Origin of the sequence: Vibrio sp. SS-MA-C1-2 (assembly GCF_021513135.1) — a bacterium.
GTDB lineage: Bacteria > Pseudomonadota > Gammaproteobacteria > Enterobacterales > Vibrionaceae.
The window spans coordinates 403,701-519,043 of the sequence record NZ_CP090980.1 but is presented as its reverse complement, the minus strand read 5'-3'; the positions used below and the strand labels follow the sequence as shown (position 1 = coordinate 519,043).

The following is a 115,343-nucleotide window of genomic DNA, read 5'->3' as shown; positions in this document are numbered from 1 at the left end:
TATCAGCGTTCCAGGTTCACGAAGAGAGTCGCAGTTGTAACTTAAAACTTGCCCAGCAATGGGTGCATAGTAACGGGCAGTTTCAGAACCAAAGCTATCATGTTGAATAGAAAGTAGGTCTCCTTGTTCAACGTGCTGTAATAATTCAACCTGTGAAATAGCAAACCCACCAACTTCTGCTCGAATCGTTTCTGTTTTTTGACCGATAAAGCAAGCTTCTGTCGCTGGCGTTAATTCTCCTTCTAATACTTGATGCTGAATCAGTATATTGACTATTCCGCTGTGAGCACGTTCTATCAGTGATTTTTCTGTATTTCGTCCCATACCGACTTCAACGGTAATTGCATCAATCCCATTTTCATTCCATGTTGTCTCTAATACACCGGCATCACCGGGGTCATTATAGATACAGTCTGGGTTCATTAGTTTTGCCATTTCAAGCGCAACAGGGCGACGGAAATCAGCAAAGATATAGAGTGGATAAACGGCACCTGTCGTTTGAGTATGCAGGTCAATTGCAATATCTGCGTTGGGTAACAGTAAGTTTTTCCAAATCTGAGCAACAAAGCGGTTCGCTGAGTTGCCTTTTTCATCTCCCGGAAACAGGCGATTTAAGTTAACTGGAGAGGCATCAGGATCGGTTGGAATAAAATCGCGATGATGAGCTAAAACGCCAGAAATATTAATTGTTGGAACAACAATAATCGTCCCTTGAATATCCTCAATAGGTGTTGATTTTAAAGTTCTTATGAGCTGTTGAGCGGTTAAAATACCATTTAATTCATCACCATGAAGACCTGCGGTTACAACAACACGTTTACCATTCTCTGAGCCCTTAAATACAATGACGGGGATCTGCTGAGGTTGACCAAGACCATTGGTGGATGTTTGAAACCAGAATTGATGAGTACCAATAGCGAGCTCTATAGTATCGAGTTGGGATAGGGTAGGATGATCGTACATATTTTTGACCTTTAATCAGCATGGTATGGAATATACAACTGTATTTATACCATGATTTGTGCATGTTTTATTACGTTTGTATTTCTACGAAGTGTGACTTTCGAACTGTTGATAAATATAAAAAAGGCAGAGATTTAATCCCTGCCTTTTTCAATTACCTATCTCTTGTTAATTAAGAGAAGCCAAGCAGATGAGCTGAAACGACCACCGCACTTGATAATACAACAAGTAGCAGCAAGAAGCGCCAGCAGAAACGTGCCCAGTCACCCCAATCAATACGACAAACACCCAGTGTTGCCATTAATGATGCAGAAGTTGGAACAATGATATTGGTGAAACCATCACCTAACTGGAATGCTAAAACTGCAACCTGACGAGTCACACCAGACATATCAGCCAGTGGTGCAATAAGCGGCATGGTTAATGCAGCTTGACCAGATCCTGAGGTCACAAAGAAGTTGAATACCGATTGGAAGATATACATTAACCAAGCGGCCATCACATCTGGAAGACCACCAATCACACCACCGGCACTGTTTAGAATGGTGTTTAACACACTAGGATCAGAAGAACCACCACCATCACTCAGGATGATTAACACCCCTTTCGCACAACCAACTAAGATTGCAGGAGGGAGCATGATAGCCGCACCTTCTTTAAATGCTGCAGCCATGTCATTAAGTGTCATGCCATTAAGACGGAAAGCGACACCAATCAGACCAGCAACAAAACCCATAGTAAAGAATTGAGAGGCAATTTCAGGGATATACCAAGCATGTACGACAACGCCCCAAACAACCCAAGCTGTTGCAGCAATAACTGTACCGATAACTAAGGTATCACCTAAGTTCCAGCGAGATTCATGAGAAGATAGTGCTTGTTCTCTAAAGAATTTATCAGAACGCTTAGTAAAAGAAAGCTCAGGATTTGCTTTGATTTTTTTCGCGTAAAGCATCGTAAATGCAACACCAATTAAGGTAAATGCAATCCACATGACGATACGAACATTCATCCCAGAAAGAACAGGAATGCCTGCAATACCCTGTGCAATTGCAACAGAGAAGGGGTTCATCCACGATGTTGCAAAACCAATTTGTGTTGCGACATAAGTCACCATCACCGTTGTTATGCTATCGTAGCCAAGTCTAACCATTAGAGGGGCAATAATGATCGCAAAGGCAACCGCTTCTTCCCCCATGCCAAATACTGCACCGCCAAGAGAGAAAAGTAAAAAGAGTACCGGTATAAAGAGGGATTCATTACCTTTAGTCTTGTCGATTAAGCGCAATATACCGTTATCGATGGTGCCAGTACGCATAACGATACCGAATGCACCGCCAATCACCAGCATGAACATAATAACGCCGATTGCAGAGCCCCATTTAGATCCAGAAACTAACCCTTCAAAAGGAAAGTTCATTAGACCAATACCACCACCACTTGCAAAAAGGGCAACAGATTTATAAATAGGATCGCCATTCTCATCGGTGGCATAAGCAAAAGATTCAGGGTCAATGACGCTGCGAGTCTTTTCAACACCATTACTCATATAGCTGATATCTTGACTCTCAAATTGACCTGCAGGGACAATATAAGTGACAACCGCAGCTAAGATAGCGACAAAAAAGATAAGGATTAGTGTGTCTGGCATCTGCCAAGTTTTGTTTTTAGGTGTAACTTCCGTATTAGTATGTGACATATTCAGATTATAATTATTAATTGTGAGTGGATATTTAATTAAAATGACTAAAAAGTCAATATAAGGCAGTTGTAAAGATTAGTTATTGTGAAATGGATATGTAAATAAGTATGTATAATCACGATCCTGTGAAGTTTTATGCTGTATTGTTAATGATTTGTTTGTAGTGAATGAGATGAAAAGGAAAGTAAGAAAGTATTTATAAAGTATGGATGAGAGAAACCAAGTAAGCAGATTTTAATCGCTTACTTAGCTTATCGCTTATATCAAGGAGAACTTAACCCACCCTTGTTTACCCCAGCGTCGCATCATAATTAAACCACGAACCCATTCGTCTAATCCCATCGCGATCCAAACACCGATCACGCCAAGAGCAAAATAAATACCAAGTAGGTAACTAAAACCAAAAGCTATTCCCCACATACTGAGAATACCGATTTGAACAGGGAACTTGATATCGCCTGCGCCTTTTAAAGCAGAAATAAAAATAAGATTAAAAACTCGACCACTTTCTACAAAAATAGACGCGGTGATTAAACCTGCGGTAAACAGAATAACTTCCGGATCTTCAGTAAATAAACCTGAAATTTCAAAGCGCCAAATAAAGAGAATAAGGGTCACTGTGGTTGAAATGATAAATCCAGCAACAAAATAACGTTTTACTTTATTTAATATTTCATCAGCAAGTCCTTTGCCGATAAAGTAACTGGTTTGGATTTGGCTTGCTTGCCCTAATGCAAGAGCAAAAGCAAAGGAGAGACGACTAATATTTTGTGCGTAAGTAAAAGCGGTCAGTGAAGCTGTACCCATTTTTACAACCAGATAAACAATCGCCATTTGAGACAAATTGTAAGAGAGAATTTCACTGGCATTCATCACACCAATTTTTAATATCTTTTTATAAATAATAGTGGGCACGGACATTATTTTGGAAAGGGGTGGTGCAATACGATATTTTATCATGCCCCCCCATAATATCAGAGCACCGATAGCTTGGCTGGTTACTGTAGCTATAGCCACTCCTTGAACCCCATAAACAGGTAAACCAAAAGGTTGATAGAGGGCACAATAGTTACCCATTACATTCAATACACCACAAAATAGATTGATATACATTGGTGGTTTTGAATGACCATAACTTCGCATAATGGTCGAAAAGACAATCCCCAATGTGATAAAGATAGTTAAAGAGCCACTAATGATTAAATAGTCATAAGCGTATTGGGCAACGTCAGCGTCTAGATCATATAACCTAATAATATCAGCAGCGAAAAAGTAGCTAATCAGGCCTAACAATAAACCAACCACTAAAGCTAAAAGTACGCTTGCAATGCCAACTTGCACGGCCTCTTTTGAACGAGAAGCACCATTATATTGACCAATTAAGATTCCGGTTCCCGTTGTTACCATCATGGAGATGATAATAAAAAAGAAAGTGATTGGGTTGATAACCCCAACAGCAGATACTGCTTTATCTGAATAACCACTTAGCATAAAGACATCACTGGTATTTAAAGCCGTACGTAAAAGTACCTCAATAAAGATCGGCCACGTCAATGCGACGATATTCATCCTACTGTCCATGCTTTTTTTGTTTTTGTTAGTTCTCGTCATTATTTATCATTTTCCATCGTTATTTATCTTTTTAATTTGTTTATAAACAGTGGTTTGAATTATTTTTCTTGTTATTTTTCAATGTTTATTGTTTCTTTTTATCACTTTGTTTAATTGATTGTTATTCGCTAAAAGCTATTGTTGCGTGGTACATTTGTGGTCTATATTGTGTTGTATACGAAAAGTATTACATCAAATGATAATTTTAAACGAAGGCATTTCTTGTTAATTGTTTTATCTCATTTATTTTTGGTTTCATGTATCACAGAGCCGAGAATTACATGGCAAAATCTGAAATGAAGATTACAGACTTAAAATTGAAGTCATTATTGGGTAAACCACAAGAGAAAACTGAGTCTTTTAGGTATAAACAAGGTTTATTTGTTCGAATATCAAAAGTTGGTGGTATTTCATGGTACTACCGATCTCGTTTTAAAGGTAAGATTATAAAGGTTGGTTTAGGTAAATATCCAGCAATAAAAATCACCGGGGTTGTGGATCTAGCTGATGAATATTCTAAGTTAATCAGCGAAGGTAAAAACCCAAGGAAAAAAGATGATGGCTCAGATATTATAACTTTTAATGATCTTTTTGAGTATAAAATTAGCACATCTAAAAAGCAAAATGCAGATACCAAAGATGCTCAACAAAAAGCTTATGCGAAACATTTTAAGCATATTATTGGGCATCTGAATATTCATAGTATCTAAAGTCGAGATTGGTTTACCGCGATATTAACTGCTTTGAACACTCTAATTTGGTAACATCTACGATCTCAACTCAATTCTCAATTTTAAAATCAGTTTTTAGCTATGGCTATAAAAACAGGATTATCAATATCAATCCATTAGATCGACATTCAGCTGAAGATTTTGGTGGATCTGTGAAAGTAAGACGAAATTTTTTTGCTTTTGAGGATATTGGAATTTTATGGCTAGCCATCACAAGAATAAAGCATTTAAAACGAAGTAAATTTATGCAATTACTCACGATTTTTGGAGCTAGGACGACTGAGTTAAGAATCGCTAAAATTTCTGACTTTGATTTTGAAAAAAATGTTTGGACTATTCCTCCTGAGAATCATAAAACAGGAGGGAATGGTGAAGTAAAACAAAGAGCAATACCTGAATTAGCCAAAGATATTATTGAAGATTTAGATTATGGGCAAACTTATTTATTTGAATCCCTAGTCAAAGTTGGTCAACCTCTTAATCGGAGATTCTGTGAAGATGCTTTATCAGATCTAAAGAAAAATCTTGGTGATCTTAATCATCGTTTAGCTAATGATTTCATTAATCATGACTTAAGACGAACGTGTAGAACTGCATGGGAGTTTGACTTGGAGTTTGATCATATAGTTTGTGAAGAGATGTTAGGTCATGAGGTAAATCAATAGCGTAGCAAAAAGTCATACTTTATTGGTAATTATCTAAAAAATAAGCTGGAAATTATGCAATTTGATGTAATTGCATAATATCCAAATATGATAAAGCTAGAGAAAAGTATCAGTAGATTAAATCAAATCTTTCTTTTTTAGCCAGTCTAAAACAGACTTTTTGGAGTAATACCTAGGGGATATTTTTGGGGGAAAGTCTGGCTCTTGTTTTCATGTATTATCAAAAAAGTGCCACTCGTATCCAGCGAAGATTAAAGCATCAAATTACCAAACACCACCAGAAAATCGCCCGTCAAAGGCCCGATTTTACTCATAAATAAACGGTAAAATTAATTAAAGTGGCGGCATTGATCGCCACCGAAAAACTCACCGTTAAGAACATGACTCGCAGTGCCAAAGGTATTGTTGAGAAAAACGGGAAAATGGTCAAACAAAAGGCCGGTCTGAATCGGGAAATCCTGAATACTGAGCCAGCCATGACTCTTAATTTGCTGCGATACAAAGTGGAAGAAGTTAGTCGCGAATTTGTTGAAGTACCAACAAAGTAAGTTAAGCCAAGTCAAACCTGTCCCGACTACGGAGCTAAAAAGGTGATTAGATATTCTTTTTGAAACTCCTTCAAAACGCGCAGCGTTTAGTGGAAGTTATTCATCGTGGTAAAAAATGATGATTTTGTTTCTCATTTTTAATGCGCTGATTAACTGGCGTTTACTAATTACTGATAAGTAGATAGTCTTTCGATAAAATTAACTGCAGTATAAGAGCGGACCATTGGCTCTTGTGGATCATTACTTAAACGTGCTAACTTGTAAATTGCTGATTTTGCTAGATTTGAGTACTCAGGCCTAACTGTAGATAGAGCTGGTGTGATGAGAGATGATATATCTAAGTCATCAAACCCAACGATGGCGATATCTTTTGGAACCGCTATATTTTTTGATTTTAAAGACTGAATAAGAGCTATAGCCATTAAATCACAGATACAAAAAACTGCATCGCAATCATGTAGTATTCCTGAGTCTACGATTTTATCCATAACAAAACTACTTCCTAAGTCTTGGCCTGCAGTGTCATTATTCATTAGTGTGAGAATTTGGGGATCAGCATAGTCACGAATATCAATAATATCTTTAGCTTGATCAAAATCTTGTTCATGTATTTTCATTGCTCGAGAGAAACCATCGACTCGTTGCTGTATGGTTAAACGAGGGATTGTTGTAAGTATTTTTGTTTTTTTATAACCATTTTGTATTAAGTTTTGACCAATAAGAAAACCACCTAACTCGTAATCAGGACTAATACTGCTTAATCTCATTAAATCATCGAAGCAATTAATGAGAACTGATGGCGTTTTTAAGCTGTGAAGAACGTCATTTAACTCATTACTATTTATACCGGCAATAATAATTGCTTCGGAATGCTTTATTTTACTTGCAATTGAAGTGATTTCACTATCGGAGTTAACAATGATTGTATCCACAGAAAGACCAAGCTTATCAGCCTCTTTTTTTAAAAACTCATAGATAGTGAAATAGAAGCTATGAGGTTGTAGTACTGAAGAGTGAATGATAATAGTTAACTTATTAAAATAAATGTTGATTGATAATGTTTTTTTTATTCTAGGTTTGTAAGCAATTTCTTCAATAGCCTGATTCACTCTTTCGACAGTTTCTGGTTTTACGATAGATGGGGTATTTATAGCTCTAGAAACTGTCGCTTTGGATACACCTGCGATTTTAGCAATTCTCTCAATACTCATTGTTTAGTCCTTATTCCCTCGATTAAGATCACAAAATTTATCTTACACCCAATGAAACAACTCATCAAAATGTTTCGTTTCATTGGGTGTGATCTACATCACGTATTTGCAGGTAATAATAAATTAAAGTCAACTCATTAGAAGAGCACCTTGTTGAATACTAGGAAAGTTAAGGTTTATGTTGAAAGAAAAAATAGAACTAAAAAAAGATATTTTAAGCAGTATCGAGCGTAATTCCTCTATTATTGGAAATAGAAATCCTATGGTTGGCGCGGGGCCTGAAGATTTTACTTGGCTTTATCCTGAAGATGATTATTTTTGGACTGACTCTTTTTGGACTGGCGAGCTATGGTTAGCTTACATGCTGACAGGGAAACAAGAATATAAAAATATGGCTCGTATGCGTTATGCTCATTTTGATAAAATTCTTAATAACCCTATGTGGCTAAATCATGATTTGGGCTTTGAATTCTCTTTAACTGCCGTTGCAGACTATAAATTAACGGGTAATGAAAAAGCGAGAACGATGGCATTAAAAGCCGCTGATGCATTACGTAGCCGTTTTAACTGGAATGGTAATTACCTTGTAGCTTGGACTGCAGGAACAGAAGGGCAAGAGCATGCTGAACTCGTTCAAGGTAAAATTATTATTGATTGTATGCAAAATTTATCATTATTAATGTGGGCATACTCAGAAACAAATATTGAATCATATAAAGAAGTTGCGATAAGACAAGCTGAAACATCATTGAAGTATTTAGTTCGAGATGATTTTAGTACATACCATACTTATGATTTTGATACAAAAACTAATCAACCTATACAAGGTCGTACATTTCAAGGCTATGCTGATGAGTCATGTTGGTCGAGAGGGCAATCATGGGCTATCCATGGCTTTGCACAGATGGCATTAATGACAGGGGATAGTCGTTATTCTGAGTTAAGTATGAAGTTGTCAGATTTTGTTATGGAACATATTACAGATGACAACGTACCTGTTTGGGATTATCGCTTACCTGAAAGCGAGGTGCAGTATAAAGATACCTCTGCAGGCTCTATTACTGCTGCTGGCCTATACCTTTTATCTGAGGTATTGGAAAAACAAGGGAAGTCCGAATTAGCTAAAAAGTACCAAGCATTTGGGGAAAAAATGTTAATGGCTTTAAGACATAATTATGACTTAACAAGCAATGAAGATGCACAAGGATTACTAAGTGATGCCGCGTCGTATGTTCATCAAGCCCACCAGTTAGATAAACAATTTTTAGCTAATGCGATGCTCCCATATGGTGATTACTACTATTTTGAAGCAGTATTAAGATCTCTTGGGCACAATAAATTATTTTGGTAATCAGGACTATCTATAAGGAAATTTCAATTATGAATTTAAAAAAAGCATTACTTCTTACTTCGGTCTGTTTGGCATTTTCAACTACGGCCTCTGCAAAGCTTTATAAGTTTGCGACAAATATTCCAAGTGATGGAGCGCCAGGTGTATTATTGCAAGAATTTGCAGATAACGTAAAAGCAGAAACCGATGGGCGTGTAAAGTTTAAAATTTTTTGGAACGGTACATTAGGTAATCAAAGTGATTATCTTCAAAAAGTGCAGAGTGGTGTTATTTCTCTAGGTATGACTAATACAGCGACACTTGAAAATATTGCACCTGAGATTGGCGTTTTAAATTTACCATATGTTTTCAGATCATTAGATGAATATAACACTACTATGTTCGATGAAAATGTAAAAACTCAAATTGATGATGCGCTATCGGCTAAAGGACTTAATCCTCTAGGCTTTTTGAGTAATGGCTTTCGAGGCATTATGACATCGAAAGAAATTAAAACGATGGCTGATTTAAAAGGGTTAAAAATTCGTACAATGGGAAGTGAAAACTACATCAAAATGCTAGAGTTTTTTGGTGCAGTTCCATCACCAATGGCCTTCAGTGAAGTTTACCCTGCACTTCAACAAGGTGTGATTGATGGTGCAGAAGGTGGCGTTGCTGCTCTTTGGGAAATCAAATATGGCGAAGTGACAAAGTACGGTACCCATACTAACCATACTAGGTTAAGTGATTACGTTGTATTCAGTGATAAATTTAAAACAAAAGTTTCTCCAGAAGACTTCAAAATAGTCTCAGATGAATTCAATAAAGTAAGTCATAAGTCCTTAACTTTTGTTGATGATAGCATGGCTAACTCTGAACAAATCGCTATTGATAAATTAGGTGTTAAAATTAATGACATTGATATTGACCCATTTGTGAAAGCTGTGCAACCAATGTATCAAGATGCAATGAACGATCCTGCTAAGAAAGACCTCTTGAATACCATTTTTGCACTTCAAGGAAGAAATTAATTATTGAAGTTTGAGGGGGTATAACTTATACCCCTTTATACAAATAAGAGCCTATTATGATTAATAATATTATAAATGAATGTGATAATTCTTCATGGTTTAAAAATTTAGATAAGTTGATTATTCAATTATTAAAACCTATTCTTGTAATGACGTTAGGTTTGATGAGTGTTTTAATTGTTTATCAAGTATTCTGTCGATATATACTAAACTCACCAAGTAATGTATCATCTGAGTTATTAACTTATATGTTGATTTGGTTAGGATTGCTGGGTGCATCAATCTGTTTTTTAGAGTCTAAACACTTAAATTTACCGATTATCGTTGATAACGTATCTGAAAGTAAAAAAGATACCCTTGCTATTATTACAGTTATTACTTCAATTTTTTTTGGCGGAATTGTTGCCTATAGTGGATTTTTAGGACTGGATAACCAATCATTTACACCTATTTTAAAAATGAATCACGGATTATTACAATCTGTTATTATTATTCTTGGTTTGGTTATTTGTCTTTCATATATAATTCAATTGAATAAGCTATTTACAAAGAATAAAAAAAATAAAATCAAAACAATAAAATATTCTATTGTATTATGTTTATTGCTAGTTGGTTATACGTTTATCAAAGATAATTCAGCATCAATGGACTATATTGAAAATAATATTGAAATAATTTCATTTTTTGTCCTATTTTTATCTTTTTTCTTTTTCTTATTAATTGGTACACCTATTGCTGTAGGTTTAGGTATTGCAGGATTAATGACTTTAAGCTTGCAAATGAATTTTTCTGAATTGGTTACAACTACTGGTGAAACACTGTTTTCATCACTTAATAATTTTGGATTTCTTGCGCTACCATTTTTTATTCTTGCTGGTAACATAATGAATCAAGGTGGTATTGCAAGACGATTAATTAATTTTGCGATGTTAATAGGGCGAAGAATTCCGGGTAGTTTATGGCAAACTAATATTGTTGCAAATATGCTATTTGGCTCTTTATCCGGCTCTGCAATAGCCGCTGCAACAGCTATTGGTGGCATTATTACGCCAATGGCAAAAGAAAAAAAGTATGATATGCCTTTTACTACAGCTGTTAATGCAGCATCATCAATATCAGGAATGCTAATTCCACCAACTGGCGTATTTATTGTTTACTCATTGATTACTGGTGGTGGTGCATCTATCGCAGCATTATTTTTAGCTGGCTATATACCAGGCTTAATTATCGGCTTGAGTGTTATGATTGTTGCTGCGATTTATGCTAAAAAGAATAATTATCCTGTATCAAAAAGTTCGATTGATTTAAATTCATTTTTAAATGTATTATGGGGAGCGTTACCTAGTTTAATGCTGATCATTATTGTGATTGGCGGAATTATTGGCGGTGTTTTCACAGCAATTGAAGCTTCTGGTATTGCTGTTATTTATAGTTTACTTCTTTCTATAATGTATAAAACAATTACTTGGAAAAGCTTAAGTAAAATATTATATGACTCAGCATTGAGTTCTGCAGTGATTTTATTTTTGATTGCTTGTTCCAGTGTCATGAGTTGGAGTATGACCTTTGCATTTATCCCTGATACTGTTGCGGAAATGCTAATAAGCTTCAGTGATAATAAATATGTCATATTAGCTTTAATCAATATTACATTATTAATTGTGGGTGTTTTTATGGATATGTCACCTGCATTATTAATATTTACACCGATTTTATATCCTATTGTTACAGGGCTAGGTGTTGATCCAGTACACTTTGGTGTCATTATGGTTTACAACCTATCTATGGGTGTCGTAACCCCACCAGTTGGAACTGTTTTGTTTGTATCTTGTGGAATATCGGGTGAGAAAATAACTAAGGTTATCAAACCATTATTACCTATATTTTTGGTGCAAATTATTGGTTTATTACTAATAACTTATTTCCCTGTATTGTCTTTGGCGTTACCTCAATTCTTTGGACTAAATTAAAATGATAACAACTCCATTTAGCAATAACGAATTAAAAACTAAAAAAGACTATCAAAAGTTAGTAAATGATTTATTTGAGCCAATTCTTCCTTATTACAATGCACAAAGTGCCCTGATTGATTTTGGAACAGGTGGTGCATGGTTTGATATGAAAGCTAGCTCTTTAGAAGGTGCTGTAAGACCTTTATGGGGAATTATTCCTTTGGTTTTAGGTGGCGGTGAATTCCACCATTGGCCGGTGATTCAAAAAGCAATTATAGAAGGTACTGATCCACAGCACCCTAATTTTTGGGGACATGTAGGAGACATAGATCAACGTTCAGTTGAAATGGCTGTTATTGGTTTTTTATTGCTTACGCTTCCTGAGTTTAGTTATACGCTATTAACTGATCAGCAAAAAGAAAATCTAGTTAATTGGTTAGCACCGATTCAATTTAAAAAGATGCCACCAAATAATTGGTTGTTCTTTACAATTCTTGTTCAAGAGGGTTTAAAAAATATTGGAAGATATGATCTTGTTGATGATGAAATCCAGAATACGTATTTTGAAAGAATAGAGAGCTGGTATTTAGGTGATGGTTGGTATGGTGATGGCGATGTTAATACTGTCGACCATTATGGTGCTTATGCAATACATTACTACAGTATTCTATATTCAACCTTTGTAAAACAACCAAACCCAAGGTTAACTGCACTATTTAAAGCAAGAGCGAAAGAATTTTTTGAACCTTTTAAATACTGGTTTTCTGATAAAGGAGAGGTTCTTCCATTAGGTCGTTCGATGGTTTATCGTTTTGCAACATCAGCATTTTGGGGAGCTTTGTCACTTGTAGAATTCAATACATCAAAGGTAAAAGAGATAAGAGGACTGTGGGAAAGACAAATCAAAGTGTGGGCAGATCAACCTATCTTTGATGCTCAAGGTCTTTTAACTCGAGGGTATTCATATCCAAACTTAATGATGTGTGAATCATATAATTCACCTACATCGCCATATTGGTGTATGAAAGCATTTTTGCCACTATGTTTACCAGATGATGCTGAATTTTGGCAGTTAGAACCACTTCCTCTTTCGGTACAGGAAGATATTTATTCTATGCCTTCTAGCCAAAGTATTGCTCAAAGAGTTAACGGTGAATCAATTGTTCATTTTTCTGGGCCCATAAATATTTTATTTCAGAAAGACAAATATAATAAATTTGCTTATACAACTTGGACTGGGGTTGATACTCACTCTTTATTATATGCAGATACATTAAGTTTTGGAGATAATATTCTGGCATTTAGTTTCGATTCCGGAGTGAATTGGCAAATGCGACATACAAACATCAAAACGACTGTTGATAATAATATTATGACAACAGTATGGAGCACTGGGGTAGTCGAAGTCGAAACTGAAATTACCGTTTGTGATAATGGCAAATCTATAAGAAAACATACATTTGAGTTGTTAAATGATGCTTGGGTTGTTGAGACTGGTTATGCAGTAGGTCATTGGTATCAAGAGCCAACGATTGTAAAAGAAAGTAGAACATCTCCGACAATTGAAGTTCAAGCAGAAGAACAGCAATCTGTTATTAAAAGTTTGGATAAGTATGAGAAGGAAGCATTATCTTCTATACGCATACATACCAATATTGTGCATCCTAGAGCGACGGTGCCATTTTTGTTAACTAAATTAAAACGTGGAAAACATATTTTAATTAGTGAATTTACAGCAAGTAATTAATAAACCATAAAAAAAAGTGATTTTAATGATAAATAATAAGTTTGATTTAAATGGAAAAGTAGCCATCGTTACAGGATGTAATACAGGGCTAGGGCAAGCAATGGCTGTATCATTAGCATCTGCTGGATGTGATATTGTAGGTGTTAATGTTTCTGAACCAACAGAGACACAAGGCTTAGTTCATGATTTAGGCAGAAAGTTCTTAGATGTTCGTGCAGATCTATTTAATCAATCTTCTGTTGGCGAGATCGTGGATCAAGCTGTTAATACATTTGGAAAAATTGATATCCTTGTCAATAATGCCGGTATTATCCGTCGAGCTGATTCTGTTGATTTTACAGAAAAAGATTGGGATGACGTCATGGATATTAATGCAAAAACGGTATTCTTCTTTTCACAAGCTGTGGCTAAACAGTTTATTAAACAAAATAGTGGCGGCAAAATTATAAATATTGCATCTATGCTTTCATTCCAAGGTGGGATCCGCGTACCATCATATACTGCATCCAAAAGTGCAGTAATGGGCTTGACTCGTTTAATGGCAAATGAATGGGCGAAACACAACATTAATGTAAATGCAATTGCTCCTGGATATATGGCAACAGATAATACAGCAGCTTTACGAGCTGATGAGAAAAGAAATGCAGAAATTGTTTCACGTATTCCAGCAGAGCGTTGGGGTCTGCCAGAAGATCTAAGTGGGCCGGTAATCTTTTTAGCTTCTGATGCTGCAGCGTATGTAAATGGTTATACGCTAGCAGTTGATGGTGGTTGGTTAGCACGTTAAATTTTAAAAGAGGAAAAGAAAAAATGAAAATCGCATTAATGATGGAAAATAGCCAAGCACCTAAGAATGCTATGGTAGCAAAAGAACTCAATGAAGTTGCAGTAAATACACTTGGACATGATGTCTACAATGCAGGTATGTTAGATGAAAACGATCATCACCTGACATACATTCATCTTGGTATTATGGCAAGCTTATTGCTGAATTCAAAAGCTGTTGATTTTGTTGTTACTGGTTGTGGAACAGGTCAAGGGGCGATGATGTCATGTAATATCCATCCAGGAGTGAATTGTGGTTACTGTTTAGAGCCATCAGATGCTTTCTTATTTAATCAAATCAATAATGGTAATGCACTATCATTGGCTTTTGCAAAAGGCTTCGGTTGGGCTGGCGAGCTTAATGTTCGTTATATATTTGAAAAAGCATTTACAGGTGAAAGAGGGCAAGGCTACCCTATTGAACGTGCTGCGCCTCAGAAACAAAATGCGTCAATTCTAAATGATGTAAAAGCAGCTGTAACTCAGGATATTCTTACAGGTTTAAAAGCCATGGATCAAGAACTTGTAAAAACTGCGGTAGGCAGCTCTCAGTTCCAAGCTTGTTTCTTTGAAAATTGCCAAGAGCCAACTCTGGCTGAGTATGTGAGAAGTTTAATTGATTAAGATAAATTAATATTTAATACGATCTGTCGCCTTATATAATATATAAGGCGGCTTTCTATTTTTATTTTGCAAATTTCTATTTAAATATACTTTTTATTCTTTAGACTGCTCTATTATTTTCTTCAATTTAGAGTGTGATATAGTCTGTATTTATTAGGTCTTGTAAATTATTAACGAGTAATGACTAATATTTAATGAATAGATATTATTAATCTATTTTTTTATACCTAATACAACGTTGTGAATGACTTTTAGATAAGATGACAAATGCCATGAAAAACATCGCAATTATTGGTGAATGTATGATAGAACTAAATGGTAAACCGTTTGGTAATATGCATCAAACTTTTGGGGGAGATACACTCAATGCGGCTATTTACCTTTCGCGTAGCTTGCCAGACAAATCTGAAAATATAGAAACTCCTGTTCGTATTTCCTACGTTTCAGCACTTGGTAGTGATCCATTAAGTCAAGGTATGCTAGCTCATTGGCAACAAGAAGGGATAGATACTCGTTTTGTATTAGAAGACAAAGTAAGAACACCGGGACTTTACCTGATCCAACTTGATGATGAGGGTGAACGTACCTTTTTGTACTGGCGTAATCAATCTCCTGCGCGTTATCTACTTCAACATCCTGAGTTTGAAAGTCATGCTGAACAGCTAAAGACAATGGATATGGTCTTTTTAAGCGGTATTAGCTTAGCTATTTTGCCTGATGAAGATCGTCAAAAACTACTCACTTTACTTGTTCAACTGCGCGAAAATGGGGTAGAAATTGGATTTGATAGTAACTTTAGAGCCTCACTATGGCCACAAAATGATAACGATCAAACAGTCAAAGATTGTTACCAATTGATGTATCAAACCACAGATCTGGCATTGGTAACTTTTGATGATGAACAACAACTTTGGGGAGATAATACGCCTCAAGAGACATTAGTTCGTCTCCAAAAAGCAGGGGTTAAAAAAGCTGTGATTAAACTGGGTGCTGAAGGTTGTCTCACTCAAGATTTTTCTACACAGGATGCACCGATTTCTGTAGCGACAACGCCCGTTCAAAATGTGGTAGATACAACCTCTGCAGGTGACTCCTTTAATGGTGGTTTTTTAGCTCACTATTTACAAGGCGCAGTAATCAGTGACGCGAGCCAACGTGGTAATGCACTTGCAGGTATCGTGATTCAACATAAAGGGGCGATTATCAGTAAAAGCGCCACCGATACCGTAACCAAATTATAGAGAGATATCATGTCTACCATTAATCAACAATTACAATTGCTTAAAGTGATCCCAGTTATCGCCATTGATAAGGCAGAAGATATTCTTCCATTAGGTAAAGTACTGGTAGAGAATGGTCTACCTGCGGCTGAAATCACCTTCCGTTCAGACGCAGCAGTTGAAGCGATCCGCCTACTTCGTGAAGCTTACCCTGAGATGCTAATTGGAGCTGGAACGGTACTTAACCGTGAACAAGCTCAAGCTGCTAAAGATGCTGGGGCAACCTTTGTTGTTTCTCCTGGCTTTAATCCAAATACCGTAAAAGCATGTCAAGAGATCGGCATTGATATTATTCCAGGTGTAAACAACCCAAGTGCCGTTGAAGCCGCTCTGGAAATGGGACTTACAACATTAAAGTTCTTCCCTGCTGAAGCTTCTGGTGGTGTAAATATGGTGAAATCACTGCTTGCTCCTTACACAGCTGTTAGCATCATGCCGACAGGTGGTATTAACCCTAAAAATATTCACGATTATTTAGCGATCCCTCGTGTTCTAGCTTGTGGTGGCACATGGATGGTTGATAAGAAGCTGATTGAAGCGGGTGAGTGGGATGAGCTAGCTCGTTTAACCAGAGAAGCTGTAGCACAAGTTAATTCTAATTAAATCAAAAATAAATATAATCGGTAACTTGTAACGTTGATAATCTATATATTTACTTTTTTAAAAGTAATATATAGATTGTCTTTTATTTACTTATTTCATAGAAAATAATTAAATATAATAATTTTATTTATAAAGATATTTTTATACTAACTTTTAAAATGGAGTGTTTCATGCTTTATGGCTTTGATATTGGTGGTACTAAAATTGAATTTGGTGCGTTTGATAGTTCATTAAGGCGTATAGCAACAGAACGAGTAGCAACACCAATTAATGATTACAACCTATTAATTGAGACAATTCATTTATTGATAAAAAAACATGATCAAATCTTTGATGAAGAAGGCACTGTTGGTATTGGTTTACCAGGTATAGAGCACCCTGAAACAGGTTTGATTCTAACCGTTAATGTTCCAGCTGCAAATAATAAGGCATTAAAAACAGATTTAGAAAAAACTATTGGCCGTAAAGTGTTAATAGAAAATGATGCTAACTGCTTTGCTCTATCTGAAGCTTGGGATACCTCTTTACAACACCATAAATGTATAGCTGGTTTAATATTAGGTACTGGTTTTGGAGGGGGATTAGTTCTTGATGGTGAAATTTTTACAGGATCAAATCATGTATCTGGTGAGGTAGGGCATGTAAGACTCCCAATTGATGCTTGGTTTCATTTAGGTAGCAATCCACCGTTGTTTACTTGTGGATGTGGTAATAAAGGCTGCATGGATAATTACTTATCTGGAAGAGGCTTTGAACAACTATACCTCCATTATTACGGGGAGCAATTGTCTGCTGTAAAAATTATTAAAAATTACAATAATGGTGATAGCCAAGCAATCGAATTTGTTGACCGATTTATGGAGTTACTCGCTATTTGCTTTGCTAACTTATGTACAGCAATAGATCCTGATGTAATAGTATTAGGGGGAGGGCTATCTAATTTTGATTTAATTTATCAGGAAATCCCAATACGTATGCAAAAGCACCTCTTATCAGTTTCAAAACCACCTCAAATTTTAAAAGCGAAACATGGAGATTCTGGTGGAGTTCGTGGTGCAGCATTCCTTCATTTAGAGTCAAATACAGCTGATGATTGATGTATTGCATCGTTGGAAGTCGGCAAGTATTTAGCTTGAAAAAATAACATATACCCAAAGTAATTGGAGTGGCTAGTAGGCGGCAAGTGAATGAGGCCTCATGAGTATAGGTGTACTATATGATTGGGGCGAATGAGCGTAGCCAGCAACCTAGCAACTTCAAGTAAGAAGGGTATAGAAGTAATCCGAAAAGTGTAATGGTAGGATGATCTTGGAGACTTATTAAGCCTTATAACCATTATTATGAGGTTTAAAGTGAAGCGAAAAATATATGCAATTAAAGAAAGTGGCTTAATGAGTCTCCAATATTAGTAGACCATTACAAAAGTAAAAAGAAATTGAGCAATAATAGTAATGAATTACTTAATTTCAGTAGGATTAATTTAAGGTTGTTAAGGTATTTGAACTACTTATCATTGCAACAATAAGAGCAGAAATAAAGCCAGCCAAATACGGGTTATTTGTGGCAAGATATAACTTCCTTGATAGGATGGCTGCAAGAGGAAGAATAATCACCATCGGTATCGCCCAAATACCTAAGATTGAGACACCGCCAATCAAACTTTGCTCTCCAGTACTAAAAAATATCATATAATTCAAAATGACTAATACCAACATGCTCAACCCATTAAAAAGGGATAGTACAGCAATATTGACAGCTTTAAATCTGGTCATCTTAAAATGGTTAAATACATTGATTGCAATACTATTGGGTATGTAAAACAATAAGAATAACGGTAAGAAGCTTAAGGCATAACTAATTTTATCTGCTTCAAATGCTTTAAAGGCAATTAACCATAAGCGAAAGTCGGTTTGGAAGAGGTAATCGGCGAGAAAAACCAACATAAAGACAGCGATAACGACATACAATGAGAAAAGCAGGGTCGGTATCCAGAGTGCTCTCTTTAGTACTAAACCTCGCGCTTTGATAATATCAAATTTTGGAAAAAAGAGACTACTTATTCCGAGCATAATGATGGTCATTAGCCCCATAAAGGCACTCCAAATCCCAATAAAAAAGACAGGGGATTGTAGTAACCAGCTTGGCTGAATGCTGGATGACCACCCATACATGGTGACATAACCCCAGTAAGATAGCCCAACTAAAGTGAATGACGATAGCCAGAACCAAGCGTATTCACGTTTGCTGGGTTTGGGTAACATAGTGACGGTCTCTTTGGTTTTTAGAGGAGAGAAATACGTGAAGCTAAGCAAGTATTTCGAAAAAGAGACAATGAAGATGGCTAATCCGATAAGCCCTAGTGCATTAAATAGTGTTTTAAGTGGCCATATTTGACTGTCGTTGTCTTTAGAGGTAGATGGGGTTCCTAATGTTCTGTCAAAGAAATCAATCAAGTAAGAAACGGTGGTTGTTGAAAAATGGTTCCAAGGGTGTGTTTCATAAGGAGTGAAAATAACACGTTTAGCCAGCGTTTCATCAATCATCTCTTCGTAATAAGTCTCCCCATCTTTTTGAGACGTTGGTGTTTGGCCAAAGTGTAAGAAAGATTATGCTGCATGGGTATGAATGTAATTTTTTGGTGGACTAACCGTGCCATCTGCCATTTTACTTCTAAAGAAAAACTCATCAAATTGTGCTGCAACAATACCGACATCGCGGTCGCCATATCGGTTAACATAATCTCTGTCTTCAATTTTTGGTTGTGATGCCCAAAACATCGGCTCATCTGGTGAGGAGGTATACATGGCATCATTAGCGATTAATAGGACAGACGAGATCAGGCCTTCCTTATCATCTAAAATAGCCCAATTAGATGCACGTGCACCATTGCTGTGTCCAGTGATACCAATACGACTTTTATCTATATAAGGCAGCTCGGATATTAATAAAACAGCATCATATAATCCTGTACCATGTTTCCGCCACTCAGAAGACGTCACTGGATCTGAATTACCATGACCATACATATCGATTGAGATAACAACATACCCCCTGCGACTGAGCTCAATATTATTGAGGTCTTGAAACTCTCTATTGTTATACCATCCATGACTGGTGACAACCCCTGGAGCGTTGCCACTTTTAACGGCCGAGTCAGGTAGATAGAGTAGGGCGCTAATGAGTTGCCCACTTGCGGTCTCCCATCGCATATCTTTAATGGTGACATGACCATTATCACTCTGAATAATTGATGCTCCCCATGCACTAATTAGGCAAAGTAGGAGAGAAATTATTAGGTAGACCTTATTTTTTATTTTATGAACCACAAGAAACTCCTTTTCTTTTTGTAAGCCTGCGAGTGTAGTTAAGTTGTTCACTTTATTCTGTTATATCGTTAGCAAATATAGATATCATTTTTTATTTTGATTGAGTGCACTAGGTATCGACCATCTTATTGATGGTCTCTACTATAAGGTGTAGAAGGAGAATAATTGAAATATTCAATGTATCGGATCGTGAGTGATTGACTGCGCCATCCAATACAGATGGTACTTGAGTTGTATCTTCATTCAGTGCTTTGTTTTTTAGTGTTGTTAATTCGGCATTTTTCCCCATAATTTCGCTTAGCTGTTTCTCAAATAGAGGGGGTTAAGGTCTTCTTTTTTTAATGTGAGCTTACTCATTTCTTCTAATTGCGCAGCAAGGTGACTATTTTCCTTCTCTAAACTGGCAACCTGTTGTTTTGATAGCGTACTTACTTGGTGTTGAGTATTCTGTTGCTCTTGAATTTGATGGTTAAAAAGCGCTAATTCTTCATCCCTTTTTTTGATAGTTGCTTCGAGTTTGAGTCTCTTTTGTTTGTATGCTTGCTCTTTTTCCTGAATAGATTGGATTTGCGCATGAAGTTCATTTTCTAGCTCTTCAACCTGTAGTTCAAGAGTGCTTGTTTTCTTAGTACAGGTGTCTACGACCATTGTGGCGATAGATTCTGATAATTTTTGAATGGTTTCACTTTTTGCTGATACCGTTATTTCGTGGAGCCGTTCTTCTCTCATTTCCCTTCGGATACGAGTAACTTCATTTCTATCACCCCCCGTTTTATTCATCACGTCATTAATCGTTGGGTATTCACCATTTTTGGTTAAGCTGATGCTGACTTGTTTTATTTTTTCTCGCTTTTGTTTTTTATTCATTTTAACGCTCTCCATTCATTCGTTGAGTAAACAGTGGTATTAGTAATCTTGTGTGTTGCGACGTCTACCATTAATCTTTTGGTTAAAAATTCAAACCCCATTTAAAGTAGATAAAACGCTAAGGGTGTTAAAAGTGAATAAATAATCGTTGACAGATAGGTGGTTGACTTGATGGTTGGATGGGCTTATTTAGGTCATGCTGTTTGATTGATACTGAGGTGTGAGATGTAAAGCGTATTGACTCAAGTGACTTCATTTACGTTGAGATTAGAATGATTTTGCGTAAAGGTAGCGCCGTCAAATTTATAATTTGACGGCGCTATTGTGTTCATCTTATTCCTTACCAGTCCTTGCCTTTCAACATTTTCCTTCAGAAGTTTTTCGCAGTTTTCTTGATAATTTATTAAGTTAGTGCCGTTTTGATTCGATAATCTAGGTTAAGCTTTTATCCAACTGGTCGATGACGAGTTTCTCAATTATGAGAGATAAAAGACAGACTTTTCAATGAGAGAAAGAGAACGAAAAAATAAGCTACGGCATTCAATTCATGACGATGACTCAAGTGAAATCTTGTCAGGCAAGACGTAAATGCCCCCTTGGGATGTGATGAATTTAAGCGCATAACAACTATCATCAAGCGAAGATATAAATGCACACTGGCGAGTGTTATACGCAAAAAAAATCAGGAGGTTTCAATCTACCGTTTGCTTCTGCGAGAGAGCACCTGACCCTATGTCATAAGGGACGATAATCTTGCTTACCATTCACCAATTACTACGTATATAAGTAGAACAATAATAATGACACAGACTCAACCACAGAGAGGATTAAAACGATAACAAAGGAGTGACTAGATGAGGAAATTACATGTAAGAAATTTTGGCTGCGGCTCAAGAAAAATTAGCTACGCCCTGCTCAATGCCATGAAGGAAAAGCACGTCTCTTTTTCGACGCTGGCTAACTACAAAAGCCATCTCAAACGATTTGAAGCTTACTTACTGAATGAAGGGATACGTGATTTAAGGCATAATTGCGTCATCTTGTTCTGCGTTATAAAGAGAGTTCACTGCTTGATGCAAAGAAGGTACTCATTGAGTTTCATCGAACAGGAACAAGTTTCTGCATTAGAAAAAGCAGCACAACTTCAAGGACATGATTATTCTTTAACCCCCAATGGCACTAGGTTCCAATCTCAGAAATCCAGTGACTATCATCAGATTTCCCAACTCGATTTTCATTTTCATCAAGAACGCCACGCTTTTGCAAACCACCAATATGAGCGGATAACACAGTGTTTATCACCGGTTCAATCAATCTCTATTCGGGATGATGGTCGTATTTCTCATCTTGAATACCTCTCTCAGACGTTAGGCATCAATCTAGACGATGCAAAAAAGGTTGATAAAGATGCCCGGTTAACGATTTCAAATATGTTGGGGCATGGAAGAGAAGCGGTAACGAGTCAGTACATTGGAGGTAAGTCATGACGAAAGAGTCTTATCAGCATTTTTTACTGGCGACATCTGGTTATCGACGAACCGGTGCAAAAGTGTATCGGAAAAAGCAAATTCAACGAGCACAAATGATTATCGAAGACATGATGCAGCATCGAAGCGATATTTATGGTGATATTTTAAGGATTGGGCGCAAGGACTTTGGTCTGTACTGGGAAAGAACAAAGACAGAATCTCAACGAGTGAGGGTTGAGAAGTATCGTATTCTTCAATTTATCTTTCAGCAAATCAACCCAAAAGTTAGCGTCCCAAAACCGAAAGAATTCACTCAGAAATAAATTGTATTTTTCTTAGCGTTGGTGCCGTAAAGTCATGACTCATAACTTTATTCTATCCATATAGATACCGCCGGTATTTATCTAGTCAAATAGGATAGGGGAAAGACAATGAAATTTACGATACATGAACGAGATATGATGGCGATTAAACATGGCTGTACGATTTATATCATGTCAGGAAAGGTTGTTGAGATAATGTACTCAGCATCAGAATGGACACCGAAAGAAGCCATTGCACACTATAAATATGTCGTGATTGGTTAATTGGGTGAAACGAAGTAAAGAAAAAGGAGATCCTTTTTCTTTACTTTAATCACTTTAAGGTGAGGTTTCGTCACTTTTTATTATTTGTTGTGATTTTTTATGTGTGGTATATTTTGTGGTATAAAGAAGGGTGGGGTTGGTTATTTTCTCTTTTATATCAGTGTGTTATTTTATTTGGTGGTAATGTTCATCCTACTGTCCATGCTTTTTTTGTTTTTATTGGTTCTCGTCACTCTTTATCATTTTCCATCGTTATTTATCTTTTTAATTTGTTTATAAACAGTGGTTTGCATTATTTTTCTTGTTATTTTTCAATGTTTATTGTCTCTTTTTATCACTTTGTTTAATTGATTGTTATTCGCTAAAAGCTATTGTTGCGTGTACTACAGAGTCGAGAATTATATGACAATACAGATCCCCTTTATACTTGAAGTTGCTAGGTTGTTGGCTGTACTCGCTCACCCCAATCATATAGTACACCTATACTCATGGGTCTCACTCACTTGTCGTCTATTTGAAACTCCAATTACTTTGGGTATAAGTATGTAGGTAGATCATATTTTAATATTATTGGAAATGATAAAGTAAAAGAAAAAATAAGGTATTTCTCTTTGTCTTTTATTGAATCATTTACATTAATGTTAGCGCTTATTTATAGCGCAATGCTTTTATATACAAGCGGTAAAAAGTTCGGGGCAATATTTGTCTTTTTGATGGTATTAGTCGCAATAACGACGGCGTTTTATTGGCCTCTATTATTAGCTTTAATAGGCGCTGTTATTGTTATGACCGCGATTTATTATTGTAAGAAAGAGTTGATTGAAGCACAACAAAGACCTAACTTTTTACGCAATCTATGCCAACATTCGATGGCACTCTCTTTTTTCTTTGTTGCATTACAATATAGTATTCATACTGCGATGTTAGCGATGAATATTAGCCCTGATTTTTTACGTCCAGATGTCGTTGATGCGTTTTTACCAATAGCTGCAGCGATAGAGCTTAAAGCCATTGTGACGCTAGGGTATTGGGATCCTGTCCATCCCGCAGGGGCAGTGATGTTACTCACTGTGATGGTGACGGGTGTACTTTGTAAGCGAGCCTTTTGTGGTTGGATCTGTCCAATTGGATTGTTTGGAGAGTATATTTATAACCTTAGAACAAAATACTTTAAAAGCGTCATCAAGATACCTCGCTGGTTGGATTGGCCACTGCGCTCATTAAAATATCTGTTATTAGCTTTTTTTACTTTTATTTCAGTGGGCATGCCAATAAATAATATTCCTTACTATTTAAAAGGCAATTATCACAAAATTGCCGATATTAAAACCGCATGGGTGTTTGTTGATCCCGGGTTAATAACGCTATCTGTATTAGCGATAATTTTAGGGTTAGCGTTATTACAAAAGCGGGCATTTTGCCGTTATTTTTGTCCTTATGGTGCTTTGTTAGGTCTGATTAGCTTGATTAGCCCATTAAAAATTAGACGAAATAAAACTCATTGCTTAAATGAACATGGTGATTTGAGTTGCAATAAATGTACAAGAGCTTGTCCATCTCATATTATTATTCATACTAAAGATCAAATCCGTACCGATGAATGTCAAGCGTGTATGAGTTGTATTACTGCTTGCCCTAAAAAAGAAGCTCTTGGATTTAAAACCAGAAATGGTTGGCAGGTATCAAGTAAATCGTTAATGGTTATCGTTTTGATTATTATGTTTGGTATTCCACTTATTGCTTATACAGCAGGATTTTGGCATAGCCAGACCAGCAATGAGGTTCGAATGCAGTTACTTCAAGTGATGAACTACATTAGCTATTAATTTATTCCCCCTTCCTACTTGACGTTGCTAAGTGGTTGGTGACGGAAAATAAGAAGAAAATAGATTGCCCCACTTTAACCTGTCATGAAAACTGTCTCTCTTAGTCTATGCTTAATGATTATATCCAACGTTATTTCTTTGATAAGTATTAAGCTTTAAATAGATAGAGAATGTTTGAATGAAAAAATTATTGGTATTAATGAGTGTTTTTCTAATTGGCTGCTCCTCTCATCAACTTAAACACCCACAAGTTAATGAAGAGAATTATCAAATTGTCTCTATTGATAAAAGAGAACAACATTATGATCTCTATAACGAACCTTATCGCTTTTGGGGTGATATGAGACCTGTTCATTTGAATGATGAGAACCTTGCGCTATTTAGACAGAGTAATAAAGCAGGTACCTTTAAAGTTTTTGGTGAGAATTTGAATATACTGGTTCTTTCTGGAGGGGGAGAACGAGGTGCATACGGTATAGGTATTTTAAACGGCCTTTATGATACGGGTGAGTTGCCTGAGTTTTCAATTATTACAGGTGTAAGTGCAGGGGCGTTAATTGCACCTTTTGCTTACATTGGTGATAAAGAGTCTTTGTTAAGAGTGAAAACGGTGATTTTATCTCTTAATGATAAAGAAGATTTTAACAAACGATCAATTTTCTGGCCGATTAGAAATAATGCGATGACAGTAGGAGATAAATTTTTTTCCAGAATAGAGTCTATTTATGACAAAGTGTTAATAGAGAAATTGGCAGTTGAATATAATAAAGGGCGTCGACTTCTTATCGGTACTACGCACTTTGAATCTGGTCGACAAATGGTGTGGAATTTAGGACGAATTGCAGCCAGTGACCTTCCCAATAAAGAACATTTAATTCATCAAGTGCTCGCGGCAAGTGCATCCATTCCTGGAGTCTTTCCTCCTCAATTAATTACGGTTTATGATAAACAAGGAAACCCATTTCAAGAGATGCATTTTGATGGTGGATTAGCCGCACAACTTTTCTTTAATCCCTTTGGTTTAAATCAAGAGAAAATATCAAAAATGTTTGGGCTTGATACGACACCAAATATGTACATCGTTCGTAATGGTTATTTACAAGCTGAATTTAAACAAGTGAAACCCGATATTTTACCCATTGCAGCCAGAAGCTTAGATAGTCTGATTTATGCGCAAACTAAAGGGGATTTGTATCATGAACTTTATATTAGTGCCTGTAATCATATTTATTCACATTTAACTTATATTGGTAATGATTTTACTGTCGAAGCTGACCAAAATATGTTTTTTGATCCTGTTTATATGGAGAAACTTTATGATTATGGTTACCAGCGTGTGTTAGATAATAACGTTTGGACACGTCAATTTGATGGAACAAAAGCGGGAAGTTGTGAGTCATTACATCAACCTACTGAGTTTATTGATCGTGTTAATACTCAAGCGAATTAAATATCGTGATCCAATGAGTTTAAATTCTTGGATAAATATATGCGGTTAAGTAGACATATTGAGACGAGTGATAAATATGTTTACTTAACAGCATAGTATTATCGATAGGAAAGTCGTTCTAACTTTTAGATTTTTTCAACGTTTCAAAATCCCACCCATGAGAGGTTGGTTTACCGTCATTGTTCACATTAACCATGACGATTTTATCAACATTTAATACCGTTTTCTTGGTTGCTTTATTGCGAACATTGGCAGAAAAAGTGATAGAACTGTTACCTACCGCAGTGGTTTCCATTCCAAATTCAATGATATCACCGAGTACGCTTGCCGTTTCAAAACTAATTTCAGAAATTAGTTTAGTAACAATATTATCTTGTTGAAGTTGACAACGAGCATAAATATAAGCCTCTTCATCTAACCAGCGCATCAATGTGCCACCAAACAGACAACCTGCGGAGTTTAAATCTTCAGACTTGATTAATCTTCTTCCTAAATATTGCATTTTAATTTCTCTGTTAAATTGTCAATGTCAAAAATATAATCCTAACCTGTGATGTTGGTCAACTTCTAGTTGGGGGATTACCCCTTAATTTATTCTTCTATTAACCATTAAGTTAGAGTGGTTATTGCTTTGGTAAGGGAAGTACAGGTGTAATTTAATAACTAAGATGATCGAAAGTGGAAAACAGAGATAAATCAACTATATTTCTAAATAATCAAGAGCACTAATTATGGAAATATGCGATGAAAAAAACAAACAGTATTAAGCTAATAATGACAGCAGTTTTAGGAATGTTTATCGTTGGTTGTGCAAGCTCTATTGCGACAAAAAAAGATTTAGCCAGTGATGATTTGCCAAAAGATGTGAAGTTAAAGCAGGTTGATTACACTAAAGACAGTAAAGGTCTTCAATGGGTTTCTAGTAATTTAACACCGGAATATTATCATCACCTAATTTTACCAGAAGTCGAGTTAAATCCAGACCCTAATTATGATAAGCAAATTCCAGCTGACGTTTTAAACCAACTATCAAAAGAAATCTCAGATGCCTTAAGAGCGGATTTATCTGAACATATTAAAGTCACAGATAAAGAAGGATCTCATGTTGCTAAATTAGTGATTCATGTTACGAGAGCAACAACCAGCCCAGAAAATCTACGAGTGACAGAAGTACTTCCGATTGGCGCGGTTGTCGGTGCGATAAAAGAGGCGGCGGGTACTCGTGATCGAAGTGTGCGTATTGTTATCACCTCTCAGATTTTTGATAGTGTCACTGGGGCACCTTTAGCTGAAAGGGTTTCTGTTTTAAATGCTAATGGGGTGTTAGAGAATAATGCATCGAAGCTGACCTATAAAGATATCAAAAAGGATGTCGATAATTTTATTAAAGAGGTGAGAACATTTGTTGAATCTGCTGCTTATTATGCGCAGCAAAGACCGACAAAAAACTGATTACTTTTATAGATGATTGGCGATATACCCAAAGTCATTGGAATCGTTAGTAGATGGCAAGTGATTGAGGCCCCATGAGTATAGATTTTCTATATGATTGAGGCGAATGAATGTAGCCCACAACCTAGCAACTTCAAGTAAGAAGGGGATACATGGTAAAAATACCCAACGATGAGTGATTACGCTTATCTTGGGTATTTTTTTGTCAGATAAAAGGAGGTCTCTTAATTTAAATCGTTATTAATTAAGTTATATAAACAGAGTGAGATGGTGTACAATGCCGCCTAACTTTCGCCGATAGCGGCATATTCAGTACAATATAACACTGAATAATATTTATTTATTACCTTGATGGAGCAATTATTTTGCGATTTGAAGACCTAGCCATTGATAAGCGTCTAATGAAACCGTTACACCACTTAGGGCTTAGCAAACCAACTGAAATTCAGGAGCTTGCGATTCCAGTCGCAGTGGCAGGAAAGGATATCATCGCCTCCTCAAAAACCGGTTCAGGTAAAACACTGGCTTTCTTACTGCCAGCATTGCACCGCATTATTCGAATGAAAGCTGTCAGTCGTCGTGACCCTCGAGTATTAATTTTGACACCAACACGTGAACTTGCAAAACAGGTTTTCGGTCAATTAAAACTGATGTCTGCACATATTAATTGTGAGATCGCTTTAATTGTTGGTGGCGAAAACTTTAATGACCAAGCCAATGCATTCCGTAAGAATCCAACGATTGTTGTTGGTACTCCGGGGCGTGTGGCGGATCATATGTCTCATCGTCATGTTTATTTTGGGCATCTAGAGCTGCTTATTTTTGATGAAGCCGATCGTATGCTTGATCTTGGCTTTGCTGGTCAATTACGTGAAATTAATGGCGTAGCAAATCATCGTCGTCGTCAAACATTAATGTTTTCTGCGACATTAGATAATACTGAAGTGAATGAGCTGGCAGGTGAGTTATTAAAAGACCCTAAACGTATCGCGGTTGGCAGTGCGGGGACAGAACATAAAGATATCGAACAGAATTTTTACCTTTGTGATCACCTTGATCATAAACAAGCGATTCTACAAAAGCTGATTGATAACGCAGAATATAACCAGATGATGGTATTTACTGCAACACGAGCTGATACAGATCGATTAACGGCACTTTTTAATGAGCAAGGTTTAAAGGCGGTTGCACTTAGTGGTGACCTAAATCAGGCTGCACGTAATCGTATTATGAGTCAGTTTGAACGTCGTGTTTACCGTATATTGGTAACAACAGATATCGCTTCTCGTGGTTTAGATATCCGAAATGTTTCGCATGTCATCAATTTTGATATGCCAAAACATGCAGAAGAGTATGTTCACCGTGTTGGTCGTACTGGGCGCGCTGGTGAAAAAGGTGAAGCTCATTCATTAGTGGGTCCTAAAGATTGGTTAAGCTTTAAGAATGTTGAAGCGTTTTTACAGCAGTCTGTGGATTTCTCAACAATTGAAGGACTCGAAGGCAAGTTTAAAGGTTTAAAACCTAAGCCTAAAAAAGTTTGGCAGAAGAAGAAACCTCAAGCTAAACATAAAAAATCGACAGCAAAAAGCGCCGATGGTAAGAAGCAATACAACAAACGTTTTTATGATAATCAGGATGTTGGTGATGTTGTTTTCCAACCAAAAAAGAAAAAGCCCGCAGAAGATAAGTAAGCGAATGACGATTTAAAATGAAAAAAAGTCCTATTTATTAATAGATAAATAGGACTTTTTTTATTGTTATCCCCTATTCTTGAAGATGTTAGATCGGTGGTTGCATTCGTTTGTCGACTAATAACACCAATAATCTTGATTAAAATATATATTCCAAATAAGGAAAATTAAATGACCCAATATAAATTAGAGATTTATCAAAAGCCGCTACAAGCAATTATTGCGGGTAGCAAAAAAGTTGAGATTAGAACTAACAATAGTTATGAAGCAATCCGTTACGATCAACTTAAGCCTGGTGATGTGATTAACTTTCAAGTCATTTCGGGTCCTCCATTTATCGGTTTAGATGTGATTATTCCTGATGCTTATGCTGTTAAAGTTAAAGAAGTTCGTCAATATCCAGATGCGCAAGCCCTATTAGAGCATGAAGGCTTGGGTGTACTCTCGACCTTAGCATCAACCATGGAAGAGGGTGTGACACTCTTAAATAGTTTCCATGAATATAAAGAGATGATCCCTGTTCATGGCATCTTTGCTATAGCGATTGAACCCGCTGAATAAATCTTTAGGGTTAATACTCTTTCAACTTCCTTTGACAATATCTTATAGATTCTGATGTAAAAAAAGGAAGTTGAAGTATCATGATGCGTAATAAATATGAAACTAAATTACAGTAAAGTGGTTAAATTAAGCCGATAAGTCGCAAAAGATTCAGTTTTCGTAGTTTTTTTTCTAAATAAATTAGATCTCTGTCATATTCTAAGCAAATCTATTGATTACTTTGAGGGTAATCCTGATACTGTAGGTAGAGTGATTTGAAATAGAATAAATATCTAATCTCAACAGATATTGGTGACAGATGAATATAATCGATAAAGTTCAACAACATTTAGAACATTTTAGTAAATCAGAAAGAAAAGTTGCAGAAGTTATTTTGGCCGAGCCCGAAGTCACGATTCATTCTAGTATTGCCACTTTAGCAAGAATGGCAGACGTCAGTGAACCGACAGTTAACCGCTTTTGTCGACGTCTAGATACTAAAGGTTTTCCTGATTTTAAACTCCATTTAGCACAGAGCTTAGCCAATGGTACGCTTTATGTGAATCGAAATATCGAAGAATTGGATGGTCCAGAAGCCTATACCAGTAAGATATTTGAATCGACCATCGCGTGTTTAGATTTAGCAAAAAATACGATCAGTCATGATGAAGTTAATCGTGCTGTTGATCTATTAACGCAAGCAAAAAAAATATCATTCTTTGGTTTAGGGGCTTCGGCTTCTGTTTGTCATGATGCATTAAATAAGTTTTTCCGTTTTAATATTCCGGTTGTCTCATTTGATGATGTTGTGATGCAGCGTATGAGTTGTATTAACTGTCATGAAGGCGATGTGTTTGTATTTATCTCTTATACAGGGAGAACACAAGCCCTTGTCGATATTGCAAAGCTTGCAAGAGAGAATGGAGGGGTAGTGATTGGTATTACGGCCACAGGCTCGCCATTAGATATTGAATGTGATGCGACAGTTCATTTAGACATCCCAGAAGATACCGATGCCTACATGCCTATGGCAAGCCGTGTTGTGCAGATGACTGTGATTGATGTGTTAGCAACCGGCTTTACTCTTCGTCGAGGTAATGGCTTTAGAGACAATCTTAATAAAGTAAAAGCGGCATTGCGTGATGCACGATTTGGTAATAAATTAGAACAAATTGATTAAAGTATCGATCTTAATCGATTCATCATCAATTCAACCCTTAACGTTAATAATCGCTTAAACTCGATAAAGTAAAAATGTATTTAATGTTAAGGTTGTGTGGCTATCTCAAGTCGAGTAATCAGTTCTAAAGCTTGTTCTCTGTTTTGGCCACACACATCAATTCCGGCTTTAAAGTCCCCACACAGAGCGGGTCTCTCTTCTTTACCAAACAGTTCACATAAGTTATCACTTTTTAAATGAGCACATCTGACACCAGCAGGTTTACCCTTTGGCATTTTTGGTAAAGGGTAGTTAATTGAGGGCGCAATACAACATGCCCCACAGTTCATTCTACATTCCACGTTAACAACCTCGATTTTAATTTGTATTTATATCTGGATCTAGCCAGGCTAGGTTATCACGACACCCTCTACACATTTATGAGCGTGTGATAAAAATAGAGACGTAAACTACCACAATTTATATCCTCTAGATATACCTATACTCATGACGCCTTAATTACCGCTTTTGAGCAACTTCAATGACTTTAGGTATAGTATTGGATGATGTTTTAGCCATTAAGTTAAACGACCGTAATTAAAATTTAAGATGCGATTTTGGTTATAAAGCGAGAGGAGTGATTCGAGTTAGTAATACTTGTCAGGGAGATAGATAAAAAAAGACGGGAATCCGATCCCGCCTGAAAGAAGTAACAATGAATATAAATGAAAGTTAATACATTAATTATTAGCAGACTTTTTTTTAAAATATAGATTATTTCTAAATTTTTAATTAAATTTTAAGCACTGTTGATCAATGTGTTACAAAAACAATCCAATTTGTTGTTGTTTGCAACATGTAATATTAAGATTTAGCGATATACTTAACTTTGTTATCAAAAAAGGATTTATGATGGAATGGTTAAATAAGGGCATAACTAATTGAATTTTATGTTGTTATTTTTGAAATATGTAAACAATAAGTGATTGATAGATCTTTTTAGGATTTTTATGCGAAACCCCAATGTTATAATGCAAAACAAAATTACCGAACTTTTTAAATATGCTAAATTCCTCAGGAAAATTGCCTGGATAGTTGAATTTATTGTTGTATTTATTGGTCTTAGTATCTCAGTTTTCTTAGTGACCAGTACTGATGCATCGACCAGTGCTTTTATCCTAGCCGCCCCTTTTGTTATGATCTCAATTGTTGAGTTCGCAAAAATACCTTTTGTCGTAGGATTATGGCACGCAAAGAAATCATTTCTTCTTTATTTATTGATGATTGTTTTGCTTTGTACATTAACGTTTGAAACATTATTAAATGGTTTTGAACGTGCATTCTCAACAATTAATGAACAGATTAATTTAAAAGAGATTGAAATTAGTAAGATTGAAAATGATATTAAAATCAATCAAGACAATGCAAGTATTCTATCTGATGAATATAATGAGAAACTCACGAAGTATGAACAGCAAGAACAAGAAATAGAAAGTGAGTTTACAAGCAGTTATCAGCAAGCTGTTCGTCGAAATAGCATTAATGCTCGTAATACACCTGCACTTAAAAAAGCATTGGATGCCGCTAAGAAAGATTTGACTCAACTTAAAATCGAAAAAGCAGATCTTCTTAAAGAGCTATCAGAAAAGAAAGAGCAGAAATTTAAAGACAGTATTAATCGTCTAGATGACTCCGAAAATGTGGCAGATTCTGAGCGTAACCGTTTATTAGCAAAACTGAGTCAATTAGAGAGTGATCGTGAAACGGCATTAAATGATGCAAACTTCTTTACTCGTGATGGCGTGAAAAGAGAGTACGATGAAAAGATCCGTTATACCAATGAGCAGCTAAATAACATCAATGATAAGACGATCACAGGTGATAAGCCGGATGAAAACTTTGATTCAGTGAAGTTCCTTGATAATTATTATTCTGACCTTCTTTCGCTGAAAGATGATGTGATTAAACAGAAACAACAAGATGTGAAAGAGTTAACTCGTCGTTATCAAGTGGCTCGTCAAGCAAGCAGCAACCAACTTGCAAGACAGAAAAAATAATTTAGAGCAAGATAAAGATAGCGATCTTCTAACTCTTGATCAAAAACGTGAACAGCTTGAGCAAGAATTTAAGCAGCAAAAGCAAGTTATTGCAGGTTTACGTCAAGAAAATAACCAATTTGAGTATGAAATCAGAAAGGTTGAGATTGAAACGAACACGATTGCGCTTTCTAACCAAATCTATCGTATGGCTTCATACGTTGATAATGTTGAAAACTATAAAGAAGTTAGCCGAGATTCGTTAACACTTGTTGGTCTTATTTGGTTTGGTTCATTAGCATTTATTGGTTCTATTACCGGCGTGGCATTAACGCTTTCAGGTCTTCATCTTAAAGGGTTAGCAGAAAGGATGGAAACGAAACAGTATGAGCAAAATGAGCGAGATATCGCAGAAAAAGCCAAAGCAGCTGCGATTGAGCAAGCTGAAAGAGAGCAAGTACTGAGAGATCAAGCGAAATCTGAAGCTATAAAACAATCAGAAAAAGAGCGACTAGAAACGAATAAAACACAAGATCGAGATGAATAAACGATATACCTAAAGTCATTGCCGCTGCTAGTCGGCGGCAAGCGAGTGAGTCCCTATGAGTATCGATAGACTATATGATTGGGGCGAATGAAGGTAGCCTTTACTTTTTATTCATATACAGCCCTAGCAACTTCAAGTAGGTAGGGGATAAGCACCTAATTTGTCATATCGATGAGTTAGGTGCTTTTTTTTGGCTTATTTTCTTGTAAAGTGTGTTCTATCTTATCGTCTAGAACTCTTACCTTCTGACCTATTTATCACTTTAATTTGTTCTGAGATTTAAAAAATAAATATCAAAATAAAAATATTAACTATGATATATATCATTTAACTTATTGATTTTTTGTCTTTGATTGGTTTATTTTGTTGTTATTTTAATCATTTTGTTTGTTTTTTATTCTCAGCTGTTAGTTTTAACCAATTTATTACTATTGACATACAAATTATTGGCAACTAGAATGCGCGCAAATCGAGAGATTACGTTTTACTCGAACATTAATAATCATACTATGGATTTGTTAGTGATAAACGAGAAAACGCACTTACTTTTGAGGCATTTTATATAAGCTTCTAATATGGAGAAGCGTTTCTACAGAACACCGTAAAAGTTCTACTATAAGATGACGAAAAAACCTTTAACACCCCATCTTATATGATGTGTCTGAAAGGTAAGTGTAGCTAAGGCTACGCTATAGACACATTACCAACAGTACTCTTTTCTATTGATCTTTATCTGTTAGAAGAGAGCATTAGCGATCAGTAATGCCAGTTTTGACTAAAATTCTAGTTTTTAACTAAAAGGTTAGTTAGCGCGTAGCCCTTTTTATTATGTTTAGACAGACGTAAAAATATGCGAGAAATTTGCATAATTTAAGGGAAAGTAATGCTTAATAATTCCGTTACACTTGAATCTAAAAAAAGCGAAGAAAACACAATAAATACCGGGACACATCCGTTACTCAATAAGTTATTTCAATTGGATAAACTTAAAACAACGGTTAGGACAGAGTTTACAGCAGGTATCACTACCTTCTTAACGATGATGTATATTAGTGTGGTTAATCCTTCACTATTAAGTACAACTGGAATGGACTTTGGTGCGGTTTTTGTGGCGACTTGTTTAGCCGCAGCCTTAGGGACACTATTAACGGGACTATTAGCTAATTATCCGATAGCGCTTGCGCCAGGCATGAGTACCAATGCTTTCTTTGCATTTGGTATTGTTGGAGGTATGGGATATGACTGGCAAACAGGTCTTGGTGTCATCTTTATTTCTGGTCTGTTATTTTTAATTACATCACTATTACCGATCCGTTCTTGGGTTATTAATGGCATCCCTACAAATCTTCGTTTAGCGGTATCTGGGGGTATTGGTCTATTTCTTGCCCTAGTTGCATTAAAAACATCCGGTATTGTTGTTGCAAGTAGTGCAACGATGGTGACATTTGGTGATGTTACCTCTCCAAGTATTCTTTTAGCTATTTTTGGTTTCTTCTTAATTGCAGGTCTTTATGCAAAAGGCTATAAAACGGCGATTGTCATTGGAATTATCACTGTTACTGTTATTTCTCATCTTTTAGGGCTGAGTGAGATTAAAGGAATTGTCTCAATGCCGCCATCTCTTGCTCCGACCTTTATGCAGTTAGATATCTCTGCCGCTTTAAATGCTTCAGTATTAATTATTAGCCTATTTCTTATCGACTTTTTTGATACAGCTGGGACAACGGTTGCGGTCACTCAAAGTGCAAAGTTGTATGATGAGAATGGTAAGGTTCCTCGCCTAAAGCGCTTATTTAGTTGTGACTCATTAGCGACGGCTATTGGCGCAATATTAGGCACCTCAACGACGACCTCTTATTTAGAGAGCACCTCTGGAACAGCTGTCGGTGGGCGATCAGGTTTGACGGCTGTGGTCGTGGCGTTACTATTTTTAATACTGCTATTTTTTGCCCCATTAGCGGAAAGTATCCCCGCTTCTGCAACGGCACCCGCGATTTTGTTTGTTTCATGTTTGATGATCAGTAACTTATTTAAGATTGAAGTTGATGATGTGACTGAATATCTGCCAGCAGTGTTGGCTGCGATTACTATGCCATTTACTTTCTCAATTATTGAAGGTTTTAGTTTCGGTTTTATTAGTTTTGTTTTTATTAAATGGTTTAGTGGTAAACAGAAAGATATCACTCTGCCAGTCTATTTTTTAAGTGCAATTTTTGCTCTTCGTTGGTTCTTTTTGTAAGGAAATAAGATATGAATGCTATTGCGATTATTAATGCTATTGATTGGAATTCGGCGACTTTTGAAGAGAAACAAGTCTTTGGTCACCAATTAAGAAAGGCTGGTGAAGAGATGGGCTTTTTAGCGGTTGCCAATGCGCCGTTGACGAAAGAGTTGCAAGAACGTGCACTTAAACAGTGTGATCTCTTTTTTACCGCAGTGAAAGAACACCAACTGGCTTCTTCTTTGCCTTATATTGCTGAAAAGAACCGTGGATTCGAATCTGTCGGTAGCGAAAGCTTAGACGTTTCGAGCTTTGATTATAAAGAGACCTTTATGATGGGGTTCGATGAGATGGCATGGCCAGAAACAACGTTACTTCCTGAGTTTAAGTCAACCATGGATGAGTATATGGACGCATGTCAACAGACACTTCATCTGTTACTCAAAGGATTTGCTGTGGCATTTGGCTTAGAGGAAAACTTCTTCAGTAGTAAACACCAAGAAGCGGCACAATCATTACGCGCGCTTCATTATCCACCATCAGATCCAAATGCGAATCAATTTGCTGTCTCTCCACATACCGATTACGGCACCCTAACACTATTAACGCAAGATGAGTTGGGTGGATTATCCGTAATGAACCCTCACACTGAAGAGTGGTATGACAGCCCAGCAGGCACGGGAATGATTGGTGTTAATGTGGGTGATCTCTTTGGCCGTTGGAGTGGTGATGTACTCGCCCGTGATTTTCATCGTGTTAACTCAGTCGTCACTGATCATTCTCGTTATTCACTGGCGTTTTTTGGCCATCCAGATTTTGATACACCTATAGAGACATTCACAGGGTCTGAAGCGAAAGAGCATTATGCTGCTATTAGTAGTGGTGATTACCTCTTTGAGCGTTTGGCTGAGACTCGTGAAGTCGCGGAAGTGTGAGTAAATATATGCGCGTTATTTATTATTATCAGTAGTTAAATGATGCTTTTTCTTCTATATTGTTAGGGTTAAATTCTATTAATTAAAGGGGTTACCATGTTTAGTCATTTGGCTGTGGGTAGTGATAATATTGAGACATCAAAAAAATTCTATGATGCAACATTAGCATGTTTGGGTCATGATGAAGGCGTCATTCTTTCTGAAAGTCGCTGTATTTATAAAACGCCAACGGGATTACTGATTTTAACAAACCCGATTAATGGTGAATCAACGACTCATGGAAATGGGATGACGATTGGTTTACGAGCAACAAGCCGTGAAATGGTTGATGCTTGGCATAAAGCAGGGTTAGAAAATGGAGGTACACTTTGTGAAGAGCCTCCAGGTATTCGTCAAGGCCCTGGGATTGAATTGTATCTTGCTTATTTAAGAGATCCAGATGGTAATAAGCTTTGTGCAACCTATATGATGCCTTAATATTTTGCTGATTAATCTAGCAAAAGTATATATATAAAGTTATTGAATTCAACGAATAACTTAGCAACGTTAAGTAAGACAAGCATAAAAAGGCTATCTATATTTTTCAATAAGATAGCCTTTCTTTTGTTATTTACATTGTAAACTTGAGGTGAGCTTTATGATTGAATTCACCGAATTCTTGGGTTAAGGCACACCGTGTCCTTTTGATTCAACCCAAATACGATAAAACTGTTCACGACTCAAGGTTAAAGAGAGTGAATCTACCGCAGATTTAACGCGAGTAATATTACCTGAGCCAATAATCGGAACCGGCTGACTAGGTAGCATTCTTACCCATGCATAAATCACTTGGTCGATGCTTTTCGCCCCAATCTCGTGCTGAATTTCTGTAAGAACTTTTCTGACTCGTTGAGCTTGATCGCTCTCTCCACTAAATATTTCGCCGCCTGCCAGACAAGACCATGCCATTGGACGCGTGCGTTTCATTTGTAGTTGATCGAGTGTGCCATCATCAGCAACAAGGAAGTTTAATGGGTTGATTTCAACTTGATTGGTTGAAAGAGGTTTATCTAAACGTGATTGCAGTAGGTCAAATTGACTTGGCGTAAAGTTAGAAACACCAAAGTGCTTCACTTTACCTTGTTGTTGTAGTTGATTAAACTTATCTGCAACTTCATCAGCATTTAATAGAATATCTAATCGATGGATAAGTAATAGATCAATTTGTTCGATTTGTAGGCGAGTTAATGAGTTTTCAACAGACGTTTGAATATGTTGAGCACTGGTATCGTAGTGATTTATCTTGCGATCGGGGAAGTCTGGTGTACATAGTTTAATATTGCACTTTGTGACAATTTCAAGTTCTTTTCGAATTGATGGTTCTAAGGCTAATGCTTCGCCAAAGAGTTTTTCGCATTGATAGTCACCATAAAGATCTGCATGATCGGTCGTCGTGATACCTAATTCTAAATGTTGCTTAATAAAAGTTAAGCGTTCTTGAGGCGTCATGTTCCAATCAGCTAAACGCCAATATCCTTGAATGAGTTCAGAAAAATGAGGCCCTTCTGGTGCCATAGTAACTTTAGATAACATGATTTAAAAATCCTTTATTACTCTTAATTTGAGTTGTTAACTTTAATTATTAATAATCATTTAATACAGGTATACCTTGCCATAAAATGATCAAAAAATCTGCATAATACGTCCTGTTTTTACTTTTAAGAATCAAACATTACAATCGCGCAATGTTAACACTTTTTCTTTATTTTATTTACATTTATGATATTCTTCCGCATGTAGTGGAGGAGATATCTTCTTCAATAAAAATCAAAAATTTACCCGATAAATTTCGCCATTAATGTAAATCGCATGGAAGGATATTAATTATGAAATTAAAAACAACCCTGATTTCACTCTCATTTTTATTTGCTGGAACGGCAGTAGCAAATACATTTAACGAACCTGATAAAGCGATTGAGTATCGTCAAGCGACCTTTACGATGATTGCTGGAAACCTTGGTCAAATGGCTGACATGGTTAAAGGAAAACAAGAGTGGAATAGCGAACTTTTTGCGAAACGTGCTGAACAGTTATCTCAACTCTCTTTAATGCCACAAGATGCCTTTGCCGTAAAAGGATCCGATAAAGGGGATACCAAAGCTAAACCTGAAATCTGGAGTGATTGGGATGGATTCACAACAAAGTTAAATAAATTCCAAGCGGATACGGCTAATTTAGCAAAAGTTGCAGCTGGTGGCGATCAAAAAGCGATTAAGCAAGCGTTTGGTCAAGCCGCTAAAAACTGTAAAGCGTGTCACAGCGACTATAAATATAAATAATTGTATTTAGAATAGTAAAAAACCGCACTTTTAGTTATTGTACCATTTAACTGAAAGTGCGGTTTTTTTGATCTATATTCTTCAATAAATCTTAGTCAATAAGAGAGGGACGTGAAGGTTAAAAAAGATAAGAAATAACCTCTTCTCCCCAAGCAAAATAGACGATTGATCCAATCATTAAAAAGATTACCCAACCCATGATTCCATTTTTAATTTTAGGTTTAGCCATGGTCATTGATTCTGTAAACTCTTTTTTCCCGGTAATCATTGGCGTGGTTAAGTTCTCTTTTTTTACTGCACGATAAATGAAAATAGCTAAAATATGAATCACAACCGCCGCTTGTAATACGTTGAAAATTTGATGATGAATTCCCGTTAACTGACCACTTAAGTCATAGCTAATATATTGTGCTAATGGCCCTTCGGAGAGAATATCATCATTGGCAAATAACCCCGTTGTTATCTGCAATGTCAGTAAAATAAAGAATAGCGCCACCATATAACTGCCAATTGGATTGTGACCGATAGTTTTCACCTGTTCAGGATTTTTAAGATATCGGATTACCGTTGCTGGTGATTTGATGAAGTAGCTAAATTTTGCGGTATCGCTGCCGATAAAGCCCCAAATTAGTCGACTAAGCAATAGCGTCATTAACAGGTAGGCGAGAGAGAAGTGCCACTCCATGAGTCCTTGTTCTCCGGTATACCATAAGCCTCCTAAAATAGCGACTTGCAACCAGTGATAGCCACGAACAAAACTGTCCCAAATTTGAATTTTTAATGAAGTAGAGTGTGTTGTCATTATTTACTATCCTTATAAAATCACATCGACTTTTTCAATTTATATTTTCCGTAAACTTAACATATCACCCCATAAAACGTAACTTATTAAAACAAAAAAAGCTGATTTTATAACCCCTTAATAGAATTGAGAGAAGGGGAATAAAATCAGCCTAGTATTGTGTTTTATGTTGCAGTTGAGTTTAGTAGCGATAACTCAACATTGCGATGACGGCTTTACGCTCATCAGCTAAAGTACCTTCAACGACTACACCGTAGTTTTTGGTGATGGTCCAGTTCATCCCAATTAAGCCTGCGTATTTTTGATTATTGGTCTGCTTAATTTCATACGAAAGTTCAGTGTCATTATCAAACTTAATTGTATCTTTGGATGTTAATTTAGTGTGCATGTAAGAGACACCAACATACGGGCTAAAGACGCCCCAGAAATCGACTTTAATTGACTTGCCGACCCTTGGTGCGATTAACCATGTATTGCCTGAACTGCGGCCATCATCGGTTTTTACCCATGTGTAACTGATTGGCAATAGACCAAAGAAGCCATAAGCACCACCGACTAAGTTCATATTAAGACCGAAATTTGTGCCATCAATATCGGGAGAGAAATTATTAATATCAATAGATTGATCACAAGAAGGATTTATCTCTAAAGGCGGTAAATTCGGGCGATCAGGAATTGGAACACTGACACCATCACAAACATTTTCAAAGATTGCTGTAGGAATTTGAATTAACATATCAGATTTTGCATTATAACGGCCGGCGTAAGCACTCATCTCCAAGAAAGGAAAAATCCATGCACCAAGACGTAACTGAAGGCTGGTACTGTTGATTTCTGGATCATTAAAATTAACCGTATCTAAATCTAAATGATCACCAATTTCAATCCCATCGTAGTTTACCTTTAAATCTTTCAAATGCACATTTTGTGAGGTGTAGTTAGGGATCAATGAAATGGAGAACGGCAGAGGTAGTTCAAACCCTAAATCGATAACATTTTGTGCGTAAAAAGGCAGAACATGCTCCCATTTTTGACGAGGCTTCTCTTGTTTCTGGCCTTTTAAATTAGGATCAACGGTAAAAGAGGGGGCAGCTGAACCGATTTCTGTTTCATTTCGGGCTTCTCGGTTTTCAGCGCGACGTTCGGCTCTGCGTTCTTTGAAGCTCTGATCCTCATGCTGCTGCTTTTGTTGATTAAACTCATCTTGAGTAATCACCACCGCCGTTGATTGTTGTTTATTTTCAACCGTTTCTTCAGCGTAGGCTGTCCCCATAAAGAGCGATGAGATCACCAAGCTCAACAGTTTGATTCTAGTTTTATTTTGAGAGTGACTCATATTAAAAAATCCTTTGATTAAAATGCTTCTGTAAATGTTAAATAGAACCCACTTTCACTAGGTCCAAAGCCTAAATCAACGCGAACGTTCATTCTAGGTTGTAATTCATAACGATAACCCACACCGTAACTATAGAGGAAGTTATCGTAAAAATTGCTCAAAGTTGGTGCAACATAACCCACACCACCCCAAACAACCATGCCATGAACCGATGGTTGACCATTAGCACGTAAGAAGGTGTGGCGTAACTCTACGGTATTTTCAACTGCGGTTTTATCACGATAATGACCGGTGTAAATTCCGCGCATTGAAGAGGCACCACCTAGAGTTGGCATATCGTAATAAGGGACATCGCCTTGACTCCATTGCACTGCGTTATAAAAAGCTAATGTGTCATTTTTACGCAGTGGGTAGTAATAACGGTAATCAACTAATAACTTTTGATAATCACTGTCACCCCCAATCGCGGTACCATATTTGAGGTATTCTAAATTGAAGAACTCGCCTTTCTTAGCATTCACCGTCACATCTCGGCTATCATATTGAACCGTAAAACCGAGGCCTAAGGTAAATGTTTGATCTTCAAATTCTTGAAAGTTTGGATCATTAAGTGCGGTATCCGGTAAACTGTCTTTATCTGGATCAAAGTAAAGTAAGTGAAGAGCAGGGCCAATATTCAACCCATAAGCGCTTTGAAAAGTAAGATCGCCCTTATAATCAGCAAACATATAATCCATGCTGATATCATCGGAAGCATCTTGTGCTTTACCTGCATCGTAACCAATACCCCAGTAATACTGGCTTTGTTGGCCGAAAACTAAACTTCCTTTATAGCGAATCGTATCTTGATAAAAGAACATGTTCTGTTTTGAGCGAATACCAAAACCGACGCCATCTTCCATTTGGTTAGCAATCGCCACCATGGTAATACTTGAGCGTTGTAGTTCTCTATCGGTACGATTAGTACTAAATGAATACAATGCACCAGCAGCTAGCATTACCCCTGTTTCTGGTACGTATCCTGGACCTCCGAGAATCGAAAAAATGGGAAGTCCGTTAGCTTCGATATGCTTTCTTTCTGCATATTCATAATCTGATTTTTGTTCTTTTAACTGTTGACAGACGTCTTCTTTTTTACAGTTTTTTATCTGTTCTTTTAGGTCAGTAATAGCGTTCTTATAATCTTTTGTTCGCTGTCGGGCTTCTGTATTACTTTCAAAAAAAGGCATAGTGTCAGACGACTTTGGAAGGTCATCTGCGATGGTTGTCCCTGAAAAAGAGACCAGAGCCAATAATGTAACACGGTAAAAGTTATTCAAATGTATATCCTATAGCCAATGAATTCTTAAATAACCAAGTAAATATAAAACGCGTCAATATATAACAATAGTTTATAAAAGTGAAAACTATATAGTATATCTCACTAATAATTGACACCATTTGCTCGGTTTATAGCCGTATCTAGCTATTCAGGTTGTTTATGGGGTCGGATTTTAAGGTTTCTTGCTGAGTAAAGGTTAACTTTTAAGTTGATTCGCTAGGTTTTTAATTATTTGTGCCGTTGCTCCCCAAATAAAGTAATTATTATGTTTAACGATAATTAAAGTCTGCTTCTGTTTGCGAAAGCTCACGTTATAATGAATAAAGTTTCTTGGGTTAAATAGATGTTTGACGGGAAGATAAAATACCGACTCAACTTCATCATGATTGATTTTAAGTTGATAACTTGGTTCAACATAGGCAATAAAAGGATGAATAGTAAAACCAGAAAAGGTTTTTAAATTTGGCAACTCACCCCAAATATTAATTTGATTGGGTTGGATGCCAATTTCTTCTTCGGTTTCTCTTAATGCGGTGTGTTGAAGATTGCTGTCTTGTGGATCAAATTTGCCGCCAGGAAAACTGCATTGTCCAGGATGGTGGCGAAGGTGCAGTGCTCGTTGAGTTAAGATCAACGCTAATTCACCTTGATAGTGAGTGACGGGGATTAATACGGCAGCATCTCTTAACTTATTGACTGGAATGGAAATATCTGGATGTTGAGTCGAGGGTGAGAAAATAAACTGTTGAAGTAATGTGTTTTTATTATTCATTATCTCGCCCTTTATTATATTGGAATTACAGTCTGCGAATTGTAATTATTATGATTTTACTCTATTCAGAATAGGCAATATTTTGGCTAATTTATCAAATGTCTCTTTATATTCAGCACCTTGCTGGCTATCAGCAACAATACCGCCACCTGCCCACGCATAAATGCTGTTTTCATGGCATAGCAGAGTACGAATAGCAATATTGGTATCAAGTGTACCGTCACGACTGATATACCCAATACTGCCACAATAGCTATTTCGACGATGGGGTTCTAACTCTTCAATAATTTCCATGGCTCGAATCTTTGGTGCGCCAGTAATTGAACCACCCGGAAAACACGCTCGTAACAGATCATATCCACTGTACTTTTGATCCAAGGTTGCGGTAATCGTGCTGACCAGATGGTGAACTGCGGGATAGCTTTCAATCGCAAAAAGAGATGGTACGGCTACGGTTCCCGGTTTAGCGACTCGTCCAATATCATTTCTTAATAGATCAACAATCATTAAGTTTTCAGCTTGATCTTTTTCAGCGTGTTGGAGTTGATTCGCGCTCTCTAAGTCTTGTTGTGGATCAGCAAAACGAGGGCGAGTCCCTTTAATCGGTTTCGTTTCGATTTGTTGATTAGCAAGCTGAATAAATCGTTCAGGAGAGAGTGATAATAATGTGAATTCATCTAATCGAATAAAGCTTGAAAACGGCGCACCATTTTGAGCCGATAACTGTTGATAGGCGAGCCACTCATCACCTTGGTAGTGCGCTTGAAAGCGTTGTGCTAAATTTATTTGATAACAGTCGCCGCTTTTAAGGTAGTTTTGGATAGCGTCAAATTTTTTACCATACTCTTGTTCACTCATGTTTGATTGCCATGAAGAGGTTAATGAAAAAAGCGCTGGGATGTGACGATTGTGTATTATTTTTTGTTGCTCTAACCAAGTTATACGCTGAGTCTGCTCGGGCTCAACAACGGTAATTTTCTCTTGTTGATGGTCAATAATAATTGCCCAATCGTAGAGACCGATAGCCATATCAGGAGCTGGGATATCATGTTGAGATGTCGAGGTCAAAGGCTCAATGGTACGACCTAAATCATAAGCAAAATAACCGAGAGCTCCCCCGATAAAAGGAAGATCTGAGGTTTCAGATAACCCTTGAATCTCTGCTGGTAAATAGTGCTGCTGTAATTGAGCTAAAAGCGTAAATGGATCCGTCTCACTATTGAACTGTTTTTTTGTAACTTTTTCCTTGATTATTGAATGAGTTGCATAACTTTCAATGGTGACAATAGGATCTGCGACAATGATATCAAAACGGCTATCTTGTCGGTTATCTGCCGAGTGAAGAAGCATCGCCCAAGGTTGGGATGCTAAGGCGTCGAACAGGGAAAGCGCAGCAGATGAGCAATATTTTAAGGATGTTGTTTTTAAAATTGATACTTTTTGTCGTTTCATGTCAAATTTTGTGACCAATATTTTATTGTTCAATAGCACATTAGAGCCAGCAAGAGTATCATAAATATAAATTTTTTAGTCGATTAATTACATATAGTAAAGGATTATCATGACGGTTATTCGTAAAGAAGATGTGATCAGTAGTGTTGCTGATGGATTACAATATATCTCTTATTATCACCCTCTCGATTTTGTTCAAGCCTTAGAAAAAGCCTATAACAAAGAGCAAAATAAAGCGGCAAAAGATGCCATGGCGCAAATTCTTATCAACTCCCGTATGTCAGCGGAAGGACGTCGACCTATCTGTCAAGATACCGGTATTGTGACCTGTTTTGCCAAAGTTGGTATGGATGTTAAGTGGGATAGTGATTTAACGCTGCAAGAAATGATCGATGAAGGTGTTCGTCAAGCGTATACGTTTGAAGGGAATCCATTGCGTGCTTCTGTTGTTGCTGATCCGGCAGGTAAACGTATTAATACTCGCGATAATGCCCCTGCGGTTGTCCATACTGAGCTTGTTGCTGGCGATAAGTTAGAATTGATGTTAGCAGCAAAGGGCGGTGGTTCAGAAAATAAAACCAAAATGGTGATGTTAAACCCTTCCGATGATGTCGCTGAATGGGTAGAAAAGACCATTCCTTTATTAGGTGCAGGTTGGTGTCCACCAGGTATGTTGGGTATAGGTATTGGTGGTACGGCAGAAAAAGCCGCAGTACTAGCGAAAGAGTCACTGATGGAGTCGATAGATATCCATGAACTACAGAGTCGTGGTGCTCAAAACTCTGAAGAAGAGATGCGTTTAGATATCTATGATCGCGTTAACAAATTAGGCATTGGTGCACAAGGTTTAGGCGGTGTTACAACCGTATTGGATGTTAAAATCAAAACTGCTCCGACGCATGCCGCATCAAAGCCTGTTTGCCTGATACCAAATTGTGCAGCAACTCGTCATATTCACTTTACGCTTGATGGTTCTGGTGCGGCAGATCTTCAGCCGCCAAAGTTAGAAGACTGGCCAGAAGTAACATGGGAAGTGGGTGATGATGTACGTCGTGTTAATTTAGATACTGTCACCAAAGAAGATGTGCAAGATTGGAAGATGGGAGAGACTGTTCTGCTTTCAGGTAAAATCTTAACTGGCCGTGATGCCGCTCATAAACGGATTAGTGAAATGTTAGCCAATGGTGAAGGGCTTCCTGAGGGCGTTGATTTTAATAACCGTTTTATCTATTACGTTGGCCCTGTTGATGCAGTCGGTGATGAAGCTGTGGGGCCTGCGGGTCCAACAACGTCGACTCGTATGGATAAATTTACCGATATGATGTTAGGTGAAATGGGCTTAACAGGAATGATTGGTAAAGCAGAACGTGGTGCGGAAACTATCGAATCAATTAAAGATCACCGCGCTGTTTATTTGATGGCGGTCGGTGGTGCAGCATACTTAGTGGCGAAAGCGATTAAGAAAGCACGTGTTGTGGCATTTGAAGATCTAGGTATGGAAGCTATCTATGAATTTGACGTAGAAGATATGCCAGTGACTGTTGCAGTTGATTCTTTAGGTAATAATGCGCACCAAAAAGGGCCAGATACTTGGAAAGTGAAGATTGCTGAAATGGAGTAACATTCACTTCAAGGCATCATGTAGTTGATGAATTGTTGCTAACAAATTGATAATTAGCAACTTCAATGACTTTAAGTATAAATATATTTTTAAATAAACCCACGATTCGCTAGCGTCTTTCTAGTTAAAATCGTGGGTTTTTTGTTTTTTGTTTTTCTTCGATTTTGAATATATGCAGATTGTTTTAAATATCATTTTTTGACCTAGACTGAAAATGACCAATTGTATTGAAAATAAAGAATAAAAATATTTATATGGAGATTCAACAATGATGACTTTACGGCGTATTACCGTAGCGATGTCGTTTTTAGCCCTTGTCGGCTGTAATGACCCAGAACCCCAAATAGGACAAAAGGAGATTGTTCGTCCTGCTAAATTAATGATGATTCAACTTGGCGACCAAACCTTATCAAGAACATTTCCAGGCGTTGTTGAATCAGATAATCAAGCATTGTTAGCATTTCGAGTGCCAGGACAACTTTTTAAATTTAATGTTAAATCGGGACAGCCGGTTACAAAGGGAGAGGTATTAGCAGAACTTAATCAAGATGAGTACAGTCTGGAATATGATTATCGAAAAGCAGAATATGATCTGAAAAATGTGCAATTTTTACGGACAGAGAAACTTCGTAAAACTCGGGTAGTGTCGGAGCAAGACTATGATGATGCGTTAGCTCAACTAAAAACTGCTAAGGCAAATTTAGATCAAGCAAAAGCCAACCTACAGTACACACAACTTATCGCTCCTTATGATGGGGTCATTTCCTTAGTGACAACTGAAAATTATCAATATGTTCCAGCAAAAGAGTCGGTACTTCATATTCAATCGAATGAACTGTTAAATATCATTTTTCAATTACCAGAGCAACTTATCAGTCAATTTAACCGCGAGCGTCAAGTTGAGTTCAACGTTAAGTTTGATACTTATCCGGATTACTCCTTTCCTGCGACTTTAAAGGAAGTTGATACTGATTCTAATGATAAAACATCCAGTTATTCCGTCACTTTAATTATGCCAAACCCTGACAATATCAATGTTCAGCCCGGTATGTCTTCAAAAGTTACCATCAGTACTTCTCAGAGTGGGAATACTCAAATTCCGACTGAAGCCATTTTGATAGAGGATGGTACCAGTTATGTTTGGCGAGTTTCAGAGAGTGGGAAAGTCGAGAAGGTGAAAATAGAAGTAGATGATAGGGGTTATCTTTTGTCGGGCTTAAAGAGTCGCGATCAAATTGTTGCTCTCGGTGCCAAATCGATTACACCAGAGATGAAAGTGAAAGCTTGGGTTAAGGAGGGGGGATTATGATCCGTCAATGTTTACTTATATCAGTAATATTTATTATAGGTTGTAATACTGAAGAAGTTCAACAGCCGAAACAACCCACCTTAGTCGATACATTTACCATTACGTCAGTGGAGCATAGTGAGAATGAAATTGAATTCCCAGCTGTGATTTCAGCCGCAGATAGAACCGATCTCTCATTTAGAAAAGCGGGAGAGGTGAGCGTGATTAATGTGAAGCCGGGAGATATCGTAAAAAAAGGGGATCTCCTCGCACAATTGGAGCCGACAGACTTTAATTTAGCCGTCCAACAAGCTCAAGCGAAATTTAATGTTGCTGACAGCCAGTTTAGGCGATCTGCGCCTTTAGTCAAAAAAGGCTTATTGGCCCAATCGCAATTTGATGAGTTATCTGCCCAGCGAGAGATGGCTAAAGTGATATTAGAAAACGCTAAGTTACAGTTAAGTTTTACTCAACTTAAAGCGCCTTTTGATGGCATGATTTCACGAGTGCCTGTTGAGCAATTTGAGAGTATTCAAGTCGGTCAAGAAATTTTAGATATGCATCGTATCGATCGGGTTGAGATTGATATACAACTTTCTGATTTGGTTTTTGCTCGGAACCGAATCGAAAATCGTCCTGACAATTTCAAAATTGGCCTAAGAACCGCAGCAGGAAGACAGTATCAAGCTACCTATTTAGAACATACAACAGAGCCAGATCCTGATTCAGGCGCCTATGTGTTGTCTTTTTCTATGCCAATGCCAACCCCTCCTTTATTAGATGGCATGGCCGTCGATCTGTTAGTTAACGGAGAGATGATCAAGGTGTTTCAATCTCAAGGTGTCAATATTCCAATTGAAGCTGTATTCAATTTAGATGGTGACTCAAGTGATGCTGCTCAGAAGTACGTTTGGTTATTAAAAGAGAGTCACGTTTATAAACAGCGGGTGAGTATCGGCAAGGTCACGCCTAGTGGTGTACGTATTCTAACAGGACTTGCCGTGGGCGATACTATCGTAACAACAGGGGTTAATCGTCTTGATGACCAAATGGAAGTGAAAATTAAACAAGAGGCGAGCCAATAATGAAGCAGACAATAGCCGGCTATTTTATAAAAAATCGAGTGATTAGCTGGATGATCTCTCTGATTTTTCTTATTGGCGGCACGATGGCATTTTTAGGTTTAGGCCGACTTGAAGATCCTGCCTTTACGATTAAAGATGCGATGGTGGTGACCCAATACCCGGGTGCGACACCGATTCAAGTTGAAGAAGAGGTGACTTATCCATTAGAGAAAGCGATCCAACAACTGCCTTACGTGGATGAGGTTAATTCATTGTCGAGTCGTGGGTTATCGCAAATTACCGTGACGATGAAAAACCAATATGGCCCTGATGATTTACCTCAAATTTGGGATGAGATGCGTCGAAAGGTGAATGATCTGCAAGGGACGTTTTCTCCGGGAGTCAAAGCCCCTCAAGTCATTGATGATTTTGGGGATGTGTACGGGATGTTACTTTCTGTTACTGGTGATGGTTACAGTTACCAAGAGCTAAAAGACTATGTTGACTTTTTACGCCGAGATCTCGAATTGGTTGATGGTGTCGGTAAAGTGAATGTCTCTGGTATTCAACAAGAGCAAGTCTTTATTGAGATATCAATGAAGCGTTTAGTGAGCTTAGGTATTGCTCCGACGACGATCTACAATTTACTTTCGACTCAAAATACCGTTACAAGCGCAGGTGCGGTACGAATTGGTGATGAGTATATTCGTATTCACCCTACTGGTGAGTTTAAAGATGTCTCTGAGTTGGGTGATTTAATTATTACCGATAGCGCTGCTCAAGGTTTGATCTATCTCCGCGATGTTGCCGAGGTTAAGCGTGGTTACCAAGAAGTCCCATCGAATATTTTAACCTTTAATGGTCAGCAAGCACTTAATTTAGGTATCTCTTTTGCTGCTGGCGTTAATGTGGTTGAGATTGGTAAAAGTGTTGAACAACGCCTAGCGGAATTGAAAAGAGAGCAACCGATCGGAATTGATATTGCTGCAATCTATAATCAGCCTGCAGAAGTCGATTCATCAGTACAAGGCTTTGTCGTCAGTCTTGCCCAAGCAGTGGCGATTGTTATCGTGGTACTGCTGTTCTTTATGGGGCTGCGATCAGGGCTATTAATTGGCTTAATTCTGCTATTAACGGTACTTGGAACCTTTGTATTCATGAAATGGCTCCAGATTGACTTGCAACGGATCTCACTGGGTGCGCTTGTGATAGCGCTCGGGATGTTGGTGGATAATGCGATTGTCGTGGTAGAAGGGATATTAATTGGTATGCAAAAAGGACGAACGCGTCTGCAAGCGGCCAATGATATAGTCACCCAAACTAAATGGCCGCTATTGGGAGCGACGGTGATCGCTGTTACCGCATTTGCGCCTATTGGACTTTCAGCCGATGCAACCGGAGAGTATTGTCGAACCCTGTTTACCGTGCTATTAATTTCATTAATGTTGAGTTGGTTTACTGCGATTTCCCTTACGCCATTTTTCGCTAATTTATTCTTCGCTAATGTAAAACAGAACCCTGATGATGAAGGGAAAGACCCCTATAATGGGATGTTTTTTGTCATTTATAAAAAATCGCTTCAGTTCTGCATGAAACATGCATGGGGTTCTGTGATGGTGATGGTGTTGGCTTTCGCTATCAGTTTGTATGGCTTTACTTTCTTAAAGCAGTCGTTCTTTCCATCATCGACCACACCACTTTACATGGTTGATGTTTGGATGCCTGAAGGGACGGATATTCGTGCAACCAATAGCAAATTGCAAGATCTTGAGTCGTGGTTAAGTCAACGTGATGAAATCGATCACATCACGACCTCTGCGGGGACAGGTTTACAACGCTATACCTTGACTTACAGTCCAGAAAAGAATCACTCTTCTTATGGTGAAGTGACCGTTCGTGTAAAAGATAATGATCGTGTCACTGAGTCGATGAAGGCGTTTAGAGACTATCTAAATATGACCCAGCCAGAGCTTGAATACAAGTTTAAGCGTATTGAGCTAGGGCCGGGAGGTGGTGCAAAAATTGAGGCTCGAATTATTGGCTCTGATCCCACCACGTTACGTGCAATTAGTCAGCAAGTCGTCTCAGTTCTAGAGGCCGATCCCGGTGCAACCAATATTCGTCATGATTGGCGTGAAAGAACCAAGGTATTAGAACCGAACTTTAACGAAAGTCAGGCGCGTCGCTACGGTATCACCAAAGAAGATGTTGATTCACTATTACAGATGGCGTTTTCTGGCATGAATGTGGGGCTTTATCGTGATGGTACAAACTTAATGCCGATTGTTGCGCGGTTACCAGAAAAAGAACGCGTTAATATCACAACGATTGAGAACATGAAGATCTGGAGCCCTGTGGTGGATAAATATATTCCACTGCAACAGATTGTTCAGGATTATCAAGTGCGTTGGGAAGAGCCATTAGTCGTAAGAAAAGATCGTAAACGTATGCTGACGGTTTTTGCTGATAACGACTTATTAAGTGAAGAGACGGCGGCAACCATTCAGAAGCGAGTTCAATCTAAAATCGAAGCCATTAAACTACCTCAAGGATACAGCTTAGAGTGGGGTGGCGAGTATGAGAGCTCTGGTGATGCACAAAAATCACTGTTTAGCTCTATGCCAATGGGCTATCTGTTTATGTTTATTATTACGGTGTTCTTATTTAATACCGTGAAAGAGTCATTGATTGTCTGGTTAACAGTTCCGATGGCGGTAGTGGGGGTGACATTTGGGTTACTGGTGTTTAATACCCCATTTGGTTTTATGGCGTTACTTGGTTTCTTAAGTCTATCGGGGATGTTATTGAAAAATGGCATTGTGTTGATTGATCAAATAGAACTGGAATTAAAAGAGGGCAAAGAGCCATACACTGCGGTGGTGGATGCTGCGGTGAGTCGTGTTCGTCCTGTTTGTATGGCGGCGATTACAACGGTATTAGGCATGCTACCACTGTTACCTGATATCTTCTTTAAACCGATGGCCGTGACGGTGATGTTTGGTTTAAGTTTTGCGACAGTATTAACGTTAATTGCGGTACCTGTTTTCTACCGACTGTTCCATAAAGTTGCGTTACCCGAAGTGAAATCGTAGGGGAGAAACGGCAAAGTAGAAACGGGTATCATTAAGTAAAACGTAAACGCCCCATTTAGATGTTTATCTAAATGGGGCGTTTTTTATAAACTGAGACTGCTTTGAGAATTGAAGCTTAAGCACAGAGTTGTGACGTGCTTTTCAAATCGCGATTACTTCTCTTCAGTTTGCTCTTCTATGGACTCTTTAATTGGTTGAACTTGTTCAGCTTTTTGAGCTTCTTCTAGCTCTAGCTTTGCTCTATCAGCTTTTGATATATATTTGGGCTTATTGCTTTTATGTAAGCGAGAATTTTGCTTCTTTAAGCGTTTTTTTAATGTCTCGTTGACCTTTTTTTACGGTTCATTGCGATTCCATTATAGGTAGCTTAATCGAGACCAATATTTATTTGAGTCAAGAATAAGTGATTAAATTGAGATTGATCACAGTATAATCAAATATTATCGGAATGACATTAAATGATTATGATTAAGCAACCGCTTTAATTAAACTCAAATTTATACCTAAAGCCAATATCACCAAAGGTATCGTCATCTGAATCAATTCCAAACAATGTCCCTGACTGTTGTTTTGTCACTCGATAGCTTAAACCAGCACCAGACCAATAACCGTGATAATTATCTGATCCAAATGATCTATCATCAAAAGTAACGAGATAAATTTATGAGGTAAAAGAGAAGTTTATTTTTATTTGGTAACAAAAAATATAAATAAAATCGATAAACTGTTAACTAACCGACAGAAAGGGGTATAAATAAAGTAATATGATACCTAGCCTGATTATACCTATTACAAATAAAATGAGATGTAACTTAACTTTATGAATTATGATATTTTTAATGGAGACGCAGATGGTATTATTGCATTACTCCAGCTTAGACTTGCAAACCCTCTTGAATCAACATTAATCACCGGTGTAAAACGAGACATTGAATTAGTTAACCAGCATGAATTTGAAGCGGGTGATCAGTTAACTGTTTTAGATATCTCCTTTGCTAAAAATAGAGATGGGATTGAAAAAGCATTAAAGGCCGGCGCGTCTATTCATTATATTGATCATCATCGTAGTGGTGAATTGTTCAAACATAAACAGCTTAAAACAAACATTAATCAAGATATTAATACATGTACTTCATTGATTGTTGATAATCTTTTAAACCAAAAATTCCACTTATGGGCAATTACTGCGGCATTTAGTGATAATTTATCGGAGAAGGCAGCTATGTTAGCAAAGGAAGCTGGTCTAACTGAACAACAGACGGAACAACTTGCTGAATTAGGATTATTAATTAATTACAATAGTTATGGTTCTTCTCTTGATGATCTGAATATTCAACCAGAAATACTTTATAAAACCCTCCTTAAATACCCTTCTCCTTTTGATTTGTTGAATGATCCTGAGTCGCCTTACTTGCAGTTAAGAGATGCATACCAAGCAGATTTATTAAAGCTGGAAGAGGTTGAAGTTAAGCCTTATACCGAAACATTACAGGTCTACTTTTTACCGAATGAACGTTGGGCAAGACGAATCAGTGGGGTTTTCATTAATCAGAAAGCCAATGAAGAACCAAACAGTGCTCACGTTGTGTTAACTGAAAAGCAGGATTATACCTATTTAGTCTCTTTGCGTGCGCCTTTAAATAACAAACATAGCGCAGGAGAAATTTGTAGTCAGTTTCCAACAGGGGGAGGGCGCGGAGCTGCTGGCGGTATTAATCAATTACAACGTCAAGATCTCTCAGAACTTCTAAATGTTATTGCGTTTTACTACCACTAATTACTTCGCTTACATCAAGAGTGTGAGATGCAAGAGCCATCATTGTTTTCCTTTTTGGGTTAGATAATGATGGCTTTTTTATGATAACTCATTGGGGATATAAGCATCATTGAATGAAAAATGATCATATTTAAGGTGGTTTTAGCTTAAAACACCAATATGAAACGTGAATATTTCATGGTTATCAATTCTTTATCACCTGTTATTATCGCTTATAATAATTGGCTATTTATGCATTTATCTAGTTTAATTAATCAACAAGATAGTGATTTTTACTATATCTAACTATTAATTACTTGAATAATTATTAATTTTCATTTATTACTATACCCACAAACTTAGATTGTCATTTTGTTACTAATAATAAATAGAGAAGAAATATGAAACTTAAATTGCCTAACGCTTTGGGCACCATCACTATTTTGATGTTCATTGTTGCATTTGCGACCCATTTTATTTCCCCTGGTGCTTATGAAATGCAAACCGTGGAAGGGATAAGTAAACCTGTTGCAGTTGCGGGCACGTTCCATGCTGTGGAAGCGAATCCACAAGGCATTACCGATATTCCTCGCGCTTTAATTCAAGGTTTCAATGATGGTATTGATATCATCTTATATGTATTGATCGCGACAGGTTTGATTACGCTGGTCGAGCATACCGGTGCGATGAGTTCTGGTGTTTATGCGTTATCGAAGAAGATGCATGGCCGTGAAAAGCTAATTATTCCTATCCTAATGGCACTTTTTGCTATTGCGGGGACTTCTTTTGGCTTTGCCGAAGAGTTATTAGCCTTGATCGTCGTTATTGCCCCGATGCTAGCAATGTTAGGTTTTGACCGATTTACTCAAATTGCAACACCAGTTATTGGTGCAGGTCTAGGTGTACTAAGCTCAACAATTAACCCATTTTCGACGGTTATCGCCTCTGATACTTTAGGTATCAACCCAATGGAAGGATTGGCTTTCCGTCTGACATTATTAGTCTCTCTTTATATTGTTTCTGTTTGGTATATTTTACGTAATGCGAAAATGAGTGAGCCAACCATTGAGCATGATGGAGATAAGTTAAGTTTACGTCATTCATTGATCCTTTTAGTCTTTGCTGCAACGCTAGGTTACATGGGCTACGGTTTATCTGTATTAGGCTGGTGGACGGATGATATGATCACTCTGTTTTTAGCCAGTGCAACTGTTATCGCGATTATTGGCCGAGTGGGCTTTTCTAAAACGTTTGATGTCTTTACTGATGGGATGGGGACGGCGATTGGTGTCGCGATGGTTATTGCTCTTTGTCGTGGTTTAACCATTTTGATGAATGACGGTCAAATGACAGGCGCTATCTTAAACTCAGCAGAGCAAGCGTTGAATGGCGCCAGCAGCATCTTCTTTATTAATGGTGTGTTTTTTGTCGAGTCGTTGCTGGCTTTCTTAATTCCATCAACCAGTGGTTTAGCAGTATTAACGATGAGTATTTTAGGCCCATTGGCTGATTTTATTCATGTTGATCGCTCTGCGGTTGTGACGGCTTATCAGGCAGGTGTTGGTATTGTTAACCTTGTAACCCCAACATCAGCGGTTGTGATGGGCTGTTTAGCATTCTGTCACACTTCACTATCAGAGTGGATTAAGTACATCTGGCGTTTAATGGCTATCTACATTGTGATTATTTGTGCGGTACTGACTTACTCTGTTATGTAGTCTATCTCTGATTGTCATCCTAAGTTAATGAAAAAAATAGCGGGCTAACCTTTAACTAGAAATAGTTGAATCGTTAGCTCGCTATTTTTTTGAATCTTATTCTTTTATTTTAACTTTTTCTATCTGCACTTATTTTATTTGAATTTTTTATATTTAAACGCGATTATTACGAACTAACCCTCGATGAACATTTTTACATAATTTAGTAAATCGGTAAATATCATCAAAGTTTGGAATAACGCCGCGCTCTAAAGCTGACTCCCAATAACAAACCTCGGTATCAACTAACTCTAAAAGTTTTTTAGGACATCCAATGCAATTATTATCTGGTCCACAGACAAAAGTATCTTCTTCATAGAGGGGGAATGCTGCTTTAACTTGAATAATAATGTCTGCCATTGCAGTTTGTGTATCGGGTTTTAAGCTCATATTCGGAAAACCTAAAAGAAGAATTCTGTCACGTTATCATGATGACAATAATAAGTGTTATTTATAATTGCAATATAACATTCTATTTTTAAAGGGTTTAATGTTTTTTATCCTTATAGTTTAAATAAATTATAATTAGAGTTATTACTCTAATAACACAATTTAAAATAAATCGGAATGAAAAATAGGTCTGACCAGTAGAGGTCGTACCAGTTTGGTTTTATTTATTTTGTTGATAAAAATAACAAAATATAATATTAAAAACTATATATTCAACAATATGTGTAATTGAAGAATTACAGCAGGTTATATGAAAATAATTTATATTTGTTAATGTGATTTGTTTTTTATTTAAAATAACAGCAACAATTCCATATTAATGCCGACTAGTAAATTTGCTATGTATAAAATTTGATAATAGTTGGAATGTTATATATAAATCACACCTCTTAAAAAAACACAGATTTAAATTAAGGTTATTATTAACATGCCACGAACGAGAAATTATAAATATGCAGCATTTGCGGGACTTCTTTTATCTTCCCCTTCTTTCGCAAATGTTCTGTTAGTTAATGAATTAGGCATGTTGGGCACATCTACTGCTGGAGCTGGTATGGCAGCAACAGCAGATACGGCAGTGACGGCCTATTCAAATCCAGCCGGTATGGGGTATTTTAATAAAGCGGCAATCACGGGTAACTTAGGGTATTTAAACCTTAAGATTAAATATGATGATGATAATGATCCGGCAAATGATGTTTCAGATGCCGGTGAAAATATGCCTTACGGTTCTTTTTATTATACTCAACCCATTAATGACCGTTTTGTTTTTGGTGTTTCTCTCGCTTCTCAAGGTGGTAGTGCATTAGATTATGGTAACAATTGGGTTGGCTCTCGAATCGGAACGACTGTGGATTTAAAAACAGTCCAACTAAACCCTGCATTTAGTTATAAAATTAATGATCACTTGTTCTTTGGTGCTGGTTTCTCGATAGAGTATATGTCGGTAGAAGAGAAATTAGGGACACAAAGTAATGATAAAATGGCAAAACTGAGCGGTGATGATGTCGGCTATGGTGGTAATGTTGGCCTGCTGTATGTGATCAATGATAAAAACCGCATTGGTTTTACTTATCGTTCTAAAATAAAGCACAGTGTTGATTCTGACATTGATGTTGGTGATCAATCGCTTCCTGCGAATGTTGATCTAGATTTAGTCGACCAAGTGAAATTGTCTGGTGTGCATGGGTTAACTCATCGATTTGATCTACTATGGACAGTCGGTGTTGAATTTTGGAGTGGAGAACCCAACACCAATATTACCGTTGATGGTTTAGGTCAGCCTTATGAGATCAAGCGTGAATTAAATGATGTTTATCAGTTCTCTTTGGGTGGTCGTTATCAAATTACTGATAAATTACGTTTTGAAATGGGGGGCGCTATGAAACAAGCCCTCAAGACAGTGCAGAACATACTTATGCGGATATTCCTGTTTCAGATGTGACTGCGATTGGTACCGGTCTGAACTATCAATTTACCTCTCGTTTATCGATGAACTTCTCGTATGAGTTTGCTTATTATGGTAATCCAGATATGAAGCATGATGGTGTTAGTGTTGGCAACCCATTACACCCATTTCAAGATGATACACAAGTGACAAGTGATATTTCAGGCCAATACACCAACACTAACCAGTTCTTTGCTATCCAACTTAACTATGATCTTTAATTACAATCTTTAATCTTTGGTAAGTTGATAAAATTGTGACCTATAATCAATATTGATGAGTTGAGAATATTTAGATTATAGGTTGCAATGGATATGACAAACAACAGAGCAATAAAAATAGGCCGACAACTGGCTTGTTACTCCCTCAGTTTGACCTTTTATTTTTTCTCTTTCTCTTTCTCTTCATTAGCAAGCATTGATAAAAAGAATTATCTACTTGCTCCTCAATTGACCAATGGCCCTAAAATGGGCTTCTCTGGTGGTGCGGTCGCCGCCTATTTAAAAAAGTTTGATCCTGAATCGCCACCTTCAATGTTTGGTGTGACTGGGACTTACTCGAATACTGACTCTTATATGGGCGCGCTTTTTGCAAAAACCTATTGGGACAGTAATCGTCGATGGTTAACGGCTGCGTACCTTAATGCTGAAATCAAAAATGATTATAATAACTTTTCTTTTGATGGATCACCAAACACCAGTCTCTCTTCGACTCAAGATGTTCAAGTTGGCTTTCTTCGTTATCAGCAAGAATTTAAACGCTCGGGCTGGTATATGGGAGGACACATCATGTATGTCGAAAATTATCCGAGCTACATTGATATCCATGATATATCTAATAGTGACCAGTTATTGAGTCAATATGGTTTTACCGATAAACAGGATAATGTGGGTATTGGACTCGATTTGACTTATGACACTCGTGACAATATTTATGATCCTAAAAAAGGGTCATTTTTTAACTTTGTTTATACCCATTATGATGAGAACTTTGGTGGAGATTACACCTTTAACTCATATAAATTTAACTACACCAATATCCATTCATTTAATACTAATGCATTGATCGCAACCAATACCTCATGGCTCTATAATCCAGACTCTCCACCCACTTCTCAAGCAACACTTCAACGTTATCGTGGTTATACATCGGGTGAGGCGCGAGGGGAGTCAGCATGGATAGGCCAGACAGAGTTCCGTTATAAAGTGTGGCAAAAGATTAGCGTGGCGACGTTTGCTGGCTTAGCGACGGTGACAAATGAGTTTGATGATTTAGGCCACAGTGATAATTGGTATCCGATGGTAGGGGCAGGAATGCGTTATCTTATTAAACCAAAGCAGAAAATTGTATTACGCCTTGATTATGCTCAAGGAAAATCAGGGGATCATGGGCTTTACCTTAAAATTGGTCAGCCTTTTTAAAGGTTTACTTTTGACTTGAAGTTGTCACAGCATTTACTAAGACAGAGCTTCAAGTCATGCCCTTATTCTCAATCAGTAGAGAATAAGGGTTAATTTATCGCTCACTTTTATGGTTATATTTTTCTAAACCGCGAAATAGCATGGAAAGTGAAAAACAGAGTACAAAGTAAACCAATCCTACTAAAATCCAAGTCTCAAAAATTAAACCTGAAGAGTTAGCGATCTCCGATCCCACAAAGGTTAATTCTTGAATTGAGATTAAAGAGATAATCGAAGAGTCTTTCACTAATGAGATAAATTGACCAGCAAGCGGAGGTAATGTCGCTTTAAACGCTTGAGGCAGGATAATAAAACGCTGTTTATCAATTGTAGACAAGCCAAGAGAATCTGCCGCTTCCCATTGTCCTTTATCAATACTTTCTATTCCTGAGCGAATAATTTCAGCAATGTAAGCGGCGGAAATTAAGCCAACGCAAAGTACGCCAGAGATCAGATTCTCCCATAGTCGGCGTTCACCAAATAAAAACTGTTGAAGTCCATTAATGGATTGGTTATTACGCAATAGATCGCTTAAACCAATGGCAGGAATTAACTGACTGGAAATAAAAAAGTAAAAGATAAAAACAAAAACCAATGGTGGAATATTGCGTACCAACTGGATATAACATTGAGCAGGAAAAGTGAACAGTTGATTAGTAGAACGACGAGCTAACGCTAACAACAGACCTAATATCGCAGAGAAAATGATCCCCCATAAACTTAAACGTAAGGTCGCAATAACCCCTTGAATAAAATAGGGCGTTGCCCCTTCATGAGACGAATAAAAAAGGGTGTTAAACGCTTGCTCCCAGCGCCAGTTATAGGTCATACCATATTCGATACGACCATATAACCAGATCGATGCCGCAATCAACAGGCCAATTAAAATAAGATCAAGTTTATTCAAAGAGATCCTGAAGGATCTCTTTGTTGTCGGATTACTCATCGATTATTGTCCAGCTTGGATCTGATCCTGCCAGTCTAACGTTGTAAACCAGTAATCATGGCGTTCTTTTAACCAACCATCTTCTTCACGAAGTAAGATCCAGTTGTTGAAGTAGTTTAATAGATCGTGCTCACCTTGACGTACAGCAAAGGCTTCAGAACCACGGCTCAGACGTGTCGTTAACGGTAAGTAAAGCTTTTCTGGATACTCTAGCGCCATTTGCTCGGGTTTTGGTGACGTTGCTAATACGGCTTCAGCATTACCATTTAATACTTCTTGGAATGCTTGTGCATCATCATCAAATTGACGTAATTTCGCTTTAGGGAAGTATTTTTTCGCTGTTTGAACGGTCGTTGCTCCACGACGAACAACCAGAGTCACACTGCGTTTGTTATAATCGGCAATGGTGGCTTTATCCCCAGCAAGAGACTTATTTGCCGCCATTTGGACGCCTGAGTGTGAATATGGGTGGGTAAATAAAACGCTTAAGTTACGTTGAGGCGTAATAGACATACCACCAATAATCACATCAAACTTTCCAGCCAATAATGCTGGGATCATGCCATCCCAGGCCGTTGGAATAAACTCAACTTTTAAGCCACTATCTTCGGCTAATCGCTTTGCAACTTCGACTTCAAAGCCGATTAATTCCCCATGTTTATCGCGCATCGCCCAAGGAACAAAGGTGGAAAGTCCAACACGTAAGGTGCCGCGTTCTTTGATCTCATTGAGAGTATTGGCACTGGTGATCGGTGACAGCAAGAGTGTCATCAGCAGTGAAATGAGGGTGATGAGTTTTTTCATGAATCCTTTCTCCTAATTAATGTAATTCTGTATTGTGTTGGATTTAATCTTTATCCTCTATTTAACGTAGAGGACGATTTAATCGGTACTCTAAGTAAGCTGCTAATGCAGAGAGTAATAATGTGATGCAAAGGTAGATCCCTGCAACAGAAAACCAGACCTCAAAAGGCATCGCGGTATCTGCGACAATATTTTTTCCTTCTGTAGTTAAATCAAAAATCGCCATCACACTGACAATCGATGAGTTTTTAATTAATGACACCATCTCATTGGTGAGAGGTGGAATAATTCGACGTAATGCTTGCGGTAAAATAATAAAACGATAACTGTCGACTTTTGATAACCCTAAACTCTCACATGCTTCATGTTGTCCTTTGGGTACGCCCATTAAACCGGCTCGAAAAATTTCAGCGGTGTATGCGCCTTGAAAAAGGGCTAACGCTAGAATCGCGGTACTACTACGATCGAGCCCTAATACTGGCCCTAAGACAAAATAAAGCAGATAAATTTGTACTAATAATGGGGTGTTTCGCACTAATTCGACATAAATAAGCGCTAACGTTCTGCCAACAATCGAGTGAGAACGGGCGAGTAGGGCGGTAACTAAGGCGATAACGACAGTGAAAACCATTGCCCAAGCTGATACTTCAAGGGTGACGAGTAAACCTTGTAACAACTCCGCAAGGTACCATTCACCATCTTCTTTAAACCAAAGATATTGTGGAATACGATACCATTGCCATTGATAGTTCATTTGCTCTGCACCTTGGATTAAGACCCAGCTCAGTCCCAATCCAACGACCGTGATTTGTAGCAGTGCCATTAATACAGGTTTTACGATTCGATAACTGGTCGTTAGCCTACTCATGATTAACCCTTAGTAGCTCAAGATCTGTTGCAAAAACTTTTGGGTTCTTGCAGCTTTAGGGGAATCAAAAAGCTCGCTAGGAGGAGCAACTTCAACAATTTCACCTTGATCCATGAAAACGACACGATCAGCGATACGACGAGCAAACCCCATTTCATGGGTTACTATCACCATGGTCATGCCATCTTCTGCGAGTTCACAAATGACATCTAATACTTCACTGATCATTTCAGGATCTAAGGCAGATGTTGGTTCGTCAAACAGTAGAATATCAGGCTTCATACAAAGAGAACGAGCAATAGCAACACGCTGTTGTTGACCACCAGATAGTTGAGATGGATATTTATTGGCTTGCTGTGCAATATGAACTCGCTCTAAATAGTGCATTGCTAATTTTTCAGCATCATCTTTGGTTAATTTTAGTTTTCGTCGTGGCGCTAAGGTCAAATTTTCTAAAATGGTTAGATGAGGGAAAAGATTGAAATGTTGGAATACCATACCGACAGAGCCTCGGATAGTATTTAAATGTTGCTTTGTTAGCGGTTGGCCATTAACTCCAATCTCGCCATTGTTATATTTTTCTAAGCCATTAATGCAACGAATTAGGGTTGATTTCCCTGATCCTGATGGACCACATATTACTAACTTTTCTCCTTTATTTACGGAGAGGTCAATCTGTTTTAATGCTTGGTATTGCCCAAACCATTTATCAACAGACTGAAAATTGATCACAGGTTGGGAATGGCTTAATGATTCATCTAACAAACTACAATCCTTAAAGTTAGTGATGATATGAACAATAAACAATAACTCTGTTATTTAAATTTATTATCCAAAATATTATTATTCTTGTTGACTAACTGTTAACTACATTTCTTTTAATGTTAATGGTTAATTATTTAAATTACAAAGAAAATAGTGCTAACAGATTAAAATTCAAACGAAACATGAAGAAAGTGTAAAACTTCCCCTAAAATCATTGTTAATCATGAGACCAAATACTTATCGCTATGAAGTCTTATTCATTTGCCATCTATTAGCAATGCCAATTGTTTGAGGTATTAACGAGAAGTAAATCGAAAGGGAAAATTAGTTGATAATTTTCTTCTTGATATGTTGCACATGATTATAGGACAGGTTAAGTTAATAGTTAGGAAATGAATAAAGATGTTGAAATATTTTGTTGGTTCAGCAATTTATCGCAACGAGACATAATGGATATTAGGATTGTATAATGAGTGTGAATTACCAAACTGATGATGTAAGAATTGATGAAATAAAAGAACTGCTTCCTCCTGTTGCAATATTTGAGCGTTTTCCGACGACAGAGAAAGCCGCACAAACTGTATTTGATTCACGTAATGCAATTCACAATATTTTGCAGAATAAAGATGACCGCTTAGTTGTGGTTGTTGGACCTTGTTCAATTCATGATCCAGATGCCGCTATTGAATACTGTAAGCGTCTACTTCCTTTACGTGAAGCGTTAAAAGATAAGTTAGAGATTGTGATGCGTGTCTATTTTGAAAAACCGCGCACCACGGTTGGATGGAAAGGGTTAATTAATGACCCGTATATGGATGATAGCTTTAAATTAAACGATGGTTTACGTATTGCCCGTAAATTACTTTTAGATATTACCGATATGGGGATGCCAACTGCCGGCGAATTCCTAGATATGATTACTCCACAGTACACTGCGGATTTAATTAGCTGGGGAGCGATTGGTGCACGTACGACAGAATCTCAAGTTCATCGTGAGTTAGCGTCTGGTCTTTCTTGTCCTGTTGGGTTTAAAAATGGTACTGATGGTACGATTAAAGTTGCTATCGATGCGGTTGGTGCGGCGAATGCGCCTCATCATTTCCTTTCTGTGACCAAGTTTGGCCATTCTGCGATTGTTCGTACTGCGGGTAATGAAGATTGTCATGTCATCCTTCGTGGTGGGGCTAAACCAAACTATAGTGCTGAAGATGTAGCTGCGGTTACTGCTGAATTAGAGAAAGCAAAAGTGAATCAGAATATTATGATCGACTTTAGCCACGCGAACAGCAGTAAACAATTTAAACGTCAAATTGACGTGTGCGAAGATGTGGCTGGCCAAATCAGTGCTGGGAATAAAAATATCTCAGGCATTATGATTGAAAGTCATTTGGTTGAAGGCCGTCAAGATTTGGTCGATGGTAAAGCCCATGTTTTTGGCCAAAGTATTACTGATGCCTGTATAGGTTGGCAAGATACTGAGCTAGTATTAAATCAACTTGCTGATGCCGTTGAAGCGCGCCGTAAAGCATAATTTCGGCTATCTTGACTATCGTTTCGATTAAACGGTAGTCAGGAACTTGTTTAACATGACCGTCTTCAGTTATCGCAATTCAGAGATCTTGATCTGTCATAGATTTGAGACGGAAAAATAAAGATCACTTTTTCTATTAAGTTAGCATCCCGTTCCTCTTCTTCGCTTGTTACACTTACCCGTTTAAAAGGAAGCCCCATGTCAAAATCATTTTTCCCTCAATTTACGTCAAAGATAGCTATTTCCACTCTATTGATGGCCAGTTTTTCAACCAGTGCATCACTTCTCTGTCCTGTTGAATTAAAAAGTGATGTGGTGGTACAAGATCAGCAAGTTGAGATCCAGACGCCATCTCAACCAAAAGTATTAATGACCAGTGATAATAAGTTGTTTATTGGTGGCAAGGAGATTTCCCTCGATAATGCGCAACAACAGGCGTTAAAAAGTTACCGTGAAGGGGTGACGACTTATCTACCTCAAATTTCAGAATTGATACAAGAAGGACTCACTTATTTACGCCAGTTGCTTGGACAGATCGCTGAATCTATTGACTCTAAAGAGTTACAACAGAAATTTGATAAATTGGTCGATAACCTAGAAGCTAAGATCAATAAAGAGTACTACACGCCAGAAGGTTTTGCTTTTCAGCCTCAAGATATGAGTCAATTGATGTCGGACTGGAAAAAAGAGTTTGTTACTTTAAAAGATCAGGTCAGTAGTGATTCTGTTTCTGTGATGCTTGAACAGATGTCGACGGAAATGAGTGATGGCGGTGTTAATTTAACTGAATGGAAAGCGAAATTTGATGATGCCAAAGCGAAGTTAGAGACATCATTAAAAATTGAGACGAAAGAATTACAAGCAAAAGCGAATTCACTTTGTCAATCGATGACGGCGGTTGCTGAACAAGAAGATGAGTTAATAAAAACCATTCCTGATTTAAAGGATCACCAATTATTTGAAATTCAATAATTATTTCCTTCATACTTGGAGCTGCTAGGCGAGATGTATAACAGTAGCGGCTTCATTTATTTGTCCCAATCCTATAATATACCTTTATACCTTTATACCTTTATACCTTTATACCTTTATACCTTTATTACCTTTCTTACTTGAAGTCGCTAGGTGGTTGGTGGTGCTCGTCCGCCGACTGGCAATGCCAATGACTTTAGGTAGATAATTCTTGTTGTCGTCGAATTGCCTAAATTAGATCAGATCCCACCGTTTTATTTTTACCTTAATTCCTCCTTTTACTTGAAATTACTAGGTTGTTGGCTACATTTCTCGCCTATTTGCAATGTCAATTACGTTAGGTCTAGCTAAACAATAAATATCACTTTTAAGAAATTAATAGAGAAAAGATCAGTTAAGAACCCATTGAGTAAAAGATGGATATTCTTTTCTTTTCTTCTGTTAATTTCCAGTTAAAACTGAATAACTGGCAATCAAGGACGATGGAGAAATAAATGGAAATACAGAATTTTAAGCCCTTTGTTGGTGTACATTGTGAGACAACGGCATCAGGAACATTACTGAGACAATTAGATATTGAGTTATCTGAAGCGATGATGTTCGGTTTGGGGGAGGGGCTGAGTTTTATCTTCTGGAATATGAAGATCATGGATTTCCCTTTCATCGGTGGCAGAGTAAAACCACTGTCATTGACGAAGAATTTAGCAAAAAACCTTAAATTAAAATTTGAGGTGAAAGAGACATCATCCGTTAAAAAGGGGTGGAATAATGCAAAATCTTTGCTAGATAACAATATCGCTGTCGGTTTACAGCTGGATTCTTATTATCTTGAGTACTTTGCTGTTCAAATACATTTTGCCGGTCATTTTGCGGCAATGTATGGCTATGATGAAAATTTGGCCTATCTGGTCGATACAAAGCCAAATGGAGGAAAGGTAAAAACATCATTAAAAAGCCTTGAACTGGCAAGAAATGAAAAAGGGCCGATGTCAGCTAAAAATTTAGTCTATTCATTACAAAAAACAGCGGTGAATTTTAATCTCTCAGACGTTATTGTCGCTGCTATTGTAAATAATGCCATTGAGTATTTGAATCCACCGATAAAAAATATTAGTTATAAAGGCATTCTGAAAACAAGTGAAGAGATTAAAAAATGGTTTAATCGAAGCTCAAATATTGAGTATGAGTTTTGTACCACCGCAATGTTGATGGACAAAGCGGGAACGGGAGGCGCGATATTTAGAAATATGTATCGAGATTTTCTTCAAGAGGCTTATGAAATAACAAAGTTACCCCTTATTTATAAAGCATATAAACAGTTTGTCGTGATTGCTGAGTTATGGTCGGAAGTAATTCGGTTATTAGAAGAGGCAGAGAAAAATAGAGATGAATCGTTAGTCAATAAAGCGTCTGATATTCTGATTGATTTATCAGAAAAAGAGTATGCAGCAATGAAAGCCCTTGAACAAATCGCTAAATAAACTGGATAGCCGTTGCTATCTATTCTGTCTTAATTTCAGGACTCAATTTAAAACAGTGACTAAATGAATTGTTAAGCTTTGAACTCTTATTTTATTTGCGTTTATATATCTGATAGGAAAATAAACGTAATTGATGAGATAACAATAATTAATTAAAAACAATACTCACCAATGGATTATTTTATCGTTTATCTTATGGAGAGGGAAATGTCATTAATTATTGGTATTGATTTAGGCTCGACGAATAGTTTAGTCTCTTATTGGAATGGTGACCAAGCGGTGATTATCCCAAATGTATTTGGTGAAAACCTCACCCCTTCTGTTGTTGGTCTTGATGATGATGGTCATGTTCTTGTTGGCGCTGTGGCAAAAGAGCGCCTAATTACCCACCCGCAAAAAACCGCTGCTATTTTCAAACGTTACATGGGCTCAGATAAGGTTTATTACTTTGGTTCATCTAGTCCATTTCGTGCGGAAGATCTTTCATCACTGCTATTACGAGCATTAAAGGCGGACGCCGAAGCCTTTTTAGGGGAGACCATTGATGAGGCAGTGATCAGTGTGCCAGCTTACTTTAATGATCAGCAACGAAAAGCAACGCAATTAGCGGGAGAATTGGCTGGATTAAAGGTTGAACGATTGATCAATGAGCCGACGGCGGCAGCATTAAGTTATGGACTGCAAAATAGAGAAGATGAGAGTCAATTTTTAATCTTTGACTTGGGTGGGGGAACGTTTGATGTCTCAGTTCTTAGCCTTTATGAAGGGAGCATGGAGGTTAATGCAACCGCGGGGCATAATGCGCTTGGTGGCGAAGATTTTGTTGATTTATTGGTGGATGAATTCATTAAAAAACATCAACTGAACAACTTATCGTCCGATGGCTTATCACAAACCGAACCGTCACTTCATTCACTCCCCCTGAAAGATTACAGTCAATTACGTTGGAAAGTTGAGCAGTTAAAACTGGATTTAACTCGCCAGCATCAAGCCACGCTAGAGTTCGATATTTGCCAAAATACCTTCACTTGGACACTGAGCCGAGACCGGTTCTCTGAGCTTTGCCAACCACTGATTGAGAAAATTCGTCGTCCCATTGAACGGTCATTAAATGATGCAAGAATTTCACCGTCAGAACTTGATGATATTATTCTTGTTGGTGGGGCGACTCGGATGCCGTTGGTCCGTTCTCTGGTTGCTAAGATGTTTGGCCGCTTTCCGAAAAGTCACCATAACCCAGATGAAGTTGTCGCACTGGGTGCAGCTGTTCAAGCTGGTCTTAAGGCGCGAGATTGCTCATTAAAGGATATTATTCTCACCGATGTCTGTCCTTACTCTTTGGGTTTAGAGACGGTGAAAACAACAGGGAAGAGAGGACAACAGGCTGGATTTTACACCTCAATTATTGATCGCAATACGGTGATCCCTGTTAGCCGAGAAAAGATCTTTAGCACCTGTGAGGATAATCAGCTAAGTCTGTTGATCTCTATCTATCAAGGAGAGAGTCGCTTAGTGCGAGATAATATCAAATTAGGTGAACTTGAGATTGCTGTCCCTCCTGCGCCTGCGGGTGAGCAAGCTGTAACGGTTCGTTATACCTACGATATCAATGGCATTTTAGAGGTAGATACACGGGTTGAATCGACAGGAGAGTTACAACATAAAGTCATAAAAAGCGAGAGCTGTCATCTCACTGATGAGCAGATCCAACAACGACTTATTGAGCTTAATGCACTAAAAACACATCCACGAGACCAGCTTGAAAATAGGATGTTACTGGCGAGAGGTGAGCGCCTATATGAACAGTCATTGGGGGAAGAGAGAGAATATATTAATGATTTACTGGTTGAATTTGAGTCTTTGATTTATTTACAAGACCTTAAAAAAGATTAAAAAAGCACGGATTAAAATCAATGATGATTTATCACAAATTGAAGGTAGAAGGATCTAACAATGGATTGCTGGCAGTTAATCGGTATAGAACCGACAGTTGATAAAATGACCATTAAACGGGCTTATGCTCGACAGTTAAAACAGTACAACCCCGAGGATAATCCAGAAGGGTTTAAAGCGTTACGTTCGGCATTGGAAGAGGCATTAGAGGCTGCGCGATTTATCTCTCTTGATGAAATTAACACAGTTGAACCTGTTGATGCTGACTCAATAGAGAGAGAGAGTGATAACACCAATAGTGAACCCGCCAAGATTATAATGAATGACGTTGAAATAACGACAACAGAATTAGGCGACAAAGAAAAGCAATCACTATCGAGAGAGACGGTCGATAAAATAGTCGCAACGTTTATGGATAAGGTTGTGGCGATATATGGTGATTTAGATCAGCGTAAAGAATTAAAGGTTTGGCAGGACGCAGTTGAATCTCAGCCTACCTGGAATCTTGATGCTAGGATTGGGATGACTTTTTCACTGTTTCATTTTATCGGCCACTATTTTTATATCCCGACTGACGTTTTTAAATATCTTGATGATTACTTTAGCTGGAGTGATAACTATCAAGTGCTTGTGGATGAGTTTGGTGAGCAGACCGTTGATCGCGTTTTAGACCACTTTGCTTATGAGCAGTGGCGGTTAGGGTATCAGGATGTTCTCTTTACTACTCCGCTCGATGTTAATGCGATGGAACACTACTTTGCACTTAGAGAGCGATTCGAATATTTAATCCTTAATGAAAGCAGTGAAGGTATGGAAGCCGTCATTAAAGAGCTTAATGAGATTGATGTGCAAGATTTTGAGTTAGATCGACTGTTTTATCTCTATTATCTCAATCAAAATGAGCCTTATAAACCGCTGTTTTATGCCGATAAATTAGCAATTAAATACCCGCATCGCATTGAAGGCTACCTTTTTAAAGCACAAATAAACCTTAGGCATCATGCTGTTAGTGTGGCGGCTGATAACTATAAATCTGCACTATTGGTGGATGAACATCATGATGTAGCGATGAAAGGATTAGCAAGGTGTTATTTAGCTCTGAATGATCTCTTTTCTGCTAAGTGTCTGTATGAGCAGTTATTGTTACAGACACCATTTGATGTCGAAGCTCGAATCCAATTAATCCAAATTAACCAAAAAATGCTCGATGAGAGCTTTGCGATCTTACAGCAGAAACCTAACCACTCAAGAGCGTTAAAACAAATTGCAGAATCGTACATTGAGATAGGTGCTTACCAAGAGTGTGCCACCTTTTTAGAGCAGCGAATTAAAAAGACTAAACCCTTTTTTGAACCGTTATTAAAGTTGATCCGTGGCAGCATTGTTTCGGTCACTTTCCGTTGGCTTTTCTTGTCTAAAATTGACCAAGTGTTTGGTTTCCGAAACAGTGAACTGCATCATATGTTGGGTATCGCTTATCAAGCATTAAACCAACCACAATTGGCGATAAATGCCTATTTGATGGCATTGGATAAAGCGAAATTAGAAGAGACCAATGGTTACCCTTCTTTGGTACGGTTGGGGCAACTCTATAATGACCAAGAGAACTATAAAGAGGGGTTGGCGATGTTGCAAAAAGCCCACTCATTTACTCCAAACTCGGATGAAATACTCGCTAGTATGGCGAAAGCGCAGTTTGAATTAGGGTTTAATGATCAGGCTTTAAAAAGTATCAACCGAGCGATTAGTCTCAATAGTGAACCGTGGCGTTACTATTTTATGCGGGGAAGCTTTCTTCTATTTTCTGGTCAACCATTAGCAGCAAGAGCCGATTTAAATCATGTGATCAGTCTGAATTCTTTATATTATTTGGCGTGGTATCGACTGGGACTATGCAATGAAGAGTTAGAATTAAAATCAGAGGCAATAGATTGTTTTAAGTCTTCCCTCTCTTGTAGCCCTAGTTGGATATATCCTGCTTTACATTGGTTGGATATCGCCTGTGAAATTAAAGATCTTGAGAGTTCAGAATTGGCGATGGAAGCCTATTTAGCAACAACAGATAGTGATGTTGAAGAGGTTGAACAATATCAGCAAGCGATCATTGAAATGAAATTGAAAGTACAGCAGGAGGAGGCTAGTCATGCGTAACCTTGAGCAATATAACCCTGATAATTTATCTCCGACCCAATTATGGGGATTGGGTATTAGTTCGTTATTAACTGAAATGAATGGTTTGAGACACGATCTGCTTCATCATCATGGCGAGACTGAGAATAACTTAAAAGCGTTAAAGCATATGATGGTGAGAGATTGGGGAATTGAAACTCGGGAAGAGTATCTTAATATGCTAAATGGGTTACTTAATGGTGGTCATAATAGGGCATATATGCAAACGCAACACGATCTTACTCAATTGTCCGAATTTGCAATAACGGAGTATCTTACCGCCAATATGGGTAATAAAAAAAGAGAGAGCGAGTTACAACTTATTCGCAGTTATCGTCATACCTTAAGTAAAAGTGGGATCCGAGCTTGGGATGATGGACGTTACGCTTCTATTTGTCGTTGGGGGACATCGTTAGGGCTTTTTTCTGAGCAAGAGTGCTGGCAGATGTTGTACGAGCTGGCTTTAAAAGTACAGCCCTGTTTTGATAGTTGGTATAGCTTTGGTATTAGTTATGTTGTTGGGCGCCAATACTGGCAAAGTAATGCAACAGAAGTATTTGCCAAGGAGGAGATGCGAGTGATTCGGGGCTTAACGGGTGATCCAAACAGTCCTTGGAATCAATTGGATTGGAATTTAACGTTGAGTTTATGATCGATAGATTACGTCACTGTTTATCTACCGATACTGGAAGGACGAAATAGCCCAGCTTAATTTTTGAATACGATTTTTGAGTAAACGTATATGGTGAAATTATTAATGTTTTGGCTGAAAGTATTGATTAGCAAACTCAATAAATACACGTAATTTTTCTGACTGATGCTTACGATGATTATAAAGTAAGAACAGGTCATGTTCATTAGCAGACCAATCCTTTAGAACTCGAACTAGTTCACCACGCTGAAGTTGTTCTTTTACCATGGTATCTGGCATTAGTGTGACACCTAAACCATCAATACAGGCTTGCTTAACGATATTTAGGTTATTGGCTTCAAAACGTCCCGCTTTATCAATAACCACGCAGTCATTATGTTTATTCGCTAAACGCCAACGTAAAAGAGGGCTGCCACGTAATAAAGTATGCTCATTAAGATCTTGAGGGTGTAAAAGGGGTTGAGCATTAACTAGGTATTTAGGCGAGGCGACCAAAATATCTTCTACTTGGTGGATCTTCTTTGCAATTAAGGTTGAGTCGCGTAATGAGCCAATGCGAAATAACACGTCCCAATCTGTTGGGTCGAGTTGATTGGTGTCATTACTGACGAGTAACTCGATACTGATTTCAGGGTATTGAGACATAAATGCATTGAACATGGGTTGTAAAAAAATCTTAGATAGACCAGATGGTGCTGCAATACGTAACTTTCCAGCAGCGGTCTTATGTTCCTTATTCAAAAATTCAACATTTTTTAGCAAGTGCATAATGGTCGGCGTACATTGTGAATAGAAACGTTGCCCGGCATCAGTTAAGGTCACTCTTCTAGAATCACGAGTAAGAAGTTGCGTATTGAGTGTTTTTTCTAGAGTTGACAGACGACGAGTTAATGTCGTAATCGTCACGCCAGATTGTTTTGATGCTAATGAATAGTTACCCTGTTCAACGACGATACGGAACAGATTAAAATCATCAAGTCTCATTGTATTAAACCTTTATTAAGCTGAGTAATGGAAGATCAAGACTGGTATAAAATACCGTTAAAGGTATTGTCTTTGATAACGAGTGCACCAAAATCTTGTTGGAATGCGCCATTTTTTGGTTGTTCTAATGTTATGGAATCAACACCAGATAGTGATTGAAACCTTGAGTTATAGTTGAGGTTTTTTGTGTCGTTTTCTTTATCGAAGTTTGTATTGCTATCAAATAGGTCAGAGAGATACTCTTGATGAATTAATTCATTATCTTCATCAGTAAAGTAATACTTGTTATAGCCGCTATTCGTACCGTCTACATGGATATAGAAAGAGCTTTTAAACACCGCTTCACAAAAGTGACGTAAACGAATAAGCGCACTGATTGAATCTATCGTTTCATCTTTAAGTGAAAGCATAGGAATGACAGCTAAAACCGGAGTTTTGTTTTCATATAATGTGATTAGTTGACGTTTTAGATGTTCTATATCTTGAGTTGTCTTGATTGATATAGGAATAATATTTTCTTTTGGCAGCCCGTGACTAGAAAATATTTTAACCCAGTATTGATATTTCGCTCTTGAGACAAGAACTTTACCTGTTTGGTAATAAGCTTTAAATTTATGATTAAATGATGACATTAATATGTCATTAAACTGGCCACCAGAGATAAGCTCATTACATAAAGAGATAACTTTTTTTGGTTTCATTGTTAGTAGCTCAATATCACTATACTGATTAACCAGAACGCTTGTTTCTTTGTTCTCTTTTATTGCCAGAGCAATTGAAGATAGTCGCTTCAATGATTGAAAAAGTAAGTAATGGCTAATCCCTATGTTTTTAGTTATTTTTGTTGCAGATAATGTATTATTAAAATTAAAAAGTGATGAGAGTTTTTCATTTGCTGATAATTCTAACTTTGTTGACGGTGCATTTACCTTATTACTATTAGATAGCTCATCGAGAGAGAAGTGACTTGAACACTCTTTTAATATCTTAGTTAGCTTATATACTTTCTTTACAAAACACGTTTCAGAGAAATATTGACGACTATATATAGAACCAATAACACGACTACTATCATGTTGAATGGTTGGGCTGTGTTGTTCGATATTGTTCAACATAAAATTCCCTTACTCTTTGTTGTACCACAGTGTATATATTTAAGTGGTATTTAAACTAAACGATACGGTTAATTTATGTTCTTGTGGTTGTAAAGTCATAAAGAAAAGGTTAGCTAATTATCATCATTTTAATTGTTAGTTAACTACTTGTATTTATTTGGAAAAAATATTTTTCTTTACGGTAAAGACATATAGATTGATTTGTTTTGCTATGATTTAGGTAATAAAACTAAATCTAATCTAATAACCTGTTGATATTAAATAATATTTATATTAACTTTATCTTTTCTATAGAAAATTTATATCAAAAAATAGCTTTTCCATCGACAGGGTTATTTGTGTGTTAGTTTTTTGTTGGTTATTTGTTTCTTGATGGTAGGCAGTGATTGGTGTGGAAATGTATTGTTGATTTTTATTGTCTCAACTTTTAGAACGAAGTGTTCAATTTGAGGCTGTTTATTAAATAATTAATCAGTTTAATATAGTGAGCAGTTAACTAAAAACATTAATTATTGAAATTTTTTCGTATTAAAATATTTATTTAATAAATTTCAATTATCTTAAATATCATTACTAAGCAAAAAGGAATTTATCATGCCTATTTTATGTATTATTACTGTTGTGTTAACAACAACTGTTATGATTGTTACTCATTAATGTTAAAAGTAGTGGAAGTAATAATTAGATAAGAGATCAAAACGTTTTTTCTTTGAATATTAAGGCATTGGTTGTTTAATAATCCTGATTGCTTTATTTTGTTCCTCAATTTATTATATCATTTATTAAATTGATTCAGTTGAGAGCGATATGACAGAGCAGCAGCAAGTGATTGACCAGACCGTTAAATGGGTCAAAGATGTGATAATTAAATACAATATATGCCCATTCGCTCGTCGTGAGATTGAACGAGGCTCTATTCGCTGTATCACTGTGGATGAATCTAAAATTGATAAGGTTTTAGAACAGTTAATTATAGAGTGTGAGTTCTTAGATGAAAATAGTGAAATTGAAACATCGTTAGTGGTTATTCCACGAGGTTTTGAAGGTTTCTATCCCTATCTTGATCTGGTGGATATCGCGAATGAACTTTTGATTGAACAAGGGTATGAGGGCGTTTATCAGATAGCGACCTTCCACCCTGATTACTGTTTTGATGATGAACCTTACGATGAGCCATCTAACTACACCAACCGCTCACCTTATCCAACCTTACATCTGATTCGTGAAAGTAGCCTAGAAGAAGCGCTGGAAGAGTATGATGAGCCAGAATCAATTCCTGAACGAAATATTCAATTCTGTCAACGAAAAGGTGGAGAGTTTTTCGCTCAATTATTAGCTAATTGTATGAAACCTTAACCGATAAGATTTGACCAATAAAATAATTGGAGTTGTTAGTGACTTGGCTGAGTTTGCTTGCTGACTAACAATTTCAATTATTTTAGGTATCCCCTTCATACTTGAAGTTGCTAGGTTGTTGGCTGTACTCGTTCGCCCCAATCATATAGGAAACCTACACTCATGGAGCCTCACTCACTTGCCGCCTATTAGCAACTCCAATTACTTTGGGTCTATATATTTATAAAAAGTGAGATTATTCGTGTTTGTACTGTTTTCCAAGTGCGACATAATTATCGCCAGATTGAGTGAGAAATTGAATTTCTTCTGCGGTAAGTTCTCGGGCTTTTTTTACAGGATTACCAAAATAAAGAAAACCACTTTCTAATATTTTTCTCGGTGGAACTAAGCTTCCAGCACCAATAACGACATTACGATTGACAACAGCACCATCTAATATTGTGGTTCCAATACCAATTAAAACATGATCTTTGATGGTACAGCCATGCAAATTTACACTGTGACCTACTGTGACATAATCGCCAATAATGGTTGCTTCACTATCATTGCCGCGTTTCTCGGCTCGGGTAACATGAATAATAGAACCATCTTGAATGTTTGTTTGGTGCCCAATACTTACCGAATTAACGTCACCTCTAATGACAACAGAAGGCCAAATACTGCATTGTTCTCCAATATTGACTTCACCAATAATTGTCGCAGCAGAATCGATATAGGCACTATCCGCAATGGTTGGGGTATAATCTAGAAATTGACGTATATTATTCATAACTTATCCTTGTTTAAGTAAGAAGGGTATATATTCGCGGTTATCTATGCCTTTAGTTAGGCTTTCTCTAATATAAATCAGTCAATAAGGAAAATATAGTTTTGAATTGGATAAACAGGAAAAGGGTGTTTAGTAAGATTTATCGGATTGATAACTAAGAGTAAAAGAGTATTGGTGAGAATCAAAGGTGAGTAATATTGTCGTTAAGAAGCGGAATTTCAGGTATAAAAAAAGCCAGCAATGCCGGCTTTTTTTTACAAACTAAAACGCTTGGCTATTAAAGACCAACAACGTTTGCAGCTTGAGGACCTTTCTGGCCTTGTTCAGTATCAAAAGAAACCTTTTGACCTTCTTTAAGAGTTTTGAAACCCTCAGAAGCGATAGCACGGAAATGAACGAATACGTCAGAACCGCCGTTCTCTGGAGTAATGAAACCGAAACCTTTTTCTTCGTTAAACCACTTAACGATACCAGTTGATTTAGACATGTCTAATTCCTAATAATTTATAAAAATAATTCGCATAATGCGTAAATGTAGCCAAGAGAAGAATTACTTATGTGAAAATAATATGTATAGGGAAAAATTAATGTCAAAATAAAACTATTAAGGCAGTAAAATTCTTAAAGCATAATATATGGATCAAATAAATAGGTCTGACTTACAGGCCGAGGTGAATTCTACCTAAATCTTACCTATTGTACAGTGTTATTTTTATTAAATATCTACAAGTCATTGTAACTGTATGTTTATTATGTGGAATTTTGTTTTTTTATTGTTTAAGGAGTGTGTTGAAAAACAATAATTTTTGATTTTCAGGTTCATAGTGTCGACTCAATTAAAGCTTTTCTATTTTTATTAAGTACTCTTCAGCGCACTTTAATGTGGCTTGACGCTCTTCTTCCGTGAGATTATCCCAGCTGCGATAGATCATTCTAACTCGAGGGTTCTTCGCTAACTGTTGTTGATGTTTATCAAGGAATCGCCAATAAAGGCTATTTAAAGGGCAGGCTTGCTCTCCATGTCGCTTGTTGACCTGATAGTGACAGTTTTTGCAGTAGTTGCTCATTCGGTTAATATATGCGCCACTGGCTGCGTAAGGTTTGGTTGCGACAACGCCGCCATCTGAAAAGAGCGCCATACCTCGCGTGTTGGGCATTTCAACCCATTCAATTGCATCTATATAGATCCCCAAATACCAATTATCTACTTGCTGTGGTTCAAGCTCTGCTAATAGAGCAAAATTTCCCGTGACCATCAATCGTTGAATATGATGAGCATAACTATGGCTTAAGGACTGAGTAATGGCTTGTTGCAGACAGCGCATATTCGTGTTTCCTGTCCAAAAAAATCAGGAATGGCTCTGTGAGCATTTAAGTTATTAAGCGTGCTGTATTCAGGCATATTTTTCCAATATATAGCACGAATGAATTCTCTCCAGCCTATAATTTGTCTTATAAATCCTTCAACTTGAGCAATCTCAATCGCTGGGTTGTCAGTAAATGCGTTTAAAGCGTGATTAATCACTTCTTTGGGGGAGAGTTGCTTAGTATTGAGAGAAAAAGAGAGGCGACTATGGTAAAGCGACCACTTTGCAGGATGATTGTCTATCATCGCATCTTGATATTGTCCAAAGTAGGGCAGGCAAACGCGACAAAAGTGTTCCAGTAATTCGAGACTTTGTTCTCTATTGATCGGCCAAAATAGAGGATTTGCTGTCACTCCTATAGTCATTATTTTATGGCGTTTGAGGCGGTCTAAGATCTCAGATATTGAGTTGTCAAATGACTTGGGTTCTGGCAAAGAATCAATATCTTGTTGCTTGAGCTTATTACGATTTTGTTGGTCAAAATTCCATTTCCCTCCAATGGGTTTGTTATCCTCATCCATTAAAATGTGGTGTTGTTTTCGCATTTTTCGATAAAATTGCTCCATTATGGAGAATTTATTTTTAGTAAATTGTTGTTCAATTTCAGCTAATGACAGGTAGAAGTGTTGAGTATCAACTTTTTTTATTTCAATGTTACTGAGATTTTTTGATAGCGATAATTGAGAAGCAAAACATGCTAACTGCTCGGCTAATCGGTATTCGTCTGGTTGCTGGTATTCAAAACTCTTTGCCTGATAGAGCTCAAGATAATAATTAATTAAAGTCGGTAAATCTGAAAAAGCACAGGTTTCATCAAGGGTAAGATGAAGAACATGATGGCCTTGATCTTGTTTTTCTTGAGCAAATGCACTCATAGCTGCAAAGAAGGCACACACTTTTTGAATATGGTGAGTGGTGTAGTCAGTTTCTTGCTTTAGTTCAGCAATAAGGTAGAGAGTTTCCTCATCTGATTGAGTAAACCAAGAGTGTTGACTGTTTAATTGATCACCAAGAATAAGTCTTATTCTATTGTATTTCATGATGCTACCCCAATGATTTCCTATTACGTTAAATAGTCCACTTTTTAGTGAAATGGCCTTTTGGATCATAACGTTGAGCTTGCTGGATTATATCAAATTGATGAGAACCATTGGGGGCAGCGCCTAAACCAGCTAGATATTGCCAATTTCCCCAATTGGATGCGACATCGTAGTCAATAAGCTGGGTTTCAAAATATGCTGCACCAAAACGCCAATCGATTTGTAGTTCGTGAATCAGATAACTTCCGACCAATTGTCGCCCTCGATTAGATAAGTATCCTGTTTCGTTTAATTGGTTTAGACAAGCATTGATCAGTGTGGATGGTGTTTTCCCTTTTTGCCATGCCGTTAAATTAAGCTGTTGGTGTGGCGTTAACCTTTTTAATCTTTGCGAGTTAGGTGTTAAAAACAGCTGTTGACTGTTTTTTAATGCTTGCCAATAGAAGAACTCTCGCCAAAGAAGCTCAAATAAAATCCAATATGTCGATTGGTTTGCTCCTTTTTGTAATTCATATTCTTCCAACCTTTGCTTAATAAGTCTGACTGAAAGGTTTCCATTTGCTAACCAAAGAGAAAATTTTGTAGAGTTGTTAATACCATCAAATTCATTACGCGTTTCTTTATAAGAGCTTGCATAAGAACCTGAAAAATAGTGCTCAATATGGGCTAATGCTGCCTGCTCTCCTCCTTGAAAATATAACTCTTGATCCTTTTTTTGTCGTGAGGATTCAATAAAGGTAGGCTCATCTAAGTTCAATGGCGATATGGTTTTTGGTATTAAATAGTGGGGATAAATAGCTTGCTCTTTGATGGGGGGCAAGGTTGCTATCGACTCAATACTTTTTCTAAATTGAGTAAAAGTTCTTGGAATCTCAGTCAAAGGGTAAGGCAATTGAGATTCAGTGAGAATAGTACTGTTTTCATATTTGTGAACGGTTAATGATGGGTACCGAGTGGTTACTTTTAATTGCTGTTGTTGTTCATCATAACCAGCATGATAATGACAAAATAGATCTGAAACTGATAACTCTTTAATCAAAGATGCAATGACTTCACTCGGTGTTTGTTGGTAAATCAATAAATGCTGTTTGCGTTGTTGTAGATCATGTTGTAGTTGTATTAAGGACTGGTGCTGAAAACGTAGTTTTTGTGCGCCAAAGTGCATTTGTTGTGAAAAGTGTTTTAGAAAAGGGGTGATTTTGGGTAAGCAATATATACAAATTAAGACATCAACTGTCTGGGTCGCGAGGTTGAGAAGTCGGTTATCATGACAACGGAGATCATTGCTAAACCAATAAATACCTACTTTCATATTCACCTCTTAAAAAACGTGGTTAACACACTTTTGGTTGAGTCTGTTTTTGCTATGCCTAAGTTTGTTAAGAGTAAGTTTAGTTTAAGATTGGGAATGAGGATGAGATGAATGAAATTGAGAGAGTAAAAAAGGAAAAATGCACCCAACTCGACGACTGGATTTCATAAATCGAGTTGGGTGCCAAAATAGTAAAGAAATTTAAGCGGTAATTTCTTTATATAGACGCTGGCAAGCAGTGCCATCTTCGTGGAACAAGTGACAACGGTGAGCAGGAATACCGATTGAATACGGTTTTGTCGCATCAATGATTAAAGTATCTGGTTGACGGTAGATAATGCTCGCATCTGCTTCTTTAACTTCAAGATAGACTTGAGTCTCATTACCTAATTGTTCTGTTACCAATACACTCCCTATTACTTTTGCGTCCCCTTCTTCTGCGGGTACCAAATGCTCCGGACGAATCCCCAGAGACATGCGAGAGCCTCGTTGTACTGTTGAGCCCTCTACAGGGATCCAGAATGAAGCACCAGAAGTCAGTTGAACTAATACGCGTTGGTCTTCTACTTCTTCAATAAAGACATTAATAAAGTTCATTTTTGGTGAGCCAATAAAGCCAGCAACAAAACGGTTTTTCGGATAATGGTAAAGTTCTAATGGTTTACCTACTTGAGAAACCCATCCCGCATCTAAAACAACGATTTTATCGGCCATGGTCATCGCTTCAATTTGATCATGAGTGACATAGATCATCGTTGAGCCAAGGCGTTTATGAAGTTTTGCAATCTCAATACGCATTTGAACACGAAGTGCTGCATCTAAGTTTGATAGTGGCTCATCTAATAAGAATACATCGGGCTGAGAAACTAACGTACGACCAATGGCAACACGTTGACGTTGCCCACCAGATAAGGCTTTAGGTTTACGTTCTAAAAGAGGTGTCAGTTGTAAAATCTCCGCGGCATGATTGACACGGTTTTCGATTTCAGTTTTATCAGCTTTTGCTAATTTTAATCCAAACGACATATTGTCATGAAGATTTAAATGAGGATAGAGAGCATAAGATTGGAAGACCATACCGACACCGCGTTGCGATGGAGGAATATCATTCATTCTCTTATCACCAATATATAGGTCACCAGACGTGATATCTTCAAGTCCAGCAATACAACGTAATAGCGTTGATTTACCACAGCCTGATGGGCCAACGAATACCACAAACTCGCCTTGTTCAATCTCTAAATCAACATTTTTAGAGATAACTACATCACCATACGCTTTACAGACATTCTTTAGCGTCACATTTGCCATGGGTATTTCCCTCACTCTTCTGCTTTGAACAGGCAGTAAATGATCATTGCAGAGACCGATTTACTACTGTTAATTTTTTTGTTATTACCATTTTTGAGAATATTGCCAATAAAATCAGCTAATTTCATCCTCCTTATTTAGAAAATCGAGGGGATGAGTCACTTTACTCATATATTACCTAATTTACGTAAATTGGTTCATATTTGAGAGTAATTTAGCAGTTCTATGACTATTTAGTCTCATCTTGGTGACGCCTATCACATTTTTATTACTGATCTGAGAGGGAGTAGATGATAGGAGGAGGATGTTGAGTGAAAATTATTAGAAGATAGTAGTACTGAATAGATTCACATTTATATTTAATCATTAATAAGGATTTTTACAATGAAGAGAGTTCTTACAACTGCTGCACTTTGCACCATGGTTGCTTTAGGTTCAGTTAGTGCACATGCTGCAATTGAAGAAGGCCAGTTAACAATCTGGATTAACGGCGACAAAGGTTATAACGGTCTTGCTGAGGTTGGTAAGCAATTTGAAGCCGACACTGGTATTAAAGTGACGGTAGAACATCCTGATAAAATGGAAGAGAAATACCCTCAGCTTGCATCTTCTGGTGATGGTCCTGATATCGTCTTTTGGGCACACGACCGTTTCGGTGGCTATGCAAAAGCCGGTCTTCTTACTGAAATTAAACCTTCTGCAGAGTTTAAAGAGAAGTTCTATGACTTTACTTGGGATTCAGTGAGCTACGAAGGTAAATATATTGGTTATCCAGTCGCAGTTGAAGCACTTTCTCTTATCTATAACAAAGATCTTATAAAGACAGCACCGAAAACATGGGAAGAAGTTGCGGCTTTAGATAAGAAACTGCAAGCCGATGGCAAAAAAGCGATCATGTGGAATCTACAAGAACCGTATTTCACTTGGCCTGTTATTGCCGCTGATGGTGGTTATGCCTTCAAAGCAACAGCAAATGGCTATGATGCAAAAGATGTTGGTGTTGATAACGCCGGCTCTAAGCGTGGTTTAGGTTTTATTGTTGATATGGTTAACAATGGCGTTATCGCTGCAGATACCGATTACTCAATTGCAGAAGCATCATTCAACAAAGGTGAAGTTGCAATGACAATCAATGGTCCATGGTCATGGGGCAATGTAGAGAAAGCGGGTATTAATTATGGTGTAACAACACTACCAACATTAAATGGTTCACCATCTAAGCCTTTCGTTGGTGTATTAAGTGCGGGTATTAGTTCAGCGTCACCAAACCAAGATCTAGCGGTAGAGTTCCTAGAAAACTACCTATTAACAGATAATGGTCTGAAGCAAGTGAATGATGATAAGCCACTAGGCGCGGTTGCACTTAAGTCATACGAAACCGTTTTAGAAAAAGATCCTCGTATTGCAGCAACAATGGCCAATGCTCAAAATGGTGAAATTATGCCAAATATTCCTGAAATGTCAGGTTTCTGGTATGCAGAAAAAGCAGCTATTATTAATGCAGTCAATGGTCGTCAAAGTGTTGATGAAGCACTTGCTACGGCAAAAGAGCGTATTCTTAAGAAATAAAACGATCACATTAGGTTAATTTAACCCTGTGATTTTGGGGCGACTTATTTTCTTTCTTCAAGGTTTAATATTATTTGAAGTGAGCTAGAGGTCGCCCCTAATTTTAATTTAAAGCGAGAAAGGATTTACCGATGAACTCATCACCAGCCTCAGCGTCAAATACAGACCAAGCGTTGAAAAAAAGTAGTCATAAAAATTGGTTGAAATGGGCGACATTAGGTTTGATCAGCATCATTAATGGCTATGCGATCATTCTAATGTATATGCAAGGTGAGTACATATTTGCACTGTTAACTCTTGTGCTAGCCTCTTTAGGCGTTTTTGTTTTTGCTAATAGAAAGACCTACGCTCATCGTTATATTTATCCGGGTGTTGCTGGGATGATTTTGTTCGTTATCTTCCCTCTGGTTTATACAATAGGGTTAGCATTTACTAACTACAGTGGTGCAAACCAACTCAGTTTCGAACGAGCGCAATCGGTCTTCCAACAACAGACTTATCAAGCGGGTAATAGCTTTGGTTTTGACCTTTACCAACAAGGTGACTTAAGCTCGATTGTTATTAAGCAAGGAGATGAGCGCTTTCAAACGGCACCTTTCGCTTTGCATCAGACTCAACCTACTCCTCTAACAACCGAGAAAACCGATCAGCTACAGGGTACTAAAGCACCATTAAAAGTAGTGATTAAAAATCGAAATGCATTAAAAGAGATTACGGTAAAAGGACCAAATAACCACGATTTAGTGATGTCTGGGCTGAGAAAATTCGGTCAAGTAATGCCACTTTATCTATTACAAGATGACAACGAAACGTTTGTTAACCAAAAAAATGGCGAAGTTTTAAAACCAAACTGGGAGACGGGTAATTACCAAGCTTATGAGAATGGTGAATTTGTCGGTAAACCATTAGCCCCAGGTTTTGTCGTTAATATTGGTTGGGAAAACTTTACCCGTATCTTTACCGATCCAGGGATACAAGGGCCTTTCTTTAGTATTTTTGTCTGGACGGTTGTTTTCTCTGCATTAACGGTTGTATTGACGACGATTGTCGGAATGGTGTTAGGCTGTATCGTTCAGTGGGAAGCATTGAAGGGAAAAGCGATCTATCGGGTACTACTTATTTTACCTTATGCGGTGCCTGCGTTTATTTCGATTCTTATCTTTAAAGGCTTATTTAACCAGAGCTTTGGTGAGATAAATCAGTTGTTAGAAGGGATTTTCGGTATTAGCCCAAACTGGTTTACCGATCCCATTCTAGCGAAAACCATGATTGTTGTGGTTAACACATGGTTAGGTTATCCCTACATTATGATCCTATGTATGGGTCTACTTAAGGCGATTCCTGAGGATCTTTATGAAGCCTCTGCAATGGATGGTGCAACCCCATTCCAAAACTTCTTCAAGATCACACTGCCGATGTTAATCAAACCATTAACACCGTTATTAATTGCTAGTTTTGCCTTTAACTTTAATAATTTTGTATTGATTCAGTTATTAACCAATGGGCAGCCAGATATGATTGGTACAAGCACACCGGCGGGTCACACTGATTTATTAGTGAGCTACACCTACCGTATTGCTTTTGAAGGCGGCGGCGGTCAAGACTTTGGTTTAGCTGGTGCAATTGCCGCGATTATCTTCTTATTAGTTGGTGGCTTATCACTGATTAATCTTAAATTTACAAAATTAGACACAGAATAAGGAGCGTTACTATGGCGATGGTGACAGGAAAATCTGAAAGATACCGCTTATTAGCGACGCATGTTGGTTTATGGTGTTTCCTTGCGTTGATCATGTTTCCGTTATTGATGGTGATTGCGATCTCTCTACGAGAAGGTAATTATGCAACGGGTGACATTATTCCAAAAAGCATCTCTTTTGAGCATTGGAAGTTAGCGCTTGGGATGACAGTCACACATGCAGATGGCTCAGTCACACCACCTCCATTCCCCGTTTTATTATGGTTATGGAACTCAGTAAAAGTGGCAGGTTTAACGGCTATTGGTATTGTTGCCCTTTCGACAACTTGTGCGTATGCATTTGCTCGAATGAAATTTGCAGGAAAAGGTTTTATTCTTAAATCAATGCTGATTTTGCAAATGTTCCCTGCTGTTTTAGCATTGGTTGCTCTTTATGCTCTGTTTGATAAGTTAGGCGCTTATATCCCATTCTTGGGTATGAATACTCACGGGGGGGTTATCTTTGCCTATATGGGGGGAATCGCACTTCACGTTTGGACGATTAAAGGCTACTTTGAATCGATTGACCCTTCATTAGAAGAAGCTGCAGCATTGGATGGTGCAACACCATGGCAAGCCTTTAGATTGGTTTTACTGCCATTGTCTGTGCCAATCTTAGCGGTTGTGTTCATCCTTTCATTTATCGCGGCCATTACAGAAGTCCCTGTTGCTTCACTGTTATTGCGTGATGTGAGCTCTTATACCTTAGCGGTTGGGATGCAGCAGTATTTATACCCACAAAACTACTTGTGGGGAGATTTTGCTGCTGCGGCAGTGATGTCAGCATTGCCTATTACCAGTGTTTTCTTATTGGCACAACGTTATTTAGTGGGTGGTTTAACCGCGGGGGGCGTTAAAGGTTAACTTGGGTAGTTTTTAAATCTAAAGAAAGCAGCTTGATATGAGTTATCAAGCTGCTTTTTCGTATAAACTCAGATGAAGTTACTGGCATTGAGCTAAAATAAGTAATTATTGATTAGTTTTATAAAATGGGTAGAATGTCGCAAAAAATAGAAGAGTTAAAAATTTAATAATGAAACCAATTAAAAAGGTCGACCTGATTTTATTCGGTATCACCCTTATCTATATCCTTTCCTTCCCTTTTCCGATTTATAAACCTCTGCTAACAACGTTGGCCTATATCTCGATTTTAGCTTTTTATGTCATTATGGATTCATTCTTTATTTCAATTTTGCAATTTGTGGTTGTATCTGGACGCTTAATCGAAGGTTTAGTGCACTTTCCCAAAATTAACGTTTTAGAGTCACAGTTTACCTTCATTCTTTGTGGGTCCTTTTTTGCTATTGTATTAATAATTGCGACGATTGATAAATATCGAAAGTATCAACAACTCCGCTAACTAAATAGTTGAATAGGGTTAATTGGGCATGTTCTTTTTAACCTTTTTATTATTTAACTTTTTTATACTTCCTCCTCTCTTTATTTCAAGTTCATTTCTATCCCTAAAATAATTGGCGTTGCTAGTAGGCAGCAAGTGAATGAGGCCCCATGAGTATAGGTTACGCTATGATTGGGGCGAGCAAGTGCAGCCATTATTATAAACCTAACCTAGCGACTTCAAGTCTGAAGGGGATATATCACATTAAATAACAGCGAGTTAAGTGATGAGATTAAACTTACATTTTTTGCTCAAGCCTCATTCCATAAAAACCTAGACTATAATGAAATTAACTATCAACTATTTTTATATGTTAGCTCTATTTTTGGATCTAAAGATAAAAAAGAGATGAATCTTTAGAGCTTTTACTCTAAACTGTCTCGGTTATGTTAATCTAATAGGAATAAATGTGAAATCAAAACGTTGGCTGATACCGTTAGGTATTTTATGTAGCACAAGTTTAACTTTTCCTGTATTGGCTAATAGCTTCTCGTTTTCTCAAGCTTGGAGCCAAGTCGCCAATAATAGTGATGCGTTAGCCGCAAAAAGAGCAGGCGTTGAACGTGCGCAAAATATGCAAGATGCAGCATCAGACCTTTATCTTCCCAATATCTCCATTGGTGCTAATTATACTCACTTGCAAAAACCGGTTTCATTAGATGCACAAGATTTAAATTTAGGTGCCTTAGGTGGAGCTCTTGGGATTGCAGGGGGAATACTGTTACTGATTTCACAGACCAAGATATCTTCACCTCATCAATCCGTGCGGTTTGGCCGATTTTTACCGGTGGGCGGATTCTTGCCGCTCAAGATATTGCCGAAAATCAAACCAAAGAAGCCAGTGCAATTTTAGCGATGGAACAGCAGGCGCGTTTCGAAGATCTTAGTAAAGTCTATTTTGGTGTGGTGCTTTCTCAACAGGTAGTAACCACTTACAAAGAAGTCGAAGCCGGTCTAAAAAAACATTTAGACGATGCGAAGAAACTGGAGCAACAAGGCCAAATAGCCAAAGTCGAACGACTCAAAGCCGAGGTCTCTTATGACCAAGCTAAAATTGATCGTCGCAAAGCGGAACGCGGATTAGAGATCGCACAAATCGCATTGACCAACATGTTACAACAGCAAGATCAAGCCGTCCCAACTTCTAGGTTATTCACTAACCCTTCTCTTCCTCCAATGGAAGCTTTCATCGATCAAACGCTAGTATCATACCCAGGTTTAGGTATTCTTGATGCAAAAAAGAAGCAAGCTGAAGGGCTAATAAAAGTAGAAAAAGGCAAATACTATCCTGAGGTTTATCTCTACGGAACGCATGATCTGTATGAAGATGATTCATTAGCGTCGGATATTAAACCTGATTGGGCTGTGGGAGTTGGAGTTAATATTCCTCTTATTGACTCATCTGGCCGTTCTGGAAAAGTTCGTGCCGCTCACAGTGCTGTTTTGCAAGTACAACATTTACGTGCTCAGGCAGAGCGTGATCTCTCTGTTTTAGTGGAAAAAACCTACCGAGAAGCGAAACAATCTAAAGAAGAATTTGATGGCCTAGAGTCGAGTTTAGCCTTGGCCGAAGAAAATGTCCGTCTACGAGTTAAAGGTTTTAGCCAAGGTTTATTTACTTCGTTAGATGTTGTTGATGCAGAGCTATTTTTAGCCAGCGTGAAAACAAAACGTTCAGCAGCCGCGTACCAATATGTCCTCTCTTTAACTCGACTACTGGCTATCAGTGGTGAGATGAATAATTTTAATACTTATCAAAATGAACGTGGAGTTGAGATCACGCTATGAAGTCATCAAATAATAAATTAATCCCAGCAGCAATTATTGCTGTTATTGCGGTGCTGGTTATCTGGCTTGGTTATCAATTTTGGCTTGCCTATCAACCGCAGCCTACTCGTATTCAAGGACAGATTGAAGCTCAACAATACAGTATTTCATCAAAGATCCCCGGTCGTATTGAAGATGTTCTAGTGAAGAAAGGGGATGAAGTTAAACAAGATCAATTAATCTTTACTCTAAATAGCCCTGAAGTGGCGGCAAAACTACAACAAGCTAAAGCAGGACAACAAGCTGCGGGTGCATTAGCTCAAGAGGCCAATAATGGTGCTCGTGTTCAACAAATTTCTGCAGCAGAAGATCAATGGCAAAAAGCCAAAGCAGCTGCAGCATTATGGGATAAAACCTATAAGCGTATCAGTAACCTTTATAACGACGGTGTCGTGGCTGAGCAGAAGAGTGATGAGGCTTATACTCAATGGCAAGCAGCTAAATATACAGAGCAAGCGGCTTATCAAATGTATCAAATGGCGAAAGAGGGCGCACGTCAAGAGACTAAAGTGGCAGCACAGGGTAAAGCGAATATGGCTGCAGGAGCCGTTGCTGAAGTTGAAGCTTATGTCGCTGAAACAAAAATTATGAGTCATTACAATGGTGAAGTGTCTCAAGTTTTACTTCATGCTGGGGAGCTAGCACCACAAGGATTCCCTGTTGTGACGGTGATTGATATGGGGCGAGCTTGGGCGGTTTTCCATATTCGTGAAGATAACCTGAAAAACTTCAATAAAGGGATGACTTTTAGCGCCAAAATCCCCGCTTTAGGCGAAAAGAGCCATCAATTTACAGTGAGACATGTTGCGGTAATGGGCGATTTTGCGACATGGCGCGCAACGGATACCAGAAAAGGCTTCGATATGCGAACTTTTCAGATTGAAGCTGACCCTGTACAACCGATTGCAGGTTTACGTGTCGGTATGAGTGTTCTGGTTGATTAATGGCTAGATCATTAACTCAACGATGGAAAAAAGAGTGGTCGCTTATCTGGTATGATAAGTGGTTACTGACTACGGTATCGATTACGCCTATTCTGCTTTTTGTTTTGATAGCGGCGATATTTCAAGCCAGCTTTGCGCGAGATTTACCTATTGGTGTGGTCGATCTCGATCATAGTGAATTATCTCGAGCCTTAACGCGTCAATATGATATGAGCCCAACTTTGGAGGTGACGCAAAGCTTCTCTTCTGTCAAAGAAGGGGTTGATGCAATGCGTAATAGTCAGATTTATGGTCTGGTTGTTTTACCCTTTCAAATGGAAAAAGAGGCGTTAGAAGGGCTCTCTCCTGAAGTGACGGGCTTTTATAACAGTCAGTTTATCTTGATGGGGAAGTTGGTTAATTCAGCACTTCAGACCGCTCATGGCACGTTTGATGCGGGTGTTGGGGTATTAAAGAATCTGGCATTAGGTGAAAGTGCCATCCCGTTGGCGTTTGCAAAGGCGGTTCCAGTACAAAGCCAGATCTCTGCGCTCTACAATAGCAGTACCGATTATGCACAGTTTTTAGTTTCTGCTGCGATACCGGCAACTTGGCAGATTATTATCGTTATCTCGATGATCCTCTCTTTGATTACTCAACACCGCAGTCGACAGTATGACTTCTCTGATCAACCGAATAATCAATTTCATGGTCTACATCAGTGGATGAATGGGCAACCGATTGCTGCATTAGTGATTAAAAGCTTAGTACTTCAAATTCCAATGATGTTATTAGGGCTGGGATTTCTATTCTATTTCTATATCTGGTTAGGTTGGCCGATGCACGGTAGTTGGGCGATTTTGATTATCTCTCAATGGTTAATGGTATTGGCATGTCAGGCAATGGGGGCATTTTTCTACTTTGTTGCTATGGAACCTGCCCGAGCATTTAGTGTTGCCGCTGCGTATACCGCGCCAAGTTTTGCCTTTATTGGCATAACCTTTCCTGCAACAGATATGCCGAGTTTAGGATTATTTTGGCGTTCTATTTTACCGGTGAGTCACTATATTAAGATGCAAGTGGTTGAGAGTAGTTACGGTGGTTCATTGACCTTATTAAAACCTGAATTCTTGGCATTTGGTCTGTTTTTATTGGTGTTTGTGTTTGTGATCATATTGATGAAAAAAAGAGATAAGCAGTTTTCTGAGCAGATTAAGCGTGATCAACTACAGGTTAGCCAACAACAACAGGTTAGCCAAGAAGCGGTTAGTCAACAACAAAGCAGTCATCAGGAGATGGTATGAGTTGGTTAGCACTTTTTAAAGCGGAATTTAAAGCCATCTTAACCAATCCTGCAATTGTGATTACGGTATTTGGTGGGATTGTTTTTTACTCTTTCCTCTATCCATTGCCGTATTCAAATCAGTTACCAAGAGAGCAGAAAATTGTGGTGGTTAACTTAGATCATAGTCAATTAAGCAGAAAGATTGAGTTTATGGTCGATGCGACACCACAGGTCAAAATTGCGGGTTATGCGAATTCAATTGCCGAAGCAGAACAGAGGATCAAGGAAGGAGAAGTCTCGGGTTTTTTGCAGATCCCAGCTGATTTTTATCGTGATTTATTACAAGGTCGTAGCCCTACACTCTCTTATGGTGGAGATGCCTCTTACTTTTTAGTTTATGGAACCATCGCGGAAGGGGTTGCAACGGTAAGTGGTACTTTAGGGGCGGAGGTCAAGGTTTCACAACTTTTGATTTCTGGTCAAGCTCTACCGTTAGCCAGTAAGCAATACAATACCGTTAGACTCTCAACACAACCCGTTTTTAATCCAACGATGGGGTATATCAACTATGTTGTGCCAGCGGTTTTTGTTTTGATCTTACATCAAACATTATTAATTGGGGCGGGAATTTTAGGGGCGACGCAGAGTGAGCGTTATGTTGACGATAAAAAAAATGGGGTTCAAAATCAAGTGCACTATTGGTTAACGACCTCTCCGTTAAAATTGTTGACGGTAAGAGTGATAACGTTTTCTCTGCTTTATGTTCCGTTGGTGATGTATTATTTTGGTTTTAGCTTTAATTATTATGGAATAAGTCGCTTAGCTTCGATGACTTCATTGTGGGCATTAATTATTCCGTTTTTAATTTCCGTTGCTTCTTTAGGGGTGGTGATTGGTCAGCTTGTTCCTCGACGTGAACTTGCTACGCTAGTGGTGCTGGTGGCGTCATTGCCATTGGTCTTTAGTGCAGGGTTTATTTGGCCGACAACCGCAATGCCAGTGTGGATTAATTGGCTAGCACAGTGGGCACCATCAACGGCTGGAATACAAGGTTTTGTTCAGATGAATCAAATGGGCGCAAGCTTGTATCAAGTTGCAGATAAGTGGCAGCAGCTTTGGGTATTGTCGCTGCTATACTTTATCTTAGCTTGGTGGTTATTGATCCGTCGCCAACAAAAAGTCTTAGCTTAAAGGAGTGAATTGATGCTGAAAAACAGTAAAGATAAGTGTGGTTGGAAAGCTTGTTGTCAAACGGGGGGATTGTTAATTGCAATACTGTCCTCTTTCTCTTTGTCAGCCGCAATTATCTCAACCCAACCGGCAACAGAGTTAAAGCTAGAAACCAATGGTGATGCAGGATTAAGAGTCTGTTATTTTGATGGCAAGAGTTATTCTTTAGGGGCGGTTATTCAAGTTGAAAAGATTTTATTACAGTGTGTAGAAGCAAACAGTAATGAAAGTAATGGGGCATTAAAATGGCAAAAACTTTCAGATCAATAGCTTAAGAAACTTAGTGAGATCTGTGCAACGTTTTGTTAACTTTTTAACTATTTTTTCTTGCTAAATAACGGATGCTAGGCCATAGTTAATACAAGCTTAATCAACAACCAAACACCCGAAGATAACCCATAACCTTCATGGAGGATTGTAACAAGTTATGGTTTGTGAGTAAGTGCTATCGTTACATTGTTTTACTGATGAACGAATGAATGTTGAGCGATGCGTCACCGCATTTATAGATGAGAGCTCTAAGAGACTAGTACAGTCAGAGCTACGCCTTATCCCGACGTAGAGGGAAGCGGAGTAAGAAGCAAGGACTCAACCTGAGAATATCGTTGAAAATTGTTAAATGAAGTCAATTTGTAAGTGTACTAATTAATGTAAAGTTTTTAATAAACTTTAAGTGACAGCTACAAACAAAATGCTTTATATCTGAAAAACTTCTGCCGCGCTTCCTGCGCGGCATTTTCGTATTTATAGCTCAATAAATTTTTATTAGTCAATGAGCTATCTAAGATTTGTCTTCTATACCCTTCAATTACTTTGGGTATAGTATGAAGATTAAATTCTAAATATTCGAGAGCGATATTAACGATTAACAGATAGTTCCTGAACCAAATGTAATATCATTTTCATTATCGATAACCGCTTGAGCTGCAACGGCTAACCCTTCTGCAATCACTTTTAGGCTCATGCTTGGGCGATCACCGGCTACCGCTTGCTCTGGTAATAATGGGATATGAATAAAACCGTGACGAATATTGGTTTTTGCTAGTTGATGCTGAACACCAAAGAACAAGTGGTTACATACGAAAGTCCCTGCGCTGTTAGAAACTTGAGCGGGAATACCTTGCTCTTGCATCGCCTTTACCATCGCTTTGATAGGCAGAGTTGAGAAGTAAGCATCGGGAGCATCTTGATAAACGGGCTCATCAACCACCTGAATTCCACCATTATCAGGAATGCGGAAATCATCCATATTGATGGCAACACGCTCAGGTGTAATACCCGCACGACCAGCCGCTTGCCCAACGGTAATTACAACATCTGGCTGGTGCTTTTCAACCGCAGCCATAACCGCATCAATAGCTTCATAACGAACAACAGGAACTTGACAGATCACGATTTCACCGCCATTTAACTGACGACCTTCAATCAATTTAACGGCTTCTAATGCGGGGTTTATTTTGTCGCCACCAAAAGGTTCGAAACCAGTAATAAGTATTTTTTTCATGTTAATTCCTTAGATCTTTTAAGATGGTGACATTAAGCAGACTTATCTACTTAATGTCACCATATTGTATTTAAGAGCCTTGAGTTTGAGAGCTAGAGTTAATAGAGATTAAAACGCTAAGTTGTACATTAGAAGCGTGTTAATCACTAGCATAATTAATCCAGGTAATAACTGAGTTAAAATAACTAGGTTTTTGTTCTCTAATTCAAGAAGTGCAGCAGGTACAACGTTAAAGTTTGCCGCCATTGGAGTCATCAATGTGCCACAGTATCCAGAAAGCATACCTAATACGCCGATAATCGCAGGGTTACCGTTTTGAGCAATAATAAGTAGTGGCAGACCAATACCCGTTGTAATTACCGCAAATGCAGCAAAAGCATTACCCATCACAATAGTAAATAGTGCCATACCACAAGTATAAGCCATCACATAAAGGAATAAGCTTCCTTCAGGAACAAACTCTTTAACGATTTGAGAGACGGTTTCACCCACTCCAGCTTGACCAAATAAGTAACCTAGCGCAGCTAAGAACTGAGATAAAATAGCAGCCCAACCGATGGTATCAATTAGACGACGACCTTCATTGATACTCTGTTTTGCTGACGATTTAGTTAAGATAACCGCAACAATTAATGCTAATGCTGAGCTTAAACCTAAACCAATTAGCGCACTTGTTCCCGTGATTTGATTCCAAAGAATGGTCCCTACAGGCACGATTGCAGCTGGAATAAATAACTGGTTTTTTAGTGATGCAGCTTGCTCTTTTCTAAAATCAGTATTGGTCGTGTTATATGAGCCAATGCCCATAAAACCAGCGGCAGCAATAAAGGTCAATGCTAAAACCATTAGGCCAGTTAACCAATCTGGAATGATTTTGCCTAAACTGAAGGTTAAACCATAAATTAACCAGAATGCGCCGGTACCGATTCGTTTGCTGTTACCTTTATCGGTAAATGTTTGAACCGAAAATGCAATTAGCAACAATCCGGTTGCTTGATAGATATACTCTAACATCAAAAATTCCCTTACTTATTCTTATTGTTTTTATTTAATTTGTAGTCATAAATTTTGCACATAATGATAAACAAAATAAATGAAGCTATTGCGGTAGGGAGTGCCCAGATATACATATCATTTAACTTTACGTCAAAACCGTTATCAGATAACACCCCTTTAATTAGCAATAGACCACCAGCACCAATGAATAGTAACTGACTAAAGAAGTTACCAAAGTTTTCTGATGCTGCAGATAAAGCTTTAAGCTTCTGCTTTTCATTGTTTGTTAAAGGTGCACGATCTTTTTCTGCTGCGGCTTCTGCCATAGGTGCAACAAGTGGGCGAATCATAGAAGGGTGACCACCTAGGTTTAAGCCAAATGCATTTGTGACTTTACGCAGTAGTAGATAGCTTAAGATAACTTTACCTGCAGAGGCTTTTTTGATCGAACCAATTAATGTTTCAGCTCGTTCGCGTAGACCATAACGTTCAAGTACACCAATCATCGGAAGTACAAGAATGAAAAGTGACATATAACGGTTCTTAGTAAAAGAAGCACCTAGAATGGATAAAATTTCCATCATCGGGATTTTTGCCACTAAGCCTGTAACAATACCCGCGGTCAAAATAACTAATAAAGTGTTTAGGCGTAAGGCTAGGCCTACAGTAATTATTGCGATACCAATCAATGGCCATAGATCAATCATGTGTGTGTCCATATTATAATGATTTCTTATTAAGGATTAGATAAATAGCATGATGGGAAATAAATGACAATAATTAATCATTATGACATTTAGAGGTGAATTGTTTGGTTAGTTAGATGTTAATAACAATATTTCAAGATAAATAACTAATAAATAATAGAAAAGGGAAAGTAAAAAACTTTCCCTTTACGATTATATAACACTCAATGCGGTAGTTTGATTGATGGTTTATTGTGCAGCGATAGTATGGGTAATTGAATAGTTATTCTATATTATCGCTTGTTTCTCAAATAACGTTTTCTGCGTTCAATTTTCTTTTGTGCTTTCTCTTCTGCTTTTTTTGTCTCTTCAATTTCAACTTCAACTAATTCTTCGGTGATCATTTCTGGACGTTCCATGGTGATCTGACCAAGGATACCGTTGCGAAGTTCATTGATTAAAATTTCAGACGCTTTATGAAGATCAACTCGACCACCTGCTCGTAAACAACCTCTTTTTTCACCAATCGCTTCCATTAACTCTAAATCTGATTCAGGCAAATCATCAAGGTTATAACGTGCTTGTAGTCTTTCTGGATAGTACTTAGCAAGATATTCGACCGTATAGAAAGCAACTTCATCGTATTCCATCGCGGTATCTTTTACCGCGCCTGTTGCTGCTAGACGGAAACCACTGTGCGGATTTTCTACTTTCGGCCATAAAATCCCAGGAGTATCAGATAATACAATCCCATTTTGTAGATTAATACGTTGTTGTTGACGTGTTACCGCTGGCTGGTTGCCGGTTTTTGCCACTGCTCGACCCGCTAATGAATTGATAATGGTCGACTTACCTACGTTAGGTATTCCCATGATCATTGTTCTAATATTTTTACCCATATCTTCGCGGTGAGGGGCGAGTTTACGACAAAGCTCTGTGATTCTTAGTACTTCATTATGGTTTTCTGTCGTGATTGCAATGGCTTTTACACCTTGCTCTTTTTCAAGGTGGGCAATCCATAACTCGGTCAACTCAGGATCGGCTAAATCACGTTTATTAAGAACTTTGACACAAGGCTTATCTTTTCTTAAGTGTGAAATCATTGGATTTTCACTACTAAAAGGAATTCGGGCATCCAAGACTTCAATAATCACATCGACTTTTGGGATGACTTCTTCAATCTCTTTGCGAGCCTTATGCATATGGCCTGGAAACCATTGAATTGTATTGTTAACCATTTGAAAAATAAGCCTCTTCTATTTTTGTTTAGCTTGCAGGGTACCAAAATTAAATTAGAAAAATTAATTTTGGCCAACAAATCGTCACAATTACGACCAACAAACTTTATGCTATTGCTTAATGTTAGCATTATATACTTAAAGTAATTGTAGTTGCTAGTAAACGTCAAATGAGAAAGGTTCATTAATATAGATGCTCTATAATTGAGGTGAATGAACGTAGTCAACAACCTAACGACTTCAATTATTTTATGTAGCTATGCTTTATTAATATTCAGTTCATTTTAATGTTCGCCCTATCATTGAGTTAATCTGAATTTTTATTGCAAAAAAGGTAGAAAAATATATAGTATTATATGATTGGTGAAGTGGACATAATATGACATTACAGAAAAAAGAATCAAAAGCATCATTAAACATTAAGGTTTCATCGAGCTTAGATCTTCGTTTAAAAAGAGCGAGAAAAATAGCTCGTGAGCAGGGATTTATGTTCAACGTATCTCAAGAAGTTGAAAAATTTCTTGAGAAGAAAGTTAAGGAAGTCGAACGTCAATTATCCATAGATGAGGAGATTAAAAGTAATCTAGAGGCACTTGGAGGGTTAAAAATGGAGAAGTTAATGAAATCTACGGACTAAGCTTGGTTGCGTTAGATTATATAAAAAATGAACTTTAGATTTATAAGGAGATGAATGATGGGAACAGTTATTGGATTATTAATTTTGGCTTTGATAGATGTACAGTTAAAACGCAAAACAGGACTGCATATGCATCAATGGATTGCTCAAAAATATAGTGATTATCTAAAAAACAAAAAAAGATCTTGATGAGTTACTCGGTTGTTGGCTGCGGTCATCTATCCTTAAAATATTTTCAATCTTGATGGTTAATATTGTTGTGATCAATTTATATATACCTAAAATAATTGGCGTTGTTAATCGGTGGCAAGGTGAGTGAGGCCCCATGAGTATAGATGTATTATATGATTTTGGGCGAATAAGCGTAGCCAACAACCTAGCGACTTCAAGTCTGAAGAGTATAAACCTATGCGTTTCATACTAGATTTACAACCATTATTTTTAGATATTTTATTGTCAATGAATGACCAATTCTAGGTAAGAGGTAGGGGTTACTAAGCGCCTATTATTGTTATTTCAATATAGGTAGCGTTGTTTTTATTCTAGTCATTTCAGGATACTGATAATTTAATTTATGATCTTCATTATGGTAATAAAGACAGAATTTGAGCTTGGTTTTATATAATTAAAAGTAGAGTTCGACTAAAATTTTCAACTCAAATATGAAATTTAAGTTTGAAGTATTATAATAAATGGCTGTTAATTTTGTAACTTTTAGTTACATACTGACGTGTAATTTTGGGTCTAAAAAGCATGAAAATTGATTTATATCAAAGAAAAGGTCGGTGAAATCATCTGAATCACAACATTTGTAAAAAGCCTCCATATTTAATCCCTGCCTGTAACCACAGAAAAAACCTACAAATTCCATCCTTGTTTAACAAAATACCTACTGGTAGGCTATCTTTTCACGACCAATTGTAACAAAGTGTAAAATTTAGTTATATTTTATTGGAAGTGTTGGGCTCCCTAGTGATTTTAGTTAACAACACTATGCCATTGGGGGTATTTTATATGTTTGTTATATCTATCAAAGATGAACAATGAAAATTGCTGGAACAATGAATGGAACATACAAATTATGTACGTGCCTCAATTAGAGCTGCAATAATTGGCTCAGTAACCTTGCTTTCAGGGTGTCAATTTACCGTATTAGATCCAAAAGGGTATGTTGGCGATGAGATAAAAGAACTTATTATCACTGCATTACTACTAATGCTAATTGTGGTAATTCCTGTGATTTTAATGACGATCTATTTTGCCTACAAATATAGAGCATCAAATCAAGGTGAAGAATACCTTCCTGAGTGGTCTCACTCAAATAAGATTGAAGCAGCTGTTTGGGCGGTTCCTATCGTCATTATTGCAATACTAGGAACAATTACTTGGAAGTCGACACATGCCTTAGAACCATCTCGACCTCTTGATAATAAAACTAAGGCGATGACGATTGAGGTAGTTGCGCTGGATTGGAAATGGCTATTTATTTATCCAGACCAGAATATTGCAACGATCAATCATGTGGTTATTCCTAAAGATGTGCCCATTGAATTTAAGATCACCTCAAATACTGTCATGAACTCATTTTTTATTCCTGCGTTAGGTAGTCAAATTTATGCGATGCCTGGAATGACAACGAAATTAAACCTTATTGCTAATCATACAGGGGATTTTAAAGGGATCTCTGCTAGTTATAGCGGTAAAGGTTTTTCTAAGATGAAGTTTACAGCAACAGCAGTAGCAGATAAGCAAGCATTCTCACAATGGGTTAATTCAGTAAAAGAAAGTCCGAAGAATTTAGATTCTTGGAACCGATACTGTGCATTGGCTCAACCAACTGAAGATGTGCCAGTTTCTTATTATTCTCATGTAATGGATGGCTTATTTAAAGCTGCAATTATGCAACATCCTGGCGCAATGATGAGTGACAGTAAAGATATGCACTCATTTAAACCTTGCCTTGTGCAACTAAATAACTAAGGTTTTTCTATGTTTGGACGACTCTCGTTAGATTCTATTCCGTACCATGAACCAATTTTGATCGGCACCTTTTTAGCTGTTTTATTGGGTGGAATAGTGTTACTTGGCTTAATTACAAAAGCCGGAAAGTGGCAGTACTTATGGTCTGAATGGTTCTGTACTGTTGATCATAAAAAAATAGGCATTATGTACATCATCGTCGCTTTTGTGATGCTGCTACGTGGTTTTTCTGATGCAATTATGATGCGAACTCAGCAATTTATCTCATCCATGGGAGAGCCTGGTTTCTTACCACCTCACCATTATGATCAGGTATTTACTGCACATGGCGTTATCATGATTTTCTTTGTTGCGATGCCATTGGTTATTGGTCTGATGAATATCATTATACCGCTTCAAATTGGTGCTCGTGATGTCGCTTTCCCATTTTTAAATAACGTCAGTTTTTGGTTATTTATTGTTGGGGTGATACTGACCATGCTTTCTCTATTTGTCGGAGAATATGGACGCACAGGTTGGTTAGCATATCCACCATTGTCTGGTATAAAAGCTAGCCCCGGGGTTGGTGTTGATTATTGGATTTGGGGCCTACAACTTTCAGGTATTGGTACCACACTTTCTGGTGTTAACTTCTTTGTGACCATATTGAAGATGCGTATGCCTTCTATGCCGATGATGAAGATGCCTGTTTTCACTTGGGCTTCATTGTGTGCCAATGTTTTGATTATTATCTCATTTCCTATCCTTACTGTGACGATTGCTCTTTTAACTTTAGATCGTTATTTAGGAATGCATTTTTTCACCAATGATATGGGTGGAAACATGATGATGTATATCAATCTAATTTGGGCATGGGGTCATCCAGAAGTTTACATTCTAGTTTTACCTGTATTTGGTGTTTTCTCTGAAGTAACAGCCACATTTAGCCGTAAAAAGCTATTTGGTTATAAATCACTGGTTTGGGCAACGATTGTTATTACTATTTTAGCCTTCATTGTTTGGTTACATCACTTCTTTACAATGGGTGCTGGCGGAAATGTAAATGCCTTCTTTGGTATCGCGACAATGGTTATCTCGATTCCAACTGGTGTGAAAATTTTCAACTGGTTATTTACCATGTACAAAGGTCGAATTTCATTCACTTTGCCAATGAGATGGACACTGGGCTTCTTAATTGTCTTTACTGTGGGCGGAATGACAGGCGTGCTGCTTGCCGTACCAGGAGCTGATTTTGTACTACATAACTCAGTGTTTTTAATTGCACATTTCCATAATGTCATCATTGGTGGTGTTGTGTTCGGTTGTTTTGCTGCGATGAGTTATTGGTGGCCTAAAGCGACGGGTTTTATGCTTAATGAAAAATGGGGTATTCGTGCATTTTATTGTTGGTTAATTGGTTTTATGTTGGCGTTCTTGCCTCTATATGCTCTAGGGTTTATGGGAATGACTCGTCGATTAAGTCTTGATATTGACCAAGATTATCATCCTCTCCTAACGGTTGCTGCATTTGGTAGTGCAGTTATTGCGGCAGGTATTGCGTGTCAACTTATTCAGATTTACGTCAGTATTCGTGACCGCAATGAAAATTGTGATACGACGGGTGATCCGTGGGATGCACGTACGTTTGAGTGGTCTATGTCTTCACCACCCCCGTTCTATAATTTTGCACACCTACCAGAGGGTGGAGAAGAGTTAGACGCTTATTGGTATCAGAAACAACGTGCCAAAGAGAGTGAAAAATTAGGCAAAGAAAAAGAGAAACGTCCTTTCTCTCCCATTCATATGCCTAAAGATACACCGACGGGTGTTTACATAGCCGTTTTTGCTCTACTCTTTGGTTTTGCGATGATTTGGTATATTTGGTGGTTAGCTGCAGTTTCATTTGTTGGCGCAATCGTGACAATTATTAAGCATAGCTTTAACGAAGATATTGATTATTACGTTCCTGTTGATGAAATTGAGCGAATTGAAAATGAATATCAACAAATTAAACAATCGTCTACCACTAAGCAGAGATAAGGAATTTATTGATGCAAAATAATATAAATAACCAAAACGAGCATGCTCATCATGATAGTGGGGATATGAAGTTATTTGGTTTTTGGATCTACTTAATGAGTGATTGTGTGTTGTTTGCCAGTCTCTTTGCAGCATATGCGGTCTTAATGACAGCATATGCAGGTGGGCCAACAGGACATGATATTTTTGAACTTGATTTTGTCTTTGCTGAAACAATGCTGTTATTAGTCAGCAGTCTTACTTTTGGTTTGAGCATGATCTCGATGAGGAAGAAGGATCTCTCTGCCGTTAAGAAGTGGTTATTAGTCACTTTTGTTCTAGGTTTTTGCTTTATCTTAATGGAGATGTATGAATTTCACCATCTTATTGACGCAGGATATGGCCCAGATCGCAGTGCGTTTCTATCAGCCTTCTTTACGTTAGTTGGGACCCATGGTGCACACGTCACGTTTGGTCTGATTTGGTTAGCTGTCTGTTATTATCAGCTTTCTACAAAAGGATTAACACCGTTGATGGAAACTCGCTTAAAGTGTTTAAGTCTTTTTTGGCACTTCTTAGATATTGTTTGGATTTGTGTTTTCACCGTTGTTTATTTATTGGGAGTATCAATATGAGTGAGCATAATGTGACTATAAGAGATTATGTCAGTGGTTTTATATTGGCATTAATATTAACAGCACTCCCTTTTTACTTAGTTGAGTTTAGTGATTTACCTATATCTACCATATTTACGGTAATTTTTATCTGTGCAATTATTCAGGTCGTTGTTCACTTTAAATATTTCCTTCATATGCAAATTAAAACAGAGCAGGGAAAGTGGGATATGCTTTCTCTTGTCTTCACTAGTATTGTGGCATTTATTGTTATTGGGGGATCAATATGGATCATTATTAACCTCAATAATAATATGATGATGTAGGTATGTTTAATGATTAAGAGATACATATTGCTGGCTAAACCAGGCATTATTATCGGAAACTTAATCGCAGTGGTAGCGGGGTTTTTCCTCGCTGCTCACTCAAATGAGTATTCGATTCTTAGTTTAATTTATGCCATGTTAGGAAGTGGGCTAGTTATTGGCTCGGCTTGTGTGGCAAATAATATTTTTGACAGTGATATTGATGGGAAAATGTCACGCACTAAAAATAGAGACTTAGTTCAGAGCACGATTAATATCAATGTAGCCTTTACATACACAATTTTTTTATTAATCGCCGGCTCAACGGTTCTTTATTTTTTAGTTAATCCTTTAGCTACGATCTTAGGATTATTAGGGTATATATTTTATGTATTCTTTTATACCATGTGGTACAAAAGGACCTCTATTTACGGCACAGTAGTTGGTAGCATTTCAGGTGCGATTCCTCCAATTATTGGATATGCTGCTGTGACAAATGCGATAACATTAGAAGCAGTGATATTATTTCTAATTTTTACTGTTTGGCAGATGCCTCACTCTTATGCTATTTCAACGTTTAGAGTTAAAGATTATATTGAAGCAAATATTCCTGTGTTTCCTGCAAAGACGGGCTTATTAAAAACACAAAAGCATATTCAGTATTATACACTGGCTTTTTGCTCATTAATTATTATGCTCTATTTTGTTTCGGATTTGAGTTTAGGGTATTTAATATTAATGTCGGTGCTGTCTGTATATTGGGCTAGAGTTGCGTACCAACATGTCGATTATGGTAATTATATCCCATGGTCAAAATCTATTTTTAAGATTTCATTGGTCATTGTGATGGCGATGAGTGGATTGTTTACATTTGAGACCCTTATTGCCTGATATACCCTTCATACTTGAAGTTGCTAGGTTGTTGGCATCGTTTGTTCATCTCAGTTATATAGAATCTCTATATTAATTGGGAGCTCACTCGCTTGCCATTTACTAGTAACTTCAATTATTTTAGGTATATACTGTCTTTAATCGGATTAAAACAATTAATTAAAAATGGGATAAGATATATATGAATAACGATTGGAATGTGGCAACAAATATCCCTGACTCAATTGTTGAGTTTTTAAATAAAGAACACATTTTAACGTTAACCGCCCAATTTAATGATGAAGTATGGCCAGCAACCTGTTTTTATGTTTTTGACCAGCTGAATCAAAGCCTAATTATTATGACCAGTTTATCGACTCAACATGGTGATATGATGGTCGAAAACCCTGAAATTGTGGGCACTATTTCAACCTATACCAAAAGTATCAGCTCAATTCAGGGGGTTCAGTATAGAGCGACTGCCGTGATGCTCGATGGTGAGGAAGAAAAAAAGCCAAAAAGCAGTATGTTTTAGCTTTTCCTATTGCCAAAGTGATGAGTACTCAGATTTGGCGTCTTGAGTTAAACCAGATAAAAATGACCAGCAATAAAATGGGCTTCGCTAAAAAGGTGTGTTGGCAGAAGAGTTAATTTCTTTTCATAAACGTTGATCCTATGAATAGCAATAACCTAATTTTCGAACTAGTTGAGAATCACACCATAATATACCCTTCATACTTGAAGTCGCTAGGTTGTTCGCTACGTTCGTTCGCCCCAGTCATATAGTACATCTATACTCATGGGGCCTCACTCACTTGCCGCCTACTAGCAACACCAATTATTTTGAGTATAGAACAGTCCCTATTATGGTGTGATTTTTTATTTGGCTTGATTTTACCCTTCTTTCTTGACGTTGCTAGGTGCTAGCTTTTATCTTTTACGTCAATATCTTCAACTATAAGCTCTTTAAACCCCACTTTTGAGCCGTTTGATCAAAGAACCCTTGTGCTTTCTTTAATTCAACCCAGTGATTGACGTAATTTATCCAGACTTGGTCTTTTTGAGGCAAAAGCATAGAGATAGGTGTTGGCTTTCTTGGTTTCTCTACAGGCACGACGGCAAGTTGTTTAAATTTCATGGTCAATGTTGCAGCTTCAACATTAGACGTGACAGATACATCAGCTCGTCTTGCTAGCAATTCTTGGAAATCTCTCGCAGGGGCTTCAATGACAATATGTTCTGCATCAGGAAAGAACTCTTTGACCATTCTTTCTTGTACCGTGCCTAATGTCGCAGCGACTTTAATGTCAGGCTGATTAAAATCTTCCCAATCTGAATATTTTGCTAAGTTCTTTTTTTGTACGACAGGAACAAAAGCTAAGTTGAAATAGGGCTGGCTATATCCCGCTACTTTTGCTCGTGACATATTTAAAGAGGCACTTCCAGTAATATCATATTTATTGGCAGTAATACCGTTAACTAAGGTTTTCCAGTCGGCAGCTACATATTCTACTTTTACCCCTAAATCTTTCGCTAACTCTGTTGTTACGTCGATATCAAACCCACGATAACTATTAGTTGCCGGATTTTTCATGGTCATTGGGTTCCAATCTCCTGTCGTCCCAACGCGTAAAACACCGCTATTTAATATCTCTTGTAATCGACTATTGTCAGCATAAACCTGACTAATAGAGAGGAGAGATAAGAGTATAGAAAGTAATATTTTTTTCATCATAAATCCTTTTAAATATAAGTACCTATTATAGTCTATACTATAAATTATAATAACTTAGGACACTTTATTGCTATGGACAGGCTACAACTCTTTTTTCGAACATCTATTGTTCTATTATTGACCTCTTTGATGGCTGGTTGTTCAAGTTATGAATGGGGTTGGTATGTTCTAGATCCAAGAACAGAGCAGGGCTTAATTAATGTTATATTTTTAACTCAAGGTTTTACCGATACGATATCAGTCTCATTGCTTAGTATGTTTTTTGCGATGTTTATCGGTTTATTGGTCACTTTTCCAGCGCTCTCTCATCGACCTTGGCTTCGAGCGATTAATCGGGTATACGTTGAAGTGATCCGATCCATTCCTGTTTTGGTGTTGCTGTTATGGGTTTATTATGGGATGCCAACTTTGATGGATATTAGTTTGAATCACTTCTGGGCTGGGGTGATTGCATTAAGCTTGGCTGAAAGTGCGTTTATGGCGGAAGTTTTTCGCGGTGGGATACAATCTATCGATAAGGGACAGCATGAAGCTTCTCAGGCGTTGGGATTAAATTATTGGAAGACGATGCGCCATATTATTTTGCCGCAAGCGTTTAGACAAATGTTACCTCCATTAGGCAATCAATTTGTTTATATTCTTAAGATGTCGTCATTAGTCAGTGTTATTGGTTTAAGTGATTTAACCCGACGAGCCAATGAATTAGTGGTTAATGAGTATTTACCTTTAGAAATTTATACTTTTCTAGTTGTTGAATATTTAGTGTTGATTTTAATTGTTTCACAAGGCGTGAGATGGTTAGAGAAACGTCAGTTTAACTATGGTTAATATTGGTATATCACCATTAAAAAAACGCACGCTTTTAATCTTTGAATTAAAGGTGTGCGTTTTTTATATTATTGCTTACTTACCAAAGCCGCTCATTATGCGTTTTCTATTTTTTCAGCAGCAAAGAGTTCTTTAGGATTAACTAACTCTTGTTGTGCAGCAATAGTTTGTAATTCCCATTCGCCACGATTCTGAGTCTCTTTCAATACACCGTAAGCAGCATTATGACAGTGTTCAAAAGCTTGACGCGGTGTCCCGCCTTTTAGGATTGCACCGGTAAATAGTGATGAAATTAAATCACCTACGCCAACGGGTGCCTTATCAAATTCTAAATGTGGGCGTTGAGCAATATAGCAACCTTCTTCTGTCGCTAGCATCATCGAGAACTGCTCTTGAGAGATACAGTAAAGATGTTTCACTAAAACAATTTTTGGACCTTTTGCTAGGGCTTTTTTACATGCCACGACAGCATCTTCAAGACTATTGATTTCCATCTCGGCAAATTGGCTTAATTCAAACTGGTTAGGTACGATGACATCAGCAATAGGCATGACTTTAGTGAGTAAATTTTCTGCGATACCAGGGGCAACGATACACCCTTTATCAGGTGCTCCCATCACTGGATCACAAACATATAGCGCATCAGGATTTAAAGCTTTGACTTTGTTAACGGTATCGACAATAACTAAACACTGTTCAGCACTGCCTTGGTAGCCTGTCAGTACGGCCTGACAGTCTGTAAGCTTACCTATGTTATCAATCCCTTTTACCAATTCTTCGGTATCTGTCGCCGTAAATGCTTTCCCAGTCCAACCTTCACTGTATTGAGTGTGATTTGAAAACTGAACTGTGTGAATAGGCCAAACTTCAAAGCCCATTCTTTGTAAAGGAAAGACTGCAGAGCTATTGCCGGCATGGCCATATACCACATGGGATTGAATAGATAAAATTCCTTTCATGATTTCTTCTCCACACTTAATTCTTATTATTGATTATACCTAGCAACTTTAAGTAAGAAGGGTATATAAACTAATCGCATTTCATTGTTGTATGATTCGAACACAGTTATTATCCAAATGCAATCATGTGGATCAGGATCTAAAGATATTCTTTAAATCATTGAAGAAAAGATAGTTTTATTTGCTTAAAAACAACAAAGGCCAATGAAATAAATAAGTAATATTGAGCAATTCCATATAACTCGATACAATCCAATTTATTATTAGAAAAAAGAGAATCAGGGAATGATTGAGTTATACGTCGCAAATCCATGGGCTGTCATCATTTTTGGCTGTTTAGCTGGAATAGGTGGAGCAAGTTTTTTAGTTGCAGGGTTAATTAATCTTGCTTCTGCAGCTAATGAGAAAAAATGGGGCTGGTTTATTGCGATCCTGTTTTCATTTACGATTCTATCATTGGTTTACTGCTATCAACGAGGGAAAACTCATTATTGGTTGTTGAAAATGCAACTGTTAGGTCTATTAACGGGCTTCCCAATGGCTATTTTTGTCTATTTGGCACTGACTGGACGTTAACATCTCGTCTACTCGTCACTCCAATCATTTTGGATGTGGGTATAAAAGTGGGCTTTTTTATCAATCACTCAGCTAATTAGATTTAACTGAGTGATAATATGCGTGCTGATATTTATTATTTAATTGCTAAGAGTTCAACATCAAAAATTAATGTTGAGCCACCAGGGATTTTTCCTGCACTGCGATTGCCATAAGCTAAATTTGCTGGGATAAAGAAACGGACTTTTTCACCGACAACCATTAACTGCAAACCTTCCGTCCAACCTTTAATGACTTGATTTAGCCCAAATTCAATCGGCTTGCCGCGTTCTACAGAACTATCGAAGACGGTACCATCGATCAATGTGCCATGATAATGAACTTTAACTTTATTTTTTGCTGTTGGGTGTTCTGTCCCTTCTCCTTCTTTTAGAACTAGGTACTGGAGTCCGGACTCAGTCTCTTTGACGCCTTCTTTCTCTCTATTTTCCGTTAAGAAAGCTTTACCAAGCTCCATGTTTTCAGCAATATCTTTCTTACTACCACCACTACGTTGAAAAATAAACATCGCGGCAATAACAACAATTGCAATTAAAAGAAATTTCATAAAGTAGATCCATTGATTAAGTAATTGATTAATTGTACTTGAAATTTTGGCAAAGTGAAGACACCTTGATCGTGCATTTTGAATCTGGAACATTCTTTTTAAGACAAAAAACCTCGTTATCTTTCTTTTTGGATATAATTAGTAGGTCATGGTGAATTCATCATGTAATTATTATTTTTTATACATATAACATGTTATTTAAGAGAGATATTAATATGAGTCTTTTGGCTTGGGTTATTTTAGGTTTGTTATCTGGAGCATTAGCGCGCTGGTTAATGGGAAGCAGAAGTGCAATGGGATTAATTGAGACTGGAGTACTAGGTGTAGTCGGGTCGTTTGCTGGTGGTTTTATTTTTAACGCTATTGGTGGAACCGGGATTACAGGTTTTAATTTGTGGTCCATGGTGGTTGCAACCGTTGGTGCTTTTGTTGTTTTGTATCTTTATAATCGATTTATTCGTTAGATAAAACACAAGTATAAGTATTTTATCGCGTTTGTTTTTATGTGTTTAACTAATTAATTTTATTATTAATTATCTTAAGTTTTTATTTAATTTATTATTCTACTGTCGACTCTATATATTGTTTACACTTGGTTGGTGGTTATTGAGTTCATTCAAGAATTCATTATCCAAGGTATTGATTTAAATAATTAACAATAATAAATGGAGAGAGACAATGGGTATATTTAGTTGGATAATATTAGGGCTTATTGCTGGTGCATTGGCTCGTTGGTTAATGCCAGGGAAAGACCCAATGGGTTGGCTTTTAACGGGTGTTTTAGGTGTTGTGGGTGCTTTCGCTGGTGGTTTTGTTAGTTCAAAATTGTTGGGTTTAGGTGATATCACTGGATTGAATATTTGGTCAATGTTAGTGGCTACAGGTGGGGCATTTGTTGTTCTGTTCTGCTACAACAAATTCTTTCGTTAATATTTAATTTTAATATCCCCCCTCAACGTCTAGTCAGCTGAGGGGGAACAGTATCTATACCCTTCAATTATTTTGGATATACTATACTGTTGATCATGTATTATGTGAATTGAGAACGGATGCTCTGCTAAAGAGGTATTCGTAATGAAAAATTTACTGTTAAATATCCTTACTCTATCATTGATTTTATATTCTTCCATCACTGTTGCGACTTGTCCTGATATTCTAAAAGCGAACCAGCGGTTACTCGATTCAAATAAAGTCATTGATCTTTGTCAGCAATATAAAGGGAAAAATATTCTCGTCGTTAACACTGCAAGTCAGTGCGGCTTTACTTCTCAGTTTGTACAGTTAGAACAACTCTATCAAAATCATAAAGATAAAGATTTTGTTGTTCTCGGTTTTCCAAGTAATGATTTCCGCCAAGATCGTGGAGATGAAAAGAATACAGCCCAAGTGTGTTATACGGAATATGGTGTTACATTCCCAATGATGGCTAAGTCTAAAGTGAAGGGGATTGGTGCTAATCCCGTTTTTCATGAAATATATCAACAGACTGGAAATCAACCTAAATGGAATTTTTACAAATTTTTCATTGATAAAGAGGGTAATGTTATCGCCACCTTTCCAAGTAAAACCTCTCCTGACAGTATAGAAATCACGACCTTGATAAAGGACTTTGCTCATTAAAGGGTGTCTTCATTTGCTGTTTAAATACCGAAGCTACTGACGAAGCCCAAATGAAACATCACAGCGCTGAAATAGTTGTTGCCAATAATTAATATGTTGCTTCATGGCTTCTCTATATTCTCGATAATGTTTAGCTATTGGGTAGTAATAAACTTGTTGTCCTTTATTGAGCGTTTCAGAAAGTTTAATGGGCGAAAACACAGCAATATAAGGTTCAATCATTTTATAATTTCGATCGAGGTGAGATAAGTAGGGGTGTATTTTCTCAATGAAGTAGATTTGAAAGACGTTATTTAAAATAGTTAACTTTTGAGTATTTCTATTTTTTCCACAAGTGATTACGCGATCATTATTACGCAATTGTTGATTGGTTAACTTTAACCAATGTGTAGTAGCGATTAAGGTGTAGTTTAATTGCCCAATTGCGGGATCTTTCTCAAGTAACTCTTGGATGTCTAATAGATGCTTCTGTTGAGCAAAGGTAAATGATAATCTATTTTGGGGTGCTAATTTATCTAACGTATTGAGAGCATTAGCGTGTTGTTGAAGTGACTGTGTTGGGTCTAACCAAAGATTAAACTTATGGCCGTTAGGAAAAAGTTGGGTTCTTAATGCGTCACTACCATATAATAGTTGATAATAATAAACAGACAGTTGACCGATTTTTAGGCCTTTTACTAAAAGGAGAGCTTCACGAATATCTGGAGATAAATCACTCTTTAAACACTGCTCCAAAAGAGTTAAAAATTGCGTTTGATAATGGTATTCACGAAAGGGGTCTTGAACTTTTCCTAACGATGAGTTTTTTTCTGCAATGAGGTTAAACAGGCCACACTGATGTAATTCGTAACTATCTAATAATCCCATGGAAATTCTAGGTAATTCAATAGCAATGGTTCGTCTAACCGGTGCTGTAGGGGTGACAACGGCTTGATACTCTAAAGCATCACTGTTTTGCGCATTGGCAATACGTTGATGGTATGCTTCAAAATTGGATTCCATGTCAGGTTTATCGTAACAGCCAACTAAATTAAGAAGCAACAAGATAATAATAGACATTTTTATCATGCGGGAGCCTAATTAATGAGTAAACAGCGATTAAAGTATATACCCTTCTTACTTGAAGTGGCTAGGTTGTATTGATTACTCTATTGATGAGACGAGCGCATTTTAAGTCGTGATTAGATTTTATTTTTGTTATTATGCCACCCATTATATAAAAGAATAAATTAACTGTTATGACTGCTTTACATCAACCCAATGATATTATCACGATCTTTAACCAGTGCTTTGAACAGAGTTACCAAACGGTTCTAGAGCTTGGCGGTGATGAACCGATCTATCTTCCAGCAGATAATAACCATCGTTTTCATCGAATTATCTTTGCTCATGGCTACTATGCTTCTGCTCTTCATGAAATTGCTCACTGGATGATTGCAGGAGAAAAGCGTCGATTACTTGAGGATTACGGTTATTGGTACCAACCTGATGGTCGCAGTGATGAAGTTCAGGCTGAATTTGAAAAGGTTGAAATTAAACCACAAGCCATTGAATGGATCATTGCCATGAGCTGTGGCTATCCATTTCGTGTTAGCTGCGATAATTTAAATGGTCAATCTCAACCAGATAGAATGGTATTTACTAAGAAAGTACAACAGCAAGTTTTTAGTTATTTAGAGAAAGGGGTATCGACAAGAGTTGAGGTACTCTCGAATGCATTGAGAGCTTATTATCAGGTTGATGAGATCAACCCTGAGATGTTTCAATTGCCTAAGTGGTAATCCCCCTCCTTACTTGAAGCCGACTAGTAACGTTAATGATTTTATCCCTTGTCATTTTAAGTTGCTAGGCTCGGTTAATAACCATAACCATAACCATAACCATAACCATAACCATAACAACTTCGATCGTTTACCCCAATTATGTCGCGCACTTATACTCATAGGGTCTCATTCATTTGCTGCTGACGACCAACTGCAATTTTTTGGCTATATTCAACTATACTGACATTTACGTTCTGTGCACTATTCTGCAAAAATGGAAACAATGATTTCATCGCGTTGCAAGCATAGTATTGCACAATAAAACATTGTAAATTCAACACTTAGTCGTCAAATGCCTTTCTGGAGTTTCATAATGGGTCAAACTTTGCTTACTGAAAATGAACAGCAGCAACTTCCTCGTCGAATTAATCATATCGTGCAATACCTCTCATCTGGCGTTTATGAAAGAGAATCTGTGATCCGTTTATGTTTATTATCGGCATTAGCTGAAGAGAGTGTTTTTTTATTGGGGCCACCGGGCATTGCCAAAAGTATGATTGCCAAAAAGGTGATTGATGCATTTGAAGGTAGTCGTTATTTTGAATATTTAATGACACGATTTTCAACACCTGAAGAAGTCTTTGGTCCGTTATCGATCCAAGAGTTGAAAGATAATGGGCGTTATGTTCGTCTAATCGATGGCTATCTACCAACAGCTGAAGTTGTTTTCCTCGATGAAATTTGGAAAGCAGGGCCTGCAATATTGAATACCTTGTTGACGGTAATCAATGAAAAGACCTTCAAAAATGGGACTGAGCAATTTAAAGTTCCGATGCAACTTTTGATCGCGGCATCCAATGAGTTACCTGATTCTGGCAGTGGCCTAGATGCACTTTATGATCGGATGTTAGTTCGAGTGTTTGTCGATCGTATTCAAGAGAAAGATAACTTCCAAGCGTTGATTTCAGCACCAACCAACATTGAAGCTCTACCTAAGCATTTGAAAATATCGGCACAAGAACTCGATGACTGGCAAGAAAAGATAGATCAAGTTGAAATTGAACCGTTTATTTTTGAAAAGCTTTATAAATTAAAGTGCTTATTAGATGGTGAAGATGCTGCTCATGAAAATTATATTTCAGATCGTCGTTGGAAGAAGGCTGCACGTCTCCTTAAAGCCAGTGCCTTCTTTAATGGACGAGATCGTGTTGCACAGTTGGATCTACTGATCCTTAACCATTGTTTATGGCAAGATTTAGTGAGTCGTGAATGGGTTCAACAACAGATCAAAGCATTTTCAGAAACGACGCTGTTTAACCAAGATATACTCACTCATCATTTTGCTACGTTACAGCAAAGTCTTAATAAGATTGAGAGTCGTGCCTTTGAAAGCTTAAAAGTACAAGCTAGAAAAGAGACCGTGATAAGACAGGAGCGTTGGCGTCTAACTTTGACAAATGCCAAGAAGTTTACCTTTAATCGTAACAATAACTTGTTGAAGCTTGTGAAGTTAGCTTTTAGTGAAAAAGATGCCCAACCTGAGTGGTATTACGTTGCTCAAGACGAATTAGAGAAGAAGATCAGAAGCGGTAACTGTGAGGTTTATGGTTATAAACAAGGGCTTTCTGCAATGGTTGCGGTAGGGTTAGAGATTAATAGCTCAGGTGAGTTGATGCTGATTCAACAAGGTACTCAGTCAGTACCTGTCGGGATTGTCCAACAAACGATAGCGACAACATCAAATCAATCATTGCATGAACAACTTAAAGAGATTGAATTAAACGTTGAGAAAGAATTAAAAGAGGTGGATGTGAAACAACATCAATTTTGGGAACAATGTCCTCATAATTTTGCTGATCTTGACTTAGTTGACAATATTGACACCAGTTTAGAAAAACTTAAACAACGAGCATCAGTGATTAAAGAAAAGTTAGTCACGATTAATCAACAGCTTGATAGCGTACATCACTTTTTGGAATAATTTGAATGTTTACTGAAGAGTTAAGTTTAGGGTTGATGTTGACAGAGTCAGGGATCCTCGATCTAGTGATTGAGGAGCTATTGATTCTTCCTCAACTGCTTCTGTTTACAGAAAAAAATAAAGGCGCAAAAAAGCTTCTGACCAAACGTGTTGAAGATTGGCGAGAAGAGTTAACTCAAGAGTTAGAAAGTATTGAGTTGTCACCTGAATTTAAGTCTGAAATTGATAGCTTTCAAGCAGCTTGTGAATTGAGCGAACAACAGTTTAGTGAACAGATGGCCGATATTGTCGGCGGGCTTGAAGGCAAGTCAGGCTTCTATTTAGCGGCAAGAGAGTATCTTGAGAATAGTCAAGATAAACCCGCACGCATGCAATATCGTCAATTTATGCAGATGTGGCGTCAGTATTTAATCGATAATTTAACTCAAGCTCAACATGAAGAGATTGCGGTTCATCGTGAAAAGTTATTGGCAGAGATTTATCAACGGATGGAAATGAGCGAAACCATTGATGAGATTACACCAATGGAAAACAGCGAACTCTCTGCGCCTTTATGGGATATGTCTGACATTAAACTTCATAAAGATGAGTTAAAAACGTTAGAGCAGAGCGCTAATACTTTACGTAAACATCCTAAATTGGTTGAAATGGCTGAGTCAATGGGGCGTATGGCACAACAGTCTTCAGAACCTGAAAATCACTCAACGGTTTCAGAGCAGACTGAAATTATTCAACAGAAACGTGATGATGTTCCAGATGATATTGTTGGTATCTATCCGCATGATGATATTTCACGAATGCTCCCTAATGAAGTTATCTATCTAGCTTACCCGGAACTTGAAGTGGTTTTTTACAAACAGTTGCTGGATAAAAAATTGATGAATTATCAATATCAAGGTATTGAAGAGCAGCATGTTAAACGCAAGTATTACCATAATGAAAGTAGTGAAAAATTACAACCGAAAGGGCCTTTTTTAGTCTGTTTAGATGCGTCAGGTTCGATGCAAGGTACACCTGAGCAATATGCAAAAGCAATGACATTAGCCTTTATGCAGATCGCGATGGCTCAGGGGCGTGAATGTACCGTTTTGATGTTTTCAAAAGACTATGTGACTTATGATCTGGCAGGAAAAACAGGGTTACGAGATATTGTCGATTTTCTCTCGTACTCTTTTCATGGTGGTACAGATTTAGAGCCTGTTTTGGCAAAAGCATTGAGTATGATGAAGAGTGGAAAGTTTGAGAATGCGGATTTGGTCGTGATTTCTGACTTTATTGCGCCAAGACAACCACAAAAATTACTTGATGAAATCAATAATATTAAACAACGAGATAACCGGTTTCATGCGATCGCACTCTCGCAACATGCAAACCCAAAAGTGATGAAGATCTTTGATCATATTTGGGATTATGTGCCGACTGTCGGCTTAAACTCAGTTAAGTCTTGGTTTGGAAAACGTTTTAAATAGCTTTCTATTTAAAATTAAGAACTGACGTATTAATGTACGCGCACACGATTTAACTGAATTAGCGACAGGTAAGCAATTCTAGATAACACCCCGAGCGAGTGAGACAACTCGATTAAGGGTGATTTTTAATAGCCGTGGAATAAGGTGCTTGCCTTGTTCTTGACTATAGGCGGCAACGGCAAGAGCAACATCAGGTTTTGCATGTCGCCTTAATGCCTTAAGCACAATATGGTGTTTTGATAATTTGGGTGAATTTGAAGCAGCAGCAAGATCTCTAAATAGCTGTTCGTAGCCATTATTATACAAAAAATGCTCAATATCTCTGGAGGGTAATTTCGTTAAACGAGTCCGAAGGTTCTGATTGTCGCAGAGCCGTTTTGTGGTTTCAGCGTATTTAACACCCGCATTATCACCATCGGTAACCACATGCCATTCAATGCCTAACTCTTTAGCAATTCGAATCATGGATTTTAACCCTGATTGAGCAAATTCGACTAATTGTACCCCTTCAGCCGCTAAATTATACCCACATTGTTTAGCGAACTCATTGAATAACCAGATTTCAGTTTCTCCTTCAACTAATAACCAACAACGAGCAAAGAAAGCCCCTTGGCGATGAAAGCGAACATGAAAACTAATTCGACGCAGATCTTTATCACTTAATTTATTAAGTGGAACTGAATAAGCGTGGGTATGATTAGAGTGACGCACTAAGCGTCGGATTGAATAAATAGGGGTAATGGAAAGTAGATCACTGCTATTGGTGGTGAGAACCTGCTGCATGGGAATTTTTTGAAGCAGTTGCCATACTTGGTTTAATAGGGTGGGGTGAAGTCTCGCTTCTGGTTCTTCAATAATTAATAAAGGGCGTGCTGAACGACGAATATGATAATCACCCTTAGCATGTAAATAACTGCTTAGAAGGCTCATGATAATAATTTGGTGTTGGTGATTATTTTGTTGAATAAATCGCTCAATTGCAGAGACATTCGCAGGCGTGGGTGAATGCGTGAGTTGACCTTCATTTTCTCTTGGATGGGGGCGCAGAGCAAAATAGTGCTCTAGAAGTTCATACATGGCATTAAGCCCGCTCTTGATCTCTCCTGAGTTGACGTTACCGGGTTGTGTTTCTAGGCGGCGGGTCGTTGCAGCTAAGCGGCGTTCTATTTGATTACTTAATTGAGAGGGCGGTGAGTTGTCATTTCTTAATCGTCGAGCATCGCGGAGTCGTAATAGAGGATGAAGGGCGGTTAATTCATAGAAGAGATCATAATTATCTGGTCGTTCTAAAACTTCGCCTTTAAAGTTAAGAAAGTCTCGCTGCGTTGTGACTTTATCACCATCATGGCTGGCACTTATGGAGTAGAGGAGTTTTTGCTCTCCTTGGTCATTGCACCAATAAGGGCGAAATGAACGATAGCGTGAAGCTTTATACTGATTCTTTTTACTTTGACGCCATTGAATAACAATATTTAACTGGTTAGTTTGTTGCGCTTCTAAATTAAAATCTTGATAAAAGTCACTGAGTTTGAATTTATAACCACGAAACTCAGGGGAAAGAGCAACACTTAATGCATCTAATAGTGAGGATTTACCCCAGCGGTTTTCCCCAATAAGAACAGTTACTTGATCAAAGCTAAGTGACAAGCGTTTTATTCCTCGGAATCCTGAGATCTCAATTCGCTCAAGTAGCATAGGCAGTCCTTATTAAAGGGAGAGGATTAATACCACTCTTATATTTATAGTATATACCCTCCATACTTGAAGTCGCTAGATTGTTGGCTGTATTCGTTCACCCCAATCATATAGTACACCTATACCCCTCATACTTGAAGCTGCTAGGTTGTTGGCGTCGCTCGTTCACCCCAATTATATAGAACCTCTATACTCATGGGGCTTCACTTGCTTGCCGCCTACTAGCAACTCCAATTATATTAGGTATATACTCATGAGGCCTCATTCACTTGTCGCCTACTAGCAACTTCAATTACTTTGGGTATAGTACACCAATTATTTTAGGTATAGTCAGTGATTAAGCTATGATTATTAGTCGTTAAGCAATGATATTATGAATGAATTGCATAATTTCACTGTGGTATTGTTCCCATATTAACTTTGTCGACATTGCAATAGAAACGGTGACCAGTACCGGCTTAATTAATTTTGAACCATTTTTTACTGCAAGACCTGATCCAATTTTAGCACCAATTATTTGACCTGCAGCCATGGTTAGACCTATCGCCCAGAGAACATGACCACCAATCAAGAACATAGATAGTGCGCCTAAATTAGAGCATAAATTTAATACTTTGGTATTGGCGGTGGCTTTGGTCATATTAAAACCAAGTAATGAAACAAAGGCGATAGCAAAGAAACTTCCTGTTCCTGGTCCAAAGAAACCATCATAAAAACCGACTGTCGTCCCGATTAAAAAGCCAAAGGTACTCATAGTTAAACGTTGATGGCTATCTTCATCACTAATACGAGGAGAGAAGTAGAAATAGACAGCAAAACAAATTAATAAGATTGGAATAAGTGCTTCTAGGGTTTGTCCTTCTAAAAATTGGATGGCAATACTGCCTAACGCACTGCCAATGATAGTGAAAATAATGGGTACTTTAAGAGCGGAAAATTTAATTAACCCATGACGCCAGTAGCTATAACAAGCAATAGACGTTCCGATGGATGACTGTAATTTATTGGTGGCAAGAGTTTGCGCTGGACTAATACCGACAGAAAGAAGGATCGGAACAGAGACTAAGCCACCACCGCCAGCGATAGCATCGATCCCTCCTGCAAAGAGCCCAGTTAAGAAGAGGAGAATTAA

Annotated in this window: 103 protein-coding genes, 5 pseudogenes and 1 riboswitch (2 of these 109 cut by a window edge); of the genes and pseudogenes, 69 read left to right on the top strand and 39 right to left on the bottom strand. The window is 37.6% G+C overall.

Annotation, left to right across the window (positions count from 1 at the left end; genetic code table 11):
- The 3 genes from L0B53_RS02345 to L0B53_RS02335 all read right to left on the bottom strand — a co-directional run.
- On the bottom strand, nt 1-963 hold the 5' portion of the coding sequence (locus L0B53_RS02345) for a succinylglutamate desuccinylase/aspartoacylase family protein (protein WP_235059701.1). The gene continues 21 nt to the left of window position 1, outside the view; the window shows 963 of its 984 coding nt (coding positions 1-963); its start codon is at nt 961-963; its stop codon lies off the left edge, out of view.
- Between the two features lie 172 nt (nt 964-1,135).
- Nucleotides 1,136-2,614, bottom strand: coding sequence for a putative basic amino acid antiporter YfcC (yfcC, locus tag L0B53_RS02340; RefSeq protein WP_409202791.1), 1,479 nt, complete (start codon nt 2,612-2,614; stop codon nt 1,136-1,138).
- 309 nt (nt 2,615-2,923) lie between these two features.
- A complete protein-coding gene (locus tag L0B53_RS02335; protein WP_235059699.1) occupies nt 2,924-4,234 on the bottom strand; it encodes an MATE family efflux transporter in 1,311 nt (436 codons plus the stop codon).
- A gap of 323 nt (nt 4,235-4,557) precedes the next feature.
- On the opposite strand from L0B53_RS02335, the gene L0B53_RS02330 reads away from it, so the two are divergent.
- From L0B53_RS02330 to L0B53_RS02320, 3 genes are all read left to right on the top strand, one after another.
- Nucleotides 4,558-4,986, top strand: a complete 429-nt coding sequence (locus L0B53_RS02330) for an Arm DNA-binding domain-containing protein (protein ID WP_235059698.1) — start codon at nt 4,558-4,560, stop codon at nt 4,984-4,986.
- Nucleotides 4,987-4,994: 8 nt separating this feature from the next.
- Nucleotides 4,995-5,672: a tyrosine-type recombinase/integrase gene (locus L0B53_RS02325; protein ID WP_235059697.1), complete on the top strand. Its 678-nt coding sequence runs from the start codon at nt 4,995-4,997 to the stop codon at nt 5,670-5,672.
- Nucleotides 5,673-6,010: 338 nt separating this feature from the next.
- Nucleotides 6,011-6,220: a hypothetical protein gene (locus tag L0B53_RS02320; RefSeq protein WP_235059696.1), complete on the top strand. Its 210-nt coding sequence runs from the start codon at nt 6,011-6,013 to the stop codon at nt 6,218-6,220.
- Between the two features lie 167 nt (nt 6,221-6,387).
- On the opposite strand, the gene L0B53_RS02315 is transcribed toward L0B53_RS02320, so the two are convergent.
- The gene (locus tag L0B53_RS02315; RefSeq protein WP_235059695.1) at nt 6,388-7,431 is read right to left on the bottom strand and encodes a LacI family DNA-binding transcriptional regulator; all 1,044 of its coding nucleotides are present in this window, start codon (nt 7,429-7,431) and stop codon (nt 6,388-6,390) included.
- Between the two features lie 178 nt (nt 7,432-7,609).
- Here L0B53_RS02315 and L0B53_RS02310 point away from each other — a divergent pair, with 178 nt between their 5' ends.
- The 10 genes and pseudogenes from L0B53_RS02310 (at nt 7,610) to nagK (ending at nt 17,920) form a co-directional block, all read left to right on the top strand.
- Nucleotides 7,610-8,782, top strand: a complete 1,173-nt coding sequence (locus L0B53_RS02310) for a glycoside hydrolase family 88 protein (protein ID WP_235059694.1) — start codon at nt 7,610-7,612, stop codon at nt 8,780-8,782.
- Nucleotides 8,783-8,811: 29 nt separating this feature from the next.
- Nucleotides 8,812-9,792, top strand: a complete 981-nt coding sequence (gene dctP, locus L0B53_RS02305; RefSeq protein WP_235059693.1) for a TRAP transporter substrate-binding protein DctP — start codon at nt 8,812-8,814, stop codon at nt 9,790-9,792.
- A 56-nt stretch (nt 9,793-9,848) separates the two neighbouring features.
- A pseudogene (locus tag L0B53_RS02300) lies at nt 9,849-10,274 on the top strand (TRAP transporter small permease); the annotation flags it as partial.
- Nucleotides 10,275-10,457: 183 nt separating this feature from the next.
- On the top strand, nt 10,458-11,762 hold the full coding sequence (locus L0B53_RS02295) for a TRAP transporter large permease (protein WP_409202790.1): 1,305 nt from the start codon (nt 10,458-10,460) through the stop codon (nt 11,760-11,762).
- Nucleotide 11,763: 1 nt separating this feature from the next.
- A complete protein-coding gene (locus L0B53_RS02290; protein WP_235059692.1) occupies nt 11,764-13,491 on the top strand; it encodes a DUF2264 domain-containing protein in 1,728 nt (575 codons plus the stop codon).
- Between the two features lie 25 nt (nt 13,492-13,516).
- Nucleotides 13,517-14,278, top strand: a complete 762-nt coding sequence (kduD, locus tag L0B53_RS02285) for a 2-dehydro-3-deoxy-D-gluconate 5-dehydrogenase KduD (RefSeq protein ID WP_235059691.1) — start codon at nt 13,517-13,519, stop codon at nt 14,276-14,278.
- Nucleotides 14,279-14,301: 23 nt separating this feature from the next.
- Complete coding sequence (locus L0B53_RS02280; RefSeq protein WP_235059690.1) at nt 14,302-14,940, top strand: RpiB/LacA/LacB family sugar-phosphate isomerase; 639 nt, start codon at nt 14,302-14,304, stop codon at nt 14,938-14,940.
- Nucleotides 14,941-15,212: 272 nt separating this feature from the next.
- Nucleotides 15,213-16,181 (top strand): sugar kinase, encoded by a 969-nt coding sequence (locus tag L0B53_RS02275; RefSeq protein ID WP_235059689.1) that lies wholly within the window; start codon nt 15,213-15,215, stop codon nt 16,179-16,181.
- Nucleotides 16,182-16,190: 9 nt separating this feature from the next.
- Complete coding sequence (locus tag L0B53_RS02270) at nt 16,191-16,823, top strand: bifunctional 4-hydroxy-2-oxoglutarate aldolase/2-dehydro-3-deoxy-phosphogluconate aldolase (RefSeq protein ID WP_235059688.1); 633 nt, start codon at nt 16,191-16,193, stop codon at nt 16,821-16,823.
- Between the two features lie 170 nt (nt 16,824-16,993).
- The gene (nagK, locus tag L0B53_RS02265) at nt 16,994-17,920 is read left to right on the top strand and encodes an N-acetylglucosamine kinase (RefSeq protein WP_235059687.1); all 927 of its coding nucleotides are present in this window, start codon (nt 16,994-16,996) and stop codon (nt 17,918-17,920) included.
- A 378-nt stretch (nt 17,921-18,298) separates the two neighbouring features.
- Here nagK and L0B53_RS02260 read toward each other — a convergent pair whose 3' ends face one another.
- From L0B53_RS02260 to L0B53_RS02245, 4 genes are all read right to left on the bottom strand, one after another.
- Entirely contained in the window at nt 18,299-19,366 is a 1,068-nt protein-coding gene (locus L0B53_RS02260; protein WP_235059686.1) for a hypothetical protein, read from the bottom strand.
- Nucleotides 19,367-19,429: 63 nt separating this feature from the next.
- Entirely contained in the window at nt 19,430-20,149 is a 720-nt protein-coding gene (locus L0B53_RS02255) for a S9 family peptidase (protein ID WP_235059685.1), read from the bottom strand.
- Between the two features lie 109 nt (nt 20,150-20,258).
- Nucleotides 20,259-20,438, bottom strand: coding sequence for a hypothetical protein (locus L0B53_RS02250; RefSeq protein ID WP_235059684.1), 180 nt, complete (start codon nt 20,436-20,438; stop codon nt 20,259-20,261).
- Nucleotides 20,439-20,446: 8 nt separating this feature from the next.
- The gene (locus L0B53_RS02245; protein ID WP_235059683.1) at nt 20,447-21,016 is read right to left on the bottom strand and encodes a DNA-binding protein; all 570 of its coding nucleotides are present in this window, start codon (nt 21,014-21,016) and stop codon (nt 20,447-20,449) included.
- Nucleotides 21,017-22,107: 1,091 nt separating this feature from the next.
- Here L0B53_RS02245 and L0B53_RS02240 point away from each other — a divergent pair.
- From L0B53_RS02240 to L0B53_RS02220, 5 genes are all read left to right on the top strand, one after another.
- Entirely contained in the window at nt 22,108-22,503 is a 396-nt protein-coding gene (locus L0B53_RS02240; RefSeq protein ID WP_235059682.1) for a hypothetical protein, read from the top strand.
- Nucleotides 22,500-22,808 carry a hypothetical protein gene (locus L0B53_RS02235; RefSeq protein WP_235059681.1) on the top strand — a complete coding sequence of 103 codons (309 nt, stop codon included), beginning with the start codon at nt 22,500-22,502 and terminating at the stop codon, nt 22,806-22,808. Before L0B53_RS02240 ends, L0B53_RS02235 begins: the two co-directional genes overlap by 4 nt.
- A gap of 108 nt (nt 22,809-22,916) precedes the next feature.
- A complete protein-coding gene (locus L0B53_RS02230) occupies nt 22,917-23,072 on the top strand; it encodes a hypothetical protein (protein ID WP_235059680.1) in 156 nt (51 codons plus the stop codon).
- A 611-nt stretch (nt 23,073-23,683) separates the two neighbouring features.
- A complete protein-coding gene (locus L0B53_RS02225; protein WP_235059679.1) occupies nt 23,684-24,898 on the top strand; it encodes a 4Fe-4S binding protein in 1,215 nt (404 codons plus the stop codon).
- 178 nt (nt 24,899-25,076) lie between these two features.
- Complete coding sequence (locus L0B53_RS02220) at nt 25,077-26,348, top strand: patatin-like phospholipase family protein (RefSeq protein ID WP_235059678.1); 1,272 nt, start codon at nt 25,077-25,079, stop codon at nt 26,346-26,348.
- A 118-nt stretch (nt 26,349-26,466) separates the two neighbouring features.
- On the opposite strand, the gene L0B53_RS02215 is transcribed toward L0B53_RS02220, so the two are convergent.
- Complete coding sequence (locus L0B53_RS02215; RefSeq protein WP_235059677.1) at nt 26,467-26,850, bottom strand: acyl-CoA thioesterase; 384 nt, start codon at nt 26,848-26,850, stop codon at nt 26,467-26,469.
- A gap of 242 nt (nt 26,851-27,092) precedes the next feature.
- On the opposite strand from L0B53_RS02215, the gene L0B53_RS02210 reads away from it, so the two are divergent.
- From L0B53_RS02210 to L0B53_RS02195, 4 genes are all read left to right on the top strand, one after another.
- Nucleotides 27,093-27,800, top strand: coding sequence for a DUF3313 family protein (locus L0B53_RS02210; RefSeq protein WP_235059676.1), 708 nt, complete (start codon nt 27,093-27,095; stop codon nt 27,798-27,800).
- 365 nt (nt 27,801-28,165) lie between these two features.
- Nucleotides 28,166-29,491 (top strand): DEAD/DEAH box helicase, encoded by a 1,326-nt coding sequence (locus L0B53_RS02205; RefSeq protein WP_235059675.1) that lies wholly within the window; start codon nt 28,166-28,168, stop codon nt 29,489-29,491.
- Nucleotides 29,492-29,662: 171 nt separating this feature from the next.
- A complete protein-coding gene (locus tag L0B53_RS02200) occupies nt 29,663-30,052 on the top strand; it encodes a hypothetical protein (RefSeq protein ID WP_235059674.1) in 390 nt (129 codons plus the stop codon).
- A gap of 298 nt (nt 30,053-30,350) precedes the next feature.
- Nucleotides 30,351-31,211 carry a MurR/RpiR family transcriptional regulator gene (locus L0B53_RS02195; RefSeq protein WP_235059673.1) on the top strand — a complete coding sequence of 287 codons (861 nt, stop codon included), beginning with the start codon at nt 30,351-30,353 and terminating at the stop codon, nt 31,209-31,211.
- An 86-nt stretch (nt 31,212-31,297) separates the two neighbouring features.
- Here L0B53_RS02195 and L0B53_RS02190 read toward each other — a convergent pair whose 3' ends face one another.
- Entirely contained in the window at nt 31,298-31,552 is a 255-nt protein-coding gene (locus L0B53_RS02190; protein WP_235059672.1) for a YkgJ family cysteine cluster protein, read from the bottom strand.
- 648 nt (nt 31,553-32,200) lie between these two features.
- Between L0B53_RS02190 and L0B53_RS02185 the strand changes: the two genes are divergently transcribed.
- From L0B53_RS02185 to L0B53_RS02165, 5 genes are all read left to right on the top strand, one after another.
- The gene (locus L0B53_RS02185) at nt 32,201-33,247 is read left to right on the top strand and encodes a hypothetical protein (RefSeq protein ID WP_235059671.1); all 1,047 of its coding nucleotides are present in this window, start codon (nt 32,201-32,203) and stop codon (nt 33,245-33,247) included.
- On the top strand, nt 33,228-33,773 hold the full coding sequence (locus L0B53_RS02180) for a hypothetical protein (RefSeq protein WP_235059670.1): 546 nt from the start codon (nt 33,228-33,230) through the stop codon (nt 33,771-33,773). The genes L0B53_RS02185 and L0B53_RS02180 overlap by 20 nt, the downstream gene beginning before the upstream one ends.
- A 538-nt stretch (nt 33,774-34,311) precedes the next feature.
- A riboswitch (purine riboswitch) is annotated at nt 34,312-34,409 on the top strand.
- A gap of 247 nt (nt 34,410-34,656) precedes the next feature.
- A complete protein-coding gene (locus tag L0B53_RS02175; protein ID WP_235059669.1) occupies nt 34,657-36,012 on the top strand; it encodes an NCS2 family permease in 1,356 nt (451 codons plus the stop codon).
- 11 nt (nt 36,013-36,023) lie between these two features.
- Nucleotides 36,024-36,929, top strand: a complete 906-nt coding sequence (locus tag L0B53_RS02170) for an isopenicillin N synthase family oxygenase (protein ID WP_235059668.1) — start codon at nt 36,024-36,026, stop codon at nt 36,927-36,929.
- A gap of 96 nt (nt 36,930-37,025) precedes the next feature.
- Nucleotides 37,026-37,406 carry a VOC family protein gene (locus tag L0B53_RS02165; RefSeq protein ID WP_235059667.1) on the top strand — a complete coding sequence of 127 codons (381 nt, stop codon included), beginning with the start codon at nt 37,026-37,028 and terminating at the stop codon, nt 37,404-37,406.
- Nucleotides 37,407-37,592: 186 nt separating this feature from the next.
- Here L0B53_RS02165 and L0B53_RS02160 read toward each other — a convergent pair whose 3' ends face one another.
- Nucleotides 37,593-38,501, bottom strand: a complete 909-nt coding sequence (locus tag L0B53_RS02160) for an aldo/keto reductase family oxidoreductase (RefSeq protein ID WP_235059666.1) — start codon at nt 38,499-38,501, stop codon at nt 37,593-37,595.
- Between the two features lie 293 nt (nt 38,502-38,794).
- Between L0B53_RS02160 and L0B53_RS02155 the strand changes: the two genes are divergently transcribed.
- Nucleotides 38,795-39,247, top strand: coding sequence for a cytochrome c (locus L0B53_RS02155; RefSeq protein WP_235059665.1), 453 nt, complete (start codon nt 38,795-38,797; stop codon nt 39,245-39,247).
- A gap of 118 nt (nt 39,248-39,365) precedes the next feature.
- Here the strand turns inward: L0B53_RS02155 and L0B53_RS02150 are convergent, their stop codons facing one another.
- The 5 genes from L0B53_RS02150 to pabB all read right to left on the bottom strand — a co-directional run bounded on the left by L0B53_RS02150 (nt 39,366) and on the right by pabB (nt 44,930).
- Complete coding sequence (locus L0B53_RS02150) at nt 39,366-40,049, bottom strand: cytochrome b/b6 domain-containing protein (RefSeq protein ID WP_235059664.1); 684 nt, start codon at nt 40,047-40,049, stop codon at nt 39,366-39,368.
- A gap of 181 nt (nt 40,050-40,230) precedes the next feature.
- On the bottom strand, nt 40,231-41,385 hold the full coding sequence (locus L0B53_RS02145; RefSeq protein ID WP_235059663.1) for an autotransporter outer membrane beta-barrel domain-containing protein: 1,155 nt from the start codon (nt 41,383-41,385) through the stop codon (nt 40,231-40,233).
- Nucleotides 41,386-41,402: 17 nt separating this feature from the next.
- The gene (locus tag L0B53_RS02140) at nt 41,403-42,704 is read right to left on the bottom strand and encodes a BamA/TamA family outer membrane protein (protein ID WP_235059662.1); all 1,302 of its coding nucleotides are present in this window, start codon (nt 42,702-42,704) and stop codon (nt 41,403-41,405) included.
- A gap of 198 nt (nt 42,705-42,902) precedes the next feature.
- A complete protein-coding gene (locus tag L0B53_RS02135) occupies nt 42,903-43,478 on the bottom strand; it encodes a CoA pyrophosphatase (RefSeq protein ID WP_235059661.1) in 576 nt (191 codons plus the stop codon).
- A 48-nt stretch (nt 43,479-43,526) separates the two neighbouring features.
- Nucleotides 43,527-44,930 (bottom strand): aminodeoxychorismate synthase component I, encoded by a 1,404-nt coding sequence (pabB, locus tag L0B53_RS02130; RefSeq protein ID WP_235059660.1) that lies wholly within the window; start codon nt 44,928-44,930, stop codon nt 43,527-43,529.
- 109 nt (nt 44,931-45,039) lie between these two features.
- Between pabB and L0B53_RS02125 the strand changes: the two genes are divergently transcribed.
- The 4 genes from L0B53_RS02125 to L0B53_RS02110 all read left to right on the top strand — a co-directional run bounded on the left by L0B53_RS02125 (nt 45,040) and on the right by L0B53_RS02110 (nt 51,995).
- Complete coding sequence (locus tag L0B53_RS02125) at nt 45,040-46,551, top strand: fumarate hydratase (protein WP_235059659.1); 1,512 nt, start codon at nt 45,040-45,042, stop codon at nt 46,549-46,551.
- A 268-nt stretch (nt 46,552-46,819) separates the two neighbouring features.
- Complete coding sequence (locus L0B53_RS02120) at nt 46,820-47,860, top strand: efflux RND transporter periplasmic adaptor subunit (RefSeq protein ID WP_235059658.1); 1,041 nt, start codon at nt 46,820-46,822, stop codon at nt 47,858-47,860.
- Nucleotides 47,857-48,924 (top strand): efflux RND transporter periplasmic adaptor subunit, encoded by a 1,068-nt coding sequence (locus L0B53_RS02115; protein ID WP_235059657.1) that lies wholly within the window; start codon nt 47,857-47,859, stop codon nt 48,922-48,924. Before L0B53_RS02120 ends, L0B53_RS02115 begins: the two co-directional genes overlap by 4 nt.
- Complete coding sequence (locus L0B53_RS02110; protein WP_235059656.1) at nt 48,924-51,995, top strand: efflux RND transporter permease subunit; 3,072 nt, start codon at nt 48,924-48,926, stop codon at nt 51,993-51,995. The genes L0B53_RS02115 and L0B53_RS02110 overlap by 1 nt, the downstream gene beginning before the upstream one ends.
- Nucleotides 51,996-52,147: 152 nt before the next feature.
- On the opposite strand, the pseudogene L0B53_RS02105 reads toward L0B53_RS02110, so the two are convergent.
- Nucleotides 52,148-52,330: pseudogene (locus tag L0B53_RS02105) on the bottom strand (DUF2986 domain-containing protein); the annotation flags it as partial.
- Between the two features lie 485 nt (nt 52,331-52,815).
- Here L0B53_RS02105 and L0B53_RS02100 point away from each other — a divergent pair.
- Both L0B53_RS02100 and L0B53_RS02095 read left to right on the top strand, forming a co-directional pair.
- A complete protein-coding gene (locus tag L0B53_RS02100) occupies nt 52,816-53,772 on the top strand; it encodes a DHH family phosphoesterase (protein WP_235059655.1) in 957 nt (318 codons plus the stop codon).
- Between the two features lie 380 nt (nt 53,773-54,152).
- The gene (locus L0B53_RS02095) at nt 54,153-55,469 is read left to right on the top strand and encodes a YfcC family protein (RefSeq protein WP_235059654.1); all 1,317 of its coding nucleotides are present in this window, start codon (nt 54,153-54,155) and stop codon (nt 55,467-55,469) included.
- Nucleotides 55,470-55,622: 153 nt separating this feature from the next.
- On the opposite strand, the gene L0B53_RS02090 is transcribed toward L0B53_RS02095, so the two are convergent.
- Nucleotides 55,623-55,898 (bottom strand): hypothetical protein, encoded by a 276-nt coding sequence (locus L0B53_RS02090; protein WP_235059653.1) that lies wholly within the window; start codon nt 55,896-55,898, stop codon nt 55,623-55,625.
- A gap of 487 nt (nt 55,899-56,385) precedes the next feature.
- Here L0B53_RS02090 and L0B53_RS02085 point away from each other — a divergent pair, with 487 nt between their 5' ends.
- The 3 genes from L0B53_RS02085 (at nt 56,386) to L0B53_RS02075 (ending at nt 58,826) form a co-directional block, all read left to right on the top strand.
- Nucleotides 56,386-57,402 carry an OmpP1/FadL family transporter gene (locus L0B53_RS02085; RefSeq protein WP_235059652.1) on the top strand — a complete coding sequence of 339 codons (1,017 nt, stop codon included), beginning with the start codon at nt 56,386-56,388 and terminating at the stop codon, nt 57,400-57,402.
- Nucleotides 57,399-57,626, top strand: coding sequence for a hypothetical protein (locus tag L0B53_RS02080; protein WP_409202789.1), 228 nt, complete (start codon nt 57,399-57,401; stop codon nt 57,624-57,626). Before L0B53_RS02085 ends, L0B53_RS02080 begins: the two co-directional genes overlap by 4 nt.
- Nucleotides 57,627-57,719: 93 nt before the next feature.
- A complete protein-coding gene (locus tag L0B53_RS02075) occupies nt 57,720-58,826 on the top strand; it encodes a BamA/TamA family outer membrane protein (RefSeq protein WP_235059651.1) in 1,107 nt (368 codons plus the stop codon).
- A gap of 94 nt (nt 58,827-58,920) precedes the next feature.
- Here L0B53_RS02075 and L0B53_RS02070 read toward each other — a convergent pair whose 3' ends face one another.
- From L0B53_RS02070 to L0B53_RS02055, 4 genes are all read right to left on the bottom strand, one after another.
- Nucleotides 58,921-59,811 (bottom strand): amino acid ABC transporter permease, encoded by an 891-nt coding sequence (locus L0B53_RS02070; protein WP_235059650.1) that lies wholly within the window; start codon nt 59,809-59,811, stop codon nt 58,921-58,923.
- Nucleotides 59,812-59,814: 3 nt separating this feature from the next.
- Nucleotides 59,815-60,615, bottom strand: coding sequence for a transporter substrate-binding domain-containing protein (locus L0B53_RS02065; RefSeq protein ID WP_235059649.1), 801 nt, complete (start codon nt 60,613-60,615; stop codon nt 59,815-59,817).
- 61 nt (nt 60,616-60,676) lie between these two features.
- Nucleotides 60,677-61,483 (bottom strand): amino acid ABC transporter permease, encoded by an 807-nt coding sequence (locus tag L0B53_RS02060; protein ID WP_235059648.1) that lies wholly within the window; start codon nt 61,481-61,483, stop codon nt 60,677-60,679.
- Between the two features lie 9 nt (nt 61,484-61,492).
- Complete coding sequence (locus L0B53_RS02055) at nt 61,493-62,248, bottom strand: amino acid ABC transporter ATP-binding protein (RefSeq protein ID WP_311197287.1); 756 nt, start codon at nt 62,246-62,248, stop codon at nt 61,493-61,495.
- 469 nt (nt 62,249-62,717) lie between these two features.
- Between L0B53_RS02055 and aroG the strand changes: the two genes are divergently transcribed.
- The 6 genes from aroG to L0B53_RS02025 all read left to right on the top strand — a co-directional run bounded on the left by aroG (nt 62,718) and on the right by L0B53_RS02025 (nt 70,946).
- Entirely contained in the window at nt 62,718-63,779 is a 1,062-nt protein-coding gene (gene aroG, locus L0B53_RS02050; protein ID WP_311197286.1) for a 3-deoxy-7-phosphoheptulonate synthase AroG, read from the top strand.
- Between the two features lie 198 nt (nt 63,780-63,977).
- The gene (locus L0B53_RS02045) at nt 63,978-64,751 is read left to right on the top strand and encodes a DUF2884 family protein (protein ID WP_235059647.1); all 774 of its coding nucleotides are present in this window, start codon (nt 63,978-63,980) and stop codon (nt 64,749-64,751) included.
- Between the two features lie 494 nt (nt 64,752-65,245).
- Nucleotides 65,246-66,232, top strand: coding sequence for a BtrH N-terminal domain-containing protein (locus L0B53_RS02040; protein ID WP_235059646.1), 987 nt, complete (start codon nt 65,246-65,248; stop codon nt 66,230-66,232).
- Between the two features lie 207 nt (nt 66,233-66,439).
- Nucleotides 66,440-68,125 (top strand): Hsp70 family protein, encoded by a 1,686-nt coding sequence (locus tag L0B53_RS02035; protein WP_235059645.1) that lies wholly within the window; start codon nt 66,440-66,442, stop codon nt 68,123-68,125.
- Nucleotides 68,126-68,185: 60 nt separating this feature from the next.
- The gene (locus L0B53_RS02030; protein ID WP_235059644.1) at nt 68,186-70,276 is read left to right on the top strand and encodes a J domain-containing protein; all 2,091 of its coding nucleotides are present in this window, start codon (nt 68,186-68,188) and stop codon (nt 70,274-70,276) included.
- Nucleotides 70,269-70,946 (top strand): DUF1266 domain-containing protein, encoded by a 678-nt coding sequence (locus L0B53_RS02025; protein ID WP_235059643.1) that lies wholly within the window; start codon nt 70,269-70,271, stop codon nt 70,944-70,946. The genes L0B53_RS02030 and L0B53_RS02025 overlap by 8 nt, the downstream gene beginning before the upstream one ends.
- Before the next feature lie 102 nt (nt 70,947-71,048).
- On the opposite strand, the gene L0B53_RS02020 is transcribed toward L0B53_RS02025, so the two are convergent.
- Entirely contained in the window at nt 71,049-71,930 is an 882-nt protein-coding gene (locus tag L0B53_RS02020; protein WP_235059642.1) for a LysR family transcriptional regulator, read from the bottom strand.
- A gap of 35 nt (nt 71,931-71,965) precedes the next feature.
- Entirely contained in the window at nt 71,966-73,045 is a 1,080-nt protein-coding gene (locus L0B53_RS02015; RefSeq protein WP_235059641.1) for a hypothetical protein, read from the bottom strand.
- A gap of 807 nt (nt 73,046-73,852) precedes the next feature.
- Between L0B53_RS02015 and L0B53_RS02010 the strand changes: the two genes are divergently transcribed.
- Nucleotides 73,853-74,401: a DUF1415 domain-containing protein gene (locus tag L0B53_RS02010; RefSeq protein ID WP_235059640.1), complete on the top strand. Its 549-nt coding sequence runs from the start codon at nt 73,853-73,855 to the stop codon at nt 74,399-74,401.
- 235 nt (nt 74,402-74,636) lie between these two features.
- Here the strand turns inward: L0B53_RS02010 and L0B53_RS02005 are convergent, their stop codons facing one another.
- From L0B53_RS02005 to malK, 5 genes and pseudogenes are all read right to left on the bottom strand, one after another.
- Nucleotides 74,637-75,170, bottom strand: coding sequence for a gamma carbonic anhydrase family protein (locus tag L0B53_RS02005; RefSeq protein WP_235059639.1), 534 nt, complete (start codon nt 75,168-75,170; stop codon nt 74,637-74,639).
- Between the two features lie 277 nt (nt 75,171-75,447).
- A complete protein-coding gene (locus L0B53_RS02000) occupies nt 75,448-75,657 on the bottom strand; it encodes a cold-shock protein (protein WP_235059638.1) in 210 nt (69 codons plus the stop codon).
- A 349-nt stretch (nt 75,658-76,006) separates the two neighbouring features.
- Nucleotides 76,007-77,577: pseudogene (locus L0B53_RS01995) on the bottom strand (cryptochrome/photolyase family protein).
- A 28-nt stretch (nt 77,578-77,605) separates the two neighbouring features.
- Nucleotides 77,606-78,889 carry a DASH family cryptochrome gene (locus L0B53_RS01990; RefSeq protein ID WP_235059637.1) on the bottom strand — a complete coding sequence of 428 codons (1,284 nt, stop codon included), beginning with the start codon at nt 78,887-78,889 and terminating at the stop codon, nt 77,606-77,608.
- Nucleotides 78,890-79,090: 201 nt separating this feature from the next.
- Nucleotides 79,091-80,200, bottom strand: a complete 1,110-nt coding sequence (gene malK, locus L0B53_RS01985) for a maltose/maltodextrin ABC transporter ATP-binding protein MalK (protein WP_235059636.1) — start codon at nt 80,198-80,200, stop codon at nt 79,091-79,093.
- 384 nt (nt 80,201-80,584) lie between these two features.
- On the opposite strand from malK, the gene malE reads away from it, so the two are divergent.
- The 9 genes and pseudogenes from malE (at nt 80,585) to L0B53_RS01940 (ending at nt 90,441) form a co-directional block, all read left to right on the top strand.
- Nucleotides 80,585-81,769 carry a maltose/maltodextrin ABC transporter substrate-binding protein MalE gene (malE, locus tag L0B53_RS01980; RefSeq protein ID WP_235059635.1) on the top strand — a complete coding sequence of 395 codons (1,185 nt, stop codon included), beginning with the start codon at nt 80,585-80,587 and terminating at the stop codon, nt 81,767-81,769.
- Between the two features lie 131 nt (nt 81,770-81,900).
- Complete coding sequence (gene malF, locus L0B53_RS01975; protein WP_235059634.1) at nt 81,901-83,469, top strand: maltose ABC transporter permease MalF; 1,569 nt, start codon at nt 81,901-81,903, stop codon at nt 83,467-83,469.
- An 11-nt stretch (nt 83,470-83,480) separates the two neighbouring features.
- Nucleotides 83,481-84,371, top strand: a complete 891-nt coding sequence (gene malG, locus L0B53_RS01970; RefSeq protein WP_235059633.1) for a maltose ABC transporter permease MalG — start codon at nt 83,481-83,483, stop codon at nt 84,369-84,371.
- Between the two features lie 169 nt (nt 84,372-84,540).
- Nucleotides 84,541-84,867, top strand: coding sequence for a hypothetical protein (locus L0B53_RS01965; RefSeq protein WP_235059632.1), 327 nt, complete (start codon nt 84,541-84,543; stop codon nt 84,865-84,867).
- A 481-nt stretch (nt 84,868-85,348) separates the two neighbouring features.
- Nucleotides 85,349-86,694 (top strand): annotated as a pseudogene (locus tag L0B53_RS01960) (TolC family protein).
- On the top strand, nt 86,691-87,677 hold the full coding sequence (locus tag L0B53_RS01955) for an HlyD family secretion protein (protein ID WP_235059631.1): 987 nt from the start codon (nt 86,691-86,693) through the stop codon (nt 87,675-87,677). Before L0B53_RS01960 ends, L0B53_RS01955 begins: the two are co-directional and overlap by 4 nt.
- Nucleotides 87,677-88,960, top strand: coding sequence for an ABC transporter permease (locus L0B53_RS01950; RefSeq protein ID WP_235059630.1), 1,284 nt, complete (start codon nt 87,677-87,679; stop codon nt 88,958-88,960). The genes L0B53_RS01955 and L0B53_RS01950 overlap by 1 nt, the downstream gene beginning before the upstream one ends.
- A complete protein-coding gene (locus L0B53_RS01945) occupies nt 88,957-90,132 on the top strand; it encodes an ABC transporter permease (RefSeq protein ID WP_235059629.1) in 1,176 nt (391 codons plus the stop codon). The genes L0B53_RS01950 and L0B53_RS01945 overlap by 4 nt, the downstream gene beginning before the upstream one ends.
- A gap of 12 nt (nt 90,133-90,144) precedes the next feature.
- Nucleotides 90,145-90,441, top strand: coding sequence for a DUF1496 domain-containing protein (locus L0B53_RS01940; RefSeq protein ID WP_235059628.1), 297 nt, complete (start codon nt 90,145-90,147; stop codon nt 90,439-90,441).
- A gap of 595 nt (nt 90,442-91,036) precedes the next feature.
- On the opposite strand, the gene pcp is transcribed toward L0B53_RS01940, so the two are convergent.
- The 4 genes from pcp to ylqF form a co-directional block, all read right to left on the bottom strand.
- The gene (gene pcp, locus L0B53_RS01935) at nt 91,037-91,675 is read right to left on the bottom strand and encodes a pyroglutamyl-peptidase I (protein WP_235059627.1); all 639 of its coding nucleotides are present in this window, start codon (nt 91,673-91,675) and stop codon (nt 91,037-91,039) included.
- Nucleotides 91,676-91,783: 108 nt separating this feature from the next.
- Nucleotides 91,784-92,689: a DUF979 domain-containing protein gene (locus L0B53_RS01930; protein WP_235059626.1), complete on the bottom strand. Its 906-nt coding sequence runs from the start codon at nt 92,687-92,689 to the stop codon at nt 91,784-91,786.
- Nucleotides 92,690-92,700: 11 nt separating this feature from the next.
- Nucleotides 92,701-93,378, bottom strand: coding sequence for a DUF969 domain-containing protein (locus L0B53_RS01925; RefSeq protein ID WP_235059625.1), 678 nt, complete (start codon nt 93,376-93,378; stop codon nt 92,701-92,703).
- A gap of 272 nt (nt 93,379-93,650) precedes the next feature.
- Nucleotides 93,651-94,595, bottom strand: a complete 945-nt coding sequence (gene ylqF, locus L0B53_RS01920) for a ribosome biogenesis GTPase YlqF (protein ID WP_235059624.1) — start codon at nt 94,593-94,595, stop codon at nt 93,651-93,653.
- Between the two features lie 379 nt (nt 94,596-94,974).
- Here ylqF and L0B53_RS01915 point away from each other — a divergent pair, with 379 nt between their 5' ends.
- The 8 genes and pseudogenes from L0B53_RS01915 (at nt 94,975) to L0B53_RS01885 (ending at nt 101,534) form a co-directional block, all read left to right on the top strand.
- Nucleotides 94,975-95,232 (top strand): hypothetical protein, encoded by a 258-nt coding sequence (locus L0B53_RS01915; RefSeq protein WP_235059623.1) that lies wholly within the window; start codon nt 94,975-94,977, stop codon nt 95,230-95,232.
- 54 nt (nt 95,233-95,286) lie between these two features.
- Nucleotides 95,287-95,421, top strand: a complete 135-nt coding sequence (locus L0B53_RS19340; protein WP_260115544.1) for a hypothetical protein — start codon at nt 95,287-95,289, stop codon at nt 95,419-95,421.
- Nucleotides 95,422-96,297: 876 nt separating this feature from the next.
- Nucleotides 96,298-97,212 (top strand): ubiquinol oxidase subunit II, encoded by a 915-nt coding sequence (cyoA, locus tag L0B53_RS01910; protein ID WP_235059622.1) that lies wholly within the window; start codon nt 96,298-96,300, stop codon nt 97,210-97,212.
- A gap of 9 nt (nt 97,213-97,221) precedes the next feature.
- Nucleotides 97,222-99,183 (top strand): annotated as a pseudogene (gene cyoB / locus L0B53_RS01905) (cytochrome o ubiquinol oxidase subunit I); the annotation flags it as partial.
- Nucleotides 99,184-99,242: 59 nt separating this feature from the next.
- A complete protein-coding gene (gene cyoC, locus L0B53_RS01900; RefSeq protein WP_235059620.1) occupies nt 99,243-99,845 on the top strand; it encodes a cytochrome o ubiquinol oxidase subunit III in 603 nt (200 codons plus the stop codon).
- Nucleotides 99,842-100,150: a cytochrome o ubiquinol oxidase subunit IV gene (gene cyoD, locus L0B53_RS01895; RefSeq protein ID WP_235059619.1), complete on the top strand. Its 309-nt coding sequence runs from the start codon at nt 99,842-99,844 to the stop codon at nt 100,148-100,150. Before cyoC ends, cyoD begins: the two co-directional genes overlap by 4 nt.
- A 9-nt stretch (nt 100,151-100,159) precedes the next feature.
- Complete coding sequence (gene cyoE, locus L0B53_RS01890; protein ID WP_235059618.1) at nt 100,160-101,020, top strand: heme o synthase; 861 nt, start codon at nt 100,160-100,162, stop codon at nt 101,018-101,020.
- Between the two features lie 181 nt (nt 101,021-101,201).
- The gene (locus tag L0B53_RS01885; RefSeq protein WP_235059617.1) at nt 101,202-101,534 is read left to right on the top strand and encodes a hypothetical protein; all 333 of its coding nucleotides are present in this window, start codon (nt 101,202-101,204) and stop codon (nt 101,532-101,534) included.
- Nucleotides 101,535-101,954: 420 nt separating this feature from the next.
- On the opposite strand, the gene L0B53_RS01880 is transcribed toward L0B53_RS01885, so the two are convergent.
- Nucleotides 101,955-102,731, bottom strand: a complete 777-nt coding sequence (locus L0B53_RS01880) for a transporter substrate-binding domain-containing protein (RefSeq protein ID WP_235059616.1) — start codon at nt 102,729-102,731, stop codon at nt 101,955-101,957.
- A gap of 75 nt (nt 102,732-102,806) precedes the next feature.
- On the opposite strand from L0B53_RS01880, the gene L0B53_RS01875 reads away from it, so the two are divergent.
- Entirely contained in the window at nt 102,807-103,562 is a 756-nt protein-coding gene (locus tag L0B53_RS01875) for an amino acid ABC transporter permease (RefSeq protein WP_235059615.1), read from the top strand.
- Nucleotides 103,563-103,657: 95 nt separating this feature from the next.
- Here L0B53_RS01875 and pdxY read toward each other — a convergent pair whose 3' ends face one another.
- The gene (gene pdxY / locus L0B53_RS01870) at nt 103,658-104,521 is read right to left on the bottom strand and encodes a pyridoxal kinase PdxY (protein WP_235059614.1); all 864 of its coding nucleotides are present in this window, start codon (nt 104,519-104,521) and stop codon (nt 103,658-103,660) included.
- A 285-nt stretch (nt 104,522-104,806) separates the two neighbouring features.
- Between pdxY and L0B53_RS01865 the strand changes: the two genes are divergently transcribed.
- Nucleotides 104,807-105,097 (top strand): hypothetical protein, encoded by a 291-nt coding sequence (locus L0B53_RS01865; protein ID WP_235059613.1) that lies wholly within the window; start codon nt 104,807-104,809, stop codon nt 105,095-105,097.
- A 115-nt stretch (nt 105,098-105,212) separates the two neighbouring features.
- Here the strand turns inward: L0B53_RS01865 and L0B53_RS01860 are convergent, their stop codons facing one another.
- Nucleotides 105,213-105,644 carry an FKBP-type peptidyl-prolyl cis-trans isomerase gene (locus L0B53_RS01860; protein ID WP_235059739.1) on the bottom strand — a complete coding sequence of 144 codons (432 nt, stop codon included), beginning with the start codon at nt 105,642-105,644 and terminating at the stop codon, nt 105,213-105,215.
- Nucleotides 105,645-105,898: 254 nt separating this feature from the next.
- On the opposite strand from L0B53_RS01860, the gene L0B53_RS01855 reads away from it, so the two are divergent.
- The 3 genes from L0B53_RS01855 to L0B53_RS01845 all read left to right on the top strand — a co-directional run bounded on the left by L0B53_RS01855 (nt 105,899) and on the right by L0B53_RS01845 (nt 107,303).
- Nucleotides 105,899-106,147, top strand: coding sequence for a GlsB/YeaQ/YmgE family stress response membrane protein (locus L0B53_RS01855; RefSeq protein ID WP_235059612.1), 249 nt, complete (start codon nt 105,899-105,901; stop codon nt 106,145-106,147).
- Between the two features lie 214 nt (nt 106,148-106,361).
- The gene (locus L0B53_RS01850) at nt 106,362-106,613 is read left to right on the top strand and encodes a GlsB/YeaQ/YmgE family stress response membrane protein (protein WP_235059611.1); all 252 of its coding nucleotides are present in this window, start codon (nt 106,362-106,364) and stop codon (nt 106,611-106,613) included.
- Between the two features lie 144 nt (nt 106,614-106,757).
- Complete coding sequence (locus L0B53_RS01845) at nt 106,758-107,303, top strand: glutathione peroxidase (protein ID WP_235059610.1); 546 nt, start codon at nt 106,758-106,760, stop codon at nt 107,301-107,303.
- Nucleotides 107,304-107,336: 33 nt separating this feature from the next.
- Here the strand turns inward: L0B53_RS01845 and L0B53_RS01840 are convergent, their stop codons facing one another.
- Nucleotides 107,337-108,371 carry a DUF3080 family protein gene (locus tag L0B53_RS01840; RefSeq protein ID WP_235059609.1) on the bottom strand — a complete coding sequence of 345 codons (1,035 nt, stop codon included), beginning with the start codon at nt 108,369-108,371 and terminating at the stop codon, nt 107,337-107,339.
- 170 nt (nt 108,372-108,541) lie between these two features.
- On the opposite strand from L0B53_RS01840, the gene L0B53_RS01835 reads away from it, so the two are divergent.
- From L0B53_RS01835 to viaA, 3 genes are all read left to right on the top strand, one after another.
- Nucleotides 108,542-109,084: an elongation factor P hydroxylase gene (locus L0B53_RS01835; protein ID WP_235059608.1), complete on the top strand. Its 543-nt coding sequence runs from the start codon at nt 108,542-108,544 to the stop codon at nt 109,082-109,084.
- A 355-nt stretch (nt 109,085-109,439) separates the two neighbouring features.
- The gene (locus L0B53_RS01830) at nt 109,440-111,047 is read left to right on the top strand and encodes an AAA family ATPase (RefSeq protein ID WP_235059607.1); all 1,608 of its coding nucleotides are present in this window, start codon (nt 109,440-109,442) and stop codon (nt 111,045-111,047) included.
- Nucleotides 111,048-111,052: 5 nt separating this feature from the next.
- Nucleotides 111,053-112,516 (top strand): ATPase RavA stimulator ViaA, encoded by a 1,464-nt coding sequence (gene viaA, locus L0B53_RS01825; RefSeq protein WP_235059606.1) that lies wholly within the window; start codon nt 111,053-111,055, stop codon nt 112,514-112,516.
- Nucleotides 112,517-112,594: 78 nt separating this feature from the next.
- Here viaA and L0B53_RS01820 read toward each other — a convergent pair whose 3' ends face one another.
- Both L0B53_RS01820 and L0B53_RS01815 read right to left on the bottom strand, forming a co-directional pair.
- Nucleotides 112,595-114,211, bottom strand: coding sequence for a DUF2813 domain-containing protein (locus tag L0B53_RS01820; protein WP_235059605.1), 1,617 nt, complete (start codon nt 114,209-114,211; stop codon nt 112,595-112,597).
- A gap of 358 nt (nt 114,212-114,569) precedes the next feature.
- A protein-coding gene (locus L0B53_RS01815; RefSeq protein WP_235059604.1) for a TSUP family transporter crosses the window boundary here: on the bottom strand, nt 114,570-115,343 show its 3' portion. The gene runs 21 nt beyond the window's last position; only the last 774 of its 795 coding nucleotides appear in the window; its start codon lies off the right edge, out of view; its stop codon occupies nt 114,570-114,572.

Coding starts and splice junctions, on each gene's coding strand:
- malE (WP_235059635.1), top strand. CDS start 80,585: ATGAAGAGAGTTCTTACAACTGCTGCACTTTGCACCATGGTTGCTTTA.
- dctP (WP_235059693.1), top strand. CDS start 8,812: ATGAATTTAAAAAAAGCATTACTTCTTACTTCGGTCTGTTTGGCATTT.
- L0B53_RS01950 (WP_235059630.1), top strand. CDS start 87,677: ATGGCTAGATCATTAACTCAACGATGGAAAAAAGAGTGGTCGCTTATC.
- L0B53_RS02185 (WP_235059671.1), top strand. CDS start 32,201: ATGCGAAACCCCAATGTTATAATGCAAAACAAAATTACCGAACTTTTT.
- L0B53_RS02290 (WP_235059692.1), top strand. CDS start 11,764: ATGATAACAACTCCATTTAGCAATAACGAATTAAAAACTAAAAAAGAC.
- L0B53_RS02155 (WP_235059665.1), top strand. CDS start 38,795: ATGAAATTAAAAACAACCCTGATTTCACTCTCATTTTTATTTGCTGGA.
- L0B53_RS02270 (WP_235059688.1), top strand. CDS start 16,191: ATGTCTACCATTAATCAACAATTACAATTGCTTAAAGTGATCCCAGTT.
- kduD (WP_235059691.1), top strand. CDS start 13,517: ATGATAAATAATAAGTTTGATTTAAATGGAAAAGTAGCCATCGTTACA.
- pdxY (WP_235059614.1), bottom strand. CDS start 104,521: ATGAAAGGAATTTTATCTATTCAATCCCATGTGGTATATGGCCATGCC.
- pcp (WP_235059627.1), bottom strand. CDS start 91,675: ATGAAAAAAATACTTATTACTGGTTTCGAACCTTTTGGTGGCGACAAA.
- L0B53_RS02330 (WP_235059698.1), top strand. CDS start 4,558: ATGGCAAAATCTGAAATGAAGATTACAGACTTAAAATTGAAGTCATTA.
- L0B53_RS02235 (WP_235059681.1), top strand. CDS start 22,500: ATGACGAAAGAGTCTTATCAGCATTTTTTACTGGCGACATCTGGTTAT.
- nagK (WP_235059687.1), top strand. CDS start 16,994: ATGCTTTATGGCTTTGATATTGGTGGTACTAAAATTGAATTTGGTGCG.
- L0B53_RS01880 (WP_235059616.1), bottom strand. CDS start 102,731: ATGAAAAAAATATTACTTTCTATACTCTTATCTCTCCTCTCTATTAGT.
- L0B53_RS02025 (WP_235059643.1), top strand. CDS start 70,269: ATGCGTAACCTTGAGCAATATAACCCTGATAATTTATCTCCGACCCAA.
- L0B53_RS01820 (WP_235059605.1), bottom strand. CDS start 114,211: ATGCTACTTGAGCGAATTGAGATCTCAGGATTCCGAGGAATAAAACGC.
- L0B53_RS19340 (WP_260115544.1), top strand. CDS start 95,287: ATGATGGGAACAGTTATTGGATTATTAATTTTGGCTTTGATAGATGTA.
- L0B53_RS02195 (WP_235059673.1), top strand. CDS start 30,351: ATGAATATAATCGATAAAGTTCAACAACATTTAGAACATTTTAGTAAA.
- L0B53_RS02005 (WP_235059639.1), bottom strand. CDS start 75,170: ATGAATAATATACGTCAATTTCTAGATTATACCCCAACCATTGCGGAT.
- L0B53_RS02115 (WP_235059657.1), top strand. CDS start 47,857: ATGATCCGTCAATGTTTACTTATATCAGTAATATTTATTATAGGTTGT.
- L0B53_RS02090 (WP_235059653.1), bottom strand. CDS start 55,898: ATGAGCTTAAAACCCGATACACAAACTGCAATGGCAGACATTATTATT.
- L0B53_RS02015 (WP_235059641.1), bottom strand. CDS start 73,045: ATGTTGAACAATATCGAACAACACAGCCCAACCATTCAACATGATAGT.
- ylqF (WP_235059624.1), bottom strand. CDS start 94,595: ATGGTTAACAATACAATTCAATGGTTTCCAGGCCATATGCATAAGGCT.
- L0B53_RS02335 (WP_235059699.1), bottom strand. CDS start 4,234: ATGAATATCGTCGCATTGACGTGGCCGATCTTTATTGAGGTACTTTTA.
- cyoA (WP_235059622.1), top strand. CDS start 96,298: ATGGAACATACAAATTATGTACGTGCCTCAATTAGAGCTGCAATAATT.
- L0B53_RS02045 (WP_235059647.1), top strand. CDS start 63,978: ATGTCAAAATCATTTTTCCCTCAATTTACGTCAAAGATAGCTATTTCC.
- L0B53_RS01885 (WP_235059617.1), top strand. CDS start 101,202: ATGAATAACGATTGGAATGTGGCAACAAATATCCCTGACTCAATTGTT.
- L0B53_RS02210 (WP_235059676.1), top strand. CDS start 27,093: ATGAAAAAAACAAACAGTATTAAGCTAATAATGACAGCAGTTTTAGGA.
- L0B53_RS02245 (WP_235059683.1), bottom strand. CDS start 21,016: ATGAATAAAAAACAAAAGCGAGAAAAAATAAAACAAGTCAGCATCAGC.
- L0B53_RS02170 (WP_235059668.1), top strand. CDS start 36,024: ATGAATGCTATTGCGATTATTAATGCTATTGATTGGAATTCGGCGACT.
- L0B53_RS01835 (WP_235059608.1), top strand. CDS start 108,542: ATGACTGCTTTACATCAACCCAATGATATTATCACGATCTTTAACCAG.
- L0B53_RS02200 (WP_235059674.1), top strand. CDS start 29,663: ATGACCCAATATAAATTAGAGATTTATCAAAAGCCGCTACAAGCAATT.
- L0B53_RS02145 (WP_235059663.1), bottom strand. CDS start 41,385: ATGAGTCACTCTCAAAATAAAACTAGAATCAAACTGTTGAGCTTGGTG.
- L0B53_RS02030 (WP_235059644.1), top strand. CDS start 68,186: ATGGATTGCTGGCAGTTAATCGGTATAGAACCGACAGTTGATAAAATG.
- L0B53_RS02150 (WP_235059664.1), bottom strand. CDS start 40,049: ATGACAACACACTCTACTTCATTAAAAATTCAAATTTGGGACAGTTTT.
- L0B53_RS01860 (WP_235059739.1), bottom strand. CDS start 105,644: ATGTTTATTTTTCAACGTAGTGGTGGTAGTAAGAAAGATATTGCTGAA.
- L0B53_RS01940 (WP_235059628.1), top strand. CDS start 90,145: ATGCTGAAAAACAGTAAAGATAAGTGTGGTTGGAAAGCTTGTTGTCAA.
- L0B53_RS01855 (WP_235059612.1), top strand. CDS start 105,899: ATGAGTCTTTTGGCTTGGGTTATTTTAGGTTTGTTATCTGGAGCATTA.
- L0B53_RS02135 (WP_235059661.1), bottom strand. CDS start 43,478: ATGAATAATAAAAACACATTACTTCAACAGTTTATTTTCTCACCCTCG.
- L0B53_RS02120 (WP_235059658.1), top strand. CDS start 46,820: ATGATGACTTTACGGCGTATTACCGTAGCGATGTCGTTTTTAGCCCTT.
- L0B53_RS02070 (WP_235059650.1), bottom strand. CDS start 59,811: ATGAGTAATCCGACAACAAAGAGATCCTTCAGGATCTCTTTGAATAAA.
- cyoD (WP_235059619.1), top strand. CDS start 99,842: ATGAGTGAGCATAATGTGACTATAAGAGATTATGTCAGTGGTTTTATA.
- L0B53_RS02095 (WP_235059654.1), top strand. CDS start 54,153: ATGAAACTTAAATTGCCTAACGCTTTGGGCACCATCACTATTTTGATG.
- cyoC (WP_235059620.1), top strand. CDS start 99,243: ATGCAAAATAATATAAATAACCAAAACGAGCATGCTCATCATGATAGT.
- L0B53_RS02040 (WP_235059646.1), top strand. CDS start 65,246: ATGGAAATACAGAATTTTAAGCCCTTTGTTGGTGTACATTGTGAGACA.
- pabB (WP_235059660.1), bottom strand. CDS start 44,930: ATGAAACGACAAAAAGTATCAATTTTAAAAACAACATCCTTAAAATAT.
- L0B53_RS02000 (WP_235059638.1), bottom strand. CDS start 75,657: ATGTCTAAATCAACTGGTATCGTTAAGTGGTTTAACGAAGAAAAAGGT.
- L0B53_RS02275 (WP_235059689.1), top strand. CDS start 15,213: ATGAAAAACATCGCAATTATTGGTGAATGTATGATAGAACTAAATGGT.
- L0B53_RS02165 (WP_235059667.1), top strand. CDS start 37,026: ATGTTTAGTCATTTGGCTGTGGGTAGTGATAATATTGAGACATCAAAA.
- L0B53_RS02220 (WP_235059678.1), top strand. CDS start 25,077: ATGAAAAAATTATTGGTATTAATGAGTGTTTTTCTAATTGGCTGCTCC.
- L0B53_RS02260 (WP_235059686.1), bottom strand. CDS start 19,366: ATGATTGATGAAACGCTGGCTAAACGTGTTATTTTCACTCCTTATGAA.
- L0B53_RS01945 (WP_235059629.1), top strand. CDS start 88,957: ATGAGTTGGTTAGCACTTTTTAAAGCGGAATTTAAAGCCATCTTAACC.
- L0B53_RS02085 (WP_235059652.1), top strand. CDS start 56,386: ATGCCACGAACGAGAAATTATAAATATGCAGCATTTGCGGGACTTCTT.
- cyoE (WP_235059618.1), top strand. CDS start 100,160: ATGATTAAGAGATACATATTGCTGGCTAAACCAGGCATTATTATCGGA.
- L0B53_RS02100 (WP_235059655.1), top strand. CDS start 52,816: ATGAATTATGATATTTTTAATGGAGACGCAGATGGTATTATTGCATTA.
- malK (WP_235059636.1), bottom strand. CDS start 80,200: ATGGCAAATGTGACGCTAAAGAATGTCTGTAAAGCGTATGGTGATGTA.
- L0B53_RS02065 (WP_235059649.1), bottom strand. CDS start 60,615: ATGAAAAAACTCATCACCCTCATTTCACTGCTGATGACACTCTTGCTG.
- malF (WP_235059634.1), top strand. CDS start 81,901: ATGAACTCATCACCAGCCTCAGCGTCAAATACAGACCAAGCGTTGAAA.
- L0B53_RS02020 (WP_235059642.1), bottom strand. CDS start 71,930: ATGAGACTTGATGATTTTAATCTGTTCCGTATCGTCGTTGAACAGGGT.
- L0B53_RS02035 (WP_235059645.1), top strand. CDS start 66,440: ATGTCATTAATTATTGGTATTGATTTAGGCTCGACGAATAGTTTAGTC.
- yfcC (WP_409202791.1), bottom strand. CDS start 2,614: ATGCCAGACACACTAATCCTTATCTTTTTTGTCGCTATCTTAGCTGCG.
- L0B53_RS02010 (WP_235059640.1), top strand. CDS start 73,853: ATGACAGAGCAGCAGCAAGTGATTGACCAGACCGTTAAATGGGTCAAA.
- L0B53_RS02310 (WP_235059694.1), top strand. CDS start 7,610: ATGTTGAAAGAAAAAATAGAACTAAAAAAAGATATTTTAAGCAGTATC.
- L0B53_RS01845 (WP_235059610.1), top strand. CDS start 106,758: ATGAAAAATTTACTGTTAAATATCCTTACTCTATCATTGATTTTATAT.
- L0B53_RS02215 (WP_235059677.1), bottom strand. CDS start 26,850: ATGCAATATTTAGGAAGAAGATTAATCAAGTCTGAAGATTTAAACTCC.
- L0B53_RS02125 (WP_235059659.1), top strand. CDS start 45,040: ATGACGGTTATTCGTAAAGAAGATGTGATCAGTAGTGTTGCTGATGGA.
- aroG (WP_311197286.1), top strand. CDS start 62,718: ATGAGTGTGAATTACCAAACTGATGATGTAAGAATTGATGAAATAAAA.
- L0B53_RS02160 (WP_235059666.1), bottom strand. CDS start 38,501: ATGTTATCTAAAGTTACTATGGCACCAGAAGGGCCTCATTTTTCTGAA.
- L0B53_RS02315 (WP_235059695.1), bottom strand. CDS start 7,431: ATGAGTATTGAGAGAATTGCTAAAATCGCAGGTGTATCCAAAGCGACA.
- L0B53_RS02075 (WP_235059651.1), top strand. CDS start 57,720: ATGACAAACAACAGAGCAATAAAAATAGGCCGACAACTGGCTTGTTAC.
- L0B53_RS01915 (WP_235059623.1), top strand. CDS start 94,975: ATGACATTACAGAAAAAAGAATCAAAAGCATCATTAAACATTAAGGTT.
- L0B53_RS02110 (WP_235059656.1), top strand. CDS start 48,924: ATGAAGCAGACAATAGCCGGCTATTTTATAAAAAATCGAGTGATTAGC.
- L0B53_RS01965 (WP_235059632.1), top strand. CDS start 84,541: ATGAAACCAATTAAAAAGGTCGACCTGATTTTATTCGGTATCACCCTT.
- L0B53_RS01930 (WP_235059626.1), bottom strand. CDS start 92,689: ATGTTAGAGTATATCTATCAAGCAACCGGATTGTTGCTAATTGCATTT.
- L0B53_RS02280 (WP_235059690.1), top strand. CDS start 14,302: ATGAAAATCGCATTAATGATGGAAAATAGCCAAGCACCTAAGAATGCT.
- malG (WP_235059633.1), top strand. CDS start 83,481: ATGGCGATGGTGACAGGAAAATCTGAAAGATACCGCTTATTAGCGACG.
- L0B53_RS01955 (WP_235059631.1), top strand. CDS start 86,691: ATGAAGTCATCAAATAATAAATTAATCCCAGCAGCAATTATTGCTGTT.
- viaA (WP_235059606.1), top strand. CDS start 111,053: ATGTTTACTGAAGAGTTAAGTTTAGGGTTGATGTTGACAGAGTCAGGG.
- L0B53_RS02060 (WP_235059648.1), bottom strand. CDS start 61,483: ATGAGTAGGCTAACGACCAGTTATCGAATCGTAAAACCTGTATTAATG.
- L0B53_RS02230 (WP_235059680.1), top strand. CDS start 22,917: ATGAAATTTACGATACATGAACGAGATATGATGGCGATTAAACATGGC.
- L0B53_RS02175 (WP_235059669.1), top strand. CDS start 34,657: ATGCTTAATAATTCCGTTACACTTGAATCTAAAAAAAGCGAAGAAAAC.
- L0B53_RS01840 (WP_235059609.1), bottom strand. CDS start 108,371: ATGATAAAAATGTCTATTATTATCTTGTTGCTTCTTAATTTAGTTGGC.
- L0B53_RS01875 (WP_235059615.1), top strand. CDS start 102,807: ATGGACAGGCTACAACTCTTTTTTCGAACATCTATTGTTCTATTATTG.
- L0B53_RS01990 (WP_235059637.1), bottom strand. CDS start 78,889: ATGAAAGTAGGTATTTATTGGTTTAGCAATGATCTCCGTTGTCATGAT.
- L0B53_RS02250 (WP_235059684.1), bottom strand. CDS start 20,438: ATGGGGAAAAATGCCGAATTAACAACACTAAAAAACAAAGCACTGAAT.
- L0B53_RS01830 (WP_235059607.1), top strand. CDS start 109,440: ATGGGTCAAACTTTGCTTACTGAAAATGAACAGCAGCAACTTCCTCGT.
- L0B53_RS01925 (WP_235059625.1), bottom strand. CDS start 93,378: ATGATTGATCTATGGCCATTGATTGGTATCGCAATAATTACTGTAGGC.
- L0B53_RS01865 (WP_235059613.1), top strand. CDS start 104,807: ATGATTGAGTTATACGTCGCAAATCCATGGGCTGTCATCATTTTTGGC.
- L0B53_RS01850 (WP_235059611.1), top strand. CDS start 106,362: ATGGGTATATTTAGTTGGATAATATTAGGGCTTATTGCTGGTGCATTG.